86 protein-coding genes and 2 pseudogenes (1 of these 88 running past the window's edge) are annotated in these 115,343 nt (G+C 44.0%); 42 read left to right on the top strand and 46 right to left on the bottom strand.

Annotated features, from left to right (window positions below; all coding sequences use genetic code 11):
• Both NL643_RS04240 and NL643_RS04235 read right to left on the bottom strand, forming a co-directional pair.
• A protein-coding gene (locus tag NL643_RS04240) for an ABC transporter permease (RefSeq protein ID WP_005396188.1) crosses the window boundary here: on the bottom strand, positions 1–271 show its 5' portion. 428 nt of this gene lie to the left of the window's left edge; 271 of the gene's 699 nt are visible here — the first part of the coding sequence; its start codon is at positions 269–271; the stop codon falls past the left edge of the window.
• A gap of 6 nt (positions 272–277) precedes the next feature.
• A complete protein-coding gene (locus tag NL643_RS04235; RefSeq protein ID WP_005396187.1) occupies positions 278–1,096 on the bottom strand; it encodes a substrate-binding domain-containing protein in 819 nt (272 codons plus the stop codon).
• Positions 1,097–1,429: 333 nt separating this feature from the next.
• On the opposite strand from NL643_RS04235, the gene NL643_RS04230 reads away from it, so the two are divergent.
• The 3 genes from NL643_RS04230 (at position 1,430) to NL643_RS04220 (ending at position 6,720) form a co-directional block, all read left to right on the top strand.
• Positions 1,430–2,881: a sigma-54 dependent transcriptional regulator gene (locus NL643_RS04230; RefSeq protein WP_005396186.1), complete on the top strand. Its 1,452-nt coding sequence runs from the start codon at positions 1,430–1,432 to the stop codon at positions 2,879–2,881.
• Positions 2,871–4,910: a cache domain-containing protein gene (locus tag NL643_RS04225; protein ID WP_005396184.1), complete on the top strand. Its 2,040-nt coding sequence runs from the start codon at positions 2,871–2,873 to the stop codon at positions 4,908–4,910. Before NL643_RS04230 ends, NL643_RS04225 begins: the two co-directional genes overlap by 11 nt.
• A 217-nt stretch (positions 4,911–5,127) precedes the next feature.
• Positions 5,128–6,720, top strand: a complete 1,593-nt coding sequence (locus NL643_RS04220) for an ABC-F family ATPase (protein ID WP_012841837.1) — start codon at positions 5,128–5,130, stop codon at positions 6,718–6,720.
• A 362-nt stretch (positions 6,721–7,082) separates the two neighbouring features.
• On the opposite strand, the gene NL643_RS04215 is transcribed toward NL643_RS04220, so the two are convergent.
• On the bottom strand, positions 7,083–7,916 hold the full coding sequence (locus NL643_RS04215) for a formate dehydrogenase accessory sulfurtransferase FdhD (protein WP_005396179.1): 834 nt from the start codon (positions 7,914–7,916) through the stop codon (positions 7,083–7,085).
• A 325-nt stretch (positions 7,917–8,241) separates the two neighbouring features.
• On the opposite strand from NL643_RS04215, the gene NL643_RS04210 reads away from it, so the two are divergent.
• The 12 genes and pseudogenes from NL643_RS04210 to NL643_RS04155 all read left to right on the top strand — a co-directional run bounded on the left by NL643_RS04210 (position 8,242) and on the right by NL643_RS04155 (position 24,422).
• Positions 8,242–8,706, top strand: a complete 465-nt coding sequence (locus tag NL643_RS04210) for a DUF3305 domain-containing protein (protein WP_005396177.1) — start codon at positions 8,242–8,244, stop codon at positions 8,704–8,706.
• A complete protein-coding gene (locus tag NL643_RS04205; RefSeq protein WP_253643951.1) occupies positions 8,696–9,325 on the top strand; it encodes a DUF3306 domain-containing protein in 630 nt (209 codons plus the stop codon). The genes NL643_RS04210 and NL643_RS04205 overlap by 11 nt, the downstream gene beginning before the upstream one ends.
• Positions 9,326–9,633: 308 nt before the next feature.
• Entirely contained in the window at positions 9,634–11,295 is a 1,662-nt protein-coding gene (locus NL643_RS04200; protein ID WP_029835546.1) for a 4Fe-4S dicluster domain-containing protein, read from the top strand.
• 9 nt (positions 11,296–11,304) lie between these two features.
• The gene (locus tag NL643_RS04195; protein ID WP_104971687.1) at positions 11,305–11,931 is read left to right on the top strand and encodes a molecular chaperone; all 627 of its coding nucleotides are present in this window, start codon (positions 11,305–11,307) and stop codon (positions 11,929–11,931) included.
• Positions 11,932–12,004: 73 nt separating this feature from the next.
• Positions 12,005–12,205, top strand: coding sequence for a twin-arginine translocation signal domain-containing protein (locus tag NL643_RS04190; protein WP_005396171.1), 201 nt, complete (start codon positions 12,005–12,007; stop codon positions 12,203–12,205).
• Positions 12,206–12,215: 10 nt separating this feature from the next.
• A complete protein-coding gene (locus NL643_RS04185) occupies positions 12,216–15,071 on the top strand; it encodes a formate dehydrogenase subunit alpha (RefSeq protein ID WP_253643950.1) in 2,856 nt (951 codons plus the stop codon).
• Positions 15,072–15,082: 11 nt separating this feature from the next.
• Positions 15,083–15,691: a formate dehydrogenase FDH3 subunit beta gene (fdh3B, locus tag NL643_RS04180; RefSeq protein ID WP_005377536.1), complete on the top strand. Its 609-nt coding sequence runs from the start codon at positions 15,083–15,085 to the stop codon at positions 15,689–15,691.
• 14 nt (positions 15,692–15,705) lie between these two features.
• Entirely contained in the window at positions 15,706–16,758 is a 1,053-nt protein-coding gene (locus NL643_RS04175) for a formate dehydrogenase subunit gamma (RefSeq protein WP_253643949.1), read from the top strand.
• Positions 16,742–17,158: a hypothetical protein gene (locus NL643_RS04170; protein ID WP_074191460.1), complete on the top strand. Its 417-nt coding sequence runs from the start codon at positions 16,742–16,744 to the stop codon at positions 17,156–17,158. Before NL643_RS04175 ends, NL643_RS04170 begins: the two co-directional genes overlap by 17 nt.
• Before the next feature lie 423 nt (positions 17,159–17,581).
• A pseudogene (locus NL643_RS04165) lies at positions 17,582–21,959 on the top strand (RHS repeat-associated core domain-containing protein).
• Complete coding sequence (locus NL643_RS04160) at positions 21,960–22,859, top strand: immunity 49 family protein (protein WP_253643948.1); 900 nt, start codon at positions 21,960–21,962, stop codon at positions 22,857–22,859.
• Positions 22,860–23,201: 342 nt separating this feature from the next.
• Positions 23,202–24,422: an ammonium transporter gene (locus NL643_RS04155; protein WP_253643947.1), complete on the top strand. Its 1,221-nt coding sequence runs from the start codon at positions 23,202–23,204 to the stop codon at positions 24,420–24,422.
• A 32-nt stretch (positions 24,423–24,454) separates the two neighbouring features.
• Here the strand turns inward: NL643_RS04155 and NL643_RS04150 are convergent, their stop codons facing one another.
• Entirely contained in the window at positions 24,455–24,628 is a 174-nt protein-coding gene (locus NL643_RS04150; RefSeq protein ID WP_012841833.1) for a hypothetical protein, read from the bottom strand.
• 118 nt (positions 24,629–24,746) lie between these two features.
• Between NL643_RS04150 and cobB the strand changes: the two genes are divergently transcribed.
• Entirely contained in the window at positions 24,747–25,478 is a 732-nt protein-coding gene (gene cobB, locus NL643_RS04145) for a Sir2 family NAD+-dependent deacetylase (protein WP_005396469.1), read from the top strand.
• Between the two features lie 89 nt (positions 25,479–25,567).
• Here cobB and NL643_RS04140 read toward each other — a convergent pair whose 3' ends face one another.
• From NL643_RS04140 to potA, 5 genes are all read right to left on the bottom strand, one after another.
• Positions 25,568–26,605 (bottom strand): extracellular solute-binding protein, encoded by a 1,038-nt coding sequence (locus NL643_RS04140; protein ID WP_005396470.1) that lies wholly within the window; start codon positions 26,603–26,605, stop codon positions 25,568–25,570.
• Between the two features lie 247 nt (positions 26,606–26,852).
• Positions 26,853–27,884 (bottom strand): extracellular solute-binding protein, encoded by a 1,032-nt coding sequence (locus NL643_RS04135; protein ID WP_012841832.1) that lies wholly within the window; start codon positions 27,882–27,884, stop codon positions 26,853–26,855.
• 106 nt (positions 27,885–27,990) lie between these two features.
• Entirely contained in the window at positions 27,991–28,761 is a 771-nt protein-coding gene (potC, locus tag NL643_RS04130) for a spermidine/putrescine ABC transporter permease PotC (RefSeq protein ID WP_005396472.1), read from the bottom strand.
• Entirely contained in the window at positions 28,761–29,621 is an 861-nt protein-coding gene (gene potB / locus NL643_RS04125; RefSeq protein WP_012841831.1) for a spermidine/putrescine ABC transporter permease PotB, read from the bottom strand. Before potB ends, potC begins: the two co-directional genes overlap by 1 nt.
• Positions 29,602–30,717 carry a spermidine/putrescine ABC transporter ATP-binding protein PotA gene (gene potA / locus NL643_RS04120; RefSeq protein ID WP_225461677.1) on the bottom strand — a complete coding sequence of 372 codons (1,116 nt, stop codon included), beginning with the start codon at positions 30,715–30,717 and terminating at the stop codon, positions 29,602–29,604. The genes potB and potA overlap by 20 nt, the downstream gene beginning before the upstream one ends.
• A 401-nt stretch (positions 30,718–31,118) precedes the next feature.
• On the opposite strand from potA, the gene NL643_RS04115 reads away from it, so the two are divergent.
• The 4 genes from NL643_RS04115 (at position 31,119) to ttcA (ending at position 34,514) form a co-directional block, all read left to right on the top strand.
• Positions 31,119–31,916: a hypothetical protein gene (locus NL643_RS04115; protein ID WP_253643946.1), complete on the top strand. Its 798-nt coding sequence runs from the start codon at positions 31,119–31,121 to the stop codon at positions 31,914–31,916.
• Complete coding sequence (locus NL643_RS04110) at positions 31,909–32,745, top strand: glucosaminidase domain-containing protein (RefSeq protein WP_031780554.1); 837 nt, start codon at positions 31,909–31,911, stop codon at positions 32,743–32,745. The genes NL643_RS04115 and NL643_RS04110 overlap by 8 nt, the downstream gene beginning before the upstream one ends.
• Positions 32,746–32,758: 13 nt before the next feature.
• On the top strand, positions 32,759–33,421 hold the full coding sequence (locus tag NL643_RS04105; protein ID WP_253643945.1) for a DUF2987 domain-containing protein: 663 nt from the start codon (positions 32,759–32,761) through the stop codon (positions 33,419–33,421).
• A 199-nt stretch (positions 33,422–33,620) separates the two neighbouring features.
• Complete coding sequence (gene ttcA, locus NL643_RS04100) at positions 33,621–34,514, top strand: tRNA 2-thiocytidine(32) synthetase TtcA (protein ID WP_005377502.1); 894 nt, start codon at positions 33,621–33,623, stop codon at positions 34,512–34,514.
• 136 nt (positions 34,515–34,650) lie between these two features.
• On the opposite strand, the gene uspE is transcribed toward ttcA, so the two are convergent.
• From uspE to ccoN, 10 genes are all read right to left on the bottom strand, one after another.
• A complete protein-coding gene (gene uspE, locus NL643_RS04095; protein WP_053807422.1) occupies positions 34,651–35,598 on the bottom strand; it encodes a universal stress protein UspE in 948 nt (315 codons plus the stop codon).
• 180 nt (positions 35,599–35,778) lie between these two features.
• Positions 35,779–36,525, bottom strand: coding sequence for an FNR family transcription factor (locus NL643_RS04090; protein ID WP_005377497.1), 747 nt, complete (start codon positions 36,523–36,525; stop codon positions 35,779–35,781).
• 90 nt (positions 36,526–36,615) lie between these two features.
• Positions 36,616–37,293, bottom strand: a complete 678-nt coding sequence (locus NL643_RS04085; protein WP_253643944.1) for a sulfite exporter TauE/SafE family protein — start codon at positions 37,291–37,293, stop codon at positions 36,616–36,618.
• 8 nt (positions 37,294–37,301) lie between these two features.
• Positions 37,302–37,466, bottom strand: a complete 165-nt coding sequence (ccoS, locus tag NL643_RS04080; RefSeq protein ID WP_012841826.1) for a cbb3-type cytochrome oxidase assembly protein CcoS — start codon at positions 37,464–37,466, stop codon at positions 37,302–37,304.
• Positions 37,467–37,481: 15 nt separating this feature from the next.
• The gene (locus NL643_RS04075) at positions 37,482–39,845 is read right to left on the bottom strand and encodes a heavy metal translocating P-type ATPase metal-binding domain-containing protein (protein WP_253643943.1); all 2,364 of its coding nucleotides are present in this window, start codon (positions 39,843–39,845) and stop codon (positions 37,482–37,484) included.
• A gap of 4 nt (positions 39,846–39,849) precedes the next feature.
• Entirely contained in the window at positions 39,850–40,326 is a 477-nt protein-coding gene (locus NL643_RS04070) for a FixH family protein (protein ID WP_253643942.1), read from the bottom strand.
• Between the two features lie 105 nt (positions 40,327–40,431).
• Positions 40,432–41,406, bottom strand: coding sequence for a cytochrome-c oxidase, cbb3-type subunit III (ccoP, locus tag NL643_RS04065; protein ID WP_253643941.1), 975 nt, complete (start codon positions 41,404–41,406; stop codon positions 40,432–40,434).
• Positions 41,406–41,579 (bottom strand): CcoQ/FixQ family Cbb3-type cytochrome c oxidase assembly chaperone, encoded by a 174-nt coding sequence (locus tag NL643_RS04060; protein WP_005396487.1) that lies wholly within the window; start codon positions 41,577–41,579, stop codon positions 41,406–41,408. The genes ccoP and NL643_RS04060 overlap by 1 nt, the downstream gene beginning before the upstream one ends.
• A 9-nt stretch (positions 41,580–41,588) precedes the next feature.
• Positions 41,589–42,209: a cytochrome-c oxidase, cbb3-type subunit II gene (ccoO, locus tag NL643_RS04055; RefSeq protein WP_005377475.1), complete on the bottom strand. Its 621-nt coding sequence runs from the start codon at positions 42,207–42,209 to the stop codon at positions 41,589–41,591.
• A gap of 12 nt (positions 42,210–42,221) precedes the next feature.
• Entirely contained in the window at positions 42,222–43,649 is a 1,428-nt protein-coding gene (gene ccoN / locus NL643_RS04050) for a cytochrome-c oxidase, cbb3-type subunit I (protein WP_005396488.1), read from the bottom strand.
• A gap of 257 nt (positions 43,650–43,906) precedes the next feature.
• Here ccoN and NL643_RS04045 point away from each other — a divergent pair, with 257 nt between their 5' ends.
• The 3 genes from NL643_RS04045 to NL643_RS04035 all read left to right on the top strand — a co-directional run bounded on the left by NL643_RS04045 (position 43,907) and on the right by NL643_RS04035 (position 47,269).
• Entirely contained in the window at positions 43,907–44,263 is a 357-nt protein-coding gene (locus NL643_RS04045; RefSeq protein ID WP_170902011.1) for a hypothetical protein, read from the top strand.
• Between the two features lie 113 nt (positions 44,264–44,376).
• Positions 44,377–45,558, top strand: a complete 1,182-nt coding sequence (locus NL643_RS04040; RefSeq protein ID WP_170902010.1) for an FIST signal transduction protein — start codon at positions 44,377–44,379, stop codon at positions 45,556–45,558.
• Complete coding sequence (locus NL643_RS04035; protein WP_048626397.1) at positions 45,548–47,269, top strand: ATP-binding protein; 1,722 nt, start codon at positions 45,548–45,550, stop codon at positions 47,267–47,269. The genes NL643_RS04040 and NL643_RS04035 overlap by 11 nt, the downstream gene beginning before the upstream one ends.
• Positions 47,270–47,501: 232 nt before the next feature.
• Here the strand turns inward: NL643_RS04035 and NL643_RS04030 are convergent.
• The 4 genes and pseudogenes from NL643_RS04030 to matP form a co-directional block, all read right to left on the bottom strand.
• Positions 47,502–47,669: pseudogene (locus NL643_RS04030) on the bottom strand (DUF3693 domain-containing protein); the annotation flags it as partial.
• 124 nt (positions 47,670–47,793) lie between these two features.
• A complete protein-coding gene (locus NL643_RS04025) occupies positions 47,794–48,117 on the bottom strand; it encodes a hypothetical protein (RefSeq protein ID WP_104971713.1) in 324 nt (107 codons plus the stop codon).
• Between the two features lie 114 nt (positions 48,118–48,231).
• Positions 48,232–48,543, bottom strand: coding sequence for a DUF3634 family protein (locus NL643_RS04020; protein ID WP_253643940.1), 312 nt, complete (start codon positions 48,541–48,543; stop codon positions 48,232–48,234).
• Between the two features lie 15 nt (positions 48,544–48,558).
• Positions 48,559–49,008: a macrodomain Ter protein MatP gene (gene matP / locus NL643_RS04015; protein ID WP_005396497.1), complete on the bottom strand. Its 450-nt coding sequence runs from the start codon at positions 49,006–49,008 to the stop codon at positions 48,559–48,561.
• Between the two features lie 210 nt (positions 49,009–49,218).
• On the opposite strand from matP, the gene NL643_RS04010 reads away from it, so the two are divergent.
• Together NL643_RS04010 and fabA are read left to right on the top strand one after the other, a co-directional pair.
• Positions 49,219–50,859, top strand: coding sequence for a Lon protease family protein (locus NL643_RS04010; RefSeq protein ID WP_253643939.1), 1,641 nt, complete (start codon positions 49,219–49,221; stop codon positions 50,857–50,859).
• Between the two features lie 70 nt (positions 50,860–50,929).
• Positions 50,930–51,448, top strand: a complete 519-nt coding sequence (gene fabA / locus NL643_RS04005; RefSeq protein ID WP_005396499.1) for a bifunctional 3-hydroxydecanoyl-ACP dehydratase/trans-2-decenoyl-ACP isomerase — start codon at positions 50,930–50,932, stop codon at positions 51,446–51,448.
• A 120-nt stretch (positions 51,449–51,568) separates the two neighbouring features.
• Here fabA and rmf read toward each other — a convergent pair whose 3' ends face one another.
• The 14 genes from rmf to NL643_RS03935 all read right to left on the bottom strand — a co-directional run bounded on the left by rmf (position 51,569) and on the right by NL643_RS03935 (position 72,716).
• Positions 51,569–51,742 carry a ribosome modulation factor gene (gene rmf / locus NL643_RS04000; RefSeq protein ID WP_005377453.1) on the bottom strand — a complete coding sequence of 58 codons (174 nt, stop codon included), beginning with the start codon at positions 51,740–51,742 and terminating at the stop codon, positions 51,569–51,571.
• Positions 51,743–51,923: 181 nt separating this feature from the next.
• Positions 51,924–53,657, bottom strand: coding sequence for a DUF3466 family protein (locus NL643_RS03995; protein ID WP_253643938.1), 1,734 nt, complete (start codon positions 53,655–53,657; stop codon positions 51,924–51,926).
• 7 nt (positions 53,658–53,664) lie between these two features.
• Positions 53,665–55,584, bottom strand: a complete 1,920-nt coding sequence (locus NL643_RS03990; RefSeq protein WP_145474017.1) for an ABC transporter ATP-binding protein — start codon at positions 55,582–55,584, stop codon at positions 53,665–53,667.
• The gene (locus tag NL643_RS03985) at positions 55,562–55,804 is read right to left on the bottom strand and encodes a glutaredoxin family protein (RefSeq protein WP_074190119.1); all 243 of its coding nucleotides are present in this window, start codon (positions 55,802–55,804) and stop codon (positions 55,562–55,564) included. Before NL643_RS03985 ends, NL643_RS03990 begins: the two co-directional genes overlap by 23 nt.
• Positions 55,805–55,825: 21 nt before the next feature.
• Complete coding sequence (rlmKL, locus tag NL643_RS03980) at positions 55,826–57,946, bottom strand: bifunctional 23S rRNA (guanine(2069)-N(7))-methyltransferase RlmK/23S rRNA (guanine(2445)-N(2))-methyltransferase RlmL (RefSeq protein WP_253643937.1); 2,121 nt, start codon at positions 57,944–57,946, stop codon at positions 55,826–55,828.
• A gap of 488 nt (positions 57,947–58,434) precedes the next feature.
• A complete protein-coding gene (locus NL643_RS03975) occupies positions 58,435–58,977 on the bottom strand; it encodes a cell division protein ZapC (RefSeq protein WP_005396505.1) in 543 nt (180 codons plus the stop codon).
• A gap of 168 nt (positions 58,978–59,145) precedes the next feature.
• Positions 59,146–60,156, bottom strand: a complete 1,011-nt coding sequence (gene pyrD, locus NL643_RS03970) for a quinone-dependent dihydroorotate dehydrogenase (RefSeq protein ID WP_005396506.1) — start codon at positions 60,154–60,156, stop codon at positions 59,146–59,148.
• A 315-nt stretch (positions 60,157–60,471) separates the two neighbouring features.
• Positions 60,472–65,313: an NAD-glutamate dehydrogenase gene (locus tag NL643_RS03965; protein WP_253643936.1), complete on the bottom strand. Its 4,842-nt coding sequence runs from the start codon at positions 65,311–65,313 to the stop codon at positions 60,472–60,474.
• A gap of 201 nt (positions 65,314–65,514) precedes the next feature.
• Complete coding sequence (locus NL643_RS03960) at positions 65,515–65,733, bottom strand: DUF2835 domain-containing protein (protein WP_046876238.1); 219 nt, start codon at positions 65,731–65,733, stop codon at positions 65,515–65,517.
• 64 nt (positions 65,734–65,797) lie between these two features.
• A complete protein-coding gene (gene pepN / locus NL643_RS03955) occupies positions 65,798–68,404 on the bottom strand; it encodes an aminopeptidase N (protein WP_253643935.1) in 2,607 nt (868 codons plus the stop codon).
• A 228-nt stretch (positions 68,405–68,632) separates the two neighbouring features.
• Complete coding sequence (locus NL643_RS03950) at positions 68,633–69,298, bottom strand: hypothetical protein (protein ID WP_005396553.1); 666 nt, start codon at positions 69,296–69,298, stop codon at positions 68,633–68,635.
• A 195-nt stretch (positions 69,299–69,493) separates the two neighbouring features.
• Complete coding sequence (gene prc, locus NL643_RS03945; RefSeq protein ID WP_005396554.1) at positions 69,494–71,500, bottom strand: carboxy terminal-processing peptidase; 2,007 nt, start codon at positions 71,498–71,500, stop codon at positions 69,494–69,496.
• Positions 71,501–71,517: 17 nt separating this feature from the next.
• Entirely contained in the window at positions 71,518–72,144 is a 627-nt protein-coding gene (gene proQ / locus NL643_RS03940) for an RNA chaperone ProQ (RefSeq protein ID WP_046876216.1), read from the bottom strand.
• Between the two features lie 98 nt (positions 72,145–72,242).
• Complete coding sequence (locus tag NL643_RS03935) at positions 72,243–72,716, bottom strand: GAF domain-containing protein (protein WP_065646467.1); 474 nt, start codon at positions 72,714–72,716, stop codon at positions 72,243–72,245.
• A gap of 92 nt (positions 72,717–72,808) precedes the next feature.
• Between NL643_RS03935 and NL643_RS03930 the strand changes: the two genes are divergently transcribed.
• The 4 genes from NL643_RS03930 to rsmF all read left to right on the top strand — a co-directional run bounded on the left by NL643_RS03930 (position 72,809) and on the right by rsmF (position 80,114).
• A complete protein-coding gene (locus tag NL643_RS03930; RefSeq protein WP_253643934.1) occupies positions 72,809–74,605 on the top strand; it encodes an ABC transporter ATP-binding protein in 1,797 nt (598 codons plus the stop codon).
• 24 nt (positions 74,606–74,629) lie between these two features.
• Positions 74,630–75,880 (top strand): paraquat-inducible protein A, encoded by a 1,251-nt coding sequence (locus NL643_RS03925; protein ID WP_006743266.1) that lies wholly within the window; start codon positions 74,630–74,632, stop codon positions 75,878–75,880.
• Positions 75,873–78,527 carry a PqiB family protein gene (locus NL643_RS03920; RefSeq protein ID WP_253643933.1) on the top strand — a complete coding sequence of 885 codons (2,655 nt, stop codon included), beginning with the start codon at positions 75,873–75,875 and terminating at the stop codon, positions 78,525–78,527. The genes NL643_RS03925 and NL643_RS03920 overlap by 8 nt, the downstream gene beginning before the upstream one ends.
• 150 nt (positions 78,528–78,677) lie before the next feature.
• The gene (gene rsmF / locus NL643_RS03915) at positions 78,678–80,114 is read left to right on the top strand and encodes a 16S rRNA (cytosine(1407)-C(5))-methyltransferase RsmF (RefSeq protein ID WP_253643932.1); all 1,437 of its coding nucleotides are present in this window, start codon (positions 78,678–78,680) and stop codon (positions 80,112–80,114) included.
• Between the two features lie 283 nt (positions 80,115–80,397).
• Here rsmF and NL643_RS03910 read toward each other — a convergent pair whose 3' ends face one another.
• Positions 80,398–81,231 (bottom strand): S1 RNA-binding domain-containing protein, encoded by an 834-nt coding sequence (locus NL643_RS03910; RefSeq protein ID WP_005396561.1) that lies wholly within the window; start codon positions 81,229–81,231, stop codon positions 80,398–80,400.
• A gap of 192 nt (positions 81,232–81,423) precedes the next feature.
• Here NL643_RS03910 and NL643_RS03905 point away from each other — a divergent pair, with 192 nt between their 5' ends.
• The gene (locus NL643_RS03905) at positions 81,424–82,776 is read left to right on the top strand and encodes a hypothetical protein (protein ID WP_006743263.1); all 1,353 of its coding nucleotides are present in this window, start codon (positions 81,424–81,426) and stop codon (positions 82,774–82,776) included.
• A 27-nt stretch (positions 82,777–82,803) separates the two neighbouring features.
• Here the strand turns inward: NL643_RS03905 and NL643_RS03900 are convergent, their stop codons facing one another.
• Entirely contained in the window at positions 82,804–83,301 is a 498-nt protein-coding gene (locus NL643_RS03900) for a DUF4442 domain-containing protein (RefSeq protein WP_065646463.1), read from the bottom strand.
• A gap of 374 nt (positions 83,302–83,675) precedes the next feature.
• Here NL643_RS03900 and NL643_RS03895 point away from each other — a divergent pair, with 374 nt between their 5' ends.
• Complete coding sequence (locus NL643_RS03895) at positions 83,676–84,734, top strand: 3-deoxy-7-phosphoheptulonate synthase (protein ID WP_006743262.1); 1,059 nt, start codon at positions 83,676–83,678, stop codon at positions 84,732–84,734.
• Positions 84,735–84,755: 21 nt separating this feature from the next.
• The gene (locus NL643_RS03890) at positions 84,756–85,238 is read left to right on the top strand and encodes a YajQ family cyclic di-GMP-binding protein (RefSeq protein ID WP_253643931.1); all 483 of its coding nucleotides are present in this window, start codon (positions 84,756–84,758) and stop codon (positions 85,236–85,238) included.
• A 103-nt stretch (positions 85,239–85,341) separates the two neighbouring features.
• Here NL643_RS03890 and NL643_RS03885 read toward each other — a convergent pair whose 3' ends face one another.
• A complete protein-coding gene (locus NL643_RS03885) occupies positions 85,342–86,262 on the bottom strand; it encodes a bifunctional precorrin-2 dehydrogenase/sirohydrochlorin ferrochelatase (RefSeq protein WP_253643930.1) in 921 nt (306 codons plus the stop codon).
• Positions 86,263–86,722: 460 nt separating this feature from the next.
• Between NL643_RS03885 and NL643_RS03880 the strand changes: the two genes are divergently transcribed.
• Positions 86,723–87,751: an amino acid ABC transporter substrate-binding protein gene (locus NL643_RS03880; RefSeq protein ID WP_005396567.1), complete on the top strand. Its 1,029-nt coding sequence runs from the start codon at positions 86,723–86,725 to the stop codon at positions 87,749–87,751.
• Between the two features lie 6 nt (positions 87,752–87,757).
• Here NL643_RS03880 and NL643_RS03875 read toward each other — a convergent pair whose 3' ends face one another.
• Positions 87,758–87,898 (bottom strand): hypothetical protein, encoded by a 141-nt coding sequence (locus NL643_RS03875; protein ID WP_005396568.1) that lies wholly within the window; start codon positions 87,896–87,898, stop codon positions 87,758–87,760.
• Between the two features lie 71 nt (positions 87,899–87,969).
• Here NL643_RS03875 and NL643_RS03870 point away from each other — a divergent pair, with 71 nt between their 5' ends.
• The 4 genes from NL643_RS03870 to NL643_RS03855 all read left to right on the top strand — a co-directional run bounded on the left by NL643_RS03870 (position 87,970) and on the right by NL643_RS03855 (position 91,966).
• Positions 87,970–89,175, top strand: coding sequence for an amino acid ABC transporter permease (locus NL643_RS03870; protein WP_006743259.1), 1,206 nt, complete (start codon positions 87,970–87,972; stop codon positions 89,173–89,175).
• A 1-nt stretch (position 89,176) separates the two neighbouring features.
• The gene (locus NL643_RS03865) at positions 89,177–90,274 is read left to right on the top strand and encodes an amino acid ABC transporter permease (protein WP_012841798.1); all 1,098 of its coding nucleotides are present in this window, start codon (positions 89,177–89,179) and stop codon (positions 90,272–90,274) included.
• Between the two features lie 23 nt (positions 90,275–90,297).
• A complete protein-coding gene (locus NL643_RS03860; protein ID WP_005377400.1) occupies positions 90,298–91,047 on the top strand; it encodes an amino acid ABC transporter ATP-binding protein in 750 nt (249 codons plus the stop codon).
• Positions 91,048–91,297: 250 nt separating this feature from the next.
• Positions 91,298–91,966 carry a Bax inhibitor-1/YccA family protein gene (locus tag NL643_RS03855; RefSeq protein WP_046876207.1) on the top strand — a complete coding sequence of 223 codons (669 nt, stop codon included), beginning with the start codon at positions 91,298–91,300 and terminating at the stop codon, positions 91,964–91,966.
• A gap of 76 nt (positions 91,967–92,042) precedes the next feature.
• Here NL643_RS03855 and NL643_RS03850 read toward each other — a convergent pair whose 3' ends face one another.
• Positions 92,043–92,417 carry a hypothetical protein gene (locus NL643_RS03850; RefSeq protein ID WP_005396572.1) on the bottom strand — a complete coding sequence of 125 codons (375 nt, stop codon included), beginning with the start codon at positions 92,415–92,417 and terminating at the stop codon, positions 92,043–92,045.
• A gap of 408 nt (positions 92,418–92,825) precedes the next feature.
• Here NL643_RS03850 and NL643_RS03845 point away from each other — a divergent pair, with 408 nt between their 5' ends.
• Positions 92,826–93,155: a TusE/DsrC/DsvC family sulfur relay protein gene (locus NL643_RS03845; protein ID WP_005377396.1), complete on the top strand. Its 330-nt coding sequence runs from the start codon at positions 92,826–92,828 to the stop codon at positions 93,153–93,155.
• A 2-nt stretch (positions 93,156–93,157) separates the two neighbouring features.
• Here NL643_RS03845 and yccX read toward each other — a convergent pair whose 3' ends face one another.
• A complete protein-coding gene (gene yccX / locus NL643_RS03840; RefSeq protein WP_017634611.1) occupies positions 93,158–93,430 on the bottom strand; it encodes an acylphosphatase in 273 nt (90 codons plus the stop codon).
• Positions 93,431–93,520: 90 nt separating this feature from the next.
• Here yccX and NL643_RS03835 point away from each other — a divergent pair, with 90 nt between their 5' ends.
• Together NL643_RS03835 and NL643_RS03830 are read left to right on the top strand one after the other, a co-directional pair.
• Positions 93,521–94,924: a methyl-accepting chemotaxis protein gene (locus NL643_RS03835; RefSeq protein WP_253643929.1), complete on the top strand. Its 1,404-nt coding sequence runs from the start codon at positions 93,521–93,523 to the stop codon at positions 94,922–94,924.
• Positions 94,925–95,086: 162 nt separating this feature from the next.
• A complete protein-coding gene (locus tag NL643_RS03830; RefSeq protein WP_253643928.1) occupies positions 95,087–96,280 on the top strand; it encodes a class I SAM-dependent methyltransferase in 1,194 nt (397 codons plus the stop codon).
• A 76-nt stretch (positions 96,281–96,356) separates the two neighbouring features.
• Here NL643_RS03830 and NL643_RS03825 read toward each other — a convergent pair whose 3' ends face one another.
• Positions 96,357–102,107, bottom strand: coding sequence for a Calx-beta domain-containing protein (locus tag NL643_RS03825; protein ID WP_253643927.1), 5,751 nt, complete (start codon positions 102,105–102,107; stop codon positions 96,357–96,359).
• Positions 102,108–102,508: 401 nt separating this feature from the next.
• On the opposite strand from NL643_RS03825, the gene NL643_RS03820 reads away from it, so the two are divergent.
• Together NL643_RS03820 and NL643_RS03815 are read left to right on the top strand one after the other, a co-directional pair.
• Positions 102,509–103,825: a TolC family outer membrane protein gene (locus tag NL643_RS03820; protein ID WP_048626423.1), complete on the top strand. Its 1,317-nt coding sequence runs from the start codon at positions 102,509–102,511 to the stop codon at positions 103,823–103,825.
• 2 nt (positions 103,826–103,827) lie between these two features.
• A complete protein-coding gene (locus NL643_RS03815; RefSeq protein ID WP_006741557.1) occupies positions 103,828–104,442 on the top strand; it encodes an OmpA family protein in 615 nt (204 codons plus the stop codon).
• A gap of 87 nt (positions 104,443–104,529) precedes the next feature.
• On the opposite strand, the gene NL643_RS03810 is transcribed toward NL643_RS03815, so the two are convergent.
• The gene (locus NL643_RS03810) at positions 104,530–113,880 is read right to left on the bottom strand and encodes a tandem-95 repeat protein (RefSeq protein WP_301339091.1); all 9,351 of its coding nucleotides are present in this window, start codon (positions 113,878–113,880) and stop codon (positions 104,530–104,532) included.
• Positions 113,877–115,133 (bottom strand): cadherin-like domain-containing protein, encoded by a 1,257-nt coding sequence (locus tag NL643_RS03805; RefSeq protein ID WP_253643925.1) that lies wholly within the window; start codon positions 115,131–115,133, stop codon positions 113,877–113,879. The genes NL643_RS03810 and NL643_RS03805 overlap by 4 nt, the downstream gene beginning before the upstream one ends.
• Positions 115,134–115,343 lie beyond the last annotated feature (210 nt).

Here is a 115,343-nt window from a genome sequence, read left to right as displayed (position 1 = left end):
CCCAAGGGCCAGCGCGCGACAGCAACATGTACAGCAACAGGCCAATCACGACGGTAGGGACCGCTTGCAGCGTATTCACGATCGACAACAAAAACCATTTACCGCGAAAGTCGGTATACGCCAGTACAAAGGACATCAAAATAGCCGGCAATACCACTAAAGATATTGCCGTGATAGAAACACTAAAGGAGACCGCAACGATCTCCCATAGGTCTGCATCAAAATTCACCAGTAAGCGAAGCGCTTCCAGTGTTGTATCAGCAAGATTCATATTGCGTTATTTGCTCTCAGCATTCGCAACAAACAGTTGTTTACCGTTTAGGCGGAAACCATTGATAAGTTCCTGTCCGCGAGGGTTCACCAACCAATCACTGAATGCTTTCGCGCCTTGGTAGTTGATTGTTGGGTAACGCTCAGGATTAACAAGAATAACTTGGTACGGGTTAAACAGTTTTTCATCGCCTTGGAACAGAATTTCTAGATCCAATTTGTTTTGATAAGCCAACCATGTGCCGCGGTCTGTCATGGTGTAGCCTTGCATTTCAGACGCCATGTTCAGAGTTGGGCCCATACCTTGACCTACGCTGCGGTAACCGCCAAAGTTTGGTTCGATTTTAGTTTGAGCCCAGAAGCCCATTTCTTTTTTGTGCGTACCAGAATCATCGCCGCGAGAGATGAACGTTGCGTTTTTGTTCGCGATCTCTTTGAACACGTCTAACACGCCTTCGTCATTTTTGATTTTTGCTGGGTCAGCTTTCGGGCCTACAATCACAAAGTCGTTATACATCAGTTTACGAGGTAGAACGCCGTAGCCTTTCTCAACGAATGTGCCTTCGGCTTTTGGTGCGTGTGTCATCACCAAATCTACGTCACCGTTTTCGCCCATTTTTAAGGCCTTGCCAGTACCCGCAGCGATAACATCGACTTTGTAGCCCGTGTCTTTCTCAAATTGTGGAAGCAGGTAATCAAGTAACCCTGAATGGTAAGTACTGGTAGTGGTTGCTAGGCGAACGTGCTCGCCATCTTGAGCGGAAAACGCAGAGTAACTTACAAGCGTGATTGACGTCGCAGCCAGAGTTAGCGCAATTTTTTTCATTTTTATGTGTTCCTTTCCAATGATTATTTGGCATTTCTCCCGATGTATTGGAAGAGGCCTCTTGGGCGAGAGCGATTAGTTCAAAGTGCAAGTTGCCTTAGGGTGTTGGAATAACAAACACCAACATCCTGAGATCACTTGAATACGCCCTGTAGCCACCTTATAGCAAACAAGATGCCAACCTTTTACAAGCTAAAAGTGCTCGATTTATGCACTAAATCATGGGGTTATTTGCACAAAAGTTTGCGTTGGTACAAAATGTCGCACTTTTTGTAGGGTATCTCTGTTTAAACTTGGTACACTCTGTCCCATCCGAAGCCATCTGGGGTAAATATGTCTACTCAATCCCATATTAGTACAAACCAACAATATAACGCCTTTTCCGTACTGGTCGTTGATGATGAATTGGGCATGCAAGCCATTTTGAAAAAGGCATTGGGGAAGCTTTTCTCACATGTCGACACTGCTGGCAGCATCGAAGAAGCAGAGCAACTGCGTAATTCTCGACATTATGATCTGATTTTACTGGATATTAATCTGCCGGGGCGCTCTGGGATTGAGTGGGAAGAAGCGTTTGAAGATGACGACAAACGTGCCGATGTGATCTTCATGACGGGCTATGCGGATTTAGAGATTGCTATTCGCGCACTTCAACTTGGTGCTTCTGACTTTATCCTCAAGCCCTTCAACCTTGAGCAGATGCTAAAAGCGGTCAGCCGCTGTATGGATCGCCGTTTGAACGAGCGCATGCAGTACGCCATGAAGCGCGATTACCAACGTCACAATACCTCCGAGATCATCGGTGGTTCAGAAAAAACGCGTCAGCTTAAGCAGCTTATTAACCAGTTTGCACCGTCGCGTGCTTCTGTTTTGGTCGAAGGTGAGTCGGGTACGGGTAAAGAGCTGGTTGCGCGAGGTATTCACCAAGCGAGTGGGCGAACGGGCCCATTTGTGCCAATCAACTGTGGCGCCATTGCGCCAGAACTACTTGAAAGTGAGTTATTTGGTCATACATCGGGCGCGTTTACCGGTGCGAAAAAATCTCGTGAAGGTTTGTTCCGCGTAGCAAATGGCGGCACCTTGTTCCTCGATGAAATTGGGGAAATGCCACTTGCAATGCAAGCCTCGCTGTTACGCGTTTTGGAGCAGCGTACTATCCGCCCTGTTGGTTCAGAAAAAGAAATCAGCATTGATGTCCGTATCGTTGCTGCCACCAACCGAAACCTGCAAGAAGAGGTCAACCAAGGCAACTTCCGCAGTGACCTGTATTACCGTTTGAATGTGCTCAAAATCGAAGTGTGTCCGCTGCGAGAGCGCAAAACCGACTTATTTGAGTTAGTGCCATTTTTCAGCAACATGCTGACGCGGGAGCTTGGTATGCCTGCGCCAAAATGGGCGCACGAAGATATGGAAGCGATGAGCGAGTACGATTGGCCAGGCAATATTCGTGAACTGAAAAACTTGATTGAGCGATGCATTTTGCTTGGCAAACCGCCTGCGCATTATTGGCGGGAGCTAAATGGTGGACACTCATTGCCTAATGTGTCGATTACTGTTTCTCATTCTGCTGAACTACCGACGTTTAAAGAAGGTAGAGAGTTCACAGGTGAGGGGTATCCAAACAACTGGACACTGAAAGAAGTCGAAAAAGCGCATATAAAACAGGTCGTTAATTTGCACGAAGGCAACAAATCAGCTGCTGCTCGTGACTTAGGCGTTGCGCGTAAGACCTTAGAACGTAAGTATAAAGAATGGGATTCTGAGGATGAGGAATATGCCGACTAACGGCCCACAGCACAAAGGATTGTCGAAATGGACGCACCGTTTTAAAACCATGGTGCGTTATCGCTTATTATTTTTAACCTCCGCACCTATCTTCCTCACTTTGATAGCCCTGATCGGGATTACCATTTATTGGTCCATCCATTATACGTGGCAGAATGCACTGCTGGATGTCTCTGAACGTCTTGGTGTTGCGAATAACAGCGTAACGTTGTTACAGCAAAAGCAATCGAATTACGTACGTGCGTTTGCTGACTCATACGATTTTCGTATTCGCATCAATCAAGGGATACCGCAAGATGAGCTGCAAAAGTGGGTCACTGAGCAGAAGAAAAGATATGCTTTAGATTTTCTCTCTTTCCAACGCGTCAACTCGATGGAAAACAAATTCCGCTTTATGGATCTCACTAAGCGAGAATCGTTTTTTGATGTACTCAATAAAGATGAACTCGAACGCCTCGATCCTGAACTCGCTAAACGAGCGGAAGTGCCTATTCTTGCTGATGGTGGCATGGAAGCGCGTGGGTTAGTCAGTCGAACCGTGATTCCTGTGTATAGCCAAACGAATGATTTGATCGGCTTTCTTGATGGTGGTTTGCTTCTCAATAACAGTACTGTATTGGTAGATCAAATTCGCGACTTAATCTATCTCAGCGATAATGATCGCCTTCGTCCGGTTGGCACGTTGACGGTATTTCTTGATGATTTGCGTGTAAGTACCAACGTTCCTCTAGACAGCGAGCATAGGCTAGGGCGCGCCATAGGCACTCGCGTGAGCGCAGAAGTGTATAACCAAGTACTTTCAAAAGGTGAGCAGTGGGTTGACCGAGCCTATGTGTATGACGCTTGGTATATTACGGCGTATCAACCGATCAAAGACCAATACGACAACGTCATTGGTATGCTTTATACCGGTTACCTAATGTGGCCATTCGTTAAAGCCTACATGACCAACATTGCCGAAATTAGCTTGATTACCATTATGTTATTGCTGGTTTCCGGCGTGATGGTATATCGCGGTTCTTATGATCTGTTTCGGCCGATCGAACGCATTCATAAAGTAGTTAAGCAGGTCCAACAAGGAAAAGAAAAACGGATTGGTCCATTGGGATTGGATGCCGATCATGAACTCGCACAATTAGCCAGACAGTTTGATGATATGTTAGACGCGCTAGAAGAGCGCAAAATTGAACTGAAGAACTCCGCAGCGCAACTTGAATGCAAAGTTCAAGAGCGTACGGCAAGCCTTAGAGAAAAAACCCAAGATCTAGAGCTGCATATTCAATTGCTTAACCAAACCCGCGACAAACTCGTTGTTCATGAAAAACTGGCAGCACTGGGAGAACTCACCGCGGGGATTGCTCACGAAATCAATAACCCAACCGCCGTGATCCTTGGCAACGTGGAGTTGATCCACTTTGAGTTGGGTGACGATGCAAGTCGAGTACAAGAAGAGATTGATGCGATTCACGCGCAAATCGACCGTATTCGCAATATCACGCGCAGTTTATTGCAATACAGTCGCCAAGGTGGTGTTCAAGATGAAATCACTTGGCAACATGTCAATCCTATCATTGATGAAAGCATCACCTTGGTTAAAACGGGCACCAAGAAACGCGACGTCGAGTTTGTGACTGATCTACAAGCGCATACGTCCGTTGAGATAAACCGTCACCACTTGCTACAAATCTTAGTTAATTTGCAAATGAATGCCATTCACGCAATGAACGGCAAAGGCACGTTAACCGTAGTCAGTGAAGACTGGATTGACGAGGGCGAAGTGAAAGGAGCCGCGATTCATGTTATTGACGAGGGTTGCGGTATTAAGCCAGAAAACTTGAATCGAATCTTCTCACCATTTTACACGACGAAGCGAGAGGGTACTGGATTGGGACTGTCGGTCTCTCAAAGTATCCTCAGCCAAACGGGTGGTGAGCTAAAAGCCGAGTCGGAATGGGGAAAGGGCAGTAAATTCAGTATTTATTTACCTAAAAAAGCCGAGCTGATCCTAGAGGTGACGAATATCGCTTAGTCACTTGTTGTAAGCATTACGGAAGAAAGAGCCAGTTATAATACTGGCTCTTTTTTGTATTCAATGACGCATTTGTGCTTGAGCTTTTTGCTTTGAAGAAGCACTGCGATGGTTTCACTAGCGATGAATTAATAAAAACAACACTTGCAGTATGTAGCATGAACAAGTACCGTTGCCCGGTTTTTCTAAATACACCCCAATTGCTAAGGTAAAGGTTTTGATCTCCACAGCGAATATTACTCAACAATTCGGCGCTAAGCCGCTATTCGAAAACATTTCAGTTAAGTTCGGCGAAGGTAATCGCTACGGCTTAATTGGAGCTAACGGTTGTGGTAAATCAACCTTTATGAAGATCCTCAGCGGCGAGCTTGAGCAAACCAGCGGTAACGTGAGTTACGATCCAAACGAGCGCGTTGCAAAACTAAACCAGGACCAGTTCGCTTACGAAGAATTTACGGTAATCGATACCGTTATCATGGGTCATAAAGAGCTATGGGAAGTGAAGAAAGAGCGTGACCGTATCTACTCACTTGCTGAAATGAGTGAAGAAGACGGCATGAAAGTGGCTGACCTAGAAGTTCAGTTTGCGGAAATGGACGGCTACATGGCAGAAGCAAAAGCGGGCGAGCTTCTTCTTGCGGTGGGTATTCCAATGGAGCAGCACTTCGGCCTAATGAGCGAAGTGGCGCCGGGCTGGAAACTTCGTGTGCTTCTAGCGCAAGTTCTATTCGCAGACCCAGACGTTATGCTGCTTGACGAACCTACCAACAACTTGGACATGGATACGATCCGTTGGTTGGAAGACACGCTAAACGCGCGTAACTGCACCATGATCATCATCTCGCACGACCGCCACTTCCTAAACTCAGTATGTACGCACATGGCTGACTTGGATTACGGTGAACTGCGCATTTACCCAGGTAACTACGATGAGTACATGACAGCAGCTTCTCAAGCTCGTGAACGTCTATTAAACGATAATGCGAAGAAGAAAGCTCAAATCGCTGAGCTACAAACGTTCGTTGCACGTTTCTCAGCAAACGCATCGAAAGCAAAACAAGCGACATCTCGTGCGAAGCAAATCGACAAGATCAAACTGGATGAAGTTAAAGCGTCTAGCCGTCAAAACCCATTCATTCGTTTCGAACAGTCGAAAGAGCTGTTCCGTAACGCTCTGATTGTTGAAAACCTAAGCCAAGGATTCGAAGAGGACTTGTTCTCAGACTTCAATGCAATTTTTGAAGTGGGTGAGCGCGTTGCGATCATCGGTGAGAACGGTGTGGGTAAAACAACACTTCTAAACACGCTTGCTGGTGTGCTTGAACCGCGTGCGGGTGAGTACAAATGGTCTGAAAACTCAAACATCGGTTACTACGCGCAAGACCACGCGCATGACTTTGCAGAAGACATGAACCTAACGGATTGGATGGGTCAATGGCGTCAAGAAGGTGATGACGAGCAAGTCGTTCGTGGTTTCCTTGGTCGTATGCTGTTTGGTCAAGACGACATTAAAAAGTCAGTAAAAGTACTGTCTGGTGGTGAGCAAGGTCGTATGCTGCTTGGTAAGCTGATGATGCACAAGCCAAACATGCTGCTAATGGACGAACCTACCAACCACATGGATATGGAATCGATTGAATCTTTGAACACCGCGCTTGAGCAATACAAAGGCACGTTGTTCTTCGTATCTCACGACCGTGTATTCGTAGACTCGCTAGCAACGCGTATTATCGAAATCCGCGATGGCAAGATCACGGACTTCAAAGGCACGTACTCTGAGTTCCTAAAATCTCGTGGCGTTGACGCGTAATTACTCGCAAAGCGTTTAAAAAGCAAAAGCCTCGCTATTTAGCGAGGCTTTTTATATTGGTCTTAATCCTTAAACTGACCGGTTATATACGCATATATGCCGACGACACCAAATGTAATGATCATTGAGAGCATGATGCCACTGGGCGTGAGCAAAAAATTCCACAGTTGGTCATTGTCCATAGTTCACATCCTTTGTGAATGAGCTGTAGTTAGCATCAATTAAAGCAAGCGTTGTTATTGCTACAACACATGTTGCTATTTCTGACTTATATCGTTTAATTAAGCCTTCATAACGTGATGATTTACTTATCCCAATTGTTATAAGTTTACACGAATCGACGGTTTTGTATTATTTTCTCGTTAACGAGATGCACTTTCGCCTTTCACATCAAACTCAATCTTGTCGGCTCCGGTAAATACTTGGAAGCGTAAACCTTTTGCTCGCGCAATCGTCGTAATGCCAAATTGTTTCGCAAGATCTAACCCCATTTGAGTAACGCCAGAGCGAGAAAGTAGAACAGGAATGCCCATTTGGGCCACTTTAATCACCATCTCTGAAGTAAGGCGACCAGTTGTGTAGAAAATTTTATCTTCACCTGTTTCTTCTTTGAGCCACATCTCACCTGCAAGCGTATCCACTGCATTGTGGCGGCCGACATCTTCCACAAATGACAATACCTCATTGCCTTTGCAAACCGCACAGCCATGCACCGCTCCTGCTTTTTTGTAGGTGTCGTTGTAATGAGTCAACGCTTCCAATGCGGAATAGATTTCTGATTGTTTAAGCGGAACTTGAGGCACTTGGTAGTTCTCAAGTTGTTTCATCACATTGCCATACATGGTGCCTTGACCACAGCCAGATGTGACGGTTTTCTTTTTCAGAGCTCCTTCTAAATGTTCGGTATTTTCTTTAGTAATCACTGCTGCGGAATGCGTTTCCCAGTCAATAATGACGGATTCAATCGCTGCTGGATCGGACAGGAAGCTTTGGTTTTTCAAATAACCTAGTACTAACGCTTCTGGACGCGAACCTAGCGTCATGAGCGTGACTACTTCTTTCCAGTTCAGCATGACCGTAAGAGGGCGCTCGCACGCGATTTGCTTTGTCAGTTTTTCGCCGTACTCGTCGTACACGTCGACTTCAATGGTTTGCAGGGGATTTTCACTGGTTTTAATAATATTTGGTTTCAGCACAGTCGTGTCCTAGTGATTAAGAGCGTTAGGTTGCTACGCATTTAGCTTGCTAAGTGGTTAGCAAAGCAAATCTCGTTCCAAAATAGCGGTTCCCACAAAAATTGCGAGGTTTTATGTCAACAATGCATTAAAACTGCGAGTTCGCAGTAATGACACATCCGTACATTTGAGTTTCGGCTAGTTTGGTACTTATAGCCAGAGGACATGAATAGGCTAAGCTTTATCAGTGTGGCTCGTTTATTGCTTGTAAGTCAATAAAATGGTCGAAAGTAAGGTCAAAGTGTCCTGATTGCTTTCAGACCAAAATAGAAAAACTGGGTGAGTTATGTCGGATAAGAAAGATTTCGAGAACAATTACGAGAAGACCGAAGACGCATGGCCAATTGGCGTAGAGCTGGTTGAGCATGAGATCAGTACAGGGATTTGGGTGACAACCCAATGGCAGTTGACGGGATTTGCGCTAAATCCGACGGAAGAGACTCCCGATGTTTGTCTGTTGCAATTACACAAAGACGAGCGTACAGACTACCGCTTTAACTTAAGCTCTCAGCAACCTAAACTTTTTTTAGTGATGGATAACGTCGAGTCTGGTGAAAAACCAGCGATACAGTTACTAACGGCTTCGCAATCTGTCGCGGCGCAATATATGGATGGCGACAACCTTGTACTATCCAACGATATGCCGTTAGCCGTTCAGGCTTGGATGGAAGCCTTTATTGGTCGCCACGGTGAGTTGTTAGAAGTAAGACGTAAGAAACGCAAAGGAGCGGGTAGAGCAAATGGCAACTAGTTTTTTAAGCCGTTGGTCGAAACGTAAATTAGAAGAATCTTCCCAACATGACGAAGAGATCACGCCGATAGCAAAGACGGAGCAATCCGAAGATAGTGTCACAGCGCTTTCAAACGCTGACGAAAGCTCAGACGCTTTGAACGTCAATGAGGTTAGTCAGGCTCCAGACATTACCGCGAGTGTAGAGACTGAAAAGCCCGAAGAAATGTCTGTGGCGCAACTGCTGGTTTCTGAAGCTTCAGAAAGCGTTAAGAAAGCCGCGCTGCGCAAAATGTTCTTGTCCGAAGAATTTAACGTGCGTGATGGCCTAGATGATTACGATGATGATTACAGTAACTTAAAGTCACTTTCTAAAGACGTCGCAGAGACACTGCGTGATTGGGTTAAAGAAAAAGTGGAAGAAGAACCAGACGTTGAAACGGCGCAAGGATCTGAGCTCAACGCTGACGATATCGCATATGAGGTGGTTGAAGACGCAGAACCAAACGCCGAAAAAAGTGCCGGAATTACCCAAGATGAAAACGAACTGTATATAAACACAGTGCCTGGTGAAAGTGATACTTTTTCTGAGGAATCACCTCCTAACGAGGTGAGACAAAATATACCACACAAAGAATAGGTACATTTTGACTAAATACTCAATGAACCGGCTGGGACAAAATGTCTCAACCGGTTTTTTTATCCCTACTATTTGTCGGTAAAATATATAAGCTGTTGAATTTTAATTGATATTTTATTGGCATGACATTTGCTATTTGTTGCTCAATACCAATCTGGTTGAAGTTAGTCCGGGCCCACTGCGTAGTATTCATCGCCTATAGACGGCGGAACAAGAATGCTCATTGATAAGTTAATCAGCAGAATCTCCGGCGCTAACTACACTAAGAGATGGAAAAGACTATCCATGTTCATAAATGGAATTGAGCAATGCTGAAGCAATTATTAGAACAAGCAACTTCCAATAACGGTAAAGCGAGGCTGTACGCTTTCGAAAATACCGTAGAGTTGACCAATCTTATTCCACCAACCGTAAGCTATGAAAGCGGCGGTAACACTTTGATTGTGGGTCCAACGGCAATCATCGAAAGTGCGGCAGCGCAATTGTCGCAAATGAACAGCCTAACGCTGCTTTCTACCGATGGCGAAAAGGGAACAAATCCCGAGCTTTACTACGCCAATTCGGTTCAGGTTTCAGGGTTCTTAGGTACGTTTGAAGTTCTCATTGAAAATCATGGTTCGACCAACAATCTTGCCAAGGTCGCGATCAATAGCGATTGTTTCGATATCGTACTCGATCTTTGCCTAAACAGCTGCATGTCGGAAGAAGTACCAGTACCGGGCTACTACCCAGTTGGTCGTGGCTATCCGAAACTGGCTGAGGCGTTGGAAGAAATTCCAACCTTGATGGGGACATTCGATAAACCGAAATTCTTCCGTTTAGATACCGATCTATGTGCACATAGCTCTCGTGGCGTAAAAGGTTGCGAACGTTGTGTGGATGCTTGTCCGGCAGGGGCGCTATCGAGTGAAGGCAGCGACAAAACGGGCCATCGCATCGAGATCAATCCATACCTATGTCAAGGCGTGGGTACTTGTGCTACAGCGTGTCCGACAGAAGCGATTCACTACGCGCTACCTAATCCTGAAGATACGCAAAAATTCATTGAACGCACGCTAGCAAACTACGAGCAAGCGGGCGGTTTAGACCCTATCGTATTGATTTGTAGTTCTCGCCACGAGAGCTACAACGTGATGGCACTAAAAGCACTGCCAGATAACGTGATTCCAATTGTGGTGGAAGAACTGCCTTCGGTTGGTATTGATACTTGGTTCGCCGCGCTTGTGAACGGTGCCACTCAGGTGCTGTTTGCGGCTTCGCGTTTTATGCCTCAAACCATTATTCGTGTACTTAATAGCGAAGTAGGTATTGCTCAAGAACTGCTCGACCAACTTGGTATCGCCAAAGAAACCATCGACATTCTGTATCTAGAATCACTACGTGAAGGTGCTCCGACACTTTGTACCGAGTCTTTTGATTTGGCATTAGGTGATTTGCAAGGTAACAAACGTCAGCGTCTATTTACGGCGTTGGATGCGTTGTCAGCATCGCGTATTCCAGTTGAGAACATTGTTGAACTGCCAGCGAATGCACCTTACGGCACGGTTTCTTGTGAAAGCAAAGGTTGTACGTTGTGCATGAGCTGTGTGGCGGTGTGTCCAACACGTGCATTGCATACGGACGGCCAATCTCCGTCGCTTAAATTCGTCGAGCAAGACTGCATTCAATGTGGGCTGTGCGAGAAAGCGTGTCCAGAGAAAGTGCTGACGCTTACTCCTCGTATGAACTGGGTGAAAGAAGAACGCCAGAAAGCGGTTGTGATTCATGAAGAAAAGGCAGCCGAGTGCATTCGCTGTCACAAGCCTTTTGCTCCGCAATCGATGATCGACATGCTGCAAAACAAGCTTCGTGGTCATTCTCATTTCTCTGATGAAGCTGCCATTAATCGCATCGCCATGTGTGAAGACTGTCGTGTGATCGACATGTTTGAGTCGATGGCTGCTGATCCAATGAATCAATTGAAATACTAGGAGCTCGCAGTGGATACACAACAAGAACAAACACTGAGAACGGACATTTATCTCGTTCTATCCGCACTTTTTCGTAGTGCGCCAAGTGATGAAATGCTGGCGTTCCTGAAATCGCTAGAAATTGAACCGTCTGAGAGCGCGATGCAAAAAGCTTGGCTCGCACTGCAACAAGCCGCGAACGAAGCGCAGCGAGAAGCGTTAGAAGAAGAATATCAAGATCTGTTTATTGGCATTGGACGTGGTGAAGTTGTGCCATTCGGGTCTTGGCATCGCACTGGCTCGATGATGGAAAAACCGTTAGCGGAAATTCGTCGCGATTTGGATCTTTTAGGCATCGAACGAGAAGAGAACGTGAAAGAGCCTGAAGACCATATTTCTGCACTGTGCGAAGTGATGGCAATGCTGACGGGTGAAGAGGAAGAACTTCAACAAGCGGTGTTTAACAAACACATCGCCCCTTGGTTCCAATCTTTTACGCGCCAACTAGAGAACGCAGAAAGCGTGAACTTCTACAAGCCAGCTGCACAGCTTTGCGATGCGTTTTTAACGTTAGAGCAAGTGCGCTTTAGCGTGAACACCAAAAGCAGTAAGAACAAATTAAAAATTGATGTGAAAAACGTCACTGATTACGAGTAATCGAGCAGTACTTGGTCATATCGATAGAGAGGCATGAGTCTCCAAAGATCTACCGTAAGGTAAGGAAGCAATGATGAAAGATAATAAAGAAATAAACACAAGCCGTAGGGATCTCCTAAAAGGCTTCACAACCGCTGCCGTTGCTGGTGCTGTTGTTGCGGGAACCACGAAAGTGGCCGTTGCTTCAGAAACGGTTGAGCCTTCTGAAAAAGACGTGAAGAAGAAAGGGTATCGTGAAACTCAACACATTCGCGATTACTACGACACACTTTAGGAGATAACGGATGAAACTTGTCAAACGCTCCGACAGTGTGAGCAAAGAAACGAACCAGCTTGGCGTATCTCGTCGTGCATTCATGAAAAACACTTCGCTTGCCGCTGGTGGCGCAGTGGTTGGTGCTAGTCTATTCGCACCGGGAATGATGAAAAAAGCGCAAGCAAAATCAGTCGATCCAGAAGCGAAAACAGAAGTGAAACGTACTATCTGTTCTCACTGTTCAGTGGGTTGTGGTATTTACGCAGAAGTTCAAAATGGTGTTTGGACGGGTCAAGAGCCTGCATTCGACCACCCATTTAACGCCGGTGGTCACTGTGCAAAAGGCGCAGCACTGCGTGAACATGGTCACGGTGAGCGCCGTCTTAAATACCCAATGAAGCTTGAAAACGGTAAGTGGAAAAAGCTTTCTTGGGATCAAGCGATCGAAGAAATCGGTAACAAGGTGATGGATATCCGCAAAGAGTCTGGCCCTGATTCGGTTTACTTCTTGGGAAGCGCAAAGCACAGCAACGAACAAGCGTACTTGTTCCGCAAAATGGCATCACTTTGGGGCACTAACAACGTTGACCACCAAGCGCGTATTTGTCACTCAACAACCGTGGCGGGTGTAGCAAACACTTGGGGTTACGGTGCGATGACCAACTCTTTCAATGACATGCACAACTGTAAGTCGATGCTGTTCATTGGTTCAAACCCAGCTGAAGCACACCCAGTAGCGATGCAGCACATTCTGATCGCGAAAGAGAAGAACAACTGTAAGATCGTCGTAGCGGATCCTCGTCGTACACGTACGGCAGCAAAATCGGATCACTATGTCTCACTTCGTCCTGGTTCTGACGTAGCATTCATTTGGGGTGTGTTGTGGCACATCTTCGAAAACCAATGGGAAGATAAAGAATTCATCCGTCAACGTGTATTCGGTATGGATGAAATCCGTGCTGAAGTAGCGAAGTGGACGCCAGCAGAAGTTGAGCGTGTAACAGGCGTAAGCGAAGAAGACGTTTACCAAACAGCAAAACTGCTTTCTGAAAATCGCCCAGGCTGTATTGTTTGGTGTATGGGTGGTACTCAGCATACTACTGGTAACAACAACACACGTGCTTACTGTGTGCTTGAGCTAGCGCTTGGTAACATTGGTAAATCAGGCGGCGGCGCAAACATCTTCCGTGGCCACGATAACGTACAAGGCGCAACCGATCTTGGCGTACTTTCTGACACGCTACCGGGCTACTACGGCCTTTCTGAAGGTGCTTGGCGTCACTGGTCAAAAGTGTGGGAAATCGATTACGAATGGATTAAAGGTCGTTTCGATGACAACGCTTACGGTGGTCAAAAACCAATGCACAGTGCAGGTATTCCTGTATCTCGTTGGGTGGATGGCGTACTGGAAAACAAAGACAACATTCGTCAACGCGAAAACATCCGTGCAATGTTCTACTGGGGTCACGCAGTGAACTCTCAAACACGTGGTGTTGAGATGAAAAAAGCGATGCAGAAGTTGGACATGATGGTGATTGTGGACCCATACCCAACGGTTGCTGCGGTAATGAACGACCGTACCGACGGCGTTTACCTGCTTCCTGCAACAACGCAGTTTGAAACATACGGCAGTGTTACCGCTTCTAACCGCTCTCTACAATGGCGTGATCAGGTGATTGAACCTTTGTTCGAATCAAAACCAGATCACGAAATCATGTACCTGCTTTCGAAGAAACTGGGTTATTCAGATCTTCTGTTCAAAAACATCCGTGTTGAAAACAACCAGCCGGTGATTGAAGACCTAACGCGTGAATTCAACAAAGGTATGTGGACGATTGGTTACACAGGCCAAAGCCCAGAGCGTTTGAAAGCGCACCAACAAAACTGGCATACGTTCCACAAAACCACGTTGGAAGCGGAAGGTGGCCCTGTCAACGGTGAAACCTACGGTCTACCTTGGCCATGTTGGGGTACACCGGAAATGAAACACCCAGGTACACACATTCTGTACGATACGTCTAAGGCGGTTGCAGAAGGTGGCGGTAACTTCCGTACGCGCTTTGGTGTGGAATTCGAAGGCAAGAGTCTTCTTGCAGAAGACAGCTACTCGAAAGGCTGTGAAATCAAAGATGGTTACCCAGAATTCACTGACAAGTTGTTGAAACAACTTGGTTGGTGGGACGATCTAACCGCTGAAGAGAAAGCGGCAGCAGAGGGTAAAAACTGGAAGACTGACCTTTCTGGCGGTATTCAGCGTGTCGCGATCAAGCATGGTTGTATTCCGTTTGGTAACGCGAAAGCGCGTGCGATTGTTTGGACGTTCCCAGACCGCGTACCACTGCATCGTGAACCACTGTACACACCACGTCGTGACCTTGTAACGGACTACCCAACTTGGGAAGACAAAGATGCAATCTTCCGTGTACCTACGTTGTATAAATCCATTCAAGAGCAGGACAAATCGGGCGAGTACCCAATCGTTCTGACTTCTGGCCGTCTGGTTGAATACGAAGGTGGTGGTGAAGAGACGCGTTCAAACCCTTGGCTTGCCGAGCTTCAACAAGAAATGTTTGTTGAAGTGAACCCGAAAGACGCGAACGATCTTGGCTTCAGAGATGGTGATGATGTTTGGGTTGAAGGTGCAGAGAAGGGACGAATCAAGGTGAAAGCGATGGTAACACGTCGTGTGAAACCTGGCTTGGCGTTCATTCCGTTCCACTTTGGCGGTAAGTTCGAAGGTGAAGACCTACGTCCTAAATACCCAGAAGGCACACAGCCTTACGTTGTTGGCGAATCGGCTAACACGGCAACCACTTACGGTTACGACCCGGTTACTTTGATGCAGGAAACCAAAGTAACCCTATGTAACATTCGTAAAGCGTAAGGAGTCTGACAATGGCACGAATGAAATTCCTATGTGACACCAAACGCTGTATCGAGTGTAACGGCTGTGTTACTGCATGTAAGAACGAAAACGACGATGCTCTTGAATGGGGCATTCAACGTCGCCGCGTGGTAACACTGAACGACGGTGAAGCTGGTGAAAACTCCATCTCTGTTGCTTGTATGCACTGTACCGATGCGCCTTGTATGGCAGTTTGTCCAGCAGACTGTTTCGAACATACCGAAGACGGCATCGTTCTTCACAATAAAGATCTGTGTATCGGTTGTGGTTACTGTTTGTTTGCTTGTCCGTTTGGCGCACCTCAGTTTCCTAAACAAGAAGCGTTTGGCGAACGTGGCAAAATGGATAAATGTACTTTCTGCGCGGGCGGCCCAGAAACAGAGCCAGGCTCTGAGGAAGAACGTCAAAAATACGGTGCGAACCGTATCGCAGAAGGCAAGTTACCGATGTGTGCATCGCTTTGTTCAACCAAAGCACTGCTTGCGGGTGACGCAGAGAAAGTCTCTGACATTTTCCGTCAACGTGTGGTAGAACGCGGCGCGAAAAACGCAGGTTGGACAGACGGAAACGATCTTTCTTACGATGCGACGAAAAGCTAAGTAAGGAGAGGCACATGTTAAACACGCTTAAACGTGCGTCTCTAGCAATGCTGTCAATGATGACAGCATTGCTGCTGACTTTCGCAATGCCTGCTTCAGCAGAGGAACAATCTTCTAAAGTTATTCAACAGGAGATCACGCAACTCGCCGGGGCAGACTATTGGCGCGAAGTCAGAGAGGGGCAAGAAGGCTACACCACGTCTCAATCGCCAGAACATGGCGTATTGATCAGTAAACCTGGTGAGACTTGGTACATTCTAAAAGAGAAATGGATGTCTCCAGCTGGTGCTGTCGCGATTTTCGGCAGTATTGCAATGGTAATCATGGCTTACGTACTCGTTGGTCCTTTAATGCTTAGCAAGCCGCGTACTGGCAGAAAGATGAAACGTTGGTCTCGTTTAGACCGCGCGCTTCACTGGAGTATGGCGTTTACATTCTTAACGTTGGCATTCAGTGGTTTGATGCTGGTTTACGGTAAGCACTTCTTAAAACCGTACGTTCCTACTGAGTTCTGGGGCGTTATCGTCATGTTGGCGAAGCAGTACCACAATTACATGGGACCATTGTTCTTCATTTTGCTGATGCTCGTGCTCTTTAAATGGTGGCGCAAGTCGATTCCAAACATGACTGATGTTCGTTGGTTCATGAAAATGGGCGGTATGGTTGGTAAACACAAAGGCACACATCCGTCAGCTGGTTTCTCAAACGGTGGCGAGAAGGCAATCTATTGGTTATTGATCTTCTTTGGTGCTATCGCGGCAGTGAGTGGCTTAGTTCTAGATTTTCCTATCTTTGGCCAAACTCGCCGTGACATGGAGCTTTCTAACTTAGTTCACGCGATTTCGGCACTGATTCTAATCTGTGGCTTTATCTTCCACATCTATATTGGTCTATTCGGTATGGAAGGTGCGTTAGAAGGCATGGTGACTGGCGAAGTTGACGAGACATGGGCGAAAGAACACCACGATCTTTGGTATGAAGAAGTGAAGTCCAAAGAAGCGATGGGCGAAACAGATACGGCACAAACGGAAGCAAAAGGAGCGAAAGCGAATGAACAAACCTCATAACGGGATTTGGGTTGCGTACATCCTGAGCTGTCTGACCCCGTTTACGTTTCTGATCTCAGGCGTTATCGCAATTATCTATGCGGGTTATCGATTAGATAAGGGAGAAGACAGCGACGTAGTGATTTCTCATTACTACGGTTTAATTCGTACCTTCTTTCTCTACCTGACGTTTTTTGTTGTGTTGATCGTCACCGTCGCGACGTCTAATGGTGTACTCGTTGGCGTGAGTGATTATTGGTTGCATAGTACTTTGCTTGAAACCATCGCTTACTTTATTCCTTGGGTAGGGATGGTGTTTGCTGCATTAGCCATCATGGTGTGGTTTATGCGAATGTTTCAAGGGATGCAGCAACTGCGCAATAACCAACCACACAGACCATCGACAGGTCCAAACCTTTAATCAGTACTCTTTAAGCAAAACCGCCGTAATAGGCGGTTTTTTTGTTGCTGTCATGTCTCAAATATGAAGCGCTGAGTCGCAGGGGTGATACTTGATGCAACTTATTGAGTGAATTTACGTAACTGGGCAGAAAATCATAGTTAAGTAAGAAACATGTAAAAAAATCGCGTCGCGATGAGACATTAGTCTCACTCACGCTATTGTTCATTTACTCAGGATTCATCGTCCCGTTAAAGTACGCTGCGCTCAGAAATTCAAAGAGTTGCATACGTGAAAATTGCCATCAAAACATTCAGTCTACGCATACAGAGGAATCTCTATCGGAGGATGTTTGATTAAGGCATCTTGCTCTCACAAATAAAAAGAGCGAAACGAGCATTAAATGATGCGGCAAGGTAAGAAAAGGACAAACACGTTACGGCTATGATCCCTCAATTCGTCATTCCTATCACGAATCGCTTTGGCGAAAGTTATCACTTCTCTGGTCAGTTACTTACTAGCGGCGAACCTAAAACATTCGTGACCAAACAAGAGGCAATAGAGTTTCTTGAGAGCTTTGGTGAGCTTGACCTTCGCTCTGTCGAAGACTTGTTCTATTTGATTGGTCAATTCAAGCCAAACATACCTGACGGTGAGCTTACTTCCCAACACTATAATTCAACGTTTGCCAATGCTTTGGTGAACGGTGACTTGCATGTCGCTCGAATTGTACCGACCGGAGAAAACTACGCACTCTCGTCAGCGGTTACGCCTCCACCGACTCAAAATACCGTCAATGCAAAACCATCGAAGGGAAAGGGGAAGTCGAATAAAAAGAGTGGCAGAAGTGCCGCATCCGCCAAGCCTCAGCAACAAAGCAGCGAAAAACATGAGAAAGCCGGTGATCCTGTATCACTTGTGACGGGTGAAGAAATTCTCGAACTCTATGATATCGAGCTACAACAAGGCACTACTTGGCAGCGTAATTATCGCTCTTCGCAGTCGGATGTAAATCATGGAATGGGCTTTGGTTGGCGACATGCATTTCAGTTTGAATTACGCGAAAAGACGGACGAGAAAGACAACGTTATCGCTTGGGAGTTTGTTGACGATAAGGCAGATATCACAGAATTTGAGCCAGTAGATATTGGAGCAACAAGTTACCAGATATACGCTGGTGCGAGCTGTTATTTCCTAAATTCAGCAACTCGGATCGTGACGCTCGCGAATGGGCATCAATATCGATTTGAACAGAAAGATGATCGTTGGCTTGTTAAACAAGTCAGAAATGGCACGTTTTCAACGTTTCAACTGCAGTATTCTCGAAACCATCGATTGATCGAGATTGCATACAACAAGCGTCCGGTTCTTGAATGTCAATATGATAAGCAAGGACGCCTTGTAGAACTGCTTAATGCAAAGTCCCAAAAAGTTCTGACAACTTATACCTATGATGAGCACGATGATTTGGTCAGTGCAACTAATCATTTGGGCTTGAAGGAACAGTATCAATACCGCGGCCATTTAATTGTTAAGCGTGTACGACCAACTGGCTTTACTCATTATTTTGAATGGGATGGCGAAGGTGCTAACGCGAAATGCATCAGGAACGTTGGGGACGCAGGAATTTATGACTATCGCTTCCATTATCAGGGAAATCATTCTTCTTATTCTGACTCGTTAGATCATCAATGGTCTTTCTTGCATGACGAGCAGGGTAACTTACTCGAGAAAATAAGCCCCACAGGTAAAACTTGGCGATGGCAATATGATGAATTAGGACGAAAAGCACAAGCTATCTATCCTGGTCAGTCAACGGTCAATTATCAATATAATCAGCATGGTCAATTAGTTTCTAAGTTTCATTCCTCTGGCAAAGAAGTTCAATATGGTTATGACGGCTTAGGTAAGTTAGTTAAAACGGTTTCACCTGACGGGGATATCGAGAAGGCTTACTACAATAGCCTCGGTCAAAGAGTTTGGGATACCGATCAGTTCGGCTGTGTCACGGAATATGATTACGATAAACACGGTCAAGTCGTCAAAAAAGAGTCTGAAGATGGTAAGAAAAGTCAGTGGTGGTGGGATGAACAACAAAGACTTATCGCGAATGAAATAGACGGTACATTACTTCGTTACAGCTACAACGAAGAAGATCTGGTGAATGGCGTCGCTTATCCCGATGGGTGTATTGCTCAACTCGCTTATGATCAATTTGGCAGGCGTACATCAGTTCGTTATTTTAACGACGAAGACAAAGTCGGTTATAGCGAAGAATATTCTTACGATGAGCACAGCCGTGTTTCTCAGATTCGAACGCCAGTAGGCATTACCTCGTATCAGTGGGGAGCACTCGCACAACAAGAAGCAGTCATCTTTCCCGATGGCAGCCATATTTCTTACGAATACGATCAACAACGTAACCTGACTAAATTAGTTCGGAGTGACGGCTTAGAATTCGAATTCCTGTATGACGATGAAGGCCAGCTATCAGGAACTATTGGGTTTGATAATCTACAAAGCCAATTTGATTATGATGATATGGGGCGAATCCATCGTAAGCAAGTCGCCGATAGGACTGTGCTGTATCGCTATGACGCTGCGGGTTATCTCAAGCACGTCAAAGCAGGAAATGGTCGCAGTATTGTAGAGAACCACTTCAATTATACGCTTGGTGGGCAACTTACTTTCGCATCCAATCGCCATCAGACATTGCAATACCAATACTCTTCATTCGGGCATTTAACAAAGCGCATTCAAGGTCAGTTTGAGATAGCGCAGGAGTTTAACAGAGTTGGCCAACGCGTATCTCAGGTACTGCCAGATAATACGGAACTGAACTTCTCTTATGATCGATATGGGCGTTTTTCAGCGATTCGGTTTGGAAACCTAGATTTACCTCAAATCAAATTTCATTACGATGAAATGGGACGAGTTTCCCAAATTGAAACGGCATATTTTAATGAGCGCATCATTTATGATGGTGTTGGTCGTTTGGTTGAACAGCATTGGCCAGATAGAGAGAAAAAGTACGTTTACAATGCGCAAAACCGTATTTCATCAATCATTGATAATACGGCAGGAGCAACGCACTATCAGTACGATACCTTAGGGCAACTTAAACGAGTCAATGCTTCCGGAGAAGTGACTAAGTTTGAATACGATAGTTTTGGCAATCCTACTTTGCCATCTTCAGAGGTATTCGCTGATCGTATTGAAGTGCACGATGATGTCCGGTTCAAATATGACGCGCAAGGAAATCAGACAAAACGTGAGGGGCAAGGACACGTTCAGACTCGCGTATTTGATGCGTTAAATCAGCTCATTGAAGTTCACACCGACGATGGCATCAGTCAATATGAATATGATGCTCTAGGGCGCAGAACGAAGAAAATTACACAAAAAGGCGTTACAGAGTTCTTGTGGGAAGGAGAACGTTTAATTGGTGAACGCTCTTCAGGTGCTTTCCGCTGGTACCTATATCAACCAGAAACCTACACGCCAGTGGCACTGCTAGAAAATGACGTTATTTATTGGTACCAGTGCGAGCAAGTTGGTAAACCAGAGCGACTGATCGATTGCGAAGGGAATGTTGTATGGAGTGCCAGCTACGATGCTCACGGCTTTGCTCATGTACATATTGAAAAAGTAGTAAATCCATTGCGTTTTCAAGGACAGTACTTCGATCAAGAAACCAACTTACATTACAACCTCGCTCGGTATTACGACCCTAAGCTAGGACGTTTTATCCAACAAGATCTGATATCTATTGCTGGTGGTATTAATCATTACCAATATGCAGTCAACCCTATCCAGTGGATTGATCCAACAGGCTTCTTGTGTGAAGAAGGGCTAAAACGCTTACAACAAATGCTGGCTGAGTATCAGGCGCAAAACAACGTTCCCCAAGAGGTTTGTGATCAGATTTTAGAGGCAGCAAAAGAGTCATCTGTCGGAGAAGATGGCGTTCGCTCGCAAGTCAAAATCCGCAAACCCAAAGGTAAAAATCATATTCGATATGAATACGATTTAGACCATATTGATTGCGAGAGAAACGAGATTACTTTTTATCGTCATATTAATCACTCAGATGGCAGCAGGCACGAAGTGCAGTATGTTGTTGGGATTGAGGAGTTTGTCAATGCGCATGTTTTTGACTCAGAGAAAGTCGGTGGAGAGGAAGGTTGCACGATCTTTACTGAAGATCTTGTGCTGAATAAAGCAGAGTATAAAGAAAACTCTGAACTCAATACGAGTGATTATGAGCTAACAGAAAGAAACAAAGCAAAAATTGATGAATGCTTGAAAGAGCGTCAAGAGGCAATGGACGCTCGATCTGGCGAAGAGGGATATAACGCTCAAATTGGTAATATTAACCAACAGTCTGCAAAAATAGGTGAGTTGGCCGCGGATGACTTTGTCCGGAGTAAACGTCCTAATGCTAAGCTGCGTCATCACCAAAGATATTGGAACCTCAATCTCGAAGCCGGGCGACTTTGACATGGTTTATGAGGTGGAGGAGCCACCACCAGGTGAAATTATCATTGTTGAGGCCAAAGGGGGGAGCAGCCCGCTGGGTAGCCGTAAGCTCGGAAATATGGCATATCAGCAAGGGACAACTGAATATGCAACTGCAATTACTGATTTAATGGCTCAAAAGGACAAAGATACAACCGAATGGAAAGCGGCCAGAAGTATAAATAAAGCATTGAGAAAAAAAATTCCTGTTAGATATATTCACACCACAGCAGCTATTTCTGATGCTGGAGAGGTTTCTTCAGTTAATGTAAAAGAATTTAACGTAGAGTTAGGATTTGATTAGATGTCTGATAATAAAAAGAAAGTTAGCATAGAGAGAAAGGCGGAACCTCAATTGACACCAAATGATGTCGCTGAATACCAAATGTATATCAATGAAGATTTAGATGAGCGCAAAGAGCTAATAGCAATCCGTAGAGAGAACTTAGTCGCTCTTAGCGACGACGTTTCAGAACAAGTGAGGTGGTATACTTGCTTTCCATCTTCAATAGAAACTGAACAAATCGGAACACTTTGCCTTTATGAGGCGTCATTGATGCGTGCTTTTTACCATCAACTTGCCATTAAACCAAGCGAACCTCAAAGCGTTAAATTACCTGATTATCCAGAAGTGACATGGAAAGGCGAAGGTATTTTGAAAACTGGATGTTTACACCCTAATCGATGGTTGGATGCTTATTTTACTTCGGTGATTGTGCGTGATAAACCTAGTATGGACATATTGGCGAACTTTCCAATTTCTTTAATGAGGCAGAGCTCTACCAAAGCGGGTGAGCTGTCTTATATGCTAGTAGACGTAATTCAGTCGTTCCACAACCGCACACCGGATTATCCTGATAAGCTGGTTGCAGCAATGGACGCAGCGGTAGCTCAAGGGGATAACTGGGCGTTGGAAATTGCGATGGGGATCCTAGAAACCTTCGCAGCGCTCACTACTGACATTGGTTATGATTTTGAGGAAGTGCTCGTTAAAAACCTACAGTTTCAAGAGAAATATCATCTTAGAGAATTAGGACCAGATAGGATAGGCATCCGAACTTTTATTAACTTCCCTCTTCTTGGTATGGCCTGTATGTGGTACGACAAAGGCAACCGTTTATCTATTGAAACCGGTTGGCTTCCTCCTTATCTCGTCGAGGGGCGTTGGCTAGAAGATGTAAAAGCAGGGAAGATCACTCGATAAACTCCTTTAGTTAGCAATTCAGTATATAAGCCACCTCTCATGAGGTGGCTTATATGTTTATGGTGGGGAGTTTGCTGCTTGTTGCGCTATATGGTGCGCATTATGTTGGTGCACTAAAACCATATTGGTGCACTTATTAGCGTGTTAAGCACTATTTCAAGAATGCCTAATTTTATTAAAGTTCATACAAAACAATAAATTAAAGTGTAAGTGTTAGAAATGTAAATTATGGAATGAGAATTGCTCTGTTAGACGCTCTATAAATTAAGTTCACCAAATTGGTGATGAGCCTAACTTTGATGCACAGGATAAGTGCGCTACAGATCAACGGAGACAATCATAATGAGTGTAACTGCCAATCAGGTACACGGCGCTGTACAAACTCTCACGCAAAGTTCCGACACACTTTTCTTACTACTTGGCGCAATCATGGTTTTTTTGATGCATGCTGGTTTCGCTTTCCTTGAAGTAGGAACCGTGCGCCAAAAGAACCAAGTTAATGCTTTAGTTAAAATATTGGCTGATTTCGGTATATCCGCCATCGCGTATTTTTTTATTGGATACTGGGTCGCTTATGGCGGCACCTTCTTTGCTGATGCAGAGACATTATCTCAAGGCAATGGTTACGAGTTGGTGAAGTTCTTTTTCTTGCTGACCTTCGCTGCAGCGATTCCCGCTATTGTTTCAGGTGGTATCGCAGAACGAGCTCGCTTTTATCCGATTCTAATCGCAACATTTTTTACTGTCGGCATCGTATACCCGTTATTTGAGGGAATAATCTGGAACGGAAACTTTGGTGTTCAAGCTTGGTTTGAAAGTACCTTTGGTTATGGCTTTCACGACTTTGCAGGTTCAGTCGTTGTACATGGTCTTGGCGGCTGGATAGCGTTGGTTGCCGTTGTGTTTTTGGGCATGAGAAAAGGCAGAGTTCGAGCAGGAAAGCATACCAACTTTGCACCTTCGAATATTCCGTTTTTGGCTTTGGGAGCTTGGATCTTATGTGTGGGGTGGTTTGGCTTCAACGTCATGTCAGCTCAAACCGTGTCAGGCATAAGTGGCTTGGTGGCTATGAACTCATTGATGGCAATGGTCGGAGGCATTGTCGCGTCATTGTTGGCTGGTAAGAATGACCCCGGCTTTATTCATAATGGCCCACTGGCTGGCTTGGTTGCTGTATGTGCGGGTTCAGACTTAATGCATCCTATCGGTGCTTTAGTGACAGGTGCGATTGCTGGCGTGCTATTTGTTTATCTTTTTACCTACCTACAAAACAAAACCAAGATTGATGATGTGCTAGGGGTTTGGCCTTTACACGGTTTATGTGGCGCTTGGGGTGGTATTGCTGCGGGGATCTTTGGTCAAAGCGCGTTGGGTGGGCTAGGTGGCGTGAGCTTTCTCGTTCAGCTTCTAGGAACGCTTTTGGGCATTTCTATCGCAGTGATTGGGGCACTTGCAGTCTACGGCGCGATCAATGCCAGTATGGGACTAAGGCTTTCGGAAGAAGACGAATTCAATGGCGCTGACCTAGCCATTCATAAAATATCCTCTACCAACGAGGATTGAGGCCAATGTGGGAGCGGCGTAAAGCCGCTCTTTTAGCAATTGCCTTTTTTTGCTTGGCCAGGGGGACAGAAATCTCCATTACCACGATGGTTATCGTCATTGGTGCTGACTCTTACTTTTACGTCGTCCACTTCGCCTTCAACATTGGTTAGTTGGCAACCTGCTAAAGTCGTAAGTAATATAAGCGCTAGAGATACTTGTCTCATTGCTGTTCCTCTTAAATTGTAATTCTAATAGTGACCATTACGACCATGGTCTAATCCATATTACTACTGTTGCTATTCTTTCAGTGTTAAGCTAATGAAAAAACAGCAAGGATGAGTTATGAATTTCCCTTATAGAAATATTGTAGTACTTACTGGTGCAGGTATCTCGGCCGAATCTGGTATTCAAACATTTCGTGCGCAAGATGGCCTTTGGGAGAATCACCGTATTGAAGATGTAGCAACACCTGAAGGGTTTGCTCGCGATCCGGACCTTGTTCAAGACTTTTACAACCAACGCCGCAAGAAACTTCAAGACAATGCGATACAGCCGAATGCCGCGCATAAGGCACTGGGCCGCCTAGAAACCGAGTTAGAAGGTAAAGTGACGGTCATCACTCAAAATATAGACAACCTTCACGAAAGAGGCGGCAGCCATAACGTCATTCATATGCACGGTGAGCTTTTAAAAGCGAGGTGCAGTGAATCAAACCAAGTTATAGAACATAGTGAGGACATTAAGACTGGTGAGCTTTGTCACTGCTGTCAGATCCCTTCACAAATGCGACCACATATTGTTTGGTTTGGTGAAATGCCACTACGAATGGGGGATATCTACGCAGCATTAGAAGAAGCAGATTTATTTATTTCTATCGGGACTTCTGGCGTCGTATATCCCGCAGCAGGTTTTGTTCATGATGCAAAAATGCATGGCGCGCACACCATCGAAATTAACCTCGAGCCTAGTGCGGTAGAAAGTGAATTTGAGGAAAAACGCTACGGAAAAGCAAGCGTCGAGGTTCCAAAATTAGTTGACGAGATACTGGCTCTAGAAGGAAAAGAAAGAGCGTAATAATTCTCACAGAGGAGAGTTTTTGTCTTGTCATTAAGAACAAAAAAAGCGGCTCATGAGCCGCTTTTCATATCTTTAAAACTAACGAATTAGTTGTTCACTTTTAGCTTTTGGAAGTACTCATCGTACATTACGCTCGCTTCGCCAACTTCATCTTGCCAAGTACCGCTGTCCATCACTTCTTGTGGTGGGAAGATGCTTGGATCGTTAGCAAATTCTTTCGGTAGCAGTTCGTGTGCCGTTTTCACTGGAGTAGGGTAACCAATCTCTAGTGCGATCTTAGCTGCGTTTTCTGGGCGCAGTAAGAAGTCAATCATCTTATGAGCCGCATCAACGTTCTTCGCGCCAGCTGGAATTGCCAGGCTGTCCATCCAGAAGATCGTTCCTTTTTCTGGCCAGATGATGTCGATGTTCGCGCCTTCTTGACGAGCCATGTAAGCAGAACCATTCCAAAGCATACCAAGTGAAACTTCACCCGCTAGGTAAGGGTTTGCAGGAAAGTCTGAGTTAAATACTAATACGTTTGGCATTAGCTTTTTCAGTTCTTCGTAAGCGGCTTTGATTTCTTCTGGGTTAGTCGTGTTTGGTGAGTAACCAAGCTTAGTCAATGCAATGTGGAATACTTCGCGAGAATCATCCATCAACATTAGTTGACCTTCCCACTTGCTATCCCAAAAATCATCCCACTTAGTAACAGATGATTTGTCTAGCATGTCAGCATTGATACCAATACCTGTCGCACCCCAAATGTAAGGGATAGAGTAGTTGTTGTTCGGATCGAACGGCTTGTTAAGGAAGTTAGTATCAAGATCGGCAAAATGAGACAATTTCTCTTTGTCGATCTGTTGCAGCATGCTTTCTTTACGCATTTTAGAGACGAAATAGGTAGACGGTACTACCAAGTCGTAACCAGAACCTTGGGTTTTAAGTTTTGCGTACATACTCTCGTTAGATTCATATGTAGAGTAAATAACTTTGATTCCAGTTTCTTTTGTAAAGTCTTCAAGAACTTCGTTTGGAATGTATTCCGACCAGTTGTAGAAATACAGTTCTTGATCAGCAGCCATTGCAGGGGTAGCGATGAGCGTCGCTGCACATAGAGCGCTTGCGTAGAATTTACTTTTCATTTGTTTTCCGTTTTGTTTCGCGATTGGACAAGTCAATACTAGCTGGAGTTATCAAGTTGATCCAAATCGCAGTAAGCACAAATCTGTTTATTTAGCTCGAGGGCTGTATCTCCGCTTTGTGAGAAGATAAAACTAGACATCGAGCCAGATAAACCTAGCAACGCATAATTATATCAGTCAATTACAAAAATAGGCAGCGTATTGCTGCCTATTTTCTTTTAGTCGATGACTTGTTACACAAGCTCGATTACTGTCCCGCTTTCAGCTTTAGGAAGTAATCTTCGTACTTAACGGTTAGATCACCAACCGCATCTTGCCATTCCACTCGATCAAGATCTTCTTGAGAAGGAAATAGCGGTGCAACATCTTTAAACTTAGCGTTCGATTCCTCTACCGCTGTTAAGTAACCAGTATCACGTGAGATTTGCTCTGCGATTTCTGGACGTAGTAGGAAGTCGATCATCTTGTGAGCTGCTTCTACGTTCTTCGCACCGGAAGAGATAGCGAAGTTATCAACCCAACCGATACCGCCTTCTTTAGGAAATACGAGTTTAAGATTTAGGCCTTCATTTTGAGCAGCTGCAGCGCTGCCGTTCCAAAGCATACCAACGCCCACTTCACCAGACATGTAAGGTGCGCCTGGGTTGTCAGAGTTGAAAACTAGAACGTTTGGCATCAACTTTTGTAGCTCAGCGTACGCTTCATCTATTTGTTTAGGGTCTTTTGAGTTGCCTGAATAGCCAAGTTTACGAAGTGCGATGTGGAAGACTTCACGAGTGTCGTCCATCAGCATTACTTGACCTTCAAGCTCAGGCTTCCATAGATCTGCCCAGCTTTGGAAGTCGTTTGGATCGTACATATCTGCGTTAACCGCTAGACCTGTAATCGCAACAACGTGTGGAATAGAGTAGTCGTTATTTGGATCGTAAGGCTTATCTAGATAGTTCTTATCTAGGTTGCCGAAGTTTTTAAGCTTAGTCTTATCGATCTTTTGTAGCATACCTTCATCGCGCATTTTTGCTACGAAGTACGTTGAAGGTACCACTAGATCATAACCTTGGTTATGAGTTTTTAGCTTTGCGTACAAAGTTTCATTCGACTCGTAAGTCGAGTAGATCACTTTGATACCAGTTTCTTTGGTAAATTGCTCTAGGATATTACTGTTGATGTAAGGCCCCCAGTTCATAAATACCAACTCTTTATCGTCCGCTGCCGCTGAACCTGAGAACAGAGAAAGCGCACATGCACTACCAGCTAATAGAGTAGCCCATTTTTTCATTGACGTTAGCTCCAAACCAAACGTTGTCCAAATCATTTTGGACGGTAGATAGAAAAACAGAATGGCATGTAACCATTCTGTTTCGTGATGTTAACGGATGTGGATTTTACTTTACTTTTTCTCTTGCGAGCAACTGAGAAATTACGACAAGAATTAAAGAAACTACCAACATGACCGTTGCAAGAGCATTCACTTCCGGTGAAATACCCACCTTAACCATCGAGTAAATTTTCAATGGTAGGATTTCATACGTTGGACCTGTTACGAACGAACTGATAATTACGTCGTCCAGAGACAGGGTAAAGCTAAGCAGCCAGCCTGCCGCAACTGCTGGTTTTGCAAGAGGAAGGATGATCTGCTTTAAGATAACCCATTCACTTGCGCCAAGATCTTTTGCTGCTTCCAACATCTTCACATCGAAGCCATTTAAGCGGCTGTATACGGTTACCACCACAAATGGCAAACAGAAGGTGATGTGGGCAATCAATAGAGTAAAGAAGCCCAGCTGTGCGCCTAATACTAGGAACAGAGCAAGTAATGAAATCGCCATGACAATATCTGGAGACATCATTACGACAAACAGCATGCCGTTTACAGCACCTTTGCCTTTGAACGAGTAACGGAATAGGGCAACAGCTGTTAAGCTCCCAATAATAGTAGCCGCTGTTGCAGAAAATACCGCCACGTTCAATGAGTGCCATGCAGCCTGCATTAGGCTGTCGTTGTTGACTAGGGTTTCATACCATTTCGTGGTGAAACCACCCCATTTCATACCAAATTTATTGGCGTTAAATGAGTTTACGATTAGTACAACGATTGGCAGATACAAAAATGCATAAACCAACGCCATAAAGCTAAATCTAACTGTGCGTCCCATTAGTCTAGCTCCACTTTCTTATTCAATAATTTGCCTGCTCGGTAGTAAGCGTAAAGCATTACCGCCATTGCGAAGGTGAGGGCGATACTGGTCGCAGCACCAAATGGCCAATCACGAGCGTTCAATACTTGGCTCTTAATTACGTTACCAATCAGTAGGTTCTTCGCACCGCCTAGAAGATCTGAGATGTAGAACATACCCAGCGCAGGCAGTAGAACCAACAAACAGCCACCGATAATGCCAGGCATTGTCAGAGGTAGAATTACTTTAGTAATGGTTTGGAGCTTGTTCGCACCGAGGTCTTTTGCTGCCTCGATGTAAGTGTTGTCCAACTTCTCGATTGCCGAGTAAAGCGGCAGAATCATGAAAGGAAGTAGGATGTATACAAGACCAATCATTACAGCCGTTTCGGTATACATAATACGCAACGGCTTGTCGATGATTTCCATTGCCATCAGCGACTTGTTCAAAATGCCCTGTGTACCGAGAACAATCTTCAGTCCGTAAGTTCGAATCAAAGAGTTCGTCCAAAATGGTACGATCACCAAAAACAGCATAAACGGACGCCATTTTTCAGGCATTTTCGCTACGATATAAGCAAACGGGTATCCAATGACTAAACACAACAACGTTGCCACAATTGCCATGTAGAACGAGTGCATCAGCACTTTCGCATACAGTGGGTCCAGCAGACGCAAGTAGTTGTCGAAAGTGAATGTCATTTCGATTAAGTTTGCTTCATCACGCGTTAAGAAACTGGTACCAATAATCATCACGTTTGGTACCAACACAAACAGTGTTAGCCAGCCTACGATTAAGGCAATGATCGCGTTCTGAAGATTAATCTTCTTGCTTATCATTGAGTACTACCTCCCAGCTCTCAACCCAAGTGATAGCGACTTTCTGGCCAAGTGAGTGGTCCACATCAGGATCATCTTCGTTAAAGAACTCGCTTACCATTACACGCATACCTGAATCCAATTGGATAACAGAATCTAACGTCATACCTTTATAAGTACGCTCAGTTACGTGACCTACAATGCCTTTTTCTTCAGACTCTTTGATTTCTTCGATACGTAAGTCTTCAGGGCGAAGTAGTACTTGTAGTTTGTCGCCTTTCTGTGCTTCCTTATCGTAGTAAACGACGGATTCAACACCTTCAATTTCTGCGCGGATGCGTTTGTCATCGATGCGCTCTAGCATGGTTGCATTGAATACGTTGATCTCACCAATAAAGCGAGCAACAAACAGGTTCTTAGGCTCTTCGTAAATCTCACGTGGAGAGCCATCTTGTTCGATAACGCCATCACGCATCACGATGATGCGGTCTGACATCGATAGGGCTTCTTCCTGGTCGTGTGTTACAAAGATAAAGGTAATACCAAGTTGACGCTGAAGCTGCTTCAACTCAATCTGCATTTGTTTACGCAACTTGTAGTCCAGCGCCGATAGCGATTCATCGAGCAGAAGTACTTTTGGTTTATTAACAACTGCACGAGCAATTGCGATACGCTGTTGCTGGCCACCAGAAAGTTGGTGCGGTTTACGCTGTGCCATTTTTTCTAGACGAACCATGCGTAATGCTTCTATTACTCTTGGTTCAATCTCTGCTGCAGGCGTTTTCTGCATACGAAGACCAAAAGCGACATTGTCAAAAACGGTCATGTGTGGAAACAGTGCGTAACTTTGAAATACCGTGTTGACGTGTCTCTGCTCAGCAGGAACCTGTGTTACATCTTGGTCATCCAAAATGATTTGACCGTTATCCGCCGCTTCAAAACCAGCGATCATTCGTAAAACTGTCGTTTTACCACAACCAGAAGGCCCAAGAATCGTCAGAAACTCACCATGATTAACATCCAGATTTAAATTACCGATGATTTCCTTACCATCGAAACTTTTACTAATACCAGATAAACGAATAACTGGCTTTCCTGCTTGCGGTTTTGCGTTCAACGTCTGTATTTCCCCCACGTTCAAGCTGGGATAATCCCAGCTGATGTGACACTAGCCATTCACTTTTGAGGCGCGCATCATAATCACCAAAATTGTGAAATTAAAGCATTTTCTTATCTTGAAACAGAAAAAATTTTGCAGGCAAAAGTCATCATTCCTTACCATACTGTTTTTATAAGATTAATTGGCATTTAAACACAGTTTGATAGCACTAAGCTCTGTACAATAATTGTTTTCAATTTCATAACCTTGTGAGTGGTTAATTATCAACCATACAGTTGAGATTGCAAGGATAGTACGTGAGTTGTGATGTTAGATGTGGAAAGATTTCTTTATAATAACGGCCACATTAATTGACTGGAATTCCAGTGAAAATTTTACAAGTTAATCTTGGATAAACTATGAACGACGATTTTGAGAAAGATTTCAATCTTGGGGGGAGTGTAGAGCGAGCTTTGTCTGGCAACTACGAGCTTAAAGCTGGGGCTGTTTTCAATGAGGCTTGGCGAGCAACCATCCAGCACTTTTTATCCTTTTCTCCTGCTATTATTGTATTGCTTTTTGTCCAGTTAGGTATTTTCTATATCGCGTTACAACTGCAGTTGGGTGATCTGACCGTTATTCTTGATGCATTTGAGAATCCAGAATCATTCACTAACGATATTGTGTCTTCTATTTATGTCGCGAACTTTAGTTATGAGGTGATCAGCGCCCCAATTTATGCAGGGATCAGCTTGATGGCGATGAGCCATATAGCGGGCTTAAAGACTAAGTTGCGCCATGTAGGTAAAGGGCTGCAGTTTACTATTCCCGTGATCCTAGCAACGCTGATGAGCCTAATGCTGCAAGGCGTAGTTGGTATGATCTTCCCTCTACTGTCCCTGTATCTTTCTTTAGCGTTTAGTCACTATATCTTGTTGATTTGTGAAAAAAGAGTGCCACCAATGCAGGCGCTACTGTTATCACTTCGCGCTATTAACAAGAAGATTTTTGTTGTCGCAGGGCTTTACTTAGGCGTGATGTTGATGTTTATTATCGCTGCGATGTTCTACGGTATTGGCTTGATTTTTGTGTTGCCATTCTTCTTTCATTTGAAAGGCATACTCTACCGCGAAATGTTTGGAATTAAGCTCAAGATCGTTGCAACACAGAAAAACGACAATGATCACGATGGTAACTCACAGGTGTTTGATGCCTAATTCTTTAAAATCAATAAGTTTACGAGTGGCGGCTACCTGTATAGCCGCCACTTTCATTTCTATTGGACCGTATTTACACTACGAGCAACAGTTTAAATATGTTGAGAATCCTGATGTGCTGTCCGGGACAATTAAGCATGTCGATTTGTCTCATTTGCCACACATTGGTGATATCCCTGACTTCAACGCAATAAAAGACACCAAAGAGAAAAAAGCGGCGTTTTTTGATTTTTTAAGGCCTAAAATAGCACTTGAGAATCAACGAATTCGCCATGAACGAGCGTTTCTTACTTCTTTAAAGGTGGGCCAAATCACTCAAGAGCAAGAAGAGTACGCTCAGCGACTAGCGGCTCTGTATTCTTTGCCTTTGAGCGACAACAAAGTCGATCACGCGTGGTTGGGAGAAATGCTTGTGCGAGTGAATGTCTTACCAGAAGCGCTGGTTCTAACTCAAGCAGCAAATGAATCTGCGTGGGGCACTTCTCGTTTTGCCACTCAAGCGAACAACTTGTTCGGCCAATGGTGTTATAAAAAGGGTTGTGGAATTGTTCCTGCGCAACGTGGCGCAGGCAAAGCTCATGAAGTTGAAAAATTCGATTCTGTACAGCAGTCGGTTCATGGCTACTTTATGAATGTTAATCGAAACCCAGCGTATGCTGAACTGCGTGAAATCAGAGCTTCTCTAGCCGAAAAGAACAAAGACCTGTTATCGGTCGCAACGGCGTCAGAGTTAACTCATGGATTGCTAGCATATTCTGAACGTGGCATTGCTTATGTACACGATCTTCGCGCTATGATTCGTCATAATAACGCCTACTGGACACAATAAAATAACGGATAAAATGAAAAAGTTAAGCCTAAGTCTATTGGGAAGTGCGGCGCTAATTCTTGTATCGCCAATAACCCAAGCTCAAGAGTACATGTTCACATACTCAAAGTTATACACCCAACTCAAAAACAACAATAAAGAAGGGCATGACGACGTGAAAGTTGGCGTCTTCTTTGTGGACGCGAAAACTAAGCAAATTTGTACAATAGAAAAAGCTTGGATGGAAAAAGAAGAGCACTATGAAGAGTTTGTTATCCCTGCTTCACAAGACTTGCCTCTGCCAGTCGATAAAAACTTAAAGTCAGCGAATCCGTTGGTTTTTGTCGATACTCCAAAAGATACTCGCTGCGATTACTCACTTGTCGTGATGACCAAAGAGCCATTACAGGGTAATGTTTCTTACGAGCAACTTAAGCCTCTTCTACCTCAAATGCAGACGATGCTGGAAGATTTAGGCGGTATGTTTGCGGGTTGGTTTACACCTGAAGTTCAAGGTGTGACGATGGAGTTTGCAAATCAACTGAATGATAAAGTGATTTTCTCAAACGGAACCGAAAAGCCAATTGTCAATGGCAAGATACAAGTCGCACTAAGTGAAATAGGGCAAGGTGGCACAATGACACTACCAGAACCGACGATGCGAGTGCTACCTTATCTGCCTAACGCAAAGAAGTGAACACTGAGAGTTTAGAAAGAGCTGCAATTGCGGCTCTTTTTTCATTTGTGAGGGTAACTAAGCTACCTTTCGTGTCCTTTTCTTAATGTCTCAATAAGACAAGCATTTAATCCTGCGTAAAAAGCTCGTATAATCCACGCCCCAAAGAAACCCATGTTAGGAAGTCCTAGTCGATTTATCGGCGATGTGAGAGCCCGCAATGAACCAAATAGATACAAGAAAAGAAACCCTAGAATTCAACAAGCTTCAGAAACGCCTGAGAAGACATGTTGGAAATGCCATTACTGATTACAACATGATTGAAGAAGGCGATGTTGTGATGGCATGTATTAGCGGTGGTAAAGATTCATTCGCGATGCTTGATATCCTGTTGAATCTTCAGAAAGCTGCGCCAATCAAATTTGAAGTGGTTGCGGTAAACTTAGACCAAAAACAACCGGGCTTCCCTGAGCATATTCTGCCTGAGTATTTCGAAACACTGAATATCCCTTACTACATCGTAGATAAGGACACGTATTCAGTCGTAAAAGAGAAGGTGCCAGAAGGCAAAACCACTTGTGGTCTGTGTTCACGCCTACGACGTGGTACGTTGTATTCATTTGCAGAGAAGATTGGTGCAACTAAGCTTGCGCTAGGTCATCACATGGATGACATCGTCGAAACAATGTTCTTGAATATGTTCCACGGCTCTCGCCTTAAAGCGATGCCACCAAAGCTGCGCTCTGATGATGGTCGTAACGTGGTCATTCGTCCATTGACTTACTGTCGTGAAAAAGATCTGATCAAATACGCTGAGCACAAGGATTTCCCAATTATTCCGTGTAACCTTTGTGGCTCTCAAGAGAACCTTCAGCGTCAATCTATAAAAGCAATGTTGATTGAATGGGATAAGAAGACGCCAGGGCGTGTGGAAGCGATTTTTAAATCAATTCAAAACGTAAGCCCAAGCCAACTAGCAGACCGCGAATTGTTCGACTTTGTTAACTTACCGCTAGATCGCGAAGGTAACCGCGAAGAGTATGAATTTAATGAGGCTGTCGTTTCTTCGACGAATATTGATGAATCAATGTTCATCGATGTTACGAACATCTAACTCATAAAAAGGAGGTCAATTAGACCTCCTTTTTTGTGCCTAACGCTCTAACTGCTCCAAACAAAAATCCCCCTGTATTGGGGGGATTTATTAGCGTCTGTTTGAAAGCGCTCAATATAGCAATGTTACAAAGAGATTAGGTTGCTGTGTTTGGATCAAGAGGACTAATGTAGCCTTTTGGTTTTAGAGCCAATACATCGCAATTTATTTTATCGATCACGTGCTCAGCTGTATTACCAATAAAGACAGCAGAAAGCCCGGTTCGCCCTGTGGTGCCTAAAATAACCATTGCAGCATTCAAGCGCTCTGCTGCTGCTGGAATGACATCTTCAGGTAAGCCTTGCTCAACAATCGTTTGCTCTTCATCAAGGCCGTGTTTTTGGCGTAATGCTTTCATCGCAGTTAAGTGATGACCTCGAACGGCATCGGTATAAGTCGTTGGATCAAACTCAGGAAGTTCAATGGTAATGTTCGCCGGTGTAACGGGATACGCATTAACAAGGTATGGTTTGGCATCCAGTCGGGTGGTGACTTCTTTTAGTCGCTCGACCATGGCATCGTTGAGATCAATATGAGTTGGATTTTCAGAGCCTACGTGCACCGAGGCAAGAATGCTTGCTTGTTCTGGCCAATCTGCATTTTTAATCAGAAGTACTGGGATAGGGCATTTACGTAGCAAGTGCCAATCGGTCGGAGTGAAAATTACAGATTCTAACACGTCATGCTTACGTGTGCCTTTAATGACTAGGTCATGGCTGCCTGCATAGACCTCAGCGATAATTGCTTCGTAAGGACGGTTGTGCCAGACGACACATACATCAAAGTCGAAGCCATCGTTTAGATAAGGTTGAGCAATTTTACGCATCCACTGCTCACGTTGATGGATAACACCTCGACGCATAGCATCTCTTTCATCCACTGATAGCATTGACGTCATGTCATAAGAGAAATCGTAAATGGATAAAAAGAAAGTGATTCGGCTTCTAGATACACTTTTTTGAGCTAATTGAACAGCTCTTGCAAGTGCGGGCTGCTCATCATTATTGATGTCAGCTACAACAAGGATCTTACTGTATATACTCATAACTAAGCCCACTTCTATTGCAAAACCAGATACTGAATATAAATTAAATCAGTATTTTGGAGTACTTACCGTACATTTTTACTGTAGCTTAGTTTGGGTAACTTTTTGAGGACTTTCGAAAGGAATTTATGAGAAATATGATGTAGCTCATTTTCGAGCTACATCAATAATTGGGGTGTATTATTCTTTAGTTACACCAGCAAGTTCCATCAATGCATCGTGGTCTAAGATAGTGATATATTTACCTTTTACACTTAGGATCTCGGATTTCTGGAAACGACCCAACAAGCGACTGATTGTTTCCACTGTAAGACCAAGATAGTTACCAATATCACCACGAGTCATCGTTAAACGAAACTCTCTAGGGCTGAAGCCACGTTGAGAAAAACGAGTTGATAGGTTGTATAGGAAAGCCGCTAGACGTTCTTCTGCATTCTTTTTAGAAAGAAGCAAAATCATTTCCTGATCACCTTTAATTTCGTTACTCATCAAACGCATAATTTGCTGGCGAAGCTTAGGCATTTTACCTGATAGGTCGTCTAAAATTTCGTATGGGATTTCACATACCATCGACGTTTCAAGCGCTTGAGCAAAGCTAGGGTGGGAGTCACCTGTAATGGCATCGAAACCAACTAGGTCTCCGGCCAAGTGAAACGCTGTGATTTGCTCATCACCTTGCTCTGTGATCGTATAGCTCTTGATGGTACCAGAGCGGATAGCGTACAGAGATTTTAGCTCGTCACCAGCCTTAAAAAGCTCTTGTCCTTTTTGGATAGGCTTCTTACGTTCGATGATTTGGTCAAGCTGATCAAGTTCTGCCTCATTCAGAGTGAACGGGATACACAGCTGACTAATGCTACAATCTTGGCAATGAATGGCGCAACCGCCTGATTGGATACGCTTTGTTGCAGGTTTTTCAGAAATCATAACAACCTTTCACTATTTGATATACATCAATATTTTAGCATCGCTTAATCCTAAAGGATAGCAAAAATGTCACCTCAATAGAGTTTAACGTTATATGAAACCGAGTAACTCTAAAGCTCCTACAGCAGTGTACGAACCATACCCAATAAGGATTAATGCTGAAATATTTCTAAATATTAACGATTTTTGTAATTTCTGAAAATGGTTGGCACCATAGCCAATAATAAGCATTGCCGGAAGTGTTCCGAGGCCAAACGCGAGCATAATAAGACCACCGTTTATTGCGCTGCCTGAAACCGCCGACCAAGTTAGCGCAGAATAAACCAAGCCGCATGGTAACCAGCCCCAAATGAAGCCAAATGGTAAAGCATGAAGAGGGTGCTTTAATGGCAACAAACGCTTACCAGCAGGTGAGATAAAGCGCCAAATGTGCTGTCCTAACTTTTCTATTAACAGTAAACCTTGCCACCATCTAGCAATATAAAGCGCAACCAGAATCATGAACAGTGCGGCAATCAGCCTTAACCAAGCAAGAGAATGCGTTAATCCACTTAGCTCAGATAAACCTGATACTGCTCCGCCTACTAATGCACCGATTACGGCATAGCTGCTCAATCGCCCTAGGTTGTAGAAGAGTGGAATAAGGGGGGAGCTTTTACTTGTAGAAGAGCCCATGGTAAGCAGAGACGCGATACCACCACACATTCCCATGCAATGACCGGCCCCGACGAGGCCGATCATCAAAGCACCAATAAAGTCAGGAGTCATAAAGGTTGCTATTTTTTATCACTATTAGATTTGTCTTCTTCATCAAGAAGAATGTTATGTCCTTGTCGTTCTAGATCTTCAAACTGATCACTTCTTACTGCCCAAAGAAAAACGGCAACAGCAACACAAACGAGAACGATAGCGATGGGAATCAATATATAAAGACTTTCCATGTTTGCTTTCTCTACTTATTTCTCTTTGAGCAGGCGCAAAGAGTTAGATACAACGATAATTGAGCTTGCAGACATGCCAACTACTGCAATGTAGGGAGCCACTAAACCAGCGACAGCTAAAGGCAAAATTAACAGGTTGTAACCCAAAGACCAAGCCAAGTTTTCTCGAATAATCTTTCTTGTACGCAGTGCAAGCAAACGTGCCTCTAGTAGCTTTTCGAGATTATCCCCAAGTAACGTCATATCTGCAGATGCTTTAGCGACATCCGTACCACCGCCCATTGCAACAGAAAGATGAGCTCCGGCGAGAGTAGGTGCGTCATTGATGCCATCGCCAACCATCATTGTGATACTGTCTTCATCAAGACTCTTAAGGTACGCGAGTTTGTCTTCTGGTTTTGCTGACGCAACGACGTGATCGATACCAATTTCATTCGCTACAGGTCGAGCGTTTGAGAGAGAGTCACCTGTTAGCAGCGTTGTCTTAATTCCAGCGTCAGCAAAACGTTGAACAAAGGCTTTGCTTTCTTTTCGGATAGGGTCGCGGTAGTAAAAGCTAGCGACATGCTCGCCATCAACTGAAAGATAGACCGCATGGCTTTCATCGCTTTCCTTGCCTTGAACAAAAACCGCACTGCCTATCTTAACGATTTTGCCATTCCAGATCCCCTCAATCCCTGAACCAATCACGTTTTGCACTTCATACACAACAAAGTCGTCATTGGCGTAACTTGCAAAAGAGCGAGCGATAGGATGGTTTGCATGAGCTTCTAATGCTGCGGCTAGAGAGAGACAATCTTCTTTTGGAAGATCACTCAACACTTTTGTATCGCAGATCTCAATATCGCCTTTCGTCAGAGTACCTGTTTTATCTACAACTAAGTGGTTGATCTTACATAGCGTCTCGAACACATGACCTTTACGAAGCAAAATGCCAAAGTTTCCCATACGAGAGGTAGCACAAGTTAGAGCAGTTGGAGTCGCAAGAGATAGGGCACATGGACAGGTGGCTACCAATACGGATAGCATGATCCAAAACGCATCATCTGGTTTTGTTTGATGCCAGTAAAACCAAGTACCAGCAGAAATAATAAGAATTGCTCCAACAAAGTAACGAGCAACAACGTCTGCAATTTCTGCGATTTTAGGTTTGGAGTGTTGAGCTTCATCTTGTAAACGCACGATATTGGAAATCATTGAGTCGGCTTTGGAACTCATGACCTCTAGCTCAAATGACTCATCACCGTTTAGTGTTCCTGCATAAACCGCATCGCCTTCTCGTTTCACAACATGTACGGATTCACCCGTTAGCATGGATTCATCAATATGAATACGACCCGAAATAACTTTGCCGTCAGCTGGGATATGTTCACCAGGAAGGACGCGAATACGATCACCAACTTTTAGAGTTTTCACTGGTATTTGCTCGCCATCCAGCGTCGTGGCGATCGCTGGGATCAACTTTAATAGGTTACCACTCGCCGCTGCGGCTTTGCGACGCGCTCGCATCTCTAAAAATCGTCCAACCAATAGGAAGAAAGTGAACATTGAAATCGATTCGAAGAAGACTTCGCCCTGTTCTGTAACGGTTGCTATTAAGCTGGCTACATAGGCAAAAATAAGTGCAATCGAGACAGGCACATCCATACCGAGGGTTCGGCCTTTGATGCTTCGCCACGCATTTAAGTAAAACGGAAGAGCAGAGTAGAGTAGGACTGGCGTAGCAAAGATCAAACTTATCCAACGAAAGTAATTTTTAAACTCCGGTTCTAGGTCACCAAAAACTTCTAGGTACAATGCGACGGCTAGCATCATAACTTGCATGGTAGCTAAACCAGCAATACCTAATCTGTATAAGTATTGCTTCATCATTCGATGATAAGAGGCTTCTTGCTTATCAGCTTCAAATGGTGCGGCTTTATAACCCAATTTATGAATGACAGATAGGAGCTCACTTAATCGCACCTGAGTTTTGTCCCAGGCTAGTAATGCGCGGTTAGTGGTTGTATTCACGCGGATAGACACTAACCCAGCCGTATTAGAGACTTGCTTTTCGATTAACCACGCACAAGCTGCACATGACACGCCTTCTAAAGAAAGAGTTACTTCAGAGACATTTTCACGATTTCGCACAAATTCTGATTGTACATCTTCATTATCATAATGAATTAAAGCTTGGAGTTGCTCTGGTACTAAATCTGCTTTTTCCGCAGGCGCAGTTCTATATTGATAGTAGGATACTAAGCCGCTGTCTACGATGGTTTGAGCAACCGTCTCGCAGCCAGGACAACACATCTTGCGGGATTCACCGAGTATATCAACTTTAAAATCCGTGTTGGCTGGTACATCTTCACCACAGTGATAACAGGATTCACACATATGCTTACTTCATTAACGGTGTTGACGAGGCTGGAAATTCAACTTTACCTTGGATCATCCATTGTTGGTCATGTGGTTGTAGTTCGACAAACCAAGGACCTTGAATAGATTCTTCTGCCGTTAGGCGGTAATTACCAGATGCATCCGCCGTAACGAGCTTTGTAAAGTCGCGGTCAGGAAGAGTACGATGAGTGAAAGTGACCGTTAGAGCAGGGTAATGAGATAGCTTCCCTTTAGCGAAAACAATCACAACATTGTTATTTTCAGAAGAAATCTCTGCGTTAAGACCTAGGTCACGAGCGACATTCATTTTACTAATGTCGATGTTAATGCCTTTGCCTTTTTTATAGTAATCCTCTGCGACTAAAGAAACAGAGTTGTTCGAGAAAACGACCACAGTAATCACAGTCCAAACTACGACAGTAAGAGGAAGGATGATTAGGAACCACGGCCAAAATTGTTTATACCAAGGCTTTACCATAAAAAAGTTCTCAACAGCTAAATGAAAAAAATGTAGGCGTTAAATTTAAAGGAAAGACAGCCCCTATGAAAGGGGCTGTTATTGCTATGTTACTTAATATCTCAGTTACTTACTCTCTGAGTTACTTAAGCTCCAGACATAAGAGGCAACGAGCTGAACTTTATCTTCACCCAAAATGTCTTTCCACGCGGGCATTACACCTGAGCGGCCGTTCATTACGGTTTCGGTTACAGCTGCACGAGAGTCGCCAAATAGCCAATCTTGGTCTGTAAGATCAGGTGCACCGACTGCAGGGTTACCCTTACCATCAGTACCGTGACAAGCTGCACACACGACGAAACGTGCTTTACCTGCCGCTGCTTCACGAGCATTCACTTTACGACCAGATAGGCTAAGTGTGTAGCTTACTACTTCTTGAACACCTTGCTCACCAAGCGCATCTTTCCATGCTGGCATTTGACCAATACGGCCATGCATGATGGTTGTTACGATTGCAGCTGGTTCACCGCCGTATAGCCATGCATCATCAGTTAGGTTAGGAAAACCTTTCTGACCACGAGCATCAGAACCGTGACATTGAGAACAGTTTTGCAAAAACAAACGTTGGCCAACTTTTAATGCTTCAGGATCTTGCGCAATTTCAGGAATTGGGCGTAGACCACTGTCATTGTGCGCGAGTTTACGGAATGCTTCGCCGAAGTATGCATCTGCGTAATCCAGTTCTTTTGCGTATTGGTTTAGTTGCTTGTTCTCTTGTGCTTTAGCGATGGCTTCTTTTGACTCTTCCAGTGAACGTACTGTTTGAGCAGAACTCTGCCAGTTTAAAAAGCCCTTGAAGCTACCTAGACCTGGGAATAGGGCTAGGTAAACTGCTGCAAACACAAATGTACTTACAAACAGATAAGTCCACCACTTTGGTAGAGGGTTGTTTAGCTCGCGAATACCATCGTACTCGTGGCCCATGTCTTCCCCTTCCTCGACGCCCATTTTATCTTTAGCGCACCAAGTTAGGAGAATCGCACAGCCTACCAGCGTACCGACAGTAATCACGATAATCCAGAGACTCCAGAATGTAGTCATTACTTCTTCACTCCTTGGTTATTTGGGGTCGTTTGTTCTTCGTCAGCAAACACCAAGTTGGCATCTTCTTCAAAGCGTGCTTTACGCTTTTTACTAAATGCCCACCATACGATGCCGATAAAACTAGCGAAGAGTACAACGGTATAAATACTATGAATTGTACCGAAATCCATATGATCCCCTTACTTCATTGCATGACCAAGAGACTGAAGGTAAGCGATGATTGCATCCATCTCTGTTTTACCTTCTACTTCTTTAGCCGAATTCGCGATCTCTTCATCAGTGTATGGAACACCGAACTGATCACGAAATAGCTCAAGTTTCTTCTGCGTTAGCTTACCGTCTAAAACGTTTTCAGCTAACCACGGGAAACCTGGCATGTTTGACTCAGGCACAAGCTCACGAGGATCTAGTAGGTGAACGCGGTGCCATTCATCAGAATAACGACCACCAACACGAGCTAAATCCGGACCTGTACGCTTAGAGCCCCAAAGGAATGGGTGTTCCCAAACACTCTCACCGGCGACAGAGTAGTGACCGTAACGTTCAGTCTCTGAGCGGAAAGGACGAACCATCTGGCTGTGACAAACGTTACAACCTTCACGGATGTAGATGTCACGACCTTCCATCTCCAGGGGAGTGTAAGCACGTAGATTCTCTACAGGTTCAGTCGTTTGCTTTTGGAAAATCAGAGGAGTGATCTCTACAAGAGCACCCCAGCTGATAGCAAACACGATAAAAATAGCCAACAAACCGACATTACGTTCTAAGATTTCGTGGCGATTATTAGAATTATTACTCATTCTTAAATCTCCTTATGCCGGATGTGGGATAGCTTTTAGGCTTTCTTTTGGTGCACTTACCGTTTTGTACGTGTTGTATGCCATTAGGAACATACCAGATAGGAAGATAAATCCACCTAGGAAACGTACAAAGTAGAACGGATAAGACGCTTCTACAGACTCAACAAAGCTGTAAGTTAGCGTACCGTCAGAGTTAACCGCGCGCCACATCAGACCTTGCATTACACCAGAGATCCACATCGCAACGATGTAAAGAACGGTACCGATTGTTGCTAGCCAGAAATGCACATTCACTAGACCAACAGAGTACATACGCTCTTGGCCAAATAGGCGAGGTACTAAGTGATATACAGAGCCGATAGAAACCATCGCAACCCAACCTAACGCACCAGAGTGAACGTGACCAATGGTCCAGTCTGTGTAGTGAGAAAGTGCGTTAACTGTCTTAATCGACATCATTGGACCTTCAAAGGTAGACATACCGTAGAATGACAAAGAAACGATTAGGAAACGTAGGATAGGGTCATAACGAAGCTTATGCCATGCACCAGATAACGTCATAATACCGTTGATCATACCACCCCAAGAAGGAGCAAATAGAACCAGCGACATCACCATACCTAGAGACTGAGTCCAGTCCGGTAGCGCTGTATAGTGAAGGTGGTGAGGGCCTGCCCAAATATATAGAGAAATAAGCGCCCAGAAGTGAACGATAGATAGACGGTAAGAATAAACAGGACGTTCAGCTTGTTTAGGAACGAAGTAGTACATCATGCCTAGGAAACCAGCGGTGAGTAGGAAACCTACCGCATTGTGTCCATACCACCACTGAACCATCGCATCCACTGCGCCTGAGTAAATCGAGTAAGATTTACCAAGTGACACAGGAATAGCCATGCTGTTCACGATGTGAAGTACTGCTACTGTGATAATAAAGGCACCGAAGAACCAGTTTGCCACATAAATATGTGACGTGTTTCGCTTCACCAGTGTGCCAAAGAACACCACCGCATATGATACCCATACTAGCGCAATTGCGATATCAATAGGCCATTCTAGCTCAGCATACTCTTTACCCGATGTTAAACCGAGAGGCAAAGTAATGGCTGCTGCCAGGATGATTGCTTGCCAACCCCAAAAGGTGAAGGCAACGAGTGGGCCACCAAAAAGACGTGTTTGACATGTGCGCTGTACAACATAATAAGACGTTGCGAACAGAGCACTTGTACCAAACGCAAAAATTACCGCATTAGTATGCAGTGGACGTAAGCGACTGTACGTCAACCACGGCGTATCAAAGTTTAGCTGTGGCCAAACTAATTGAGCGGCAATCAAAACACCAACAGCCATACCAACTATGCCCCATAAAATGGTCACAAGGGTAAATTGGCGAACGACTGTATAGTTGTAGTTTTGTTCAAGCTGCTTTACTTGGCTCATTTGCATGCTTCCAATTTCTAATTAACTACACTTTTACTTCCAACACGACTTGCGTCGTAACACCACCCAAGTAAACTCTAGAATTCAAGTGTTATCATCACCTTATTTCCATTGCTGACTTTAATAAAAAGTGGCATTTTCAGCGTGACACTATACTTGAATTAACAATTCAATGACAGGGTAGTAACCTTACTGGCCCCCTGGAAATCATTTTTTATTTAAAAAGTTTGAAGTTTGTAACAAGGATATTAGTAATTATGCCTGCACAAAAGTTAACAAAGGCGCGACTTGCACAAATCTTAATCATGCTCAGTGTGTTAATAGGCGCATTTTTCTGGCGTACCTTTACACACGAGAGCGTTACTAGCATTGACTGTTCACAAAAAGAACGATGCGATGTAACAATTGAAGGTGAAATAATCACAATTAATCGTGACTCAACGGGAATTTCGCTCGAAACGATAAAAAGTAGCACTCTAAAAATTGATCCAAATCAATCTGGCGAATTTATCAATCTCGATCGGGAACATAAGAACATGGAATGGGACACCATGCCTGAATCAAGAAAAATCACCTTTAAAAAAGGCGAAAACATTGTTGTAGTTCAATTATAAATACGATCTGTCACGAGATAATCGCAACTTCTTAATGAAATTTTCACCTTCTTACCTAGAGAAAATTGGTTGGAATGGTATAACAGCAGAGTGATACCCAATTATAAAATCGTATGCATTGCCAATCAGTTTTTACTCATATTAAAGATGAAGACTCAGCGATAGAAACGCTTAGGTCCGAACTGACACAACAGAACTTGTCTTACGTGATGTGCTACTACACGGAAGAGTACGACTTTGAGTTAATTCGAGAAGCGTTTCTTGAGCATTTTCCCGGTGTGCCTTTTCATGGAGCTAGTTCATGCCAAGCAGTAATGACAGACCAGGGGTTTCATACGGGCCCAGTGATTGCGGTGCTCGCAATTTATGATTCAGGCCCTCATGCTTATGGCACTGGTATTTCTAACTATGATTCAGGTGACAGTGTAACCAAGGCCTTGGATATGGCTCTTGAGAACGCTAACCGCGTAGGAGAAGTGCCAAACTTAATACTGCTTCATGCAACTCCAGGGCAAGAGGAATCAATCATTGCATCTATAGATGAAAGGTTTGGTACGCTGATCCCAATTATTGGTGGTTCAGCCGCTGATAATCATATCGCGGGAAAATGGTCTGTTATTACCGCCCAAGGATCTCAAACTGCAGGTTTAAGTCTGACATTATTTTACTCCTCACAGCCTGTTGATATTGCTTTTAGTGCTGGGCACACTCCAACCAATATCAAAGGGGTTGCAACCAAAACTAACGATAGGTGCTTGCTAGAAATTGATGACGAACCAGCCCTCAATGTTTATAGAAAGTGGACAAACCATCAAGATAACCAAGTAGGCAAAAACAACCTGCTATTTACAAACTCGAGCGCTTATCCACTAGGGCGTGTCGCTGGCCACCTCTATGAGCGTCCATATTACAAATTGTCCCATCCAATTCGTGAGACGCGAGATGGAGGAATTGAGCTATTTACACGAATAGAAGAGGGTGATGAACTCACTTTAATGAAAGGAAGCAGAGAACACCTCGTTGCACGCGCTGCTAAAGTTGTAAATGCAGCCTTTAATCAAAAATTAGAAGAATCTCGAAAAATTGGGGTGATAAACATCTTTTGCGCAGGTCCTATGTTGCACTTAATGCAAGACATGAATAGCGTTTGTGAACAAATTAACCAAGAACTAGAACAGTTACCTTTTATTTGCCCTTTTACTTTTGGTGAGCAAGGTAGATTTATTGGTGGTGAGAATGGACATGGAAACCTGATGATTTCATCAGCGATATTCCATAAACCTTATGAAAGATAAATACTTAGACATATACCAACAGGAAGCGCTGCAAGAAGCGTTAGTCGAACTAAAACAGGCTAGGCAAAGAGAGCGACTGCTCGCCGATGAGAATAAAGCTATTCTTTCAGCGATATCCGCGATGAGTGAAGCAAAAAACCGGCACGAGATATTTACGGGATTAAATAATGTCCTTAAGAAGTACATCAACTTTGATGATTTTATCGTTCTAACTCGTGATGATGAGAGGTACCCCTTCAAAACGTTGATATCGACAAATAGTGTATTTGATAACATATCTTGGTTACACGGTAACGCATCTGAGAGGGCGCTGAATGGCGAATGTATTCTGCTGTTCGAACCAGATAGGCTTGCGGAGTTTATTAACCTGAACAGTTTTATAAAAAGCCATGTAAACTCGGTAGTCCTAACGGGCATACGTTCAGAAGTAACACAAACGGTCATCTTACTTATTGGTGCTAAGAAAGGGCACTTTAGCATAGAAAATAAGGAAACCTTAAGACGCTTTCGGCCTTTAATTGAGAGGGCTGTCATCGATATTGAGACCAAAGAGAAGTTACAACGTATTGTTGAAGTGCGGACAACTCAGCTTGCTAAAGCAAGAGAAGAAGCAGAGCTTGCAAATCGCTCAAAGTCAGAATTCTTAGCGATGATGAGTCATGAAATTAGAACCCCTCTAAATTCCGTCCTTGGAATGCTCGATATTCTGAAACAATCCACCTTATCAGAAGAGCAAATCGATGCCCTGAGCCAAATGGAATGCTCAGCGGAGTTGCTTCTCGCGATTATCAGCGACATCCTTGACCTCTCAAAAATTGAATCAGGTCGCTTTCAACTCAATGAGCAGTGGGTTAATTTAAGAGACACTGTCACTTTTGTTATTTCTCAACAAAAACAAATAGCTAAGAAGAAGAGCCTTCAATTTAAACTCAATTGCATGGTAACTACCGACAAACAGTTTTGGATTGACTCTACGCGATTATCTCAAATCCTGTTTAATCTTATTGGGAATGCAATAAAGTTTACTGATGAAGGAGAAGTAAAAGTTTCAGTATCTGAGCAAGACTCCGAGCTTGTAATTTCAATATCAGACACCGGAATTGGTATATCTAAAGCCAAGCAAGAACATCTATTTACGGCATTTCATCAAGGTGATCGTTCCATCACGAGACGCTTTGGTGGTACAGGACTAGGGCTAGCAATAACCAAGCATTTAGTTGAAATGATGCGCGGCAAGATTATCGTTAAAAGTGACGAGCATGTCGGCTCAACATTTACTATTAAGATTCCCGTTTTAACTCGGTGCAATCAAAATCGTCCAGTTAAAATAGAAAACAACCAACCAATAAAAGCGATGGATCTTCTCGTAGTCGAAGATACCGAGTCGAATCAGTTTGTAATAAAGCTTATTTTAAATAAGCTTGGTCATAATGTTCATATCGCAAGTCATGGAGCAGAAGCATTAACGTTCTTAGAGGAAAATGAGGATTTAATCGACCTGATTCTTATGGATGTCTCGATGCCAGTGATGGATGGGATTACTGCAACAAGGCTTCTCCGAGATAAAGGCTTCAAGACTCCAATCATCGCATTAACCGCTCATGCGCTAGAAAGTGATAGAGATAAATGCCTTGACGCAGGTATGGATGGATTCATTTCCAAACCAGTTCGAAGACAAGATATCTTTGAAGCTATACAGCCATTTCTGTAAGTAGAAAAAGCATTAATATAGATCTTAACAATCGATAGATTATTAAGATCTATATTAAGTATTTTATGGTAAATAGATTATGGTTAAATTAGAAAAACAGCTTTCAGGGTATTATATGTACAAATATACGCTCATAGATTTTGCCAAGAAAGTAAGAGGGGTTATAAAGTTAACGTTCTAATTTATCTAGCCTTAGGGTAAGTACGTGTACAGAATACTAATCATTGTGAATTTAACATAACACATATAATGCGCACTGATATAGGGATTCCTGTGGACTTGAAATCACTAAGGCTAATCCAGTGCAAGCCATTGAGATTCCTGATAATCCAAGCCCATTAAACTTTTTTGCAATTCCTTCCCATACTGATTTTAACTGCAGATTATCATTTCGAGTTGATTGGTTTACCTCACCTAGTCTGCATTCCCAACCAATTACACGAGAGCCACTTCATTTTCATCTAGTTCATCGAGTCTGAAAGCTTTGTGCTCTTGCTGCCCGATACTTCTAATCAACATTGCAATCACGAACCTGTGGCTATATGAAGCCGAATATACTTTTCTGGATATTTATAACGATAGCGTTTTCCTTTCCTCAAGTTGGATTTCACATACCGACAAACTTTTTTGTCACCACTACTGGTTACTCTTTTTATTACTGCTTTTTTACCTTTGTGTTCCATCTCTATCATGACATCACAATAACCTTGGTAGTCATCAAATTTATTGTCTGCTTTCCTTTGAATCTTAGTTTTAATCTTTTTAGCCAATGGATTCGTTTCCGAGTCGTCAGACAAAGCTGAAGCACTTACAAAGAGAAAGATCATTAAAGTTACAACGTATCGCATAGTTTAAGTCCGTTTATCTTATTGATTAATCAATGATAAATAATTTTTCTATAGATACGAAAATGGGACGCTATATTGCGTCCCATTTAACACGATTAAGTAACTGATATGTAATTAAGCTCGCTTCTTGCCTTTGCTCGTTTTGAAACCTTGATGCGGAAAAACGTTGCGAATCCGCTGTTGGATTTTTTTGGGAACGTCCTTGGAGAAGCTCAAACGCATGCCGGTTCGATGGCTATATACCTTCATTTCACCACTAAACGGATTATGTTCACTAATATCTTGTAAGTTATGTTTGAAAGAAGGTGGTAGATGCCCTTTTACGTTACTGATATGGCCGTTATCAAACTTTACTTTTAGCACTGGTCTATCAACTGCGATCAACCAAAAGATCACGATGGCAGCAATTAAGATTACATATAACATTTGGCACTCCCTATCCTAGCTAGATAGCAATTTACTCAAATCCTCTTTGATTGAGGTAACTTTTTGACTCGCTTTTTCACTTCTCGATGCTTCAGAAAGTAGATATTCAATTGCGTCAGATAACGTACAACCGAGCTCGTTTGCTCTGCTAGAAAGCTTTTCCCAAACTCGATAATCTAAGTCAATGGACTTTTTCTTTGTATGGACTTGCTCTGCATTGAAATGACGCTTCCTTTTCGCTCGGATAGCCTGCTTGAGTTTGTTGTCCAACTCTTCTGACATGTGGTTTTCTATCCAAGCTAATACAAGCGTAGGTTCGTGTTCAAGCCGTTTTAGCTCTGCAACCGCGGCATCTGCTTCACTTGTATCAATATGTCGGGTAATCGCTTCACCATCTTTCCATTTCTTGATGAGATACTTCCATTTCCACCCACACTCTAGATTCTCAAGCTGCTGATATTTCATTTATTCCGACCCATAAACATAACCTAGTGACAGCGTAACCCAGATAATTTACTTGGGCAAATAAAACTCTTAGAAGTATCGATGTTGATCACTCATTTGTCTAAGTATTGTTCATTGAGTGTTGAATGCCTTGAGCGAACCAAATTGGTGCTAGGGTGTTATAGTCCATTTCGTTATAATGTCGGCAAGATTGAATTACGATGAATTTTAATGAACCAACTTAATTGGCAAGACGTAACACCTTCACTTGAGCAGTACGAAGCACTTTTAAAGTCTGCACCTTCGTTACCAAAGAAGTCTTTTACTGATCTTCAACCGAGGATGTCGGCAACGATATCTCGCTTTTCCAAAATGTCGGGATTGACACGCGTGCTACTCATTAACTGCGTCGATAATTCTGTCTATAGAGAGTTCATCAGTAAAGCTCTTCAGAGTCATTCTAACGCTGCGATTGTTTTGTCGGAATCACTTGATGCCAAACGTTTATTTGACCGTTACAGTGTTGATGTAAGTGGTGATATTGCCTTCCAACCTGGCTTGATTTCACAAGCTGACGACGGTTATTTGATTGTACCTGCTAATCTCATTCTGGCTAACCCGGGACTTTGGCCGAATATAAAGTCTGCAATTCAACAAAACCTTATCGAGCCACTGAACCTAAGCCCTACTCGCTTACCTACTTCAGTACCGCCATCTAAAGCTTATGATGTAAAACTGATTGTAACTGGGGAAAGAAGTCAGTTAGCAGAGCTAGAATATATCGACGAGGACTTTTGTTCAGGCTTTGCCATGTATACCGAAGTTGAAGAAGATATTCATTTGTCAGAGCAGAATTTGACAGATTACTTTGGTTTGGTGAACTGGATATGTTCTCAATATCAGCTGCCTCACTTAACGGGATGTGGCTTTAGAAGACTATTGCTAGCTGGTATGAGATTTACTGAAGATCAACATTATTTGCCGTTAGGTGTAATGTGGCATTCTCAACTTCTAACACTTGCCAGCCAGTTCAGTGATGGCCAAACATTAGATTACGAGTCATTAGATAAAGCGATTGACGACAAGTATTACCGCGAATCCTATCTTCCTCAGCGTGCCGTGTACGATATTTTAGATGGCCAAGTCATCATTGAGACAACTGGGAAGCAAGTTGGTCAAATCAATGGCCTAACCGTCATCGATATGGCTGGACACCCTGTCAGCTATGGTGAGCCTGCCAGAATATCGTGTGTAATTCACTTTGGTGATGGCGATGTTTCCGATGTTGAACGCAAAGCTGAGCTTGGAGGCAATCTACATGCGAAAGGCATGATGATTATGCAAGCTTTCTTAAGCTCTGCTCTAAAACTGGATGAACCACTGCCTTACTCTGCCTCGATCGTATTTGAACAGTCTTATAGTGAAGTTGACGGTGACAGCGCATCTCTCGCAGAACTTTGTTGCTTGGTGAGTGCGTTATCTGAATCTCCAATTAATCAACAAGTTGCGGTTACAGGAGCCGTCGATCAGTTTGGTCGAGTGCAAGCCGTCGGTGGTTTGAACGAGAAAATTGAAGGTTTTTATCAGGTTTGTAAACATCAAGGTTTTACAGGAAATCAAGGCGTTGTCATGCCGAAATCAAACCTTAAACACCTTGCATTACATAAAGATGTAATAGAAAGCATTAAAAATGGTGAATTCCATATTTGGTCCGTTTCTACGGTAGATGAAGCTATTCCGATTGTTATGAATAAACCTTTTAGAGGCGAAGACGATAGCATTATTGGCAAAATAGCGGAACGTATTGAAAACTTTGAAAGACATGAGCATCCAGAAGGAATTGTGCAGCGCATCAAAAACTGGTTTGTCTAGTACTGATCGGAGTTGTTTAGCGTACACGTGTTCACTAAGATGCAGCTATCAAAAATTGGAGTAATTGATAATGCAAAACAAACGTGATTCTTATAACCGTGACGATCTACTTGCTTCTAGCCAAGGGGAACTGTTTGGGCCTGGTTACCCTCAGCTTCCTGCGCCAAACATGCTAATGATGGATCGTATTACTAAAATGTCTGAGACAGAGGGCGATTTTGGTAAAGGTTTGATCTTGGCGGAATTGGATATTACTCCAGATTTGTGGTTCTTTGATTGCCACTTCCCTGGTGACCCGGTAATGCCTGGCTGCCTTGGCCTCGACGCGATGTGGCAACTTGTTGGCTTCTTCCTTGGCTGGGTTGGCGGTAAAGGTAAAGGTCGCGCTCTAGGTGTTGGTGAAGTGAAGTTTACAGGCCAAATCCTACCGACAGCGAAAAAAGTAACCTACGAAATCCACATGAAACGCGTCGTAAACCGTAAACTGGTAATGGGTTTGGCTGACGGTCGTGTATGCGTAGATGGCAAAGAAATCTACGTTGCGAAAGATTTGAAAGTTGGTTTGTTCCAAGACACTTCAAACTTCTAATCACGATTTTAATCAATTTATAAAGGCTCCTATTTAGGGGCCTTTTTGTTTGCCTAGTCTATAAATGTAGAAAAGGCTCCGTAGAGCCCTTTCGAATCCTTCTTTTTGTATGTGGAGAGTTTATTTGTAGAGACCAGATTGTCTTTCATCTCTGGCATCACGCCAACCACCTAACCAATACGACCGAGCATCAACTTGTTGATATGGGCAAGCCTCTTGAGACCTTCCATTCAACCCAGCTTTATAGCCTTGAGATTGAGCTCGTTCTAGGCGATCACGCTTTTGTCTCTTCATAGTTAATTCCTCATACAGGTCCATTTACTAACGTACAGCTGTTATTGTGAAACTTTGATGGAGTTTTTATGACTCCACTTATAAGAATCGATCAAGTTGAGTGATTTCTCAAGGCATAAAAAAAGCAGAGGCTCAAATGTGTGAGCCTCTGCTTGATTTAAAAATTACTGACGATTTTTGACTATTTTCTACGGAACCCAAACAATCCAAGCATGGTCAAAGCTAACCAACCAAGGCCTGCACCTTGACGCTCTGTTGTCGTTGAGTCAACGCTTCGAGACACAATGTCCTTCTCAGTCGCACCTGCAATAGGCACCAATTTTACGGCTACGATTTGCTCATCAGAACTACATGTCGCATTGTTTGCTGTTGTACTGTAACCGCCAGCACATTTCATAGCAGTACCAGAGATCACACCTGCATCATTGATATCAGTTGCGTCGATAATACGGAACTGATTGTTTTGTTCAGAGTAATCACCGCCATTAGTCAAACTGTCTAGGAACCAAGTTTTTCCATTAAACAATGTTGCAGCACGTTCACTAGTCTCGCCACCTAGGCTATATGGATAGATAAAACCGCGCTTACGACGTGGCTTGCCATCGTCTTCACGAGTCGTTTCTGCATCAAGTTGCCCGACGATTTCATTGTAAGAGTTGATACCGCCCATCTTACCGCCCGCACCGCTAAAGAAAATGCCAGTAGTTGGGTAAAAAGCGCTAATAGAATCCTTACGAACATCATTTACGATAAAGAGACGATTTGGAGCAGAGCCCGTTGGCATTAGATATCCGCCCGAACGTTTTGCTTCACCAATAGCAACAAAATTTGAGTTAACATCGGTTAATCGTGAGTTTGTATGAACCGTATCATCGCCCTCACGCTGTCTCGCTCCTACAACAACTTTGTTTTTCCAAGTTGCGTTTTCAACGCTACCTTCTGCCTCTAGGGTTCCGACAAAAACAGTAGCATTCAGATAGTTATCATCACTGTATGTGTTGTAACCCACGCCGTAAACCGTTGTTCCATCTGTGACAAGGTCACGCATGCTTCCTTGAGCCAGTCTTTCTCCGTCTTTAGATGTGCCACTTGGCCAAGCCAACTCACTGACGGTTCCACTTTGATCCCAAATAGCTGCTTTCGATGTGTGGTGAGCGCCATTGGTATTGCTTGCCGTTCGAGATACACTACCAACGGTAAAAATGCCATCGGTTTTCCAAGCGTGGCTTTGCACAACGCTTGCGTCGTTATCACCTGTAACAAAATTTGGTTCAATAGGTGCTACGACTGTATTTCTTGTTTCCAGTGTCGACTGGTTTTCACTGCTGACTTTACTTTGATTACCGACAGCTGCACCATCTTCGGTAAGCTGATTGATAACATTGTTATATTCATTTTTATAAGCAGCAGAATCGCCTTCTACAAATGCTAACGCATTAGAAGTAAAGTCTTTACTACGCTCTTTGTTCCATGGGGTCCAGTTTACAGAAGCCCAAGAGTCACAAGTAGAATAGCGAAGCTGGTTATAACAGTAACGTTCAAAATCTTTGAGTTCTTGGATGTAATAAAAGCCCGCGTCCAATCCAAATGGAATTTCCTCACGATAGCTGTTCCCATCCACGGCTTGTGTCGCTGAAATCGGTGTTGTGCGAGTTTCCATCGCAAGCTTAAATTGGTCTGGTGTACAGTTTGCTGCTGCATCAAAACAGCCCAAAGCGAAAGGGGAACCTGTTGAAGGATCTGTACCCGCATCACCTTGCTGAATTGCAACGCCGTAAGCCGTTTGGTAGTCACCGTTTGAACCATGATCCTGAGGTGAAACCTCAACCACTTGATACAATGCCGCCTGTGCGTTCATTGCGGTACCAACCATCATCGCAATGGCGGTCAATTTGAATTTATTACTACAATTCATTGAATTCTTAACTATCCTGTTGCATTGCTTCGAGTTCTTCCCATCTCTCGAATGCGATTTCCAACTCCTGCTCTAGTGCAGCAAGCTGTTCCAATACCGGCTGAGTTTGCTCTACAGGTTTAGCAAAGAACTCTGGATCGTTCACTTGCTCCTGAAGGCTCTCAATATCCGACTCTAATTGTTCTAGTTTAGCTGGTAGAGCTTCTAATTCTCTTTGCAGCTTATACGATAACTTCTTCGAGTTGTTCTTAGGTTGAGTTGTTTTGGGAGTTTCCTCAACCACTTTTTCTTTTTTCGCTGGCTTTTCAACCGCTTGACGAACCGCCAATACCTGTTCACGCTGCTGTCTTGCATCGTGATAACCACCAACAAACTCTTCAATCACTCCGTTCCCTTCGAAGATCCAGCTTGTGGTAACGGTATTATCAACAAACTCTCGGTCGTGGCTAACTAAAAGCAACGTGCCCTGATAGTTGGCAAGCATTTCTTCTAAAAGTTCCAACGTTTCGATATCCAAATCGTTGGTTGGTTCGTCGAGAATAAGTAAGTTGTTTGGTTTCAACAAGATACGAGCTAGCAGTAATCGGTTTTTCTCACCACCAGAGAGCGCCTTAACCGGGGTTCTTGCGCGCTTAGGTGCAAATAAGAAGTCTTGAAGATAACTCAGCGCATGACGCTGACGTCCCCCAACCATTACTTCTTGTTTCCCATCCGCTAAGTTATCGATCACTGTCTTTTCTGGATCCAAAATCTCTCGGTACTGATCAAAGTACGCGACTTCTAATTTTGTTCCGCAGTGTAAACGACCAGACTGCGCTTCCAATTGCCCTAATAGCAATTTAAGTACCGTACTCTTACCGCAGCCATTTGGTCCGATAAGTGCAATACGGTCACCGCGCATAATGTTAAAGCTAAAGTTGTCGACGATTGTCTTGCCTTCGTAAGCAAAAGATATGTTTTCTGCTTCAAATACAATTTTCCCTGAACGTGAAGCATCATCGATATTAAGGTTAACTTTGCCTTGGACATCCCGGCGATCGCGACGCTCTTCACGAAGTTTCTTCAATGCGCGTACACGACCTTCATTTCGAGTTCGGCGTGCTTTAATGCCCTGCCGAATCCAAACTTCCTCTTGAGCAAGCTTTTTGTCGAATTCAGCATTCTGCATTTCTTCAACGCGGAGCATCTCTTCTTTTTCTTCTAGGTAGTTGTCGTAGTCACCAGGGAAAGAAGCTAATTGCCCGCGATCTAAATCAACAATGCGTGTTGCCATTGATTTGATGAACGCACGGTCGTGAGAAATAAAGATGATCGAGCCTTTGAAGTCTTTTAAGAAGTTCTCTAACCATTCGATAGTTGTTACATCAAGATGGTTTGTTGGCTCATCAAGAAGTAATACATCAGGGTCACAAACCAGCGCGCGAGCTAAAGCGGCTTTACGTTGCCAACCACCGGATAAATCGGTCAGTTTAGTTTCTGGACTTAGTTTTAAAGCACCAAGTACATTCTTAACACGGTCATCAAAACGCCAAGCATTAGAATGGTCAAGCTGCTCTTGAACCTTGGCTAAACGGTTGATGTTTTTCTCACTCGGGTCTTGAGCAACAAGATCGAGAAGATCGTGATAGATCTTCAGTTGTTCGCCGATTTCAGCCAAACCGCCAGATACGTATTCGTAAACCGTACCCTCTTGATTACGCGGTGGATCTTGTTCAAGTCGAGAAACAACGACGTCTTGAGTGATTTGAATCTTGCCGTCGTCCAACAAAATGTCGCCGGCAAGCACTTTCATTAACGTGGACTTACCTGCTCCGTTGCGACCCACTAAACAAACGCGTTCGTTTTCTTGAAGAGCGAACTCCGCTTTGTCCAGCAATGGGTGGTCACCAAATGCAAGTTGTGCGTTATGAATGGTAAGTAATGCCATTATTATCCAACCAATGTGTGAGTTGTTCTAAGTCAAACGGCCAGTTCAACTCAGAATCTTGATACTTTAATACGGGTATTGTGACGCCGTAACGAGAAAACAGTGCATCATCGAACGCAATATCAATGATATCTGTTTGCTCGGCCAAACCAATTTGGTCTACTAGAGCAAATGCCATCTCACAAAGATGGCATCCCTCCGTGCTATACAATATCAGCACGTATTAATCCTTTTGTTTATACTACGCGTGCGTTACTAGCCAACAGTTATGAATCTGTTTATTACGCGCAAAATCTAATGGTAACGTTTGAGAAGAAATATTCTGAGCCTTCAAACCAAGTTCGGCCAGCGACTCTTCATCCATCTTGAAGTGGCGCTTGTTATTTGAAAATACGATAGTGCCTTCACTTCTTAGTAAACGTTTAAGATTCTTCATCAGTTTAATGTGGTCACGTTGTACATCGAATGATGTTTCCATACGCTTAGAGTTAGAGAACGTAGGTGGATCAATAAAGATCAAGTCGTACTCACCTTTCGCGTTTTCTAGCCATTGCAAACAGTCTGCTTGTTCATAGCGATGCTGACGTCCTACACAGCCGTTAAGCTGCATATTGTCTTTCGCCCAGTTCAAGTAGGTATTTGACATATCAATAGTCGTTGTGGAACGAGCGCCACCAACCGCTGCGTGAACCGTCGCACTCCCAGTATATGCAAACAAGTTTAAGAAATCTTTACCTTGCGCCATTTCACCTAAGCGGCGACGAGTGATCTTATGATCCAAGAACAAGCCAGTGTCTAGATAGTCATGAAGGTTTACGATCAGCTTCACACCGTACTCGTTTACTTCAAGCGTCTCTGATACCTGACCTAATTTTTGGTATTGGCTGCGACCTTTCTGCTTTTCACGAACTTTAAGTACAACTTTGTTCGCCTCTACACCTGTTACCTGAATCGTTGCACGAATAATATCCGTTAGGCGACGTTTTGCTTTTTCTTCTGGAATGTTTTTTGGCGCAGCATACTCTTGAATTACGATTTGATCGCCGTATACGTCTATCGCCACATTGTATTCAGGAAGATCAGCGTCATAGATTCGGTAGCAATCAAGCTTCTCTTTATGAGCCCACTTGCCAATCTTGCCAATGTTTTTCTTTAAACGATTTGAAAAGTCTGGTGCGATTTGAACATTAGTATCAGCACCCTTCACTTCATCAGCACTGCGCTCTGCAATACTGTAGTTCTTTTGGTGACAAGGTAACGCACCATTATTCAATTTAAATTGTTTATCAGCACGCATACGAAGACAGCTCAGCAGCTCGTCTGAACTCGAGAAGATAGAGGCTTTGCATCCACCAAACTCAGATTTTAGCTGTCCACCAAATGCGGTGTAGAGCGCAATTAGCCCCGGCTCAGTTCCCAGACGTTCACCGTAAGGTGGGTTTGAAACGATAACACCGTGTTCGAATCCTGCAGGACGAGTAATAGTTGCAGCATCACCTTGTGCGAACTCAATCAATTCTTCAACGCCTGCTCTGCGCGCGTTTTCTTGAGCAACTTTTAATACTTTAGGGTCGTTATCGAAGCCAAAAAACTTAGCGTCAACTTTCTTGACACCTCGTCTAGCTTGAACATTAGCCTCTGATTTAATCTCTGCCCAAGTCTCTGGTTCAAAGTCTTCCAACACTTCGAAACCCCATTGCTTTCGCTTAACGCCAGGAGCCATGTTGGCAGCCATCATCGCAGCTTCAATAAGCAAAGTACCAGAACCGCACATTGGATCGAGTAATGGTTGATGCCCATCCCAGCCACAACGCATGATAATCGCAGAAGCAAGCGTTTCACGTAACGGGGCACGACCCGATTCTGGTCGGTAGCCACGTTGATGCAAACCACTGCCTACCATATCGATCCCAAGCAACGCTTTATCTTTATGCAAACGAACGTGGATACGAACATCTGGGCGTTCTTTACTGATGTTGGGACGCGGCAATCCTTTATTTTCAAAGCAATCTACGATGCCATCTTTGACTTTCATCGCACCGTACTGGCTATTTCTGATCTCACGGTTTGTGCCGTTAAAGTCCACAACAAAACGTTTAGAGCTATGAAATTGGTTAACCCAGTTAATAGCAGATGTAGATAAATACAAGTCCATGTCGTTGTTACACGTGAACTCAGATAAAACACGTACAAATCGAGACGCTAAACGGCTCCACAAACAACAGCGATAAACCTGTTCGTTTGTCGCTTTAAATTTTACGCCTGCCTGTACTGGTTTCGCATTTTCAATGCCTAGTTTAGTCAGTTCTTCAACAAGCAAATTTTCCATGCCATTTGAAGTTACCGCGAGATATTGATTCATAGTGTTCTTTCGCTGATAAAAAATGACTTCAATTATACCTGACTTTACGATCAATGCCTCGTTTTTAAAGGAATTTCCCCACCTGTTAGTTCAAATCATCACCAACAAAATGATCTGAAACTTTCAACATCTTCAATTTGAGTGTTTTTTATTCACGAACGAAATTTTGTTCCCTTGGAAAGAAGTGAATACTTATTTACATTAGTTTTGGTATATACCAGTCGATGATTATTGATGTAAGTTACTTACATTTTTGCCTTATAGGGGAATAAATGGGGTCATTTTAAGCGCTAGGTTGCCTAGTTAAGGGAGTCATCAGATTGAAATAAGTAAAATAAAAGTGACCAGCTTCATGTTTGCATGCATAGAAAACATACAGTTTCATGGCTGATGGAGCTCTAGTATCAAACGAAAGGACAAAAAAAATCGACCTAACGAGGTCGACTAATGCAAACAAAGGAACGAAATAAAGAAAAAATTAAACAGGTTTACCCCACCATTGCCATAGGGGTTATTGCAAAGAGGTGATTTGCACAAGCCATGCGGTCATGCATTACTTTAATCGGCTGCCCAAACTGAAGCGCCTTATTGCCATCAAGCACAAACGCTTCTTGGTTAACATAAGCACATAAGCTCGACGTCTCGCCTGGTTCTAACACGATGAACATGCCATCAGAATATTGGTTTGTTAGAAAGACCATGTCCCCCTCTTCAGGCTCGTAACCTGAGGACTGTGCGTCAAAGAACCAGCTTTTAGGCTGTACAGGTTTATGAAAGCGCTTTGCTGCAACACAATACAGTGTTAACTCAGCTTGGCGGTATTCGCTGATGTCGAGGCATCGAATACGTTCATTAAACGTTTGGAATGCACTGGCGTCATCAACGGTAAATTCATTGTTTGAGAAGGCACAGTTAACCAACAATTTTCGGGATAAATTGGTTTGGAAAATCATTTCCTCCCCCAGATCCAGCATTAAGCAAGCTTTTTGCTCGTCAAAATACCAATTCCATTTGTCGCTGGGTTTAAGCATTATTCCGTTCTCTCTTGACTAGTTAAATCAGTGGTAAAGAGGTAAGACGCTTAATTACCTACTCGTGATTTTTAAATTTTACAAACGAACGGATAAAAAAAAAGAGGAAACAAAGTCCTCTTTTTTATGTAATAGCTACTGATTTTTCAGTGGTTTTTGATGTATATGTTAAAGATTCTTAACAATATCACGTACTAGGCTTGGGCCGTGGTAAATAAAGCCAGTGTAGACTTGAACAAGTTTAGCGCCTGCCATCAGCTTTTCTTTGGCTGCAACATAGGAATCCACACCACCAACACCGATAATTGGAAGTTTGTCTCCTAGCTCTTCATGAAGCTTACGTACGACTTCCGTAGAGCGTAATTGCACAGGGCGACCACTTAAACCACCTGCCTCATTGGCGTGTTTCATTCCTTCTACGATCGTGCGATCCAGAGTTGTGTTAGTCGCGATCACACCATCTATATTGTTTTTCAATAAAGAATCGCAGATTTGGCAGATTTCTTCGTCACTCAAATCAGGCGCAATTTTTAATGCTAGCGGGACGTATTTGTTGTATTTCTCTGAAAGTTCCGCTTGTTTCGCTTTTAATTCAGAAAGTAGTTCATCAAGCGCTTCACCATATTGAAGTGAACGAAGACCCGGAGTGTTTGGTGATGAGATATTAACCGCAATGTAGCCTGCGTACTCATACACTTTCTCCATACAAATCAGGTAGTCCTCTGCCCCTTTCTCAATTGGTGTGTCTTTGTTTTTACCAATATTAATTCCGAGAACACAGCTGAATTTTGCTTGCTTTACGTTCTCGACCAAATTATCAACGCCTAGGTTGTTAAAGCCCATGCGATTGATGATACCTTCAGCTTCGACTAAGCGAAATAAGCGTGGTTTATCATTCCCTGGTTGCGGACGAGGTGTTACTGTGCCAACTTCGACAAAGCCAAAGCCCATGGCATCAAATGCTTCAATGCATTCACCGTTTTTATCTAAGCCAGCCGCAAGACCTACTGGGTTACGGAATGTTAGTCCCATACACTCAACTGGACGAGTTGGTAATTGTTGGCGGTAGAAGAGATCAAGTGGTGTGCCGTTAAAGCGTTGGAAGTTCTTGATTGCAAGATCGTGTGCCTTCTCGGCATCGAGTTGGAAAAAGCCAGTTCTGGCTAGACGGTAAAGCATTGTGCCTCCGAAAGAAAAAAAGCCCCGTATAAACGGGACAGTATTATTTACTGTTTTTCATCTTAATTCAATGAAAATGAATGTATTAAGTAAAAACCTATATCTTTCTAATATTTTCAAATATAAAACAAACAATTAGAGTAAGATTTCAACAATAAAATTTATAACTAACCACCCTAAAGCAATCGATTTCAGCCTATTTTAACTTCCCCGCACCGTTACGCTGTAACTCATTCAGCGCTATAATAGAAACGATGAGCAACAAAAAAGCCTCGCTAAATAACGAGGCTTTTACTTACAATTTGACTAACTCATCTACTCTTTCGACGAACAGTTGAGATTCAAGAGTACTAATTCTCGAAGTGCTACAGAAAACTTAGCAAATTCGTGGACAGAGCCAACTTTGAACTCATTCAAGATGCTTTCCCAACGGTGCAGTGATTGCTCGTTAGTTTCCATCCAATCTTCTAACGCTTTCATCACGTCTAGCTCTTCCGTTGCACAGTCGCAATTTAATACCTGAGCCGTAAGTTGACGTTGTTGCCAGTCCAGATCTTCTCGGAATGCAGCTCTTGCCAGTGCCTGCCAGTTATTATCAACGGCTTGGCTGTTAATTTGCTTCAAGAACCAGTGTAACGACAAACGGTCACCTAAGTTAAAGTAGAGCTTCGATGCTTGCTCAACCGTTTTACCTGTTTCACTCGCCACTGATGAGATATCCAGTGCAGATTGTAAGCTGGATAAACGAGCGACTTGATGTGCAAGTTTCTCTTCTACCCCTTTCTCAATCCACCCTTGAGCAAGTTCATTGTGTTCTTCTACTTCAGACTCAACCAGCATAGTGTCTAAGGTTTCAGTGATAACATTGACATCTTGCTTGTAGATAGCAATCAGCTCACCAACTGTGCATTTACCACTGCGGTTGCGAAGCAACCAACGTGCAATTCGACGTAGTGCTCGACGAACATAAAACATGATTTCGTACTGAGCTTGAGCTGTGGCGGTATTATCGAGTTCACGAGTCTGCTTAAGAATTGCTTCTAGATCGAAAATTTCACGAGCCGCACTGTATGCGTTAGCAATATCGACAACACTTGCACCGGTTTCTTCTTGCAAACGAGTGACGAAGTTACAGCCCATTTCATTAACCATCTGGTTAGCCAATGCTGTAGCGATAATTTCAGCTCGCAGTGGGTGATTCACCATTTGATCTTTATAGTTACGTCGTAACGCACTTGGGAAATATTCAACAAGCTGTTTCGCATGGAATTCATCATTCGCGATTTCATCCGTAACAAGTTGCTGTTTAAGTACCATTTTACCGTAGGCAACTAACACTGATAGCTCAGGGCGAGTCAGACCTAGTCCCTGTTTCTCACGCTCGATTAGCGTTTCATCATCAGGGATGTATTCGAGAGCACGATCCAAGTACCCTGCTTTTTCCATGGTATGGATGAATCGAATTTGTTCCTTAACAATACCAACACCTTGCTGTTCAGTCACGGAGATCGACTCCGACTGACGGTAAGCATCATCTAAGACAATTTCACCCACTTCGTCTTCCATAGACTCTAGAATTTGGTTACGTTGCTTAACCGTAAGATCGCCATTTGAAACCAGTCCATTAAGGAAGATCTTGATGTTGACTTCATTATCCGAACAGTCAACGCCACCCACGTTATCAACGAAGTCTGTGTTCACTCGGCCGCCAGTCAGTGCGTATTCAATACGACCAAGCTGAGTCATACCCAAGTTACCGCCTTCGCCAACTACTTTTGCTCTTAAGTCACGGCCGTCAATGCGCAGCATGTCGTTAGCGCGGTCACCAACATCCGTATGAGTTTCTGTCGAGGCTTTAACGTAAGTGCCGATACCACCATTCCAAAGCAGATCGACTTTCATTTTCAAGATCATCTTAATCAGATCATTAGGCGCTAAAGATGCTTTCTTAGTACCTAACATTTTCTGAATTTCTGGTGTCAACTGGATCGATTTTGATCGACGAGAGAAGATGCCACCACCATGAGAGATCAAGTCTTTATTGTAATCTTCCCAGCTTGATCTTGGCAGATTAAACAAGCGGTTACGTTCTTCCCAGCTGCTGGCTGAATCTGGATTTGGATCAATAAAGATGTGCATGTGGTTAAAGGCAGCTTGCAATCGAATATGCTTCGATAACAGCATACCGTTACCGAACACGTCACCTGCCATATCACCTACACCGATTGCGGTAAAGTCAGTGGTCTGGCAGTTGATGCCCATTTCACGGAAGTGACGCTTAACAGATTCCCAACCACCTTTTGCAGTGATACCCATCGCTTTGTGGTCGTAACCATTTGAACCACCTGAAGCGAATGCGTCACCTAACCAGAAGTTGTACTCTGCAGAAACAGAGTTCGCTAGGTCTGAGAATGTTGCTGTGCCTTTATCTGCCGCCACTACTAGGTATGGGTCATCTTCGTCATGGCGCACAACGTTTTGTGGTGGCACAACTTCACCTTCAATGATGTTATCCGATACATCAAGTAGCGCACGAATAAATCGTTTGTAACAACGTTGACCTTCAGCAAAGATCTCATCACGGGTTGTGAGAGATGGCTGGCGTTTACAAACAAAGCCGCCTTTTGCACCCACAGGCACAATAACAGTGTTCTTAACTTGCTGAGCTTTTACGAGACCAAGAATCTCTGTACGGAAGTCTTCTTGACGATCTGACCAACGCAAACCACCACGAGCCACTTTTCCGCCACGAAGGTGAACACCTTCAATATCTGGTGCGTACACAAAGATCTCGAACGCTGGTACAGGCTGCGGAATCTCTGGAATATCGCTCGGTTTCATTTTCAAAGATAACCAAGGCTTAGGTTGCTTACTTTCGTCTAATTGATAGTAGTTAGTACGAAGTGTCGCCATGATCATGTCGATGTAACGACGAATAATACGATCATCATCCAAGCTCTCTACACGATCCAACTGCTCTGTTAGCTTTTTAATCAGATCGTTTTGGCCTTTTTCACTGCCTTTGTGTTTCGGATCGAACCGCTTGGTGAACAGCTTGACTAGACCTGTTGCTAAGTCTGGGTAGTGGCTTAGCGTGTCTTCGATGTATTGTTGACTGAATGGGAAACCGACTTGGCGCATGTATCGAGCATAAGCACGAAGAATGGAAATCTCACGCCCAGATAGCGACGCACCTAGTACCAATCGGTTAAAACCATCACTTTCAAGGTTTCCCGCCCAAATTGCGGCAAATGCTTGTTGGAAACGGTCACGAGCCTCACGAAGATCAACTGTTTTCTCACTCTTATGCAGCATAGAGAAATCAAGGATCCAGAATGTCTGTCCGTTATTTTTCTCGATCTCATACGGTGATTCACCGATCACTCGCAAGCCAAGGTTTTCAAGCATTGGCATTACGTCAGAAAGATGGATTGGCTCATCGCGATGGTATAACTTCAAGCGAACAGCTTTTGAATCCGCCCCCTCTTCTTGAGGTCGGTAGAACAACATACCAAGTTTATTATCATCACTTAACGCTTCTAAGCGTTCAATATCTGCAACCGCAGAACCTGGCATCATGTCCTCTTTGTATGAGCGAGGGAACGCACTCATGTATTCTTTTGAAAGAGGAAGGCCTTTGCTTTCACCAAAGTTAGCAATGATGGATTCTTTTAGTCTGTCATCCCAAGAGGTAGAAACTTCCATTAGGTTTTGCTCGATCTTTTTCACGTCTACGTCAATGTTGTTATTGTCTACACGAACAATGTAATGTGTTCTCGCTAGTGGGCTTTCTGAGAAGAACGTTGTAAATTCAACCTCTTGTTCGCAACCAAAGTACTGCTTAAGAATGCGTTGAGTTTGACGACGTAACTCTGTGTTGTAACGATCTTTAGTGACATAAACCATGCAGCTAAAGAAACGACCAAATGGGTCCTTACGAACAAATAAACGCAGTAGGTCACGATCTTGCATTTGTACAACACCCATACCCACCTCAAGCAACTCTTCTTCATTTGCTTGGAGTAGCTCATCACGTGGGTAGTTTTCTAAGATATTGTGCAATGCTTTGTATGAATACGATCCATGACGGTATCCGCTCGCTTCAAGGATACGGTCCACTTTTTCACGGATCAGAGGGATGCTTTGTACCGCTTGGTTATATACGGCAGAGGTATATAGACCAGTAAAGCGATGCTCACCTATTACTTTACCGTTTTCATCAAACTTCTTAATACCGATGTAATCAGTATAAGCTGGGCGGTGAATACGAGATGCTTTGTTACCTTTTGTGATGATTAGAGCGTATGGTTTTTTCGCTTCTAACCGCGCTGAGTCTGAAAGCTCAGATAGCTTGACGCTACGCACGCGCTTGTCATCAGCAAATAGACCAAGTCCTTTTTCTTTAGCAGGAACAAGCTCGGTATCACCATTGACTTCTTCTAAGTCATAATCTTTGTAACCCATAAAGGTAAAATTATGATCTTCTAGCCAACGAAGAAATGCGATCGTTTCGTCCATACGATCCGTTTGGATAGAAACACGATCTTTATTTTTCTCAAGTTCATCAGTCACAAGCTTAAGCTTATCAACCATTTGCTTCCAGTCATCAACGACTAAACGAGTGTCAGATAGAATTTTTAACAGCTCTTCTTTAAGCGCTTGCATCTCTTCTTTACTAGTAAGGCGGTCTACCTCGATATGGAACAGTGATTGAAGAACACCACCCTCACCGTTTACGTCGGTAACTTGGCCTTTTTTATCACGCTGTATCTGTGTTGGGTTGTTTAACATTAGGTGGCAAACAAGGTCCAAACGCGCTAAAGCCATTTTGACTGAGTCCACTAAGAATGGACTATCTGGAACAACAATTTCTACGATTGTGTGTGTGGATTGCCAGCCTTGACGACTTACGGTCGGGTTAAATACTCGTACCGAAATCTCTTCTGGTTTTTTTTCATTGATATGGTGCCAAAGGCTGACGACAGCACCATAAAGATCGGATTCGTTTCGCTGAATCAGGTCATCATCAGCAATGTTACTGAATAAGTGTTGAGCAAGTTTAGTTACAAGCGTTTGGTGAGAAAGCTCGAGTTTGTCTTGAATCAGTTGGTAAACTTTTTCAAGCAGAACCGGCACTACATTTTCACGCGCGGTCATATTCACACTCCACATTAGAATTGTTGTTTTGTAGGGGGACTTAGTAGCTAGGTTGTTACCTTAGAAACTAAGCATAGGTAATGCATGTGCCCATTGTAAAAGCATAATTACAAATGTTTAACAACTAATCGTGGTGGTAAGAGGTGAAATGTCCGATTCTGTGACTAAGATTCCTATTTAACTCTCTGCAAATACAATACATCACAGAGTTTCTAACTTAAGAAACTTATTATTTTGGTCAGTTGTTAGTCTAAACTGGCCTTTAATGCCTAATTGACTAAGAAATGGTCTGAATCGTGCGGCGGGTAACTGCAAACGTAAACCGTTATGTGTGACGACTTGAACAACACTTGCCGCGCCAGAATAATGGGATAAAAACGTTTGATATGAAATGTTGAGGTTGAAGTAGTAATAGTTCATGAAGTAAAAACTAAGTGACATAAACAATAAGGTGGCCTTAATGACCACCCTATTGTGTTGTTTACTATTCGTCTAGTGCTTTAGTCACTTTTTCGAATAAGTCTTTAGCAAGATTATCCATTGCTTTGAGCTTTTCAAGTTCTGCTTTGATCAAAGCTTGGCGACCTTCATCGTATTTACGGAACTTAAGCAAAGGATCAATCATTCTAGATGCGACTTGTGGGTTCGAATCATTAAGTTGGCGAAGGATTTCTCCTGCAAATTGGTAACCTGCACCGGATTTATCATGGAAACGCACAGGGTTAGCACTTAAGAACGAGCCAATCAAACTGCGCGTACGGTTCGGGTTCTTCAAACTAAATGCTTCGTGGTTCATGGTGGCTTTCACTTTTTCAAGTGCATCCTCTGCAGGATTGCTACCTTGAAGTGCAAACCACTTGTCCATAACCAAACCATCGTGCTTCCATTTATCGCTATAGTCTGCCATAAGAGCTTCACGACACTCAAGCTGAGCACTATTTGCCGCACTCATCGCTGCAATCGTATCTGTCATGTTATTTGCAGATGCGTATTGTGCTTTCACTAAATCATTACCTTTTTCCGTATGTGCTAGGTATTGCAGACAACGGTTACGTAATGCACGCTTGCCAATCGCAGCATGATCGATCGTGTACTCTGTTTGCTTCAGTGTATGATAAGTTGCACTTAGCTCATCTTCTAACTCTTGAGAAAGTGACACTGTAATACTGTTTAGCACTTTGTCTACGGCATCGATGTCAATTTGCTGGTACCAGCCAGTAATCTCATTAATTGAAGGCAAAGAGAAAACTTGAGCAATAAAAGCTGGCTCAAGTGTCTCATCCAATAGCACACCACGGAACGCATCTATCACGCCTTCAGAAAGCGACACGCCTTGTCCGGCTTGAACGTTTTTCACGTTCTGACGAATGTACTTAGCCAATAGCATTTGGCTTGCATCCCAACGAGCGAAGTCATTCGTCGCGTGCTTCATCAAGAAGACTAATTCATCATCACTGTAGTCGTATTCTAGTTTTACTGGTGCCGAGAATTCACGCAACAAAGATGGCACTGGTTGTTCTTCGACATTTTCAAATACGAACGTTTGCTTATCTTGTTTAATATCTAATACGTTATGAACCGATTCACCGTTAATCATCAACGGGATAACGTGACCTTTCGAATCGTACAGCTCGATATCAAACGGAATGTGCAGCGCTTGCTTCTCAGCCTGGTCTTGCGTTGGCTCCGTAAATTGCTCTACCGTTAGTGCGTAAGTTTTTGCATTGGCATTGTATTCGCTATTTACGCGCAGCGTCGGTGTACCAGACTGGCTGTACCATAGACGGAATTGTTTTAAATCGACACCGGTGGCATCTTCCATTGCAGAAACAAAGTCTTCACATGTGGCAGCAGTACCATCGTGACGTTCAAAGTAAAGTTTCATCCCTTTTTGGAAGCCCTCTTCGCCAAGGAGTGTATGGTACATGCGAATAACTTCGCTGCCCTTTTCATACACTGTTAGCGTGTAGAAGTTATTCATCTCAATGACTTTGTCAGGACGAATCGGGTGAGACATTGGGCTTGCATCTTCTGCAAACTGAGGGCCACGGATGATACGTACGTTATCGATGCGGTTATCTGCACGAGAGCCTAAGTCAGAAGAGAATTCTTGGTCACGGAATACGGTTAAGCCTTCTTTTAGACTTAGTTGGAACCAGTCACGACAAGTGACACGGTTGCCAGTCCAGTTGTGGAAGTACTCATGACCGATTACAGCTTCGATACCTAAGTAGTCACGATCCGTCGCCGTTTGGTCATTCGCCAGAACATACTTTGAGTTAAAGATGTTTAGGCCTTTGTTTTCCATTGCGCCCATATTGAAGAAATCAACGGCAACGATCATGTAAATATCCAGATCGTATTCAAGGCCAAAGCGTTCTTCATCCCACTTCATCGAGTTGATCAGCGATGTCATCGCATGGCCTGCACGATCTAAGTTACCTTTATCAACAAAGATTTCTAAATCAACACTGCGACCTGACATCGTTATGTATTTGTCACGCAGTACGTCAAAGTCCCCTGCGACAAGAGCAAACAAGTAAGCTGGCTTTGGATGCGGGTCCTGCCATTGAACCCAATGACGACCGTTCTCTGCATCGCCTTCTGCAATTCGGTTACCATTGCTCAGCAAATATGGATAAGCGGATTTATCTGCGATCACTTTTGTCGTGTATTTTGCCAGAACATCAGGACGATCTAAGTAATAAGTAATACGACGGAAGCCCTCGGCCTCACACTGAGTACAAAATGCGCCGCCTGATTTGTACAAACCTTCGAGTGCTGTATTCGCTTCAGGATCAATTTTGGTGACGATTTCAAGTTCAAACTCGGATGGAAGATCGGTCAGTACAAGCGATGATTCTTTCACTTCGTGATGAGCCCAATCCTCACCGTTTACTTTTACAGCGCGCAGCTCAAGCCCCTCGCCATCGAGTTCTAGCGTTGTTGTATCGCCTTTTTGAGCAACCTTTGATATCGCCGTAACGATGGTGTCATTGTCATAAAGATCAAACGTAAGATCGATATCGGTAATCGCGTGAGATGGCTCTTGATAATCTTTACGATATTTGGCCTGGGGAGCTTGGGACATGAGCATAAATCCTTGTATGTCGAACAACAAAAATACCAGACTGCATGATCAAAAATGCAGTTCTGGTATCACTATATAAGCTATTTGTAGGGGTTGTGGTATCAGAATACAAGTCTTTCCATCAAAAAACGGAGCTTTTAGTGCTCTAGCTCCGTTTTTTGATTAACATTTAAACAACATTGACAATTTACCGTATGCTCGCGTACTTTGTCGTAACAAGATAAGCTATCAAGGCGTTACCCGATTAAGTACCGCGTACATATCGCCATTTGAATCTTCAATCGTTAATTCATTTTTGTTGAGCTTATAGGTGGTCCCGTGCTCGCCATTTTCATAGAGCAAGACTAAATATTCATCTTCTGTGTAGAAAACACCTTGCTTGATTGACTCATCCCCTTCTTCGTTGGATACCCGAAACATAAACACGAAGTCAGGTTGAAGTATCAGATCCATATGGTTGATGTTGTTTGCCACAAGGCCATCTCCGGATACATAAGAGCTAGACCATATGCCCGCTAGCGAGTTAGACAACCCTTTAGTAAAAGTCACACCATTAAGATCAAGTGTATTGTGATTATTGCGATAGGCATAAATTTGAGGCTCATCTGTGTTTAAGCCAAGAACGATGGTGTCTTCATTGGCGTTATACAATCCTTCCCAATGATCGACAGAATAATCTTTCTTTTGAATATCAATAGAAAAGCTGTAGTCGGAACCCAGTGACAGTTTTATCGCACGAAAATTTTCAGCCGACTCTTCGGGGTTTGGGTTCATTAAATACCAGTCTCCGATGAGAAACGGCGTGTCAAAGTGACTTAATTCATCTTCTCTGGTGTTTTCTCCGCTAAACACACTAAAGCAGCAAAAGCTAAGTAAAATAAAGAACCATTTCATATCGGCATCCTTATCGTTTTCTTTTAGCTTAGGCAGTAGTCCTCACTTTCGCGAAATTTTAGATGTAGATCACGTAAATTATTGGGGAAAAATAAGCGAATATCTTACTTGATACTCAATACAAACAAAGATGAAAAGACATAAAAAAAGAGTGAGCCTGAAAGACTCACTCTTTTTACTTTGAATTGCCAGTTATTATGACTGATTTTTCTGCTTGAGTAGATCAACCATAATCGCGACAGACTCATCTAAATAAACATCAGGCGCTTCATAATCTTTAGGTATATCATCCAATGTTTTGAATGCTTCCTTACCTAAAGCAGCTTGACGCTCATTGATGCGTTGCAAACGAAGTGCTTCCGCTTTATCCGATTCAGCCTTACGAACTTTCTCGTTCAAAGACAACATATTATCGTCTTTTTCTTTACGATACTTCTCTATGTCTTCATTGATGAAACGGAATTCCATCTCATCAGAAATACGCTTGTTATGAAGAGCGGTGAGTTTTTCAACTAGTGCTTCGTTGCTTGGGAAGGTTTGATATTTTGCTTTATCAATCTGATCCCAAGGTAGTGCATTGTCTTCTACACTTTCACCCGTTTCAGAAGCTTCAATTGGTGTTGGGTACGAAATATCGGGTGCAACACCACGATTTTGCGTACTTCCACCGTCAATACGGTAGAACTTCTGAATCGTGTACTGAACGTAGCCTAGCTCTTTATCGAAAAGATCGTAGATATGATTCAGTGAACGATGCTGTTGAACCGTACCTTTGCCGAAAGAATTTTCACCTAAAATAATGGCACGATTATAATCTTGCATCGCTGCGGCGAAAATTTCAGACGCCGAAGCACTGTAGCGGTTAATCAACACCGTCAGTGGACCATCGTAGCTCACTTTTCCGTCAGTATCGGCGTTCACCTTAATACGACCATAGCTGTCACGAACTTGAACAACAGGACCTTCTTTAATGAATAATCCTGTTAATGCTGTCGCTTCCGTTAATGCACCACCACCGTTGTTACGTAGATCAACGATTACGCCGTCAACGTTTTTGGTTTTTAACTCAGCAAGCAGTTTATCGGTATCTTTCGACAAACCGACGTAGAAACTTGGCACTTCTAAAATACCAATCTTCTTACCATCTTTTTCGATGATCTCCGACTTCACTGCCCGATCTTCTAGGCGAACTTTGTCACGAACAATTGTGACAATGTAACTCTTCGCATCGTTACCTTCTGGCAAGATCTGTAGATTAACCTTTGTGCCTTTTGGGCCTTTGATTAATTGAACTACATCATCCAGACGCCAACCGATCACGTCGACAATCTCTTCACCGTCTTGTCCAACACCGATGATTCGATCCCCTTCGCCAAGCTGCTTGCTCTTCGACGCAGGGCCACCAACAACAAGTGAACGAATTACTGTGTAATCGTCAGTCATTTGCAGAACAGCACCAATGCCTTCCAGAGAAAGGTTCATTTCCGATTGGAATTGCTCAGCATTACGTGGAGAAAGGTAGCTAGTATGAGGGTCGACTTGTCGGGCGAAGGCATTCATATATAACTGGAATGCATCTTCGTTATTAGTCTGTGTGATCCGCTTCATCGCGTTGTTATAACGCTTCTCTAAAACCTCTTTAATCTCTGGCCATTCTTTGCCAGTCAGTTTCAGATTTAACGCGTCATATTTCACGCGCTTACGCCACAACTCGTTGAGCTCTGCTTCGTCTTTTGGCCATGCAGCTTCAGAACGGTCTAACTCTATCTCGTCATCAGTATCAAACTTGATCTCTTCGTCGAGTAGCGTTAACGCATAAGCAAAGCGCTCGAAACGCTTTTGCATTGAGAGGTTATAAACATCAAAAGCAATTTGGTTGTTACCAGCTTTTAGCTGATCATCAAGCTCAATTGACCAGTCTTTAAAAGAGTCGATGTCCGCTTGAGTAAAAATATTTCTATTATAATCAAGCAATTCTACATAGCGTTCAAAGATCGCTTTGGAGAAATCATCATTGAGGCTGAAATGCTTATAATGAGAGCGGGTAAATCGAGAGGTGACTCGTTTGCTAGCTGTTTCGTGCTGAACTTCAGGAGCGAGAACCGGCAAGTCATCTTTATGTAGTTTGGCTTCGAGAGCCTGAGCTGATGCTGCTAGCCATAAGCTAGCAGCAATCAGTGTCACTTTTGAACGGCAATTCATGCGTAGGAGTATCTCCTTTATGCGCGCAAGTGCTCCGCTTTCACAACCATTTGTAGGCCGTTAGCAAGTTGAACACGTACATCATCCTTATTGATCTCAACAATGGTCGCTGCCATGTTTCCTTTGCCCATGTTCACGTTAACTGCGTTACCTACTGTGATTTCGTCAGCATTTAGAGCGCGCGTTTCTACAGGCTTAGTTGTTTTTTGTACTTTTGGTTTGTTAGTACGACGAGGCTGTTGGGGCTTTTTAGCCGCTGGTTTCGCTTTCGCCTTACCCTCTTCACGAGCTTTTTGTGCTTGTTCTTTACGACGAGCTTGAACTTTTGCCTTGCTTTCTGCAAGTGTCGCTTTCGCGTGTTCAACGTGCTCTTCTTCTAGCTCACCACAAGGGTTGCCGTCTAGGTCCACACGTACTGCACCTGGTTTTACACCATGTAGGTAACGCCATGATGAAGTGTACTGTCTTAACGCTGCACGAAGCTGTGTTTTGCTTACTTTTTCGTCTTCACTTAGACGTTCCGCAAGATCTTGAAAAATACCAATTTTCAGAGGTTTTGCTTCACCTTCTAAAGTAAAGCACTTAGGGAAACATTCAGCAATATATGCAATAACTTCTTTGCTGTTTTTTAACTTTTCAGTCATGAGGGTTCCTGATTTGAGCGGATTTCCGCGAAGCATTAAGAAAAAATATTCTCGTATTATAGTGACATGCCAAGGAAAAACCACACTCGAGGGCTAATTTATGCGTCGTTCGCGTGTGAATTAAGCAGCTTTTCTACTTCAGCCATGAAATGAGTGAGACCTTCTTCGTCTGTTTCATTGAATCGACCAATACTTGGGCTGTCAATATCAAGGACACCAACCACCTCTCCATTGATAGAAAACGGAATCACAATTTCCGAATTACTCGCTGCATCGCACGCTATATGTCCCTCAAATTCATGAACGTCGTATACTCTTTGTATAGTGTTAGTTTTTGCAGCAGTACCACAGACGCCGCGCCCCATAGGGATGCGAACACAAGCTGGTTTTCCTTGGAACGGACCAAGAACGAGCTCTTCACCTTTTGCTAGGTAAAAGCCAGCCCAGTTAAGATCGTCCAGTTCCATGAAAAGCAGTGAGCTCAAGTTTGCTAGGTTAGCAATAAAGTCTGGCTCAGACTCAATTAGAGCGACGGCTTGTTTGGTTAGTCTATGGTATTGTTCTATGTTCATATTAACTTCCTACTTACTATAAAAGCTTCCATTCTCACTGTATGGCGCTAAAATGCAGCCCTACTTTATAATAGGACTTATTCTCAATTACAATGCTTCTGAAAAATGACACTATTAGCCGTTCTTGGTTGATAACACAAGTAAAAAAGCACAAGTCCAAGCTGATCATAGCGAACTTGATAGCGGTGCTTGCAACCTTGATTAGTGTTCCAATCCCCCTTCTCATGCCGTTGATGGTTGATGAGGTTTTATTGGACCAACCAGCAAAAGGCTTAGCTGCTATGAATGCCATTCTCCCTGAAGCGTGGCACACTCCGACGGGTTATATATTTTTCACCCTTTTCTTGGTCGTCCTGATGCGAGCTGCAAGTCAGGGGTTAAATATCCTTCAAAGCCGACAATTTACACTTGTTTCTAAAACGATCACGTTTGAGATGCGCAGTAAAATGATCGACAAGCTTGGTCGTATCAGCATCCGCCAATACGAAACCAAAGGCAGCGGAGGCATCAACGCCCACCTTATCACTGACATTGAGACCATCGATAAATTTATTGGTTCTACGTTAGCAAAATTCGTTATCAGTTTTTTAACGGTCATTGGTACTGCCATCGTTCTACTTTGGCTCGACTGGCGACTTGGTCTATTTATTTTGCTAGTTAACCCTATTGTCATTTACTTCTCACGTAAACTAGGAAGTATGGTTAAACACCTGAAACGGAAGGAAAATCATTCTTTTGAAATTTTCCAAAATCGTTTAGTTGAAACATTAGATGGCATTTACCAGCTGCGCGCAGCCAATAAAGAGCGAGAATTCCTCCAACAACTCAAAGACAGTGCGAACCAAGTTCGTGTGGATGCAGACAAGTATGCGTGGCAATCAGAGGCGGCAGGTCGCGTCTCGTTCCTACTCTTCTTAATCGGTTTTGAGTTATTCAGAGCCGTCGCCATGCTGATGGTTATGTTTAGTGACCTCACTATTGGTCAAATCTTTGCTGTTTTTGGTTACCTATGGTTTATGTTGTCTCCTGTTCAAGAGCTGCTCGGCATTCAGTTTTCTTGGTACAGCGCGAAAGCTGCGTTAAAACGCATCAACGACTTATTAGTATTAGAAGAAGAACAAAGACCGATACCTAAGGTAAATCCTTTCAAAGAAGACAGAGAAGTCGATGTTAAAGTAGAAAACGTAGACTTCTCTTATAATAATGAAAACAAAGTCCTAGATAACCTTTCTTTACATATACCGGCAGGAAAGAAAGTGGCGTTAGTTGGTGCGAGCGGAGGCGGTAAGTCGACCTTAATACAACTACTTATTGGGGTTTATCGTCAAAACTCCGGTAGCATTCGCTTTAATGATGAATTAACAGAAGATATTGGTTTTGAAGTAATTCGCGACAAAATTGCCGTGGTATTACAGCAACCTATACTATTTAACGACACCTTGAGGCATAATCTAACACTCGGTGGGAATTTTGACGAAATATCACTTTGGCGAGCTCTTGAAGTAGCTCAGCTGCAAGATGTTATTTCTCAACTGAACCACGGTTTGGATACTCAAGTCGGCCGTAACGGCATTCGTTTGTCAGGTGGTCAACGACAACGCCTTGCCATCGCAAGAATGGTGCTGAGTGATCCTCAATTTGTTATTTTAGATGAAGCCACGTCTGCGCTTGATACCGCTACTGAAGCGGCATTGCACAAAGCATTGACTGAATTCTTACGTGGTAGAACAACATTAATCGTTGCGCACCGTCTATCAGCCGTAAAACAAGCCGATTTGATCTACGTGCTTGAAGATGGAAAAGTAACGCAAACAGGTACTCATGGTGAGTTAGTTGAGCAAGAAGGCTTATATCAAACCTTATATGGGGGCATACAGTCCCACGCTTAAATCGTTCAAGTTAGAGAGGTCGTTATGACCTCTCTGTCTAAGCACGCCATGCAGCCAAATAATGTGCGCTTGTGCCAAGGTTGCGAATTGCCTGTCGATATCGTCGACTTACCCAATGGAAAAAATGCACACTGTCCTCGTTGTGGCACACAGTTGTATCGAGGCGGTAGCCCTAGCCTCTCAGGTAATTTAGCCGTCGCGATAACCTGTATTCTGCTATTTATTCCATCACACTTTTTTAACTTTATTAGTATCCGACTCTTTGGTGTGATGATTCCGGCAACCCTACCTTCAGGGATGATCACATTGATGGAAGAAGGCTTTGTTCTTCTTTCACTGCTTATTCTATTTTGTAGCTCTCTAGCGCCGCTGACGGTTTGTGTTTCAGTGGTTACGGCACATATCTCGCTGCATCAACGGTGGTTTCGAGGGCTTCGTGTTTCACTGTGGCTAATTCAACATTTGAAACATTGGGTAATGCTGGATGTTTTCTTAGTTAGCATCGCCATTTCCTGCTTCAAACTCCAAGATTATTCCGACATTTTTGTAGGCCCAGGGTTAATTGGTCTGGTTCTTTTGCAGATATTTACCGTTTTGTTAGTTTCTCGAATCAGTGTGCGTCGTTACTGGGAAGCCTGGAAGCCAGAACGTCTTTATTCCTTTGAACACAAAGACGTGCATTGCCATGAGTGCCACCTGTCTCAACCTGAAGGTGACCATTGTCGGCGTTGTCACCACGAGTTATATCATCGCAAGCCCAACTCCATTCAGAAGACGTGGGCTTACCTCATTGCGGCAACGATAGCGATTTTCCCTGCCAACTTGATTCCTATTTCCATCTTGCTGACCAATGGCAAACGTTTGGAAGATACCATTTTCTCAGGCGTAGCTGGGTTGGTAAAAAGCGGTATGTATGGCATCGCAGTGATCATTTTTGTGGCCAGTATTGTTGTGCCAGTTGTAAAAATACTTGGCCTTGCCTACATCATGCTTTGCATTCAATTCAAACGTTCGGTGTTTAAGAGACAACGAATGATGGTTTACTTTGTTGTTAAATGGATCGGTAAATGGTCTGTGATGGACTTGTTTGTTATTTCTATCATGATGACCTTAGTCGATCGTGGTCAGATACTTGATTTCACACCAGGATATGGCGCCGTGGCCTTTGGTGTTGTCGTGGTATTGACCATGCTTGCAGCGGAAAGTATTGATCCAAGGCTAATCTGGGACCAAACAGGCCCAACACAATCAGAAAAAGAGTCAATGAATGAGTGATCAGAACAGTTCTCAAACGTCATACGTACCAGATGTAAAGCGGAGCAAAGGCATATCTCCTCTTTGGCTTTTGCCAATTTTGACCATGGTCTTAGCTGGCTGGCTTGTGGTGAAGTCGATACACGATGCAGGACAACGGGTGCAAATCTATTTTTCTGACGCTGCTGGCTTGGTCGCCGGGCGAACCACTATCCGTTACCAAGGGCTAGAAGTCGGTATGGTGAGAGACATTAACCTCACTGAAGATCTCGGCAGTATTTATGTTGATGCCGATATCTACCCTGAAGCGGCAAAATTGCTGAACGATAAAACTCGCTTTTGGCTGGTAAAACCAACAGCAAGCCTAACAGGAGTTTCTGGGCTCGATGCGCTCGTGTCGGGTAATTACATTTCGATTCAACCTGGAGATGGTCAAGAGTTTGAAACAACGTTCCATGCGTTAGACTCTGCACCAACAGATTTGCGCGTTTCACAAGGTTTGAACATTAAACTCAAAAGCCGCGATTTAGGTGGTGTGTCGATTGGATCTCAAATTGTTTATAAGAAAATTCCAATCGGTGAAGTCTACAGCTACCAGCTGGATGAAGACGCAAAATCTATCACGATTCAAGCCAACATTCAGGATCAATACCGACATATCATTAACAACCGCAGTCGGTTCTGGAACGTAAGTGGAATCGGTGCCAGCATCGGTTTTGAAGGCGTCGATGTAAGGCTAGAAAGCATGAGTGCTCTACTCGGAGGCGCGATCGCCGTCGATTCTCCGGATGACGGTGAGCCTGTAGAAGAGAATACTGAATTCCGTCTGTATAAAGATTTGAAAACCGCAGGTCGAGGTATCGCTGTTAAAATCGTCCTCCCTGATGACAGTAAAATCAGTGGCGAAGGCGCACCCATTATGTATCGCGGAATCGAGATTGGCCAAGTTACAGACTTAAGCCTATCCGAAGGGCGAGAAGTGATATTAGCGTCAGCGGCAATTCAACCAGCTTTCAGTGACATGCTGACGACAGGTACCCGATTCGTCTTAGAAGAAGCAAAAGTGTCCCTCTCTGGTGTTGAAAACATTGCCAATCTCGTGAGAGGAAACTTCTTAACCATTGTGCCAGGTGCCGGTGATCGCTCTCGCCGCTTTACTGCCATTCGTAAAAACGTTTTTAACCAACAGCAAGAAAAGTCCATCGCTATTCGTTTAGTGTCTGACAACTCGTTTGGCCTAGATAGCGGTGCCAACGTGCTTTACAAAGGCATCGTTGTCGGTTCAATTATCAACGTAGGCTTAGTTGAAGAAGGTAAAAAATCGCAACATGAAGTATTTATGGATGTATTGATTGATCATGAATACAAACACCTGATCAAATCAAACAACCGTTTTTATGTAACCGGAAGTGCCTCTGCAGAATTAACGGAATCGGGCCTCAGCGTTACCGTTCCTCCGGCAAAACAGTTGTTAACTGGGTCCATTAGCTTTGTAAGCGAAGGCAAACAAGATATTCAAAAAGAGTATCAACTGTTCCAAAACGAATCATTGGCAGAACTAGCACAGTACAACCAAAGTGGCTCTAGAGCACTCACACTGTTTGCTTCTGAATTGCCGCCGATTTCCAAAGGCAGCCCTCTACTCTATCGTAATCTTCCTGTTGGTAACGTCTCCGATTTCCAATTGGTTGATGGCGGTGTGTTAATTAAAGCAACCATCGAAAACCGCTTTGCTTACCTCGTAACACCGCAAACCGTCTTTTGGAACCGTTCAGGGATAGAGATAGATGCATCGCTAGCCGGTGTGAGTGTGAAAGCTCACCCTTTAAAATCATTAATCGAAGGTGGCATCGCTTTTGACTCTGTTCCTGGCGTTGAAAACAAAATTGGAGACAACTGGAAGTTATATACAGATCAAAAAACCGCACGCAAATTTGGACGCGTTATTGCGTTAGAAACAGACGGCTCACAAGAAATTGCCAAAGGAATGCCGATAGAGTATCAAGGCGTCAAAGTTGGTGAAGTCACACTGGTTGTACCGAATTTTCGTCGCAATATGGTTGAAATTACCGCAAGAATCCTACCTGAATACGTAGAAAACATTGCGGTTGAAGGCTCACATTTTTGGCTAACTGAGCCAGAGATTGGCTTAGGGGGCGTGAAAAACCTTGGCGCATTGGTGTCGAAATCCATCAGTGTTGAGCCAGGTAAAGGTAAAGGTAAAGCTAAATTTGATTTTCAGTTGGAAAACGGTTCAGAACGTGTTCAGGGCATGATGTTTACTTTACAAAGTGAACAACGAGGCTCAGTACAAGTCGGAACGCCTATTCTTTACCGCCAGATGGAAGTCGGCCAAGTAACCGACGTGAGCCTAGGAGAATTTGCCGATCGCGTCGTCACGACCATCAAGATACAGCCTGAATATGCTTACCTCGTTCGTCAAAACAGTGTGTTTTGGAATGTTTCAGGAGTAGATGTCTCCATCGGAATTACTGGTGCGAACATCAAAGCGGGCACATTTGATAGTTTAGTTCGCGGAGGAATTGCGTTTTCAACGCCAGAGCAATCGACTATTCCACCAGCGGCAAAAAGTGGGCAATCTTTCTTTTTATATCCACAAGCTGAAGAAGGCTGGACTCAATGGCGTACTGCGATTCCTAAGCCGTAGAATAAAGCTCAATTCACATACAATTGAAGTTTGATTACCTTAAAAGAGCAGCAATCGCTGCTCTTTTTTATTGCTCGGCCCTTGTCACTATTCGTTTCTGCTTCGCTTTCGTATATTATTTGCCACAAATTCTGCAAACGAGATCCCACATTGCATCCTAATGTTTACATCCCAGACGCGTTTCTGGAAAAAATCCAAACTATCCTTCCTGCTAACCTCAACATGGAAGACTTTATCGCATCGTGCCAAAAGCCACTGCGCAAAAGTATTCGTATTAATACGTTGAAGATCAGCGTTGAAGCGTTTCTAGAACGTGCAGACGCAAAAGGCTGGAAGCTTTCCCCTGTGCCTTGGTGTGACACAGGGTTTTGGATTGAAGCGGACGAGTCAGTTGTACCATTAGGCAACACCGCAGAGCACATGTCAGGCTTATTCTACATTCAAGAAGCCAGTTCAATGATGCCAGTATCTGCGCTGTTTATGAATGACGAATCGTACGATGCCGTGTTAGATACAGCAGCTGCACCAGGATCAAAGACCACTCAAATCGCGGCTTTAATGAACAATGAAGGCGTTCTCGTGGCCAATGAATATGCCGCAAGTCGTGTAAAAGTGCTGCATGCCAACGTGGAACGTTGTGGTGTACGTAACGCCGCACTAAGTAACTTCGATGGGCGCGTTTTTGGTGGTTGGCTACCAGAACAATTTGATGCGGTTCTGCTCGACGCGCCCTGCTCCGGCGAAGGCACCGTTCGCAAAGACGAAGATGCAATGAAAAACTGGACGCAAGCTTCCGTGCTCGACATCGCTGACACACAGAAAGATCTTATTGAAAGCGCCTTCCATGCACTAAAGCCCGGTGGTGTGATGGTTTACTCAACGTGCACACTCAGTACCGAAGAAAACCAACAAGTTTGTCATCACTTGAAAGAAACCTTTGGTGATGCCGTTGAGTTTGAAAGCCTTGAAAACTTGTTTGAAGATGCAAATGCAGCCCTGACTGAAGAAGGTTTTTTGCATATTTTTCCACAGGTCTACGACTGCGAAGGATTCTTTGTCGCAAGAATTCGTAAACTGGCAGCTGTTGAACCACCAAAGGTCAAAAAGCGCATGGGCAAGTTCCCGTTTACCAAAGCATCGAAAAAAGAATCGGTTGAAATTGCCCAACAGCTGCAAAGTGCGTTAGGTATTGAACTTCCGAATGAAAGTTCTGTATGGCTTCGCGATAAAGATGTCTGGTTGTTCCCTAATGCTTTAGAGCCAATGATCGGCGAATTACGCTTCTCCCGGATGGGTATAAAGATCGCGGAAGCCCATAAAAATGGCTACCGTTGGCAGCATCAGGTGGCAACGGCATTAGCGACGGGCTCTGAGGCAAACGCCATCGAGCTAACCATTGAAGAAGCGCGCGAATGGTACATGGGGCGTGATGTTCGCCCACAAACGATTCCTGAGGGAATGAAAACAGGTAAAGGCGAAGTACTTGTCACCTATCAAGGCGCAGTCATTGGCCTTGGAAAGTGGGTAAGCAACAGAATAAAGAATGGTCTTCCTCGCGAATTAGTACGAGATAAGAACTTATTTTAAAGAAGTAACGAATCATAAATAAATGAAAAGCCATCGTATTTGCGATGGCTTTTTAATTCGTAAGTATGAAAGCAACTGGGCTCGCTAGCGATCCGGATACGCTGTACTAAACTAGTTGTATCAAAGTAATGCTTTGATATGGCATTTCTCTCTATGTTCACCAACAAAATTATTGTTGGAAAAAGTTTAGCGCAGGCTCTGCGGAGCCGTTTCCCCTAGGCCCAAAAAAAGGAAAAGTTTGGGCCGTTTTTTTGGCTGCCGATCCGCTATACGTGAGTTTGGGCTACGCCAGACGAATACCGTCTTTCTCGATAACAATCTTGCCCTGCTTGTACAATCCACCAATGGTCTTTTTGTAAGTACCTTTACTTGTACGGAAAGCGTCAAAAATCGCTTCAGGAGAAGACTTATCGTTCAAAGGTAAAAAGCCGCCTTTCTTCTCTAACAGATCAAGAATCTTGCTAGAAAGATCGTCCATTTTTGCCACGCCGACTTTTTGTAGCGCGAGATCGATTTTGCCATCTTCACGAATTTGCTTAATAAAGCCTTTCAGTTTCTTACCGATGTAAAGCTTACCAAACACATCTGATGGGAAAATCATGCCCCAATGCTTTCCGTTAACAATCGCTTTGTAGCCAAGTTGACTGCGCTCTGCGATGATCAAATCAACTTGTTCGTTAACTTCATAATTCGCCGGAGTTTTGTCTAACCATTTGTTGAACTTAGTCGTACCAACAATGCGGCCTGACGCTTTGTCAGTATAAACATAGACAAGAATAGTTTGTCCCGCAGAGAAGCGAGTGCGTTGCTCACTAAAAGGAATAAGTAAATCCTTCTCTTTGATGCCCCAATTTACAAAAGCACCTGTCGCGTTGACGCCCTCAATCTTCATTAAGCCCCATTCACCCACTTGGGCAATAGGTCTTTCAATGGTCGCAGCAAGCTGGCTTTCTGAATCGAAGTACAAAAATACGTCTACATGATCACCAATTTCAGTACCCTCTGGTACATACTTATTAGGCAGTAGAACAGAACCGTAATCATCACCATCCAGAAATACGCCAAAATCAGCCTTTTTAATGACTTCTAAGCTGTTAATTTGACCAATTTTAATCATTGATTTTGTCTCTTTTTAAATTTACGTGGAATTATACCTAAACTAACAAGAAAATCAGAGAGAAAAGCATAGTGCTCTGTTATGCTGTTGTCGTTCAGCTATATGCCCCAGTCACTCTTTTAGCACTTTTATGCTTACCTGCTCAACAGTACGCATAAGTTAAGAATGCTTTAACAAAGTCAGGAGCTTTCTTTGGTCACCGTCGATAAACAAGACTCAATAACATTAAAAATCAGTCATGCACTCGCAAAGAGCAAAAGTGTCGACCTAGATATTTACTTTTTTATACCTGGTGAGCTTGGTTTAAACGCCGACATCATCAGTGAATCCGAATTTTATTACACTTCAATCACACAGCAACGCTCTTATTACAGTACTGAAATCCTTCTACCGCTAGTACACAGTCGACTTGCCAAACGTGGACGCCTGTCGAATCAACAATACCGAGTAAGTTTGAGTTTGTTCGCGTACCAATACGTTATCGCGCTAGACAAAGCGGTAGCAAGTTTAAACAAGCATCAGAACAACTCCGTAACGGAAGATGAAGTAGACGAAGTTATCGAGCTCACGCTTGAGATCTTAAAGCGCTTGCGACGTTCTATTCCTTATGAAGAGAACTTAAAACGGTACTACGTTAACATCGATAACTATCTGTCTTGGTATACCGAGCAAAAGTTTTTATCTCTAGTGGCTCATCTCCCGCGTGAAGGCGATTATGGCACGATTAAGAAACGCTTGATCACGCTCTGTGAAAAAGAGCAAGCCCATCGAAAACTCAACAAGTACAACTCTCCAAGAGTCGTTGAAGACGTTACTCGCCTATCTAACAAAATGCGCTTGCTAAGACGCTTGATTGAACACCCTATCGTGCTTCGTGAAGAAACCATATCAATGGGTAACAACATCAAGCGTGCTATCAAAGGTATTGCTACTGGCTTGGTGATGGTTGTCGTGACCTCAACCGTGATTCTCGCTCGCGATTACCTTGGGGAAATTTCCGCGTCCTTCATTATCGCGATGTCATTTATTTATGCTCTACGAGAAATCTTTAAAGATGATTTGCGCGATGCGATGTGGCGATGGATCCGTAAAGGCAAGCCAAAGTGGCGTAAGAAGTATGTTGATCCAACAACGAAAAAAGTGGTCGGCAGAAAATTAGAGTGGCTCGATTATCGTACGTTAAGTAGCTTGCCAGATAAGATTCAAAGAATACGTAAGAAGCGCGTCGTGCAGCGCGAAGAGCAGATACTTCATTATCACGAGAAAACCGAAATGGCGACCTCTCTATTCTTGAGTGGTTATGAGCAAACAAGAGAAACACTGAACATCAGTTTGCGCCCTATCATCCGCTTGATGGATAAAAGTTCAAACCGAGTTTACCGTTTAAATGAAGGGCAAGTGACCAAAGAGTCGGTAGAGAAACGTCATTTGCTCAATGTGATTGTCAAAGAGGACAACCACACCGATGAGCCTGTTTATTACCGTTGGAAAGTGGTCTTAAACCGCTCCAAAATCGTCTCGATTGAGCAGATTGAACTCAATTAAAGCGATATTCTTTAAAACAGCAAACCACTAAGCAGCCTCTTTTCCTTGTTGGGCTGCTTTTTTTATCGAAAGAGTCAACGAGAATTCAGCCATAGGTTCGTCACCATGTAAGCTAGGACACAATGCGACGATTTTTACATCGCGATTCACTCGTTCACCCGTTGCCAACGTATGATCGAGCATCTCATCAATAACATCACCATCGTTACACACAAAGTGTACATCCGCTTCCGGACGTTTTAAAAACTCGGCTTTGACGCCTTTAAATGCTAAAGAGATCGCTTCTCCTTTTTCTTGCGCCTTGCTCATAGCAAGAAAACCACCAGCTACATCCGCCCCAACAGCTAAAGCGCCGAAATACATGCTATTCAAATGGTTCTTTGTTCTTCTTCGCAAAGGGATTCGAACCTCAACGTGCTCGCTATCTATCGCAATGATCTTAGGGTGACAAAGCCAAATCAGAGGCACTTTAGAAAAGCCGAATAGATTTAGATACAAATTTGCACGACGTACAGCTGATAACATTTTGGTCTCCTTACCAATCTAGTCAGACCAGTTAATCAACGAAAGAAATAGATGTCAAAGAAATGTTAACAAAAGCTCGATCTCACGAGTTATTTAGCCACCATTTTAGTGACATTGTCACACAGATAAACATGAGGTTTGCCGCAGTTATCTTGATTGCCGAACGGTGAGATAGATGAAATGGTTATAAATTCAAATGTATATATATTGATTTAATGATCAAGTTTTGTCATTTATACATAAGTCATTTAAATGAATACCTACACCTTTGTATACAATTCGGTATTTCCTGGCGAAGATTCCCGTGAAACGGTTTATTCCTGCCTGTAATTCCGTTATCTTTACCCCTTCGCAATAGAGAATAAAGCTATAACATGCCTATAAAAACAGATGAATTGAGAACCCAACCTTTGGGTCCAATGCCTACCCCAGCAGAGCTAGGTAGTGTACATCCTATTACGGATGACGTTGCAGACCGTATCGCTCAATCTCGTCGTCAGATTGAAAACATTTTATCGGGTGAAGACGATCGCCTTCTTGCGATTGTAGGTCCGTGTTCTGTTCACGACACTGAAGCTGCCATTGATTACGCCACTCGCCTGAGTGAAATCCAAGACAAGTACAAAGACGAATTGTTTATCGTGATGCGTACTTACTTTGAAAAGCCTCGTACAGTAGTTGGTTGGAAAGGTTTAATTACTGACCCTAACCTAGATGGCTCTTACGCGCTTGAAGCTGGTCTCCATAAAGCACGTAAACTACTACTGGATATCAACAAGCTTGGTCTTGCGACTGCTACTGAGTTTCTTGATATGATTACTGGTCAATACATAGCGGATTTGATCACGTGGGGCGCGATCGGTGCTCGTACAACAGAATCGCAAATTCACCGTGAAATGGCATCGGCGCTGTCTTGCCCAGTTGGTTTCAAAAATGGCACAAATGGCAACGTAAAAATTGCAATTGATGCAATTCGCGCATCGAAAGCCTCGCATTACTTCTACTCTCCAGATAAGAATGGCCGCATGACGGTTTATCGTACAAGTGGTAACCCATATGGTCATATTATTTTACGCGGCGGAGAGAAAGGCCCTAACTTTGATGAAGCGTCAGTAAAACAAGCGTGTGATGCTCTAGCCGAGTTTGGCTTGCCACAACGTTTGGTTGTGGATTTCAGCCACGCAAACTGTCAGAAGCAGCACAGAAAACAAATCGACGTTGCTCAAGACATTTGTAACCAAATTAAGTCAGGCAGTACTCGTATTGCGGGTATCATGGCTGAAAGCTTTATTCTTGAAGGCAATCAGCCAATGACTGACATCAACAACCTAACGTATGGTCAATCTATTACAGACCCATGCCTAGGCTGGGAAGATACTGCTACAATGCTAGATATGCTGGCAAACGCCGTTAAATCCCGAAAGTCCCTATAACAAAATAATCAAGGAATCTTCATGCCATCGTTTGATATTGTTTCTGAAATCGATACGGTTGAACTACGTAACGCCGTTGATAATGCTAACCGTGAATTGTCTACTCGTTTCGATTTCCGCAACGTTAATGCGAGCTTTGAGCTAGTAGAAGAAAACGTAAAAATGTCTGCGGAAGGTGACTTCCAACTTAAGCAAATGCGCGATATTTTACGTGGCCACTTGGCAAAGCGTAATATTGATGCAAACGCAATGGATGCACAGGACCCAGATGTAACTGGTAAGAACTGGCACCAAACTCTGCTTTTCCGCCAAGGTATCGATACACCAACAGCCAAAAAAGTAGTGAAACTTATCAAAGACGCAAAGTTAAAAGTACAAGCCTCTATTCAAGGCGACAAGGTACGTGTTACTGGTAAGAAACGTGATGACCTGCAAGCGACAATGGCAGTGATTCGTGAAGCAGAGATGGGCATACCATTCCAGTTTAACAACTTCCGTGATTAATCTGTCTGAGAAGTAACTTAGTTTAAAAACGCCAGCGCATAGTTCGCTGGCGTTTTTGTTGGCCTTTTAATCGAGCAAGCCAAGTGCCCACTTTTTAACGTGGTTATATCACCAAGTCCTGCCCTTGCAGCAATAAGAACTCGCTCGTCCCTTTAGGGATAAACACGCAAACTCGAAGCTTTTCAGATTTAGCCTTGGTCAACATATCAGAGAGTTCAGCTGCGCTGGAGAAAGCTTCTCGCTCTGCATCTCTTCGTATTAGCTCTAACACGTTCGCTTCGCATCGAGTTGAGTAAAGTGCTAGCTCGGCTTGTTGCATGTAGCGCACGGCCTTAATTGGCAACATCTCAACGTCTTTCCCTACCTGTATCCAAGTACAACTTCCCTTTTCATCCAAAGGTGTTGCCATGGTCGCTTGGTAAATCGTTTCTAACTCTCTATTATCTCGCGCGTTTTCAACCTCAGGATTCGAGAAGAATTGCTCCCAAAACTTACGACGTAAATCGACACTAGGTAGTGCTTCTTTAATCGAATTACGCTTTGAGTTAGCAAAGTCCGCCATCAACCCCATGTTTTGTGGCAGTATCGATTCAAGCTTTTCACGGACGTTTCGAATTAAAACTGGTGAGGCGCCGCCACTAGAAATAGCAATTTGTATGCGGCCACGATTGATCATAGAGGGCGTAATGAAATCACAATAAGGCTTATCATCAACAACGTTCACTAGGATGCCTAATTCTTTCGCATCTTTATACACTTGGTGATTTAGCTCAGGATTATCTGTCGTGGCCCACACTTGAACAAAGTTTTTAGTGACAATGTCACTTGAATAGAAACGTTGTATCCAACGCACTTGATGCTCTGCAGCAAGCTTAGAGAGAAAATCGACCAACGTTGGAGAAACGATAGTGACATCCGCCCCTGCCTTTAGCAAAGCTTCCACCTTTCTGCTTGCCACTTCACCGCCGCCTACGACAAGAACGGGTTTATTGATTAAATCTAAGAACAGAGGAAAATATCGCATTTCAATCCATGATTACTCTAATTAGCTGTTGCAGACCATGCTACCAAAAATGGGGCAAGCTCATCACCCTGTTTCGGTATCACAAATAATTTTTGTTCGAATTTTTACTGAACTTCACCAAGCTCAGCTAATGACAGTTTTAATAACAACTTTTTATTCTCTTGTATTGTTCACTCTTCTATTGATTGTTCTGATGCACCAAATTGTCCATGATTTGCACTATTTACAAACAATTAACATTTCGTCATTCTAAATCTCAAGGCGCTTTGTAAGTTCTCTCAAAACTTCATTTAAATTATATATTTGAGAATTAACAGATCCTTTCCTACGCTTATAACTGGTTGATCTATCGAATACCGTTTCTTCGAAAATCAATCACGTAGGACGATAACTCTAACGAATTGGACACGTTATTTCAGGTCACTCCTGATTAAACATGGATCATACAGGAAGGATACAAATGGCAAATAAACTCACAGTTCTTGCTTCCGTCGTAGCGGCTTCTACTGCGATGATGGCAACATCAGCTCAAGCAGCAGACACTACTCTGGACAAAGTCACAAAACAAGGTTTTCTTACTTGTGGCGTAAGTACCGGTCTACCTGGTTTCTCTAACCCTAACTCAAAAGGTGAATGGGAAGGTATCGACGTAGAATATTGCCAAGCACTGGCTGCAGCCGTTCTTGGGGATAAAACGAAAGTTAAATATGTACCCCTAACCGCGAAAGAACGTTTCACTGCGCTTCAATCAGGTGAGATTGATGTGCTTTCTCGTAACACCACCTGGACACTGCATCGTGATACTGCACTTGGCCTAAACTTCGTAGGGGTAAACTACTACGATGGCCAGGGCTTCATGGTGAAGAAAGATCTTGGCATCTCAAGCGCAAAAGAGCTTGATGGTGCATCAGTTTGCGTACAGTCCGGTACAACAACTGAGCTGAACCTTGCTGACTACTTCCGTAACAGCGGTATGTCATACAAGCCGGTCGTATTCGATACGGCAGCCCAAACATCAAAAGGTTTCGATGCAGGACGTTGTGATGTGTTAACGACTGACCAATCTGGTCTTTATGCATTGCGTCTAAACCTGAAAGATCCCTCTTCTGCAGCCGTTCTTCCGGAAATCATTTCCAAAGAACCACTAGGTCCCGTCGTTCGTCAAGGTGATGACCAATGGTTCAACATTGCGAAGTGGACATTATCAGCAATGATTAACGCCGAAGAGTATGGTATTAGTTCGAAAAATGCGGATGAAATGCTGAAATCGAAAGATCCAAACATCAAACGTATTCTTGGTGTTGACGGTCCGAAAGGCAAAGGTTTGGGTATTCGTGATGATTGGGGCTACCAAGTTATCAAGCAAGTCGGTAACTATGGTGAAAGCTTCGAACGCACAGTCGGTACTGGTTCGCCGTTAGAAATTTCTCGTGGCGTTAATGCGCTATGGAATGCAGGCGGCTTTATGTACGCGCCACCAATCCGATAGAACGAGTTAATCAGGGCGGTTCATGCCGCCCTTTTTCTTGATTTTATCCATCTGTATGAGTAAGGACCGCTCATTGAATGGCAAGAAGTATTCGCTTAGATAGGCTATTTCAACTCGAATATCGCCGTTTAGCTCTGGTGAAAACATGCTTCGACCAGCAAGGACGTGACTATTTATACAGGCAGATATCTATAACTAAGGTTTGAGGTTATCGCTGTATGAAACCGACAAAAGATGCATCGCCAAGTACGATGTCCAAACCGAGCGGAAGCAAGAGCTTGATTTATAATCCCGCCTTTCGTTCTGCTATTTTCCAGATCATTGCCATAGCTGCACTGGTATTTTTCTTTTACACGATTATTAACAACGCACTGAATAACTTAGATGCTCGTGGGATCGCTACGGGTTTCGGTTTTTTAAATCAAGAAGCCGGGTTTGGTATCGGGCTGACGCTAATTGAATACGATGAAACGTACTCTTACGGCAGAACGTTTATTATTGGCCTTCTAAATACGGCGCTGGTCTCCGTATTAGGTATTATTCTGGCTACCGTGATTGGTTTTACCATGGGGGTCGCTCGCCTTTCTTCTAACTGGTTAGTGAGTCGCTTGGCTGCTGTTTATATCGAAACGTTCCGAAATATCCCACTTCTTCTACAAATATTTTTCTGGTATTTCGCTGTTCTTCAAGCATTACCCTCACCTCGTCAAAGCTTGAGCCTTGGCGAAGCCATCTTCTTGAATGTTCGTGGTTTATATTTTCCAGCACCAGAAATGGAGCCAGGCAGTGGCTTTGTTATTGCTGCATTAATCTTCGGGGTGATCGCCAGCTTGTTGATTAATGTATGGGCGAATAACAAGCAACGCCTAACTGGGCAACAAACGCCAATGGGAAGAATAGCTTTAGGCTTAGTCGTTGGCCTTCCGCTGATTGTCTACTTCCTTGCTGGTATGCCAATTTCACTAAATTATCCTGAACTGAAAGGGTTTAACTTCCAAGGTGGTATTAGCATTATTCCTGAACTTGCCGCACTACTTTTGGCATTGAGCGTTTATACCGCCTCCTTCATTGCCGAAATTGTACGTTCTGGTATTAATGCTGTTAGCCATGGTCAAACGGAAGCGGCGATGTCGCTGGGCTTACCACGCGCGAAAACTTTAAAGCTTGTTGTCATTCCGCAAGCATTACGAATTATTATTCCACCTTTAACCAGTCAATATCTCAACCTCACCAAAAACTCATCGTTAGCGATGGCGATTGGTTACCCAGATCTTGTCTCTGTCTTTGCTGGTACTACCCTAAACCAAACGGGGCAAGCGATTGAGATCATTGCGATGACGATGGGCGTGTACTTAACCTTAAGTTTGATTACGTCTGCATTAATGAACTTGTATAACCGTAAAGTCGCGCTGGTGGAGAGATAATATGAGTACTCATCAATTTCAACCGGATCTCCCGCCACCAGCCAATACCGTCGGCTTTGTTGGTTGGATGCGGAAAAACCTATTTAATGGACCTGTCAACTCCATTGTTACCGTAATTCTTGCTTATCTTGTCTTTAGTGCAATTTGGCATATCGTTGATTGGGCGTTTATCAACGCGGACTGGATTGGTTCGACGCGTGACGATTGCAGCCGAGAAGGTGCTTGCTGGGTATTTATCAGCGTGCGCTGGGAGCAGTTCATGTACGGTTTCTATCCTGAGTCTGAACTGTGGCGCCCTCGCCTTTTCTATATCACATTGGCTATATTTACTGTGTTGCTAGCATATGAAAAGACACCGAAACGGATTTGGATTTGGCTTTTCTTCGTAAACATCTACCCATTCATTATCGCTGGGCTGTTATACGGTGGGATATTTGGGCTAGAAGTGGTCGATACACACAAATGGGGTGGATTACTCGTTACGCTCATTATTGCGCTAGTCGGTATTGTCGTTTCATTACCTATTGGTGTGGTACTCGCGCTCGGTAGACGTTCAGAGATGCCCATCATTCGCAGTATTTGTACCGTCTATATTGAAGTTTGGCGTGGTGTGCCACTGATTACCGTTCTGTTCATGGCTTCCGTTATGCTGCCTTTGTTTATGTCCGAAGGGTCCGAGACAGACAAACTTATTCGCGCTCTTATTGGTGTAGTGATGTTTGCCTCGGCTTATATGGCAGAAGTGGTACGGGGTGGCTTACAAGCGATTCCAAAAGGCCAATATGAGGCTGCCGACGCACTTGGGTTAAGTTACTGGAAAAAAACAGGGCTTATTATCTTGCCGCAAGCGCTGAAGATTACGATCCCTTCTATCGTGAACACGTTTATCGGATTGTTTAAAGACACCAGTTTGGTTCTTATCATTGGTATGTTTGACGTCCTAGGTATAGGACAAGCAGCAAACACCGACCCTGACTGGCTAGGCTTTGCTACTGAAAGTTATGTATTTGTCGCGTTAGTGTTTTGGGTATTTTGTTTTGGCATGTCGCGTTATTCGATATGGCTTGAAAACAAACTTCATACCGGTCACAAACGATAACTCATCAAGCTCAAGGACGTATTATGACGCAACAACAAGACTATATGATCCAATTGAAGGACATGAATAAATGGTATGGTGAGTTTCACGTACTAAAAAATATTAACCTCGATGTTAAGCGCGGGGAAAAAATCGTAATCTGTGGCCCATCAGGGTCAGGAAAATCAACGATGATTCGCTGTATTAACCGCCTCGAAGAGCACCAAGCTGGTAGCATCTATGTTTCCGGTACGGAGTTAACTGAAGATTTAAAAAATATTGAAGCTGTGCGCCGTGAAGTGGGCATGTGCTTTCAGCACTTTAATCTCTTCCCTCATTTAACTGTACTGGAAAACTGTACGCTCGCGCCTATTTGGGTGAAGAAGATGCCTAAAGATGAGGCAGAAGCGGTCGCGATGAAATATCTGGAACGCGTTAAAATTCCGGACCAAGCAGAGAAATATCCTGGCCAGTTGTCTGGTGGTCAGCAACAACGCGTGGCGATTGCCCGTTCATTGTGTATGAACCCTAAAGTTATGCTTTTTGATGAACCAACATCAGCGCTTGATCCGGAGATGGTTCGCGAAGTGTTGGATGTAATGGTCGAGCTCGCCGAGGAAGGCATGACCATGCTCTGTGTGACACATGAAATGGGGTTTGCGAAAGAGGTTGCCGATCGTGTGATATTTATGGACGCAGGAGAGATCATCGAAGAGAACAACCCTGTTGATTTCTTTGAAAACCCTCAATCAGATCGAACTCAAAATTTCCTAGCGCAAATCTTACATCACTAAGATCTTTTCCAACTGGCATAATAAAAGCACTGATTTCAATGAAGTCGGTGCTTTTTGTTACTAAATTCAAAGTTCTGTGTGACAATCACTATGACTTTGCTCCGCAGTAATATTGTGTTACAAGTTGCCAAATACATAACATCTTATTTCTATTATTATTTTATCTAAGTTACGCATGGTTAGGGCTTGATTTTTTGAACTTTCAGCCCCATAAATGTACCAATAGTAAACTCCCTTACTGAGGATAATTATGAACAGTCCAATGTTTACTCGTTCAACAAGTGTTCCTAACACACTTGAAACTAACAAAGTACTGAAAAACACTTACTTCCTACTGTCGATGACACTGATGACCAGTGCGATCGCAGCAGTAGCAACAATGGCAATGCAAATTTCACCAATCATGGCGATCGTGATGCAAATTGCAGCGATTGGTATTTTGTTCTTTGTCATGCCAAAAGCAATCAACTCATCATCTGGTATCGTTTGGACATTTGTTTTCACAACTCTAATGGGTGGTGCTTTAGGTCCAATGCTTAACTACTACGCATCGATTCCAAACGGTCCAACGATCATTGCTCAAGCTCTAGGGTTGACTGGCATGGTGTTTCTAGGCCTATCGGCTTACACCATTTCGAGCAAGAAAGATTTCTCTTTCATGCGTAACTTCCTGATGGCAGGTTTGATCATTGTTATCGTGGCGATGCTGATTAACATTTTCGTTGGTTCAACAATGGCCCAACTAGTAATAAGCAGCGTCTCTGCACTAGTGTTCTCTGGTTTCATCTTGTTTGATACAAGCCGTATCGTTCGCGGCGAAGAAACTAACTACATTAGTGCGACAATTTCGATGTACCTAAACATCCTTAACTTGTTCACTAGCCTACTAAGCATTCTAGGTATTATGAACGACGATTAATCGTTCGCTCTAAGGTGAATACTAAAAGCCCGAAGGTAATTCCTTCGGGCTTTTTCTTTGTCAGTGGTTACGTACATTACGCCTGTTCGACTGCTAACTCGATAACTTCATCAGCCTCAGGGTTTTCTCTAAAACGTCTCACTTTAATCGTATCTTCACCCAACATGATTTGCTTGGCGATTCGATGCATACCATCAAAAACGCGGTAATCATTGGTTAAAATTACGGGATACGACAAATCGGCATTGTTGATGCGTTGGCAATGCTTCGCGATCTCACGACAGGTTGGCTGTGGTCCATCATCACTAAACCAGGTCACTTCATTAGGGCCTTTGATATCATCAATAGCAATTTCTTCTACAGGTAGGGACTCCGCGAGCTCCCAAATACGCTCGATAGACCAAATGGATTTTACGTTGTCATTTATTTCAATGTAACGTTGTTTCGACATGACTAACTCCTTGTCATCGTTATTGTTTACAACCTGAATGCAGGTTGCTTATCAACCAAGAGAATATCGGTCTATAAGAGCAAACACAACGTCGTAAGCTATTCATTTACAGATAAAATTCCATATTCAGACAAGTAGCCAAGAAAAAAACAAAACAAAAATGAATAAGCCTGGATATCCATGCAATTTTATTGTTACTCACCCCGAAAATTTTCTAACAAACTGAATAGTTTCCTATTTATTTGAATAAAAGAGCATTTATATCAAAGCACCTGGCTCAGTCAAAAAGCACTCATCATTTTGTACGCTTTTGCTTCGCTCGATACGACTTCGAGATTCTTTTGTTGAGAACATCCTCACCTGTCGCTAATCTATAAACATCCATGTTTACTTGACGGATAAAACGTTATGTTCGTTTACAACGGCAAAGAAATTGAAACGGATGCTCAAGGCTACTTATTGGATCATACTCAATGGGAAGAAGGTATGATTGAGCTTTTAGCAAAAGAAGAAGACATCGAGCTTACGGATGCTCATTTGGAAGTTGTGCATTTTGTGCGAGACTTTTATGAAGAGTTTAATACCTCCCCTGCAGTGCGTATGCTTGTGAAAGCAATGGAAAAAGCGCACGGCCCAGAAAAAGGTAACAGTAAGTATCTATTCAAGCTGTTTAAAAAGGGACCAGCCAAACAAGCAACCAAATTAGCCGGCCTACCAAAGCCAGCTAAATGCTTGTAGATTCATAAAATTTTAAAACCGCGTAACGGCTTATACGACGCAGGCTCCTGCATCACATGCTCTACTGTTGCCGTTCGCGGTCCTTCTTGTAACCATTCCGAAAACGCAACTATTTGCGCGTCTGTTCCACACGCCATCACTTCGACATCACCATTGTTTAGGTTCTTCGCATAACCTGTTAACCCTAGCTTCAATCCTTGATGGGAAGTATGGTAACGAAAGCCGACGCCTTGAACATGACCTTTTACTATAAATCTCTCACACTTTACGTTCATCTTTGTACCGCTTCTTTTTACTGAGTGATATATTCTTTTCGTCTATTCACCCCACTAAGGATAGTGGGTTTTTGCACGGTTATTATAATTATGAAAGAAATTCCATTCCGCTGGATTGATAAGTATCTCATTCACTTAAAGATTCAAGAAAAGTTCTATTTGCTCTTCGTTCTCCCTCTTCTTGCTTTAGTCATTCTCACTCTCGTCCTTAATAGCGCGGCTAATACACTGATCTCAAGTATGTACCAAGAAGAGCTCATGCTTATGAAAGGTCTGATAGAGGCAGGCAACCTTTCTCAATCTCAAGTAGCAAGCCTCATAGCGGGTTCAGAAACCGTTTCTATTGGCTCTGGTCCGCAATCCGTGTCTGTTTTAAATGGTGCGTACAGTTTGGTTGCGAACCATGAACTTTCTTTATGGGCTGCCCTATCAACGACTCAAGTAAGCATTATCTGTGTGAGCTTGTTTATTCTCGCTCTTGGTGTTTACTACATCATGACGTTTATTGGCGGCGCGATGTTCACGATGAACAAAGCATTAAACACTCTTGCGGGTGGCGACTTAACTGCGAGAATGAACTTCTTCCCTGTTCGCGACGAGTTTAGTGAAATTGCTATTACGATAGACAAAGTTGCGGAACGAGAGCAACAAATGGTGCTGTCGATTCAAGAGTCTGTGGCTTTAATGCAACAAATTAGCTCAGATCTGAATCAATCGATTCATCACAGTTCAGATATTTCAGCAACTCAGCAGGAACACCTCAACTCTCTTGCGAGTGCAACGGAACAGATGGCATCAACGATTCGAGAAGTCGCGACACTAGCTCACGATTCAAGCACGCAAACCGATGATGCGCGCAGCGTGGCTCAGTCTGGACAAGTGAAAGTTGAGAATACGCTTCACTCGATTTCGAACCTCTCTAATGAGATTCAATCTGCGTCTCAAGCAGTAGCGGAGTTAGATGCCAATGCCGCACAAATTGATGAAGTCGTGACAACCATTAATGGGATTTCCGAGCAAACTAACCTACTTGCATTGAACGCAGCCATTGAAGCAGCACGTGCTGGTGAGCAAGGTCGTGGATTTGCGGTCGTTGCGGATGAGGTTCGCGCTCTTGCGGGACGCACTCAGCAAGCGACGGTTGAAATCCAAGCGATGATCGAATCATTACAGCGTAACAGTCAATCACTTACTAAACTGATGGAAGTGACTGTCAACAATGCAAATGAGGGACAAAACCTCATGACGGAAGTGAATCACGAAATCGGCTCTTTGGCAGATAAAAATCAAACTATCTCCGACAGTAGCATTCAAATTGCAACAGCGGCTGAAGAACAAGGTGTAGTCGCGGACAATATCGCCTCAAGCGTTGAAGAGATTCGAGTTCAAGCAGATAACGTGTGCAATATGATCAGCACGACTTCACAAAACGTGGATCAACTGCGTAAGCAAAGCGACACCATGGAGTCGCTCCTTACTGGACTTAAAGCGTAGCAACGTAATCTGTTACGACCAGTTCAAATAAAAGGGTTACTTTAGTGACCCTTTTTTGTATTTAAAAGTCACTACAATGTACTGGATTGCCGAGGGATATTGCTTTTACCATTCACATCCCGGACAATACGCCCCTTTCAAAATTCAACAAGAGCTAATGAAATGACAGCTGCTATCTATTTGGTAAAAGGTCGTGAGAAATCGGTCAAGCGCAAGCACCCTTGGATCTTCTCTCGAGGCATCAACAAAGTTGAGGGCGAACCCGCTCTTGGCGAAACGGTTGATGTATTCACTCACGACGGTAAATGGCTAGCTAAAGCGGCATATTCGCCAGCTTCACAAATTCGTGCTCGTATTTGGAGTTTTGATAAAGAAGAAATCGACACTGCGTTTTTCGTTAAACGACTTAAAGACGCACAACTTCTTCGTGAAGACATTATCGAACGTGATGGCCTTACGGGTTATCGCCTTATCGCAGCAGAGTCTGACGGCTTACCAGGCGTTACGATTGACCGTTACCAAAACTTCTTTGTGTGTCAACTTCTCAGTGCTGGCGCAGAACACAATAAACAGGCCATTGTTGATGCTCTAGTTGAGTGCTTCCCTGATTGTAATGTGTACGAGCGTTCTGACGTCGCGGTACGTAAGAAAGAGGGTTTGAAAGAAACCACGGGCGTCTTGCACGGCGAAGAGCCACCTAAATCGGTAGTCATCGAAGAAAATGGCGTAAAGATTAGTGTAGATATCGTTGGCGGCCATAAAACAGGTTTCTACCTAGATCAACGTGATAGTCGCCAGCAAGCGATGAAATATGTGAAAGGCAAGGAAGTTCTTAACTGCTTCTCTTACACAGGTGGCTTCGGACTTTACGCTCTGAAAGGTGATGCAAAGCGTGTGATAAACGCTGACGTATCACAACCTGCTCTAGACACTGCGAAGTTCAACGCAGAACTGAATGAATTTGATATCTCGAAGAAGCGCGCCGTGTTCCTAAACGCAGACGTGTTTAAACTGCTTCGTGAGTATCGTGACCAAGGAACTCAGTTCGATGTAGTTATCATGGATCCACCTAAGTTTGCAGACAGTAAAGCTCAACTAAACGGCGCATGTCGTGGTTACAAAGACATCAACATGCTAGCAATGCAAATCCTAAAACCTGGCGGTACGCTACTGACCTATTCGTGCTCTGGCTTAATGGATCAAGTTTTGTTCCAGAAAATCATTGCTGACGCAGCCTTAGATGCTAACCGCCAAGTAAAGTTTGTGGAACGTTTTGAACAAGCCGCTGACCACCCAATCGATACAGCATACCCGGAAGGTTTCTACCTGAAAGGTTTTGCATGTAAAGTTCTGTAATCACAGTGTTAGTTTACCGTATTATTAAATAAAAAAACGGAGCGAAAAAACGCTCCGTTTTTTTATTTTTGGCCATCTATTCTCGTAATTGCTCGAGATTAGAAATCAGACTATTGGCAATATCGGCTGCAGAGGCACCATCAAAGTTAACCTCTAGCTGCTGTCTATCTTTGTTGATGGTCAACGTCGAGTTACCTCCACTTTCAGTCACTTCAACGGAAATGTCATCCACACTGCCGCGATAGTCACCCGAACCAAGATCATCAAGCAAGGCGGAGATATCCGTACCACTCATATCATCAAATACATCGGTAAAATCAAGCTGATCCCCGTCACTGAAATCCGTCACGGTGTCAGTTGCGGATTGCATCTCTGTCCACTTGAAGATGTCATCACCTTCACCGCCAGTCAAGATATCATTACCTAAACCACCGATGATCAGGTCATTGCCTTCAGTACCAACCAGAATATCATCGCCATCTGTCCCCATAACCAGATTCAGATCCGAATTTAAGGCCATGGTTTGATAACCAAGCGCCGTAACAGCCTCTACCGTGACGTTCTCGAAATCAACCGCTACCGTAGCTTCGTTACTTACCGCACCATCAGTGTCGATTGCCTGATAAGTAAAGTCATCGTTCACATCAGTAAAGCTGGTAATTTCAGTCCCCACCAAGGTAAAGCCCGCTTTATCACTCGCGCTATCGGTTTCTGGAGTAAGTCGAATTTCATCAAAACTGCCATTTGCTAACGCAACGGTAATAGAACCTTCGTGGTTGCTGGTATAAGTAATATCCGTTGAGTAAAACTGCTGAACATCAACAAGTGCACCATTTAAGAAGATGTATGCCGTTAACCATGCACCACCACTGTTGAAGCGGTCATTCAGACTGGCTAAGTTCAGTTTCGCTTCGTTAGCTGATAAATCCTCATCCAGTTCTAACGTAATATATTCACCAGTACTGATTTCATCACCCTGACCCGTTTCATTTGGCGAAACGACAACCAACCCGACCTGTTGATTCGCAAAATCGACTGAAATCTGAGCGTCGGAATCAAAGATGATGCTGTTGCCAATGGTGGTGATCTGACCTCCAGTGAACGTTAAGTTCGAGTTAGGAGGAGTGTAGGATCCCACCAAGATATCTTTCCCTTGTTCTTCAAGAAGGTCGGCTGAGTCAAAGCTCTGCTCCTCAAAGAAATCTTCAGTCAGACGATACTTAACCTCTGTGTTTTCAGGGAACTGTGTGGTTTCGTCTATAATGACTTCCTGTCCATTTCCATCCACATAATACAGTTCACCGTGTTCAGGAAGGCTAACGACCTGAATTAAAATATCATCATCATTTGCAGTAACTGCGTCATCTTCGAGATCTTCAACACGCTGTTCCCCAGACGTCGTTAATCCATCAAACTCAACATCCTGAACCGGGAAAATACCATTTTGAACATCGAGCGAAATGATGAAATCACGGGCTGTAGGTGGTGAGTTATCCACGATGGTCGCCAGACCAGTATCGCTGCCTTGCACTGCTCCCAAGCCAGTTACTGTAACGCTGAAATCTTCAGGGCCTTCGTACACACCGTCATCAATTGATTCGATGCGTAGATCAAATTCCGTCATACCTGCCGGCACCGTCACAATGCCACTTACAGGTACACCTACCCAACCTGAACCGGTGTTGTACTCTAGAGTGCCAAGGTCACCTACTTCTGTTTCATCCAGATTCAGCGTTAATTGAACCTCGACCGCTGCTTCTGAGGCATTACTCAATGACACGGTAAATGTAGCGAAACTACCTTCATCAATGGTACCCGCATCCGAGATAGACACAGTTGGTCGATCGTCGTCCGTTTTAGTGCCATCATCCACAATGGTAGCCAAACCAGTATCGGTGCCCTGAACTGCGCCCAAACCCGTCACGGTCACGCTGAAGTCTTCCTGACCTTCATAAACTTCATCATCAATGGTCGCAATGCGAACATCAAATTCGGTAAGCATTGCTGGCACTGTTACGATGCCATCGACAGGCACAGCAACCCAACCTGCTCCGGTGTTATATTCTAGCGAGCCAAGATCATCCACTTCTGTTTCGTCTGGGTTTAAGGTCAACTGCACCTGGACTGTACCTTCCGAAGCATTACTCAATGACACGGTAAACGTCGCGATATCACCCTCATCTACGATACCCGCATCTGAGATAGATACGGTCGGGCGATCATCATCCGGGTCAGGACCAGGGCCGTTACCGCCGTCGTAAATAATGCCCAACGCACTGTCACTGCCTAGGACGCCCGTGTCACCTTGTACCGCCACAGTGAAGGTTTCATCCCCTTCGTAGACGCCATCATCTGTGGTTGGCACAGTGACTTTCAGCTCGTTCTCACCGGCGGGAATGGTATACGTACCGTCACTGTTGGCATTCACCACTGTCACACCATCAGCAAGGGTCACCACAAAGCTACCTATATCGTCCGCTTCCGCCGTGTTGCTGCCGTCGGTTGAGGTGTTCAACCTGACGGTCACATCGATATCGGCCGCCGCCGATAATCTAACGGTATACACAGCATCGGTACCTTCGTTAACACCCACGCTATCTTCAACGATGTATACATTTGGACGGTCATCATCTGGATCGGGTCCTGGGCCAGTGCCGTCATCCACAATCGTTGCCGTGCCCGTATCACTGCCTTGTACTGCGCCAATGCCCGTTACCGTAACGCTGAAATCCTCTGGGCCTTCATAAACGGCATCATCAATAGAAGCAATTCGCACATCAAATTCGGTCTGTCCGGCAGGCACCGTCACCACGCCATCGTTTGGCACCGCAACCCAACCGGAGCCCGTGTTGTATTCCAAGGTGCTTAAGTCGCCGGCTTCGGTATCACCGAGATTAAGACCCAACTCCACTTGCGTTTCCGCTTCAGACGCGTTCGATAATGTGACTTTGAAGTTCGCCGTATCACCTTCATTAATGGTGCCAGCGTCGGTAATAGTCACACTCGGGCGGTCATCGTCTGGATCGGGGCCCGGGCCACTGCCGTCATCCACAATCGTCGCCGTACCCGTATCGCTGCCTTGTACTGCGCCAATGCCCGTTACCGTAACGCTGAAATCCTCTGGGCCTTCATAAACGGCATCATCAATAGAAGCAATTCGCACATCAAATTCGGTCTGTCCGGCAGGCACCGTCACCACGCCATCGTTTGGCACCGCAACCCAACCGGAGCCCGTGTTGTATTCCAAGGTGCTTAAGTCGCCGGCTTCGGTATCACCGAGATTAAGACCCAACTCCACTTGCGTTTCCGCTTCAGACGCGTTCGATAATGTGACTTTGAAGTTCGCCGTATCACCTTCATTAATGGTGCCAGCGTCGGTAATAGTCACACTCGGGCGGTCATCGTCTGGATCGGGGCCCGGGCCACTGCCGTCATCCACAATCGTCGCCGTACCCGTATCGCTGCCTTGCACCGCACCAATACCGGTCACCGTCACACTGAAGTCTTCAGGGCCTTCATAAACAGCGTCATCAATGGAAGCAATACGAACATCAAGTTCGGTTTGCTCGGCTGGCACCGTCACCACGCCATCGTTTGGCACTGTGACCCAACCACTTCCCGTGTTGTATTCTAAGGTACCTAAGTCACCGGCTTCAGTGTCACCCAAGTTGAGGCCTAGCTCGACTTGAACAGTGGACTCGGAGGCATTCGACAGCGTCACTTTGAAGTTCGCCGTATCACCTTCATTAATGATGCCAGCGTCGGTAATAGCCACACTCGGACGGTCATCGTCTGGATCGGGACCTGGACCACTGCTGTCATCCACAATCGTTGCCGTGCCCGTATCGCCGCCTTGCACCGCACCAATGCCAGTCACCGTCACACTGAAATCTTCAGGACCTTCGTACACCGCGTCATCAATAGAAGCAATGCGTACATCAAACTCAGTCTGCCCGGCAGGCACCGTCACCAAACCATCGTTTGGCACCGCAACCCAACCAGAGCCCGTGTTGTATTCTAAGGTGCCTAAGTCACCCGCTTCGGTATCGCCTAAGTTGAGGCCAAGTTCAACTTGAATACTCGACTCGGAGGCATTCGATAAGGTGACTTTGAAGTTCGCAGTCTCACCCTCATTAATGGTGCCAGCGTCGGTAATAGCCACACTCGGACGGTCATCGTCTGGATCGGGACCTGGACCACTGCTGTCATCCACAATCGTTGCCGTGCCCGTATCGCTGCCTTGCACCGCACCAATGCCCGTTACCGTAACACTGAAATCTTCTGGACCTTCGTACACCGCGTCATCAATAGAAGCAATGCGTACATCAAACTCAGTCTGCCCGGCAGGCACCGTCACCACACCATCGTTTGGTACTGTGACCCAACCAGAGCCCGTGTTGTATTCCAAAGTGCCCAAATCTCCAACTTCGGTATCGCCGAGATTAAGACCCAACTCCACTTGCGTTTCAGCTTCAGACGCGTTCGATAATGTGACTTTGAAGTTGGCTGTCTCCCCCTCATTAATGGTGCCAGCATCATTGATGGTCACACTTGGACGGTCGTCATCCGGATCGGGATCTGGGCCGCTGCCGTCATCCACAATCGTTGCCGTACCTGTATCGCTGCCTTGCACCGCCCCAATGCCAGTTACCGTCACGCTGAAATCTTCAGGACCTTCATAAACGGCGTCATCAATAGAAGCGATACGCACATCAAATTCGGTCTGTCCGGCTGGCACCGTTACCACGCCATCGTTTGGCACTGCAACCCAACCGCTTCCGGTGTTGTATTCCAAGGTGCCTAAGTCGCCGGCTTCGGTATCACCGAGGTTGAGACTTAGTTCGACCTCAACATCTGTAGCTGATGGATTAGATAAAGACACTTTAAAGCTGGCTAACTCACCTTCATTAATCGTCCCTGCATCGCTCATCGTTACCGTTGGACGATCATCATCAGGACTTAAACCAGGCCCACTACCATCATCAACAATGGTTGCAATCCCAGTTGCAGGTGTACTTTGTTCTTCTGTGTTGCCAGAAAGCGTAAATGTTTCTGGACCTTCGAATATAGAGTCATTTATAGAATCGAGAGAAACCGTAAAACCATTTTCACCTAACGGGACCGACACAGTAAAAATACCGTTGTCATCGACTGAGATTTCTTCTGTTGTGCCATCGGAAAATGTTATGAGAACACTCTCGTTGACGTAGTCACTTCCGCTCTCGTCAGTAGATCCACCAGTCGCAGTCTGATCGAACAGCGAAAAAGTGATATTGATATTGTCTTCTGTTGGTTGGTTAAGTGTGACGTCGAAGGAAACCAGATCGCCCTCATTGACAGTTGGGCTAGAAATCTCTTGAACAATTACTGTTGCAGGAACTGATATTGCTGTTGGTTCTGGTGGTTGTATTTGGAAAATATCGAGTAGCGTCTCTACCTGAGTACTTGAAAATCCTGTTCCGTCAGTTCCCACTGTCTCAAAATTGGTACTGGCGAGTAATTCAGCACCTGTGCGATCTATAGCCCCCGTATTTTGTGGGCTAGACCCGTTTCCTTCACCTGCAGCAGGATCAAACTCTTCACCCAGCTCAGTTGGGTCTTCCCCACTAGCAATTGCTTCAATTAACGCTGTGATATCATCAGTTACGTTTATCGAACTTCCTTGTGGTGTCACCTGCTCGATCACGAGCTCAGAAGTATCTGATACCTCATCAATTATTAACTCTCCTGGTTGAGGTAGTTGTCCCTCTTCTAGGGTCCTAATTTCCCCATCCAGCCCGATAACCACGATGTTGCCCATCAATGAGCTCAAAGTTACTCGATCCATATCTACCTCGCCCCACTTCAAACCAAGTCAAAAGTTTGTCACCTCTACATTTACGTCTATAGTTTAGTCAAAATCATCATATTTTCGTTGTATGTGTAGCTTGTAGGACATTTGATAACTCTAGGGGCAGAGTTACAAAAAAGCGCAGAGTGACACAGGCCGTGAAACGCTATGATATTAAGAATTCAAGCTTTTCTCCGAGCTAAACTTGCTATGTTGCTAAGCAACATTCGACATATGTGCTAAGGTTTTAAAAGGTGAAATCTTGGGTTTTTGAAACAAAAGCTTTGTTTTAACAGTAGGTTGATAAATCCCTTACTCAAGCACTGTTATTTATGATGTTTCGTCTCAGTTATGAGATGAAATAGCAAAAAGCAACACGAATTTTTAGGAGAAATACCGTGAAATGGAACCGACTAAATATTGCTTGCTGCTGTAGTTTAATAGTGTCTTTACCCGTTTTCGGTCAAACTTTAGAGCAAGCCGTGGCATTGACGTTAAAAAACAATCCTGACATTAAGAGCGCATTTAACGAGTTCACCAGTCGAAAATACGTAAATGAAGCCTCTTCGGGCGCCTACTTACCTTCTATTGATTTAGATGCGGGCATTGGTTACGAGGGATTAGACCCTTCTGACGAGGTGGGACGTGGGGATACAGATTACACTCGAAAGGAAGCTTCGGTAACACTAACTCAGCTCATATGGGATGGCAGTGCAACCTTAAATGATATCGATCGTACCGCAGCCGATGCAGAGTCAGTTAGATTTCAACTTTTGGCCGATGCATCAGATAAAGCGCTTGAAGTCACCAAAGTGTATTTAGACGCAGTAAAAGCTTACGAAATACTCAAGCTTTCTGAAAATAACTTGGCGGTTCACAAAGATATTTATGAAGACATTAAAAAACGAGTCAACTCAGGTATCGGCTCTACCGCTGACTTAACACAGGTAGAAGCACGTTTGGCAAAAGCGCACGGTAATTTGGCAGCTGCTCAAAATAATTTGTACGACTCTCACACTATGTTCACTCGTTTAGTGGGTCAAACCCCGCAAGGGTTGATCTTTCCAAGAGCGGATCAGAATTTCATTCCATACACCATTGATGAAGCGGTAGGTTTGGCATTTGAACTACACCCTGTCATTCAAGTCGCGCTCGCAGACGTAGACTCTGCTAAGTTTCAATACAAACAATCTAAAGGTGTTAATTACCCAACCATTTCCATTGAAGCTTCACAAACATGGCGTGACGACGCTGATGGCTTAAAAGGCCGCAGTGATGAGACACTTGCCATGCTACGTCTACGCTACAACCTATTTAATGGCGGCAGTGACGCTGCAAACTCAGAAAACTTCGCCTATCAGTTAAATAAAGCGAAAGACTTACGTGAAGGTGCTTATCGCAATGTTGAAGAAGGGTTAAGGCTTTCATGGAGCGCACTGGATTTGACCCTACAGCAAAAAGAGTTCCTGTCAGATCATGTAGACTCGGCATCTGAAACCGTTATTGCTTATGAAAAACAATATCGCATTGGTAAGCGAACGCTGCTTGATCTATTGAATACTGAAAACGAACTCTTTGAGGCACGTAAAGACTACTTAGATTCTAAATACGCAGAGCAGTACGCCAAATATCGAGTGATGAACGCAACAGGTCAACTGTTGAGTGCATTAAGGGTTGAAATGCCTAAAGAATGGCTAGAAGAAGTGGAGTATTAATTATGAAATACATAACTCTTATTGCACTCTCATTGATGATTTCGGCATGCAGTTCATCCGATAAAGGCGATGAATATGATTATATTGATACGCCCATTGCCGATCAGTGGGCAGATCATCTTGATGATGATTCTGATGGAGTCATTAATGAGCGCGATTTATGTCCGGGTACTCCTTTAGGTGCCGAGATAGATAACGATGGCTGCGGTTCGTATGTCGACTCCTCGCAAGAAATGCAAATTCGAGTTCTGTTCGCGAATGATTCCGATGTGATCAATCCTATCTTTACGGAGCAAATTCGAGAACTATCCGACTTCTTGAAGGAGTATCCAAATACATCGATAGAGATTCAGGGCTATGCCAGTCGTACTGGTACTGCAGAACACAATCTTGACTTATCTAAACGCCGCGCTGAGAACGTTAGAAAAGAACTCATGATGAATGGTATTAGTGGAGATAGAGTCACCATTGTCGGCTATGGAGACACGGTACTTGCAACACAAGGCACCGACCAAGTGAGTCATGCGTTGAACCGTCGAGTCACCGCAACGGTGATTGGCCACAAAGGTGAGGTGAAGAAAGAGTGGACCGTTTTCACGACACTTCCTAAGAGCTAACATCGCAATGAACTGAGTTTAAAAGTAAAAGGTCTAGCAAAATGCTAGACCTTTTTTGATTTTCAATTTCACCTGTGGCTAGACATGCTACATGTCTTTGTATTGCGCTTCTAAACTTGCAATCAGACTTTGAGTCACATCATCGACACTTGCACCATCAAAATGGATGTCCAATGTCGAGCCACCTTTCGTAATACTCAAGTTCGCTTCCGAGCCGCCATCTGGTGCCACTTCTACGTGATACTCTCCGACATCACCAGTATGATCACCGGACTGAAGATCAGTAAGAAGCTCACCAACTTCATCTTTTGATAAGTCATCAAACAGATCGGAGAAGTCTAAAGTATCCTCATCTTTGTTGAAATCAGTAACCGTATCAACCTCGTTGGTCACTTCACTCCACTTAAAGATGTCAGAGCCCTCATCTCCCGTTAAGATATCATTACCTAAACCACCAATCAGAATGTCATCACCTTCACCGCCAACGAGTATGTCGTTACCACCCTGACCAAACAGTAAATCGTTGCCAGCACCACCAGATAAGTTATCCGACTTATCACCTTGGTGAGATTGGTTGAATTCTTCTAAGTTATTTTTAACGTATTCATGGATGTCTTCACCATCAATGGTAGAAACATCTTGACCCGTTTGCTGTGCCACATGTGATTGAATTGCACTCAAACCTTGCTCATTACCGCCAAATTCAATTAAATCACCCAGCAAGATATCGTCACCTTCTCCACCCTGAATAGTGTCTGAGCCTTGCTTCAGGGGCACATCTTGACCCAATATCGTTTCAGCAAGTTTAGTAACATCGATATCTGACTCTACCACACCATCAGTGTCATACTGCTTAAGTGTCTGTTCATCAACACCACTACCAAGACCTATCGACTCTACTGAAGACAATGCTGCTAACACTTGATACATATGTTGAGCTTGTGTTGAGCTGCCACCTTCATCGTAGTAACGGATAGAGCCATTATATCTGTCGATATCACCAAGGGTTCTGCCTGTTAGCGGTGAATATACTTGACCGTAACTATCTATAACGACGTCACCTTTGTAGGTAACCGTCTGTCCGTATGAATAACTACTGTTACTAACTATATCTTGCAGGGTAACAAGCTTGCCAGAATCATCGACATCCAAAATCACTTTCGAGAATTCATTCGGCGCTAAATGATAGAGATGCGTTGCTCTATTTGGTTGACCATCAGTAACAAAGTACGTGATATTTTGGCCATTAGGGTTAGGTTGACTGCTAAACCATTCAACAGCTGACTGTAAACCCGCCTCATAGTTTGTGCCGCCGTCACCCTCATCACCTATAGCACTATTCAGTTCTTTTACAAACTCATCTCTTGCTGTTGGAGAACTCAAGTCAACGGAAATAACTGCTGACGCACTTGAAGCAAACTCACTGAGGTGAATATTCACTGTTCCAGGCTTCTCACCCTGATTTGCAGCGCTTAACAGTTCATCAAACACATCTAGTACTTCTTGCTTCGCAGTTCCTACCCAGTTACCCATGCTCCCTGAAGTATCCAAAACAAAGGCGATGTTGTAGTCCTGACCGGCAATAATCTCCAATCCTTGTACATCGCCAACAATAATATCGTGATCGTCACTGCCCGTTATCTGATCGTTCCCATGTGAACCCGACTCTAGAACATAGTCACGAGCTGTAAGCTCAACAGACTCTGTTGTTGAAGCGGCATCATTATTTGCTTCTTCAACCGACGTCGCGGTAACGCTTAGTGGGAATTCTAGACTACCTTCATAATCAAACGGTACTCTGATATCTAAAGAGACCTTACCGTTAGCATCCAGGGTGACAAGATAATTACCGTTTGCGTCCTGATTAACGGCATGTCCATCGATATACAGCTCTACACCATCCGGCAAACCTTCCACAAAAACAGTTTGCGCCAAGCTTTCACTTCCATCGACATCAACCAAATCAACGTTAATATCAACGGGAATCCAACGCTCTTGAAGCACTTCATAGGTGCCGTCGGGCTTCAATTCAACGACTTTGTCTGCAAAAACAATTCGTTCAATTTCATATAAGTGATCACCACGATCATCACTACCTGTGTGGTCGTTTACCGAATCGATAGAACGATTATCTAGCAAAATCCAATATGGGACTTGACCTCCATGATCGTCTTTGAAGGTCATTTTGTAGTCACTGAAGTTTCCAGTTAAGTAAACCGTATCTTGGCCATCATAATCTGTAATAGTGGACGCATCATCACCATAGAAAGAGTCGTTATTACCACCGCCAATAAATACGTCATCACCGCCGCCACCGTAGAAGGTGTCATTGTAATCAGTCCCAACGAATAAACTATCGGTATCACTTCTGTCGTTGTTGTCTCCTAGCATCACTCCGGCGTATGAGTGATTTTTTTGCACGACATCATCCAAACCAAAATCAGCAGCGACGAGTTCATTCTCTGTAGGCGTCTTATCTATCGCAGAAGTGGCTAAGTTGTGATTAGGATCAACAGCATCTCTTTTTACTAACTCTCCAACATTAATCGTGATCGCAGGGGCATCTGCAACTGCGACAACGTTGATATCAAGCGTATTTGTTGCGCCAGTATTTGTGGTGTAATTAATTAATGGAACATCACCTGACCAGTGCTCGGTAGGTTCAAATACGTAACTACCATCTTGGTTTACTAATAAAGTGCCACTGGTCAAAGATACGTTTTCACCTACCGCATAGTGAGTGCCATTAATAGTAATATGATCAACCATCAGGGTGTTGTCGTCATCAAAGTCATTACGCAATACGTTACCCTGTAGCGAACTATCTTCGTTGGTCTTCCCAATATCACTTTCCGTTTCCGTCGGTAAGTTCTCATGTACTACAACATTGATCGCTAAGTTAGACTCTGCTGAATCACCATTCGCGCGTTCTGTACTCGTTGCCGTCAAATTGATTGTGAAGTCATCATGGGAGCCAGCTGGTGGAGTCACAGTAAGTGTATCTAATGCCCAACTTGTCACGTCCAGTTCTTCATCAATGGTTGCTACAGTAATAGAACTGTTTCCATCTGAAAGGATCGCACCTACAGGTAAGCCAGTTAGCGTGACTTTAAGTGATTCAGAGCCATCTTTATCATTTAAGCTTGTTTTAATTTCAGAGAGCGGTATCGCTGTATCTTGTAACCCTTCGTTCAGCTGATATGTTTCGTAAAACGCAACACCATTAACTTCTTGTAGTTCAGACGTTCTGATATCAGTTGCTTCTAGTGCACTTTCATCACTAACTACGTAAAGACTGCTGTTGCTCAGATTGACAGGTGCTTGTCCATTAATGGATACATCCACATTAAAGTTACCCGGACCACTTTGGTTATGGTGATAAATTTCAATTGGATAAAAGCCAGATACCGAAGGGGTATAGCTAGCACCCTTAATATCACCACTGTCGCTACCCCAACGAGCTTGATCAAGTAACATACCACCCAACTTGATTGCAAGGCTATCATCGGCTTGACCGACAAAGTCGTAACTCGAGCCAGCTTCGAGATAAACAAGAGATGTGACTAGAACGGCCTCATTTGCCAAGGTTGCATGAGTCCCTAAATCTTCCACATTTGCCCAACTCAATCGAGTACCATCGGCTTCATCAAGAGCGTTGATCGCTGAGATTAGAGTCTCTCCATTGACCCCCATACCATCACTAGAACCAACTTGAACATTACTCCATGTCGTAACGTTAAACTCTTGTTGGGGTAATGAGTTCTCGTGCGTCACTGCGATTAAGTTCGGTTTATCAGCGATAGGGTTTACGTCTATTGTCAGTGTTGACTCTTGACCGGTACTCTGTCCATCTGTTGGTTTAAAGCCAATTTGAGCGTAACTAGACTCCTGGTCTCCGACTTGATTTCCGCCGAAACTGTCACTGCCAGACTCATTTAATTCAGGTACAAAACGAACACTGTTTTCATCAAAGAGCGATTTATCAAGCACTTGATCGATTTGGACAGACTGCCAATCGCCCTGCGAATCTTTATACTCTAATGACCCATCGCTAGGAAGCGTTGTGATTTGGACGGAGAGCTCTGATACGTTAGAGTCCACATCGCTAATACCGAATGATGACCAATCAAGTATCACTTGGGTATCTTCACTCATCTCAACCGCGGAAGGCGAAGATTCAGGTGCATCATTCACATTTACCAGAGAAACATTGACCTCGGCAGTATCAATCCCGCCAGTTCCATCGATAACCTCAACCTGAAGCGTATAATCGCCCAAGTCAACATCATCGATTGTCTTGTTCAATGAAATCTCTCCGCTTGTCGAGTCGATATCAAAAATACCATTAGTGGTCGAGCCATCTGCAAAGCGGTATACAAGCACGTCATTATCGTGATCTTCAGCAACGACCGTACCAATAACGGACCCACTCACCGTGTTTTCGTTAACTGACCCGAAGTCGTAAACATCATCATTTGGTTTGTCACCAGCACTATCGCCGTCAGAAATAAACTCTGGAGCGTGCTGAGCATCTATAATAGAGACTGTTGCTTCATTCGAGTCACTTGCAAGCGTCGAATCTGCACCAACCGTATCAATTAGAGTCACAGTTAGGTTTTCAAGATCTTCGTAAATACCATCATCGAGAGTTTTTATATCAATCGGCGCCGACGTTTTACCCGCTGGAATCGTGACTGTGTACGTACTTGGAGCAATATAATCTTTGTCATCAACATTCCCGCCGATTGTGAATGTTACCAGTACATCTTCATCTGCTTTTTGGTCAATGTTGACGATAAATTTTGCATCACTACCTTCATCAACTGAGGATTGATCTGAGCTAATAGTCACTTTCGGTGCACTTTGGGCATCAACGATCACAACACTTGCGCTGTTATTTGAAGCGATGCTCGCATCAGCGCCATCCACCTCTTTAATGGTTACTGTGAAAGATTCTGCGCCCTCATAAATACCATCGGTGAGCGTCAGTAAGTCAAGAGCAGCTGAAGATTGACCCGCAGGAACTTCAACACTCAGAACGCCAACAAAATCTTTTCCATCTTGGGCCACGCCACTATATTCGACATCAACCGTAACGCTCTCATCTGCAACTTTATCAAGTGTCAGTGTAAAGCCTGCCGTTTCACCTTCATTTACGCTGTTTTGATCAGCACTAATACTAACTAAAGGTGCAGGATCAGAATCCACAATATTTGCGTTACCAGTTGCAATACCATTACTGGTGACACTACCGATTTCCGTAACCGTCAGACCAAAGCTCTCATCACCTTCATGGACATTATCTAGTTTGGTCGGGACTGCGACTTTAATTTCAGCGACACCTAGAGGTATGGTAACGTCTCCATTAGGCGCCATATCTAATGTTTGAGTTTGACCATGAGTATCCACATAGGTCACTACCATAGTGCCTAAATCAACATCTTCCGCAGTATAGCTATCATCTGTTGTTGACTTCAGATTGACGACAACGGCCTCTTGAACAGGGTTAGAGAGTAAAACGGTAAATATTGCGTCAGTTCCTTCAATGACATCGCCGGCATCTACTACGCTAAGTTCTGTACTATCATTATCAAGAACTGTTGCCGTCCCCGTTTCACCGCCGATCTCAAGAACGATCGTTTCGCTGCTTTCCACAACCAAATCATCAATAGTCGGAATCGATATTTCGAAGCTGCTTATACCTGCAGGAACAATCAAGTAACCACCTAAAAAAACAACACCATTTGTGTAGGTTGCATTTGATAGATTTACGTCATTCTTATCAACTGAAGAACCTTGAGCAAGCATATCAACTTGGTACTTAACAGCAGTACTGGTAACTTCATCTAGAACAACCGAAAACGTGACATTGTCACCCTCAGTCACGCTATCACCGACCACAGACAGACTTGGCCCATTTTCAGCAACATTACCATCTAGCATTTCATTAACGATATTGACTGTAGATGGATCGCTAACGCCACTTTCAGAGTCGACGGCCACATATCCAAAGCTGTCTTCTGCAGGAACACCTTCTACATAACGTAACTCCCAGTTACCTTCATTTTTCGTAGAAAAATCTAACTGAGTAATGACCGAAGCTTCAGGAAGAGCTAGCTCTTTCCCATAACCAACGCTTGTTTCTTGGAATAGCATGAAGTTGCCTTCAGGCTTCAAAAACTCGAACGTTTGAGTCTGTTGGACATTATTTGAATCTAAGTATGTAACCGTAATAAGCGCTGCGTTGTCATCACCGTAATCAAACAATCCACCTAGTCCATCTAGTCCAAGGTTTACGCTGCCCACAGGGTTATTAGACAAATCGATCGTAATTGTTTCACCCTTCTCAATACCCTGCCCATCATTGTCAGCAATACCATTGCCGATGTGTGATACCTGGCGGTTGTATTGAGCAAGCTCATCACTATCAGAAGATATAGTGATGGAGGAACCATTTACTAAATGCTCAGTACGGGAATGTGAAGGACCTCCGTCCTCACTTAGCCCCCAATTGTTGAAGTCTGTTGTAGACTCAGAGCTATTAGGAGTATCTGGGCGATCCTTGATACCTAATAAGAAACCAACATTATCAGCTTCATAGTAAAGACTGTCTTTGTCATAAAGCGTATCGCTTACTTCTTTAATTTCGTGCAACTCACCGTCACTATCTTTAAAGAACAACGTACCTGATGTTGGCAGTTCAGTAATCCGAACATGTAGATCGTTGCTATTTAAGTCATCTTCAATATCCGCTATATGATCCTGAGAGTCGCCATCACCTAAAGGTTTCGTATCGGTATCAAACACAACGTGCGTAAGCTGATCATCGGCCACATGCGTAAAGTCTTCACTGTCAGGTTTGTCGTTTACTGGCGTGACATCAACTTTAACAATGGTGGATTCACTGACGCCCCCAGACGTAACGATGTAGGTGAAGCTGTCTGCCCCGTGATAGTTATCGTTTGGCGTGTAAGTTACGCTGCCGTCAGGGTTGACCGCGACCGTGCCGTTGGCTGGTCCGTTATTGGTATCGAGCGACACCACTTTATCGTCGCCTTCGAACGTGTCGTTACCTAAGACCTTGACGATGGTCGGCGTGTCTTCCACAACCGTCGCTTTATCTGCCACGATGTCCGCCACAGGCGCTACCGTGAAGTTCACCGTTTGGCTGATGCTTTCACCACTTGGGTCTTTAGCTGTGAACGTAATTGTCTCTTTGCCATTCCAATCCGCAGTCGGAGTGATGGTGGCAACGCCATTCACAATAGAAATTTGGATGTTGTTATTGCCAGAGACTGAGAATTCTAGCGAGGAATCGGAATCTTTGAATACTTCATTCAAGTCGATCGTGTATGCATCGAAATCTTCCGATAACACTTGATCTGTAATGGCATTATCAACTGTTGGCGCATCGTTAACACGATTCACAACCAAGCTATCACTGTCGCTAGCCGTTGGATTAACACCATCCGACACTGACGCGCTGATAGTAAGGTCTTTAAGGTTGAGTTCATCGTTGTTAACCGCGTCAACACCCGCTTGAGTTAGCTTGACTTCATTGCCAACCAACACGAAGTAGCCGTTTGAGTTGTTTTCTAGAGAAATGGTTAATTGGTCTTCTGGCGTATCAGTATCACGAACCGTTAAGGTTGCGACTACCGTATCAGTGCTCACTGCATCTTCAGTTATGCTTTCTACGGCATCAACTTTGATAGTTGGCGCATCGTTTACTGGGTTAACGGTAACTACCACTTTCGCTTCGTCGGTCAATTGACCATCCGTTACGATGTAGGTAATTTCAGCGTCGCCATTGAAGTTTTCTGCAGGAGTGAAAACGAGTTTTCCATCCACCACTTCAACCGTACCCTGCTCTTTAGGTACAGAGGCTGATTCAATACTCAGCTTATCGTCATCCACATCAGTGTCGTTTGGCAGAACATCAATCGTCACTGGCGTGTCTTCGTCAGTAATCGCCGTGTCATCTTTTGCCACTGGCGCATCGTTCACTGGCGTCACATCGACGTTCACCGTGGTGGACTCACTGACGCCACCGGAGGTGACGATGTAGGTGAAGCTGTCTGTACCGTGGTAGCTGTCGTTTGGCGTGTAAGTGATGCTGCCGTCCGGGTTGACCGAGACCGTGCCGTTAGCTGGTCCGTTGTTGGTATCCAGCGACACCACTTTGTCGTCGCCTTCGAACGTGTCGTTACCTAAAACCTTGATGGTGGTTGGCGTGTCTTCCGCAACCGTCGCGTTGTCTGCCACGATGTCCGCCACAGGCGCCACTGTGAAGTTCACCGTTTGGCTGACGCTTTCGCCGCTTGGATCGGTGGCAGTAAAGGTCAGCGCTTCTGAGCCGTTCCAGTCTGCGGTTGGAGTGAACGTAGCAATCCCATTGACGATCGCCACTTGAATGTTGCTGTTGCCAGAGACGCTGAAGCTCAGCTCGCCATCCACGTTATCCACATCGCTGAAAGCGGTATTTAGATTGATGGTGTATGGCGTAAAGTCTTCCGCCAAGGTTTGGTCTGCAATGTTGCTTTCAACCACAGGCGTGTCGTTCACCGCATTCACGGTGACGTTAACCGTCGCTTGGTCAGTCAGCGAACCATCGGTGACGGTGTAAGTGATTTCAGCGTCACCATGGAAGTTCTCGGCCGGTGTGAACACCAGTTTGCCATCAACAATCTCAACCTTACCTTGCGCTTCAGGTACGGACGCTGATTGGATAGACAGTGTATCACCGTCCACATCGGTGTCGTTTGGCAGGACATCAATTGTCACTGGCGTGTCTTCGTCAGTAACAGCGGTATCATCTTTTGCCACTGGCGCATCGTTGACTGGCGTCACATCGACGTTCACCGTGGTGGATTCCGATACCCCACCGGACGTAACGATGTAGGTAAAGCTGTCTGCCCCGTGGTAGTTGTCGTTTGGCGTGTAAGTTACGCTGCCATCAGGGTTGACCGAGACCGTGCCGTTGGCTGGGCCATTGTTGGTATCCAGCGACACCACTTTGTCGTCGCCTTTGAACGTGTCATTACCTAAGACCTTAATGATGGTCGGCGTGTCTTCCACAACCGTCGCGCTGTCTGCCACGATGTCCGCCACAGGGGCAACTGTGAAGTTCACGGTTTGACTAACACTCTCGCCGCTTAGATCGGTGGCGGTAAAGGTCAGTGTTTCTGAGCCGTTCCAGTCTGCCGTTGGGCTGATGGTAGCAATACCATTCTCTATTGAGACATTTACATTGCTATTACCAGAAACGCTGAAGCTCAGCTCGCCATCAACATTATCCACATCGCTGAAAGCGGTATTTAGATCGATGGTGTATGGCGTGAAATCTTCCGCCAAGGTTTGGTCTGCGATGTTGCTTTCAACCACAGGTGTGTCGTTCACCGCATTCACGGTGACGGTGACCGTCGCTTGGTCAGTCAGCGAACCATCGGTGACGGTGTAAGTGATCTCAGCGTCGCCATTGAAGTTCTCAGTTGGCTAAATACAAGCTTGCCGTCAATAATCTCGACTTGACCTTGGTCACTCGGCACAGACGCCGATTCAATGCTTAACGTATCACCATCGATGTCAGTGTCGTTTGGCAACACATCAATCGTTACTGAGGTATCTTCCTCTGTAATTGTTGCGTCATTAAGGGCAATAGGCGCATCGTTAACTGAGTTTACTGTTACCGAGACTTGAGCTTCATCCTCTAGCTCACCATCTGAGATGGTGTAGCTAATAGTTGCATTACCATTGAAGTTTTCAGCCGGAGTGAAAACAAGCTTACCATCGACAATCTCAACGATACCTTGCTTTTCTGATACAGAAGCAGAAGTAATGGATAAATCGTCACCTTCAATGTCACTGTCGTTAGCGAGCACATCAATTACAACCTGGGAATCTTCGTCAGTTTGAATCGCATCGTTAGTCGCTATTGGCGCGTCATTAACAGGCTTAATATCTAAATTAGCATTGCCATTAATAACACCCCCATCGTCATCAATGATGTCATAGGAGAATGACACTTCAGTATCATCATCAGCTTCTGGGATATAAGTCCAAGATCCATCGTTGTTATCAATTAAAGTGCCATTCCCACTCTCAATAGTGACGTTTGTAACGATAAGAGTATCAGCATCTTCAATATCGACATTCGATAGTAATTCTTCGGTAGTTATCGTGATGGGATCGCTATCTTCTTCGATAGCGCTTAATGTCACTGGAGAATTAGTAAGTGGTTTATTTGAGCCATCTCCACTGGTTTCTATATTTGTTGCGAAAAAGTCATTTAAGGTCAACGCTTGTGTTTCAGATAAACCGAGGGATTCCAAGCCAATAGTTTCAAAATTTGTTGAGGCCAGTACTTCAGTGCCATCCCGTGCAATCGTGGCACTATTTTGTAAACTTGAACCACTGTTTTCACCCGCAGCTGGCGCGAGTTCTTCATCAACTATAGAAGGGTCTTGACCTTGCTCAATAGCACCAATAATTCGTGCCACATCATCAGAAATATCTTTTGAGCCTTGCTCTTCAGTTAGTTGAATGTTCAAATTTAGAGGTGCAGCATCTGTCGTTGCCACTACCACTTCACCTGGTAGGGGCTGTTGTCCTTCTGTTAGGACTCTCAGCTCCCCATCTAAACCTATTACGACGACTTGATTACCGAGTGACACTAACGCTGTACGATCCATATAAATCTTAACCCTAAATAACTGTCAAGTTTTTGACTAACAATACTAATTTGCTATATATTGCCTGATTATATAGTGCAATAACCGTCATTCCGCAGCCAATTTAGGAATAAACTGCTTCATACAGAACACCAAGAAGCTTAAGCAGCCGAGTCTGATGCTCTTGAACACCCGTTATGAAGCTTTGGCCGCCAAATTCGAGTGTGTCGA

Origin of the sequence: Vibrio sp. Y42_MX_L11, from assembly GCF_024181785.1 — a bacterium.
Taxonomy (GTDB): Bacteria; Pseudomonadota; Gammaproteobacteria; order Enterobacterales; family Vibrionaceae; genus Vibrio; species Vibrio diabolicus.
This window is presented reverse-complemented; position numbering and strand designations above follow the sequence as displayed.

Coding starts and splice junctions, on each gene's coding strand:
- NL643_RS04235 (WP_005396187.1), bottom strand. CDS start 1,096: ATGAAAAAAATTGCGCTAACTCTGGCTGCGACGTCAATCACGCTTGTA.
- NL643_RS04230 (WP_005396186.1), top strand. CDS start 1,430: ATGTCTACTCAATCCCATATTAGTACAAACCAACAATATAACGCCTTT.
- NL643_RS04225 (WP_005396184.1), top strand. CDS start 2,871: ATGCCGACTAACGGCCCACAGCACAAAGGATTGTCGAAATGGACGCAC.
- NL643_RS04210 (WP_005396177.1), top strand. CDS start 8,242: ATGTCGGATAAGAAAGATTTCGAGAACAATTACGAGAAGACCGAAGAC.
- NL643_RS04205 (WP_253643951.1), top strand. CDS start 8,696: ATGGCAACTAGTTTTTTAAGCCGTTGGTCGAAACGTAAATTAGAAGAA.
- NL643_RS04200 (WP_029835546.1), top strand. CDS start 9,634: ATGCTGAAGCAATTATTAGAACAAGCAACTTCCAATAACGGTAAAGCG.
- NL643_RS04190 (WP_005396171.1), top strand. CDS start 12,005: ATGAAAGATAATAAAGAAATAAACACAAGCCGTAGGGATCTCCTAAAA.
- NL643_RS04185 (WP_253643950.1), top strand. CDS start 12,216: ATGAAACTTGTCAAACGCTCCGACAGTGTGAGCAAAGAAACGAACCAG.
- fdh3B (WP_005377536.1), top strand. CDS start 15,083: ATGGCACGAATGAAATTCCTATGTGACACCAAACGCTGTATCGAGTGT.
- NL643_RS04175 (WP_253643949.1), top strand. CDS start 15,706: ATGTTAAACACGCTTAAACGTGCGTCTCTAGCAATGCTGTCAATGATG.
- NL643_RS04170 (WP_074191460.1), top strand. CDS start 16,742: ATGAACAAACCTCATAACGGGATTTGGGTTGCGTACATCCTGAGCTGT.
- NL643_RS04160 (WP_253643948.1), top strand. CDS start 21,960: ATGTCTGATAATAAAAAGAAAGTTAGCATAGAGAGAAAGGCGGAACCT.
- NL643_RS04155 (WP_253643947.1), top strand. CDS start 23,202: ATGAGTGTAACTGCCAATCAGGTACACGGCGCTGTACAAACTCTCACG.
- NL643_RS04150 (WP_012841833.1), bottom strand. CDS start 24,628: ATGAGACAAGTATCTCTAGCGCTTATATTACTTACGACTTTAGCAGGT.
- cobB (WP_005396469.1), top strand. CDS start 24,747: ATGAATTTCCCTTATAGAAATATTGTAGTACTTACTGGTGCAGGTATC.
- NL643_RS04140 (WP_005396470.1), bottom strand. CDS start 26,605: ATGAAAAGTAAATTCTACGCAAGCGCTCTATGTGCAGCGACGCTCATC.
- NL643_RS04135 (WP_012841832.1), bottom strand. CDS start 27,884: ATGAAAAAATGGGCTACTCTATTAGCTGGTAGTGCATGTGCGCTTTCT.
- potC (WP_005396472.1), bottom strand. CDS start 28,761: ATGGGACGCACAGTTAGATTTAGCTTTATGGCGTTGGTTTATGCATTT.
- potB (WP_012841831.1), bottom strand. CDS start 29,621: ATGATAAGCAAGAAGATTAATCTTCAGAACGCGATCATTGCCTTAATC.
- NL643_RS04115 (WP_253643946.1), top strand. CDS start 31,119: ATGAACGACGATTTTGAGAAAGATTTCAATCTTGGGGGGAGTGTAGAG.
- NL643_RS04110 (WP_031780554.1), top strand. CDS start 31,909: ATGCCTAATTCTTTAAAATCAATAAGTTTACGAGTGGCGGCTACCTGT.
- NL643_RS04105 (WP_253643945.1), top strand. CDS start 32,759: ATGAAAAAGTTAAGCCTAAGTCTATTGGGAAGTGCGGCGCTAATTCTT.
- ttcA (WP_005377502.1), top strand. CDS start 33,621: ATGAACCAAATAGATACAAGAAAAGAAACCCTAGAATTCAACAAGCTT.
- uspE (WP_053807422.1), bottom strand. CDS start 35,598: ATGAGTATATACAGTAAGATCCTTGTTGTAGCTGACATCAATAATGAT.
- NL643_RS04090 (WP_005377497.1), bottom strand. CDS start 36,525: ATGATTTCTGAAAAACCTGCAACAAAGCGTATCCAATCAGGCGGTTGC.
- NL643_RS04085 (WP_253643944.1), bottom strand. CDS start 37,293: ATGACTCCTGACTTTATTGGTGCTTTGATGATCGGCCTCGTCGGGGCC.
- ccoS (WP_012841826.1), bottom strand. CDS start 37,466: ATGGAAAGTCTTTATATATTGATTCCCATCGCTATCGTTCTCGTTTGT.
- NL643_RS04075 (WP_253643943.1), bottom strand. CDS start 39,845: ATGTGTGAATCCTGTTATCACTGTGGTGAAGATGTACCAGCCAACACG.
- NL643_RS04070 (WP_253643942.1), bottom strand. CDS start 40,326: ATGGTAAAGCCTTGGTATAAACAATTTTGGCCGTGGTTCCTAATCATC.
- ccoP (WP_253643941.1), bottom strand. CDS start 41,406: ATGACTACATTCTGGAGTCTCTGGATTATCGTGATTACTGTCGGTACG.
- NL643_RS04060 (WP_005396487.1), bottom strand. CDS start 41,579: ATGGATTTCGGTACAATTCATAGTATTTATACCGTTGTACTCTTCGCT.
- ccoO (WP_005377475.1), bottom strand. CDS start 42,209: ATGAGTAATAATTCTAATAATCGCCACGAAATCTTAGAACGTAATGTC.
- ccoN (WP_005396488.1), bottom strand. CDS start 43,649: ATGAGCCAAGTAAAGCAGCTTGAACAAAACTACAACTATACAGTCGTT.
- NL643_RS04045 (WP_170902011.1), top strand. CDS start 43,907: ATGCCTGCACAAAAGTTAACAAAGGCGCGACTTGCACAAATCTTAATC.
- NL643_RS04040 (WP_170902010.1), top strand. CDS start 44,377: ATGCATTGCCAATCAGTTTTTACTCATATTAAAGATGAAGACTCAGCG.
- NL643_RS04035 (WP_048626397.1), top strand. CDS start 45,548: ATGAAAGATAAATACTTAGACATATACCAACAGGAAGCGCTGCAAGAA.
- NL643_RS04025 (WP_104971713.1), bottom strand. CDS start 48,117: ATGCGATACGTTGTAACTTTAATGATCTTTCTCTTTGTAAGTGCTTCA.
- NL643_RS04020 (WP_253643940.1), bottom strand. CDS start 48,543: ATGTTATATGTAATCTTAATTGCTGCCATCGTGATCTTTTGGTTGATC.
- matP (WP_005396497.1), bottom strand. CDS start 49,008: ATGAAATATCAGCAGCTTGAGAATCTAGAGTGTGGGTGGAAATGGAAG.
- NL643_RS04010 (WP_253643939.1), top strand. CDS start 49,219: ATGAACCAACTTAATTGGCAAGACGTAACACCTTCACTTGAGCAGTAC.
- fabA (WP_005396499.1), top strand. CDS start 50,930: ATGCAAAACAAACGTGATTCTTATAACCGTGACGATCTACTTGCTTCT.
- rmf (WP_005377453.1), bottom strand. CDS start 51,742: ATGAAGAGACAAAAGCGTGATCGCCTAGAACGAGCTCAATCTCAAGGC.
- NL643_RS03995 (WP_253643938.1), bottom strand. CDS start 53,657: ATGAATTGTAGTAATAAATTCAAATTGACCGCCATTGCGATGATGGTT.
- NL643_RS03990 (WP_145474017.1), bottom strand. CDS start 55,584: ATGGCATTACTTACCATTCATAACGCACAACTTGCATTTGGTGACCAC.
- rlmKL (WP_253643937.1), bottom strand. CDS start 57,946: ATGAATCAATATCTCGCGGTAACTTCAAATGGCATGGAAAATTTGCTT.
- NL643_RS03975 (WP_005396505.1), bottom strand. CDS start 58,977: ATGCTTAAACCCAGCGACAAATGGAATTGGTATTTTGACGAGCAAAAA.
- pyrD (WP_005396506.1), bottom strand. CDS start 60,156: ATGCTTTACCGTCTAGCCAGAACTGGCTTTTTCCAACTCGATGCCGAG.
- NL643_RS03965 (WP_253643936.1), bottom strand. CDS start 65,313: ATGACCGCGCGTGAAAATGTAGTGCCGGTTCTGCTTGAAAAAGTTTAC.
- NL643_RS03960 (WP_046876238.1), bottom strand. CDS start 65,733: ATGAACTATTACTACTTCAACCTCAACATTTCATATCAAACGTTTTTA.
- pepN (WP_253643935.1), bottom strand. CDS start 68,404: ATGTCCCAAGCTCCCCAGGCCAAATATCGTAAAGATTATCAAGAGCCA.
- NL643_RS03950 (WP_005396553.1), bottom strand. CDS start 69,298: ATGAAATGGTTCTTTATTTTACTTAGCTTTTGCTGCTTTAGTGTGTTT.
- prc (WP_005396554.1), bottom strand. CDS start 71,500: ATGAATTGCCGTTCAAAAGTGACACTGATTGCTGCTAGCTTATGGCTA.
- proQ (WP_046876216.1), bottom strand. CDS start 72,144: ATGACTGAAAAGTTAAAAAACAGCAAAGAAGTTATTGCATATATTGCT.
- NL643_RS03935 (WP_065646467.1), bottom strand. CDS start 72,716: ATGAACATAGAACAATACCATAGACTAACCAAACAAGCCGTCGCTCTA.
- NL643_RS03930 (WP_253643934.1), top strand. CDS start 72,809: ATGCTTCTGAAAAATGACACTATTAGCCGTTCTTGGTTGATAACACAA.
- NL643_RS03925 (WP_006743266.1), top strand. CDS start 74,630: ATGACCTCTCTGTCTAAGCACGCCATGCAGCCAAATAATGTGCGCTTG.
- NL643_RS03920 (WP_253643933.1), top strand. CDS start 75,873: ATGAGTGATCAGAACAGTTCTCAAACGTCATACGTACCAGATGTAAAG.
- NL643_RS03910 (WP_005396561.1), bottom strand. CDS start 81,231: ATGATTAAAATTGGTCAAATTAACAGCTTAGAAGTCATTAAAAAGGCT.
- NL643_RS03900 (WP_065646463.1), bottom strand. CDS start 83,301: ATGTTATCAGCTGTACGTCGTGCAAATTTGTATCTAAATCTATTCGGC.
- NL643_RS03895 (WP_006743262.1), top strand. CDS start 83,676: ATGCCTATAAAAACAGATGAATTGAGAACCCAACCTTTGGGTCCAATG.
- NL643_RS03890 (WP_253643931.1), top strand. CDS start 84,756: ATGCCATCGTTTGATATTGTTTCTGAAATCGATACGGTTGAACTACGT.
- NL643_RS03885 (WP_253643930.1), bottom strand. CDS start 86,262: ATGCGATATTTTCCTCTGTTCTTAGATTTAATCAATAAACCCGTTCTT.
- NL643_RS03880 (WP_005396567.1), top strand. CDS start 86,723: ATGGCAAATAAACTCACAGTTCTTGCTTCCGTCGTAGCGGCTTCTACT.
- NL643_RS03875 (WP_005396568.1), bottom strand. CDS start 87,898: ATGTTTTCACCAGAGCTAAACGGCGATATTCGAGTTGAAATAGCCTAT.
- NL643_RS03870 (WP_006743259.1), top strand. CDS start 87,970: ATGAAACCGACAAAAGATGCATCGCCAAGTACGATGTCCAAACCGAGC.
- NL643_RS03865 (WP_012841798.1), top strand. CDS start 89,177: ATGAGTACTCATCAATTTCAACCGGATCTCCCGCCACCAGCCAATACC.
- NL643_RS03860 (WP_005377400.1), top strand. CDS start 90,298: ATGACGCAACAACAAGACTATATGATCCAATTGAAGGACATGAATAAA.
- NL643_RS03855 (WP_046876207.1), top strand. CDS start 91,298: ATGAACAGTCCAATGTTTACTCGTTCAACAAGTGTTCCTAACACACTT.
- NL643_RS03850 (WP_005396572.1), bottom strand. CDS start 92,417: ATGTCGAAACAACGTTACATTGAAATAAATGACAACGTAAAATCCATT.
- NL643_RS03845 (WP_005377396.1), top strand. CDS start 92,826: ATGTTCGTTTACAACGGCAAAGAAATTGAAACGGATGCTCAAGGCTAC.
- yccX (WP_017634611.1), bottom strand. CDS start 93,430: ATGAACGTAAAGTGTGAGAGATTTATAGTAAAAGGTCATGTTCAAGGC.
- NL643_RS03835 (WP_253643929.1), top strand. CDS start 93,521: ATGAAAGAAATTCCATTCCGCTGGATTGATAAGTATCTCATTCACTTA.
- NL643_RS03830 (WP_253643928.1), top strand. CDS start 95,087: ATGACAGCTGCTATCTATTTGGTAAAAGGTCGTGAGAAATCGGTCAAG.
- NL643_RS03825 (WP_253643927.1), bottom strand. CDS start 102,107: ATGGATCGAGTAACTTTGAGCTCATTGATGGGCAACATCGTGGTTATC.
- NL643_RS03815 (WP_006741557.1), top strand. CDS start 103,828: ATGAAATACATAACTCTTATTGCACTCTCATTGATGATTTCGGCATGC.
- NL643_RS03805 (WP_253643925.1), bottom strand. CDS start 115,133: ATGGATCGTACAGCGTTAGTGTCACTCGGTAATCAAGTCGTCGTAATA.